This window comes from Thermogymnomonas acidicola (assembly GCF_014646795.1).
GTDB lineage: Archaea > Thermoplasmatota > Thermoplasmata > Thermoplasmatales > Thermoplasmataceae > Thermogymnomonas > Thermogymnomonas acidicola.
Map to the genome: position 1 here is coordinate 524,803 of NZ_BMNY01000001.1, position 115,343 is coordinate 640,145.

The 115,343-nt window shown below is 55.6% G+C and carries 103 protein-coding genes and 2 tRNA genes (2 of these 105 only partly in view); 62 read left to right on the forward strand and 43 right to left on the reverse strand.

Annotated elements, in window-relative coordinates:
* A protein-coding gene (ftsZ, locus tag IEW66_RS02605) for a cell division protein FtsZ (RefSeq protein WP_188680065.1) crosses the window boundary here: on the reverse strand, positions 1-1,100 show its 5' portion. The gene continues 34 nt to the left of window position 1, outside the view; 1,100 of the gene's 1,134 nt are visible here — the first part of the coding sequence; the start codon lies at positions 1,098-1,100; the stop codon falls past the left edge of the window.
* A gap of 116 nt (positions 1,101-1,216) precedes the next feature.
* On the opposite strand from ftsZ, the gene IEW66_RS02610 reads away from it, so the two are divergent.
* Both IEW66_RS02610 and IEW66_RS02615 read left to right on the forward strand, forming a co-directional pair.
* A complete protein-coding gene (locus IEW66_RS02610) occupies positions 1,217-2,272 on the forward strand; it encodes a prenyltransferase (protein ID WP_188680067.1) in 1,056 nt (351 codons plus the stop codon).
* An 85-nt stretch (positions 2,273-2,357) separates the two neighbouring features.
* Positions 2,358-2,780 carry a Fur family transcriptional regulator gene (locus IEW66_RS02615; protein WP_188680069.1) on the forward strand — a complete coding sequence of 141 codons (423 nt, stop codon included), beginning with the start codon at positions 2,358-2,360 and terminating at the stop codon, positions 2,778-2,780.
* On the opposite strand, the gene folP is transcribed toward IEW66_RS02615, so the two are convergent.
* A complete protein-coding gene (gene folP, locus IEW66_RS02620) occupies positions 2,761-3,828 on the reverse strand; it encodes a dihydropteroate synthase (protein WP_188680071.1) in 1,068 nt (355 codons plus the stop codon). The genes IEW66_RS02615 and folP overlap by 20 nt on opposite strands.
* A 232-nt stretch (positions 3,829-4,060) precedes the next feature.
* On the opposite strand from folP, the gene IEW66_RS02625 reads away from it, so the two are divergent.
* The 3 genes from IEW66_RS02625 to tgtA all read left to right on the forward strand — a co-directional run bounded on the left by IEW66_RS02625 (position 4,061) and on the right by tgtA (position 8,223).
* Positions 4,061-4,483 carry a DUF6015 family protein gene (locus IEW66_RS02625; RefSeq protein ID WP_188680073.1) on the forward strand — a complete coding sequence of 141 codons (423 nt, stop codon included), beginning with the start codon at positions 4,061-4,063 and terminating at the stop codon, positions 4,481-4,483.
* A 9-nt stretch (positions 4,484-4,492) separates the two neighbouring features.
* Positions 4,493-6,262, forward strand: coding sequence for a ribosome biogenesis/translation initiation ATPase RLI (locus tag IEW66_RS02630; protein WP_188680076.1), 1,770 nt, complete (start codon positions 4,493-4,495; stop codon positions 6,260-6,262).
* 89 nt (positions 6,263-6,351) lie between these two features.
* Positions 6,352-8,223 (forward strand): tRNA guanosine(15) transglycosylase TgtA, encoded by a 1,872-nt coding sequence (gene tgtA, locus IEW66_RS02635; RefSeq protein ID WP_229657454.1) that lies wholly within the window; start codon positions 6,352-6,354, stop codon positions 8,221-8,223.
* Here tgtA and IEW66_RS02640 read toward each other — a convergent pair.
* The 3 genes from IEW66_RS02640 to IEW66_RS02650 are packed head-to-tail and all read right to left on the reverse strand — an operon-like array spanning position 8,210 to position 12,607.
* Positions 8,210-9,082, reverse strand: a complete 873-nt coding sequence (locus tag IEW66_RS02640) for a DMT family transporter (RefSeq protein ID WP_188680077.1) — start codon at positions 9,080-9,082, stop codon at positions 8,210-8,212. The two genes, tgtA and IEW66_RS02640, sit on opposite strands and share 14 nt — an antisense overlap.
* Positions 9,079-10,224, reverse strand: a complete 1,146-nt coding sequence (locus IEW66_RS02645; RefSeq protein WP_229657455.1) for a geranylgeranyl reductase family protein — start codon at positions 10,222-10,224, stop codon at positions 9,079-9,081. Before IEW66_RS02645 ends, IEW66_RS02640 begins: the two co-directional genes overlap by 4 nt.
* Position 10,225: 1 nt before the next feature.
* Positions 10,226-12,607 carry a DNA-directed DNA polymerase gene (locus IEW66_RS02650; protein WP_188680079.1) on the reverse strand — a complete coding sequence of 794 codons (2,382 nt, stop codon included), beginning with the start codon at positions 12,605-12,607 and terminating at the stop codon, positions 10,226-10,228.
* 266 nt (positions 12,608-12,873) lie between these two features.
* Between IEW66_RS02650 and IEW66_RS02655 the strand changes: the two genes are divergently transcribed.
* From IEW66_RS02655 to IEW66_RS02670, 4 genes are read left to right on the forward strand one after another with little or no spacing between them, the layout of a single operon-like run.
* Positions 12,874-14,040: an aminotransferase class I/II-fold pyridoxal phosphate-dependent enzyme gene (locus IEW66_RS02655; protein ID WP_188681181.1), complete on the forward strand. Its 1,167-nt coding sequence runs from the start codon at positions 12,874-12,876 to the stop codon at positions 14,038-14,040.
* 5 nt (positions 14,041-14,045) lie between these two features.
* Positions 14,046-15,146, forward strand: coding sequence for a CBS domain-containing protein (locus tag IEW66_RS02660; protein WP_188680082.1), 1,101 nt, complete (start codon positions 14,046-14,048; stop codon positions 15,144-15,146).
* A 3-nt stretch (positions 15,147-15,149) separates the two neighbouring features.
* Positions 15,150-16,526 carry a TldD/PmbA family protein gene (locus IEW66_RS02665; protein WP_188680084.1) on the forward strand — a complete coding sequence of 459 codons (1,377 nt, stop codon included), beginning with the start codon at positions 15,150-15,152 and terminating at the stop codon, positions 16,524-16,526.
* A 9-nt stretch (positions 16,527-16,535) separates the two neighbouring features.
* Positions 16,536-17,834, forward strand: coding sequence for a metallopeptidase TldD-related protein (locus tag IEW66_RS02670; RefSeq protein WP_188680086.1), 1,299 nt, complete (start codon positions 16,536-16,538; stop codon positions 17,832-17,834).
* A 1-nt stretch (position 17,835) separates the two neighbouring features.
* Here IEW66_RS02670 and IEW66_RS02675 read toward each other — a convergent pair whose 3' ends face one another.
* Both IEW66_RS02675 and IEW66_RS02680 read right to left on the reverse strand, forming a co-directional pair.
* Complete coding sequence (locus IEW66_RS02675; protein WP_188680088.1) at positions 17,836-20,205, reverse strand: M1 family metallopeptidase; 2,370 nt, start codon at positions 20,203-20,205, stop codon at positions 17,836-17,838.
* 49 nt (positions 20,206-20,254) lie between these two features.
* Entirely contained in the window at positions 20,255-22,639 is a 2,385-nt protein-coding gene (locus IEW66_RS02680) for a M1 family metallopeptidase (RefSeq protein ID WP_188680090.1), read from the reverse strand.
* Between the two features lie 89 nt (positions 22,640-22,728).
* Here IEW66_RS02680 and IEW66_RS02685 point away from each other — a divergent pair, with 89 nt between their 5' ends.
* From IEW66_RS02685 to IEW66_RS02700, 4 genes are all read left to right on the forward strand, one after another.
* A complete protein-coding gene (locus IEW66_RS02685; protein ID WP_188680092.1) occupies positions 22,729-23,805 on the forward strand; it encodes an L-threonylcarbamoyladenylate synthase in 1,077 nt (358 codons plus the stop codon).
* Between the two features lie 172 nt (positions 23,806-23,977).
* Positions 23,978-24,451: a 5-(carboxyamino)imidazole ribonucleotide mutase gene (gene purE, locus IEW66_RS02690; protein WP_188680093.1), complete on the forward strand. Its 474-nt coding sequence runs from the start codon at positions 23,978-23,980 to the stop codon at positions 24,449-24,451.
* Between the two features lies 1 nt (position 24,452).
* Positions 24,453-25,544, forward strand: coding sequence for a 5-(carboxyamino)imidazole ribonucleotide synthase (locus IEW66_RS02695; RefSeq protein WP_188680096.1), 1,092 nt, complete (start codon positions 24,453-24,455; stop codon positions 25,542-25,544).
* Between the two features lie 14 nt (positions 25,545-25,558).
* Complete coding sequence (locus IEW66_RS02700; RefSeq protein ID WP_188680098.1) at positions 25,559-26,497, forward strand: dipeptidase; 939 nt, start codon at positions 25,559-25,561, stop codon at positions 26,495-26,497.
* Here IEW66_RS02700 and IEW66_RS02705 read toward each other — a convergent pair.
* Genes IEW66_RS02705 through IEW66_RS02715 form a run of 3 tightly spaced genes read right to left on the reverse strand, consistent with a single transcriptional unit; the run spans position 26,492 to position 28,993 of the window.
* Positions 26,492-27,016: an ACT domain-containing protein gene (locus tag IEW66_RS02705; protein WP_188680100.1), complete on the reverse strand. Its 525-nt coding sequence runs from the start codon at positions 27,014-27,016 to the stop codon at positions 26,492-26,494. The two genes, IEW66_RS02700 and IEW66_RS02705, sit on opposite strands and share 6 nt — an antisense overlap.
* Complete coding sequence (radA, locus tag IEW66_RS02710; protein ID WP_188680102.1) at positions 27,016-27,981, reverse strand: DNA repair and recombination protein RadA; 966 nt, start codon at positions 27,979-27,981, stop codon at positions 27,016-27,018. The genes IEW66_RS02705 and radA overlap by 1 nt, the downstream gene beginning before the upstream one ends.
* Entirely contained in the window at positions 27,974-28,993 is a 1,020-nt protein-coding gene (locus IEW66_RS02715; protein ID WP_188680104.1) for a type II glyceraldehyde-3-phosphate dehydrogenase, read from the reverse strand. Before IEW66_RS02715 ends, radA begins: the two co-directional genes overlap by 8 nt.
* A 133-nt stretch (positions 28,994-29,126) precedes the next feature.
* On the opposite strand from IEW66_RS02715, the gene IEW66_RS02720 reads away from it, so the two are divergent.
* Genes IEW66_RS02720 through IEW66_RS02740 form a run of 5 tightly spaced genes read left to right on the forward strand, consistent with a single transcriptional unit; the run spans position 29,127 to position 35,274 of the window.
* Positions 29,127-32,603 carry a hypothetical protein gene (locus IEW66_RS02720; protein WP_188680106.1) on the forward strand — a complete coding sequence of 1,159 codons (3,477 nt, stop codon included), beginning with the start codon at positions 29,127-29,129 and terminating at the stop codon, positions 32,601-32,603.
* A 35-nt stretch (positions 32,604-32,638) separates the two neighbouring features.
* Entirely contained in the window at positions 32,639-33,202 is a 564-nt protein-coding gene (locus tag IEW66_RS02725) for a hypothetical protein (protein ID WP_075057335.1), read from the forward strand.
* 24 nt (positions 33,203-33,226) lie between these two features.
* Positions 33,227-33,796 (forward strand): UbiX family flavin prenyltransferase, encoded by a 570-nt coding sequence (locus tag IEW66_RS02730; protein ID WP_188680108.1) that lies wholly within the window; start codon positions 33,227-33,229, stop codon positions 33,794-33,796.
* Positions 33,774-34,247, forward strand: coding sequence for a Mut7-C RNAse domain-containing protein (locus IEW66_RS02735; RefSeq protein WP_188680110.1), 474 nt, complete (start codon positions 33,774-33,776; stop codon positions 34,245-34,247). Before IEW66_RS02730 ends, IEW66_RS02735 begins: the two co-directional genes overlap by 23 nt.
* Positions 34,228-35,274, forward strand: a complete 1,047-nt coding sequence (locus tag IEW66_RS02740; protein WP_188680112.1) for an mRNA surveillance protein pelota — start codon at positions 34,228-34,230, stop codon at positions 35,272-35,274. The genes IEW66_RS02735 and IEW66_RS02740 overlap by 20 nt, the downstream gene beginning before the upstream one ends.
* Here the strand turns inward: IEW66_RS02740 and IEW66_RS02745 are convergent.
* The 3 genes from IEW66_RS02745 to IEW66_RS02755 all read right to left on the reverse strand — a co-directional run bounded on the left by IEW66_RS02745 (position 35,271) and on the right by IEW66_RS02755 (position 38,168).
* Positions 35,271-36,044 (reverse strand): ABC transporter permease, encoded by a 774-nt coding sequence (locus tag IEW66_RS02745; RefSeq protein WP_188680114.1) that lies wholly within the window; start codon positions 36,042-36,044, stop codon positions 35,271-35,273. The genes IEW66_RS02740 and IEW66_RS02745 overlap by 4 nt on opposite strands.
* Entirely contained in the window at positions 36,041-36,982 is a 942-nt protein-coding gene (locus IEW66_RS02750; protein ID WP_188680116.1) for an ABC transporter ATP-binding protein, read from the reverse strand. The genes IEW66_RS02745 and IEW66_RS02750 overlap by 4 nt, the downstream gene beginning before the upstream one ends.
* 67 nt (positions 36,983-37,049) lie before the next feature.
* Positions 37,050-38,168, reverse strand: coding sequence for a saccharopine dehydrogenase family protein (locus tag IEW66_RS02755; RefSeq protein ID WP_188680119.1), 1,119 nt, complete (start codon positions 38,166-38,168; stop codon positions 37,050-37,052).
* A gap of 242 nt (positions 38,169-38,410) precedes the next feature.
* On the opposite strand from IEW66_RS02755, the gene IEW66_RS02760 reads away from it, so the two are divergent.
* Genes IEW66_RS02760 through IEW66_RS02770 form a run of 3 tightly spaced genes read left to right on the forward strand, consistent with a single transcriptional unit; the run spans position 38,411 to position 41,095 of the window.
* The gene (locus IEW66_RS02760) at positions 38,411-39,313 is read left to right on the forward strand and encodes a carbohydrate ABC transporter permease (protein ID WP_229657456.1); all 903 of its coding nucleotides are present in this window, start codon (positions 38,411-38,413) and stop codon (positions 39,311-39,313) included.
* Positions 39,300-40,112, forward strand: a complete 813-nt coding sequence (locus IEW66_RS02765; RefSeq protein WP_188680121.1) for a carbohydrate ABC transporter permease — start codon at positions 39,300-39,302, stop codon at positions 40,110-40,112. The genes IEW66_RS02760 and IEW66_RS02765 overlap by 14 nt, the downstream gene beginning before the upstream one ends.
* Complete coding sequence (locus IEW66_RS02770) at positions 40,109-41,095, forward strand: ABC transporter ATP-binding protein (protein ID WP_188680123.1); 987 nt, start codon at positions 40,109-40,111, stop codon at positions 41,093-41,095. The genes IEW66_RS02765 and IEW66_RS02770 overlap by 4 nt, the downstream gene beginning before the upstream one ends.
* Before the next feature lie 38 nt (positions 41,096-41,133).
* On the opposite strand, the gene IEW66_RS02775 is transcribed toward IEW66_RS02770, so the two are convergent.
* From IEW66_RS02775 to IEW66_RS02795, 5 genes are all read right to left on the reverse strand, one after another.
* Complete coding sequence (locus IEW66_RS02775) at positions 41,134-42,489, reverse strand: extracellular solute-binding protein (protein WP_188680125.1); 1,356 nt, start codon at positions 42,487-42,489, stop codon at positions 41,134-41,136.
* A gap of 1,406 nt (positions 42,490-43,895) precedes the next feature.
* Positions 43,896-44,405, reverse strand: a complete 510-nt coding sequence (locus IEW66_RS02780) for a TIM-barrel domain-containing protein (RefSeq protein WP_373286576.1) — start codon at positions 44,403-44,405, stop codon at positions 43,896-43,898.
* Between the two features lie 37 nt (positions 44,406-44,442).
* Positions 44,443-45,606: a TIM-barrel domain-containing protein gene (locus IEW66_RS02785; protein WP_194446408.1), complete on the reverse strand. Its 1,164-nt coding sequence runs from the start codon at positions 45,604-45,606 to the stop codon at positions 44,443-44,445.
* A 308-nt stretch (positions 45,607-45,914) separates the two neighbouring features.
* The gene (locus tag IEW66_RS02790; RefSeq protein WP_188680129.1) at positions 45,915-46,058 is read right to left on the reverse strand and encodes a hypothetical protein; all 144 of its coding nucleotides are present in this window, start codon (positions 46,056-46,058) and stop codon (positions 45,915-45,917) included.
* 304 nt (positions 46,059-46,362) lie between these two features.
* Positions 46,363-46,437 (reverse strand) — tRNA-Glu (locus tag IEW66_RS02795).
* A 112-nt stretch (positions 46,438-46,549) separates the two neighbouring features.
* Between IEW66_RS02795 and IEW66_RS02800 the strand changes: the two genes are divergently transcribed.
* Positions 46,550-47,650 carry an NAD-binding protein gene (locus IEW66_RS02800; RefSeq protein ID WP_188680131.1) on the forward strand — a complete coding sequence of 367 codons (1,101 nt, stop codon included), beginning with the start codon at positions 46,550-46,552 and terminating at the stop codon, positions 47,648-47,650.
* Positions 47,651-47,653: 3 nt separating this feature from the next.
* On the opposite strand, the gene IEW66_RS02805 is transcribed toward IEW66_RS02800, so the two are convergent.
* From IEW66_RS02805 to IEW66_RS02815, 3 genes are all read right to left on the reverse strand, one after another.
* Positions 47,654-48,409: an SDR family NAD(P)-dependent oxidoreductase gene (locus IEW66_RS02805; protein ID WP_188680133.1), complete on the reverse strand. Its 756-nt coding sequence runs from the start codon at positions 48,407-48,409 to the stop codon at positions 47,654-47,656.
* Positions 48,406-49,902, reverse strand: a complete 1,497-nt coding sequence (locus IEW66_RS02810; protein ID WP_188680135.1) for an APC family permease — start codon at positions 49,900-49,902, stop codon at positions 48,406-48,408. Before IEW66_RS02810 ends, IEW66_RS02805 begins: the two co-directional genes overlap by 4 nt.
* A gap of 181 nt (positions 49,903-50,083) precedes the next feature.
* Positions 50,084-51,172: a glucose 1-dehydrogenase gene (locus IEW66_RS02815; protein WP_188680137.1), complete on the reverse strand. Its 1,089-nt coding sequence runs from the start codon at positions 51,170-51,172 to the stop codon at positions 50,084-50,086.
* 475 nt (positions 51,173-51,647) lie between these two features.
* Here IEW66_RS02815 and IEW66_RS02820 point away from each other — a divergent pair, with 475 nt between their 5' ends.
* Positions 51,648-52,346: a glycosyltransferase family 2 protein gene (locus IEW66_RS02820; protein ID WP_229657457.1), complete on the forward strand. Its 699-nt coding sequence runs from the start codon at positions 51,648-51,650 to the stop codon at positions 52,344-52,346.
* Position 52,347: 1 nt separating this feature from the next.
* Here IEW66_RS02820 and IEW66_RS02825 read toward each other — a convergent pair whose 3' ends face one another.
* From IEW66_RS02825 to IEW66_RS02835, 3 genes are read right to left on the reverse strand one after another with little or no spacing between them, the layout of a single operon-like run.
* Positions 52,348-52,575 carry a hypothetical protein gene (locus IEW66_RS02825; RefSeq protein ID WP_188680139.1) on the reverse strand — a complete coding sequence of 76 codons (228 nt, stop codon included), beginning with the start codon at positions 52,573-52,575 and terminating at the stop codon, positions 52,348-52,350.
* A 47-nt stretch (positions 52,576-52,622) separates the two neighbouring features.
* A complete protein-coding gene (locus IEW66_RS02830) occupies positions 52,623-52,937 on the reverse strand; it encodes an ArsR/SmtB family transcription factor (RefSeq protein ID WP_229657458.1) in 315 nt (104 codons plus the stop codon).
* Positions 52,938-52,982: 45 nt separating this feature from the next.
* Positions 52,983-53,978 carry a nuclear transport factor 2-like protein gene (locus IEW66_RS02835; RefSeq protein WP_188680141.1) on the reverse strand — a complete coding sequence of 332 codons (996 nt, stop codon included), beginning with the start codon at positions 53,976-53,978 and terminating at the stop codon, positions 52,983-52,985.
* Positions 53,979-54,164: 186 nt separating this feature from the next.
* Between IEW66_RS02835 and IEW66_RS02840 the strand changes: the two genes are divergently transcribed.
* The 4 genes from IEW66_RS02840 to sepF are packed head-to-tail and all read left to right on the forward strand — an operon-like array spanning position 54,165 to position 57,848.
* The gene (locus IEW66_RS02840) at positions 54,165-55,091 is read left to right on the forward strand and encodes an NAD(P)-dependent oxidoreductase (protein ID WP_188680143.1); all 927 of its coding nucleotides are present in this window, start codon (positions 54,165-54,167) and stop codon (positions 55,089-55,091) included.
* Positions 55,088-56,215, forward strand: a complete 1,128-nt coding sequence (locus IEW66_RS02845) for a pyridoxal-phosphate-dependent aminotransferase family protein (RefSeq protein WP_188680145.1) — start codon at positions 55,088-55,090, stop codon at positions 56,213-56,215. Before IEW66_RS02840 ends, IEW66_RS02845 begins: the two co-directional genes overlap by 4 nt.
* Before the next feature lie 7 nt (positions 56,216-56,222).
* A complete protein-coding gene (locus IEW66_RS02850; RefSeq protein ID WP_188680147.1) occupies positions 56,223-57,440 on the forward strand; it encodes an MFS transporter in 1,218 nt (405 codons plus the stop codon).
* 45 nt (positions 57,441-57,485) lie between these two features.
* Positions 57,486-57,848: a cell division protein SepF gene (gene sepF / locus IEW66_RS02855; RefSeq protein ID WP_188680149.1), complete on the forward strand. Its 363-nt coding sequence runs from the start codon at positions 57,486-57,488 to the stop codon at positions 57,846-57,848.
* Here sepF and IEW66_RS02860 read toward each other — a convergent pair.
* Entirely contained in the window at positions 57,832-59,151 is a 1,320-nt protein-coding gene (locus IEW66_RS02860; protein ID WP_188680151.1) for an MFS transporter, read from the reverse strand. The genes sepF and IEW66_RS02860 overlap by 17 nt on opposite strands.
* A gap of 103 nt (positions 59,152-59,254) precedes the next feature.
* Here IEW66_RS02860 and IEW66_RS02865 point away from each other — a divergent pair, with 103 nt between their 5' ends.
* Together IEW66_RS02865 and IEW66_RS02870 are read left to right on the forward strand one after the other, a co-directional pair.
* Complete coding sequence (locus IEW66_RS02865; RefSeq protein WP_229657459.1) at positions 59,255-60,676, forward strand: APC family permease; 1,422 nt, start codon at positions 59,255-59,257, stop codon at positions 60,674-60,676.
* A gap of 39 nt (positions 60,677-60,715) precedes the next feature.
* Positions 60,716-60,943 (forward strand): hypothetical protein, encoded by a 228-nt coding sequence (locus IEW66_RS02870; protein WP_229657460.1) that lies wholly within the window; start codon positions 60,716-60,718, stop codon positions 60,941-60,943.
* A gap of 2 nt (positions 60,944-60,945) precedes the next feature.
* Here IEW66_RS02870 and IEW66_RS02875 read toward each other — a convergent pair whose 3' ends face one another.
* Positions 60,946-61,293, reverse strand: a complete 348-nt coding sequence (locus tag IEW66_RS02875) for a hypothetical protein (RefSeq protein WP_188680153.1) — start codon at positions 61,291-61,293, stop codon at positions 60,946-60,948.
* 31 nt (positions 61,294-61,324) lie between these two features.
* Positions 61,325-61,828, reverse strand: a complete 504-nt coding sequence (locus IEW66_RS02880) for an Lrp/AsnC family transcriptional regulator (protein ID WP_075057302.1) — start codon at positions 61,826-61,828, stop codon at positions 61,325-61,327.
* 338 nt (positions 61,829-62,166) lie between these two features.
* Between IEW66_RS02880 and IEW66_RS02885 the strand changes: the two genes are divergently transcribed.
* The 5 genes from IEW66_RS02885 (at position 62,167) to IEW66_RS02905 (ending at position 69,282) form a co-directional block, all read left to right on the forward strand.
* On the forward strand, positions 62,167-63,531 hold the full coding sequence (locus IEW66_RS02885; protein ID WP_188680154.1) for an aminotransferase family protein: 1,365 nt from the start codon (positions 62,167-62,169) through the stop codon (positions 63,529-63,531).
* Positions 63,532-63,878: 347 nt separating this feature from the next.
* Positions 63,879-65,756 (forward strand): ABC transporter substrate-binding protein, encoded by a 1,878-nt coding sequence (locus IEW66_RS02890; protein ID WP_188680156.1) that lies wholly within the window; start codon positions 63,879-63,881, stop codon positions 65,754-65,756.
* 38 nt (positions 65,757-65,794) lie between these two features.
* Entirely contained in the window at positions 65,795-66,790 is a 996-nt protein-coding gene (locus IEW66_RS02895) for an ABC transporter permease (protein ID WP_229657461.1), read from the forward strand.
* Positions 66,787-67,734, forward strand: coding sequence for an ABC transporter permease (locus IEW66_RS02900; RefSeq protein WP_229657462.1), 948 nt, complete (start codon positions 66,787-66,789; stop codon positions 67,732-67,734). The genes IEW66_RS02895 and IEW66_RS02900 overlap by 4 nt, the downstream gene beginning before the upstream one ends.
* 51 nt (positions 67,735-67,785) lie before the next feature.
* Positions 67,786-69,282, forward strand: a complete 1,497-nt coding sequence (locus IEW66_RS02905) for an aldehyde dehydrogenase family protein (RefSeq protein ID WP_229657463.1) — start codon at positions 67,786-67,788, stop codon at positions 69,280-69,282.
* A 5-nt stretch (positions 69,283-69,287) separates the two neighbouring features.
* On the opposite strand, the gene IEW66_RS02910 is transcribed toward IEW66_RS02905, so the two are convergent.
* Entirely contained in the window at positions 69,288-70,655 is a 1,368-nt protein-coding gene (locus tag IEW66_RS02910; protein ID WP_188680160.1) for an aspartate aminotransferase family protein, read from the reverse strand.
* Between the two features lie 187 nt (positions 70,656-70,842).
* Between IEW66_RS02910 and IEW66_RS02915 the strand changes: the two genes are divergently transcribed.
* From IEW66_RS02915 to IEW66_RS02925, 3 genes are read left to right on the forward strand one after another with little or no spacing between them, the layout of a single operon-like run.
* Entirely contained in the window at positions 70,843-71,994 is a 1,152-nt protein-coding gene (locus IEW66_RS02915; RefSeq protein ID WP_188680162.1) for a saccharopine dehydrogenase family protein, read from the forward strand.
* An 18-nt stretch (positions 71,995-72,012) separates the two neighbouring features.
* Positions 72,013-73,023, forward strand: coding sequence for an ABC transporter ATP-binding protein (locus tag IEW66_RS02920; RefSeq protein ID WP_188680164.1), 1,011 nt, complete (start codon positions 72,013-72,015; stop codon positions 73,021-73,023).
* On the forward strand, positions 73,013-73,972 hold the full coding sequence (locus tag IEW66_RS02925; RefSeq protein WP_188680166.1) for an ABC transporter ATP-binding protein: 960 nt from the start codon (positions 73,013-73,015) through the stop codon (positions 73,970-73,972). Before IEW66_RS02920 ends, IEW66_RS02925 begins: the two co-directional genes overlap by 11 nt.
* Here the strand turns inward: IEW66_RS02925 and IEW66_RS02930 are convergent.
* Positions 73,966-75,849 (reverse strand): glycoside hydrolase family 15 protein, encoded by a 1,884-nt coding sequence (locus IEW66_RS02930; protein WP_229657464.1) that lies wholly within the window; start codon positions 75,847-75,849, stop codon positions 73,966-73,968. The genes IEW66_RS02925 and IEW66_RS02930 overlap by 7 nt on opposite strands.
* Positions 75,850-76,010: 161 nt before the next feature.
* Between IEW66_RS02930 and aroB the strand changes: the two genes are divergently transcribed.
* Genes aroB through argS form a run of 5 tightly spaced genes read left to right on the forward strand, consistent with a single transcriptional unit; the run spans position 76,011 to position 81,655 of the window.
* On the forward strand, positions 76,011-77,120 hold the full coding sequence (aroB, locus tag IEW66_RS02935; protein WP_188680167.1) for a 3-dehydroquinate synthase: 1,110 nt from the start codon (positions 76,011-76,013) through the stop codon (positions 77,118-77,120).
* Position 77,121: 1 nt separating this feature from the next.
* Positions 77,122-77,904, forward strand: a complete 783-nt coding sequence (locus tag IEW66_RS02940) for a shikimate dehydrogenase family protein (RefSeq protein ID WP_188680168.1) — start codon at positions 77,122-77,124, stop codon at positions 77,902-77,904.
* Entirely contained in the window at positions 77,891-78,718 is an 828-nt protein-coding gene (locus IEW66_RS02945; RefSeq protein ID WP_194446409.1) for a shikimate kinase, read from the forward strand. Before IEW66_RS02940 ends, IEW66_RS02945 begins: the two co-directional genes overlap by 14 nt.
* Positions 78,715-79,974 (forward strand): 3-phosphoshikimate 1-carboxyvinyltransferase, encoded by a 1,260-nt coding sequence (locus IEW66_RS02950; RefSeq protein ID WP_188680170.1) that lies wholly within the window; start codon positions 78,715-78,717, stop codon positions 79,972-79,974. Before IEW66_RS02945 ends, IEW66_RS02950 begins: the two co-directional genes overlap by 4 nt.
* Positions 79,975-79,993: 19 nt before the next feature.
* Positions 79,994-81,655: an arginine--tRNA ligase gene (argS, locus tag IEW66_RS02955; RefSeq protein WP_188680171.1), complete on the forward strand. Its 1,662-nt coding sequence runs from the start codon at positions 79,994-79,996 to the stop codon at positions 81,653-81,655.
* A 220-nt stretch (positions 81,656-81,875) separates the two neighbouring features.
* Here the strand turns inward: argS and IEW66_RS02960 are convergent, their stop codons facing one another.
* The 3 genes from IEW66_RS02960 to IEW66_RS02970 form a co-directional block, all read right to left on the reverse strand.
* A complete protein-coding gene (locus IEW66_RS02960; protein WP_188680172.1) occupies positions 81,876-84,749 on the reverse strand; it encodes a CARDB domain-containing protein in 2,874 nt (957 codons plus the stop codon).
* Positions 84,750-84,847: 98 nt separating this feature from the next.
* Positions 84,848-85,852, reverse strand: coding sequence for an amidohydrolase family protein (locus IEW66_RS02965; protein WP_188680173.1), 1,005 nt, complete (start codon positions 85,850-85,852; stop codon positions 84,848-84,850).
* Complete coding sequence (locus tag IEW66_RS02970; protein WP_188680176.1) at positions 85,849-87,291, reverse strand: RtcB family protein; 1,443 nt, start codon at positions 87,289-87,291, stop codon at positions 85,849-85,851. The genes IEW66_RS02965 and IEW66_RS02970 overlap by 4 nt, the downstream gene beginning before the upstream one ends.
* Positions 87,292-87,470: 179 nt before the next feature.
* Here IEW66_RS02970 and IEW66_RS02975 point away from each other — a divergent pair, with 179 nt between their 5' ends.
* From IEW66_RS02975 to IEW66_RS03000, 6 genes are all read left to right on the forward strand, one after another.
* A complete protein-coding gene (locus tag IEW66_RS02975; protein WP_188680178.1) occupies positions 87,471-87,695 on the forward strand; it encodes a hypothetical protein in 225 nt (74 codons plus the stop codon).
* Positions 87,696-87,808: 113 nt separating this feature from the next.
* Positions 87,809-88,180, forward strand: a complete 372-nt coding sequence (locus IEW66_RS02980) for a transcriptional regulator (protein WP_188680180.1) — start codon at positions 87,809-87,811, stop codon at positions 88,178-88,180.
* Positions 88,181-88,222: 42 nt separating this feature from the next.
* On the forward strand, positions 88,223-89,077 hold the full coding sequence (locus tag IEW66_RS02985; RefSeq protein ID WP_188680182.1) for an XdhC family protein: 855 nt from the start codon (positions 88,223-88,225) through the stop codon (positions 89,075-89,077).
* A gap of 53 nt (positions 89,078-89,130) precedes the next feature.
* Positions 89,131-89,994, forward strand: coding sequence for an FAD binding domain-containing protein (locus IEW66_RS02990; protein WP_188680184.1), 864 nt, complete (start codon positions 89,131-89,133; stop codon positions 89,992-89,994).
* 4 nt (positions 89,995-89,998) lie between these two features.
* A complete protein-coding gene (locus IEW66_RS02995; RefSeq protein WP_075057280.1) occupies positions 89,999-90,511 on the forward strand; it encodes a (2Fe-2S)-binding protein in 513 nt (170 codons plus the stop codon).
* Between the two features lie 7 nt (positions 90,512-90,518).
* Positions 90,519-92,528, forward strand: coding sequence for a xanthine dehydrogenase family protein molybdopterin-binding subunit (locus tag IEW66_RS03000; protein ID WP_188680186.1), 2,010 nt, complete (start codon positions 90,519-90,521; stop codon positions 92,526-92,528).
* A gap of 160 nt (positions 92,529-92,688) precedes the next feature.
* Here the strand turns inward: IEW66_RS03000 and IEW66_RS03010 are convergent, their stop codons facing one another.
* Positions 92,689-94,143 carry a gamma-glutamyltransferase family protein gene (locus tag IEW66_RS03010; RefSeq protein WP_188680190.1) on the reverse strand — a complete coding sequence of 485 codons (1,455 nt, stop codon included), beginning with the start codon at positions 94,141-94,143 and terminating at the stop codon, positions 92,689-92,691.
* A gap of 76 nt (positions 94,144-94,219) precedes the next feature.
* On the opposite strand from IEW66_RS03010, the gene IEW66_RS03015 reads away from it, so the two are divergent.
* A complete protein-coding gene (locus IEW66_RS03015; protein ID WP_188680192.1) occupies positions 94,220-94,738 on the forward strand; it encodes a PDDEXK family nuclease in 519 nt (172 codons plus the stop codon).
* 37 nt (positions 94,739-94,775) lie between these two features.
* On the opposite strand, the gene IEW66_RS03020 is transcribed toward IEW66_RS03015, so the two are convergent.
* Complete coding sequence (locus tag IEW66_RS03020; protein ID WP_188680194.1) at positions 94,776-95,639, reverse strand: aspartate kinase; 864 nt, start codon at positions 95,637-95,639, stop codon at positions 94,776-94,778.
* A complete protein-coding gene (gene asd / locus IEW66_RS03025; protein WP_188680197.1) occupies positions 95,639-96,682 on the reverse strand; it encodes an aspartate-semialdehyde dehydrogenase in 1,044 nt (347 codons plus the stop codon). The genes IEW66_RS03020 and asd overlap by 1 nt, the downstream gene beginning before the upstream one ends.
* A gap of 292 nt (positions 96,683-96,974) precedes the next feature.
* Here asd and IEW66_RS03030 point away from each other — a divergent pair, with 292 nt between their 5' ends.
* On the forward strand, positions 96,975-97,304 hold the full coding sequence (locus IEW66_RS03030; RefSeq protein WP_188680199.1) for a hypothetical protein: 330 nt from the start codon (positions 96,975-96,977) through the stop codon (positions 97,302-97,304).
* 42 nt (positions 97,305-97,346) lie between these two features.
* Positions 97,347-97,949 (forward strand): ribonuclease HII, encoded by a 603-nt coding sequence (rnhB, locus tag IEW66_RS03035; RefSeq protein ID WP_306789766.1) that lies wholly within the window; start codon positions 97,347-97,349, stop codon positions 97,947-97,949.
* Here rnhB and IEW66_RS03040 read toward each other — a convergent pair.
* Positions 97,937-99,019, reverse strand: coding sequence for a tetratricopeptide repeat protein (locus IEW66_RS03040; protein ID WP_188680201.1), 1,083 nt, complete (start codon positions 99,017-99,019; stop codon positions 97,937-97,939). The two genes, rnhB and IEW66_RS03040, sit on opposite strands and share 13 nt — an antisense overlap.
* Positions 99,020-99,127: 108 nt before the next feature.
* Between IEW66_RS03040 and IEW66_RS03045 the strand changes: the two genes are divergently transcribed.
* Positions 99,128-99,571: a PadR family transcriptional regulator gene (locus IEW66_RS03045; RefSeq protein ID WP_188680203.1), complete on the forward strand. Its 444-nt coding sequence runs from the start codon at positions 99,128-99,130 to the stop codon at positions 99,569-99,571.
* A 17-nt stretch (positions 99,572-99,588) separates the two neighbouring features.
* On the opposite strand, the gene IEW66_RS03050 is transcribed toward IEW66_RS03045, so the two are convergent.
* Both IEW66_RS03050 and IEW66_RS03055 read right to left on the reverse strand, forming a co-directional pair.
* Positions 99,589-100,020: a MarR family winged helix-turn-helix transcriptional regulator gene (locus IEW66_RS03050; protein ID WP_188680204.1), complete on the reverse strand. Its 432-nt coding sequence runs from the start codon at positions 100,018-100,020 to the stop codon at positions 99,589-99,591.
* Entirely contained in the window at positions 100,017-101,783 is a 1,767-nt protein-coding gene (locus IEW66_RS03055; RefSeq protein WP_188680206.1) for an MFS transporter, read from the reverse strand. Before IEW66_RS03055 ends, IEW66_RS03050 begins: the two co-directional genes overlap by 4 nt.
* A gap of 97 nt (positions 101,784-101,880) precedes the next feature.
* Here IEW66_RS03055 and IEW66_RS03060 point away from each other — a divergent pair, with 97 nt between their 5' ends.
* The 7 genes from IEW66_RS03060 to IEW66_RS03090 all read left to right on the forward strand — a co-directional run bounded on the left by IEW66_RS03060 (position 101,881) and on the right by IEW66_RS03090 (position 108,512).
* On the forward strand, positions 101,881-102,414 hold the full coding sequence (locus IEW66_RS03060) for a hypothetical protein (RefSeq protein WP_188680208.1): 534 nt from the start codon (positions 101,881-101,883) through the stop codon (positions 102,412-102,414).
* Between the two features lie 55 nt (positions 102,415-102,469).
* Entirely contained in the window at positions 102,470-103,120 is a 651-nt protein-coding gene (locus tag IEW66_RS03065) for a triose-phosphate isomerase (protein ID WP_188680210.1), read from the forward strand.
* Between the two features lie 15 nt (positions 103,121-103,135).
* A complete protein-coding gene (locus tag IEW66_RS03070) occupies positions 103,136-103,801 on the forward strand; it encodes a hypothetical protein (RefSeq protein ID WP_188680212.1) in 666 nt (221 codons plus the stop codon).
* A 37-nt stretch (positions 103,802-103,838) separates the two neighbouring features.
* Positions 103,839-103,913 (forward strand) — tRNA-Gly (locus IEW66_RS03075).
* Positions 103,914-104,208: 295 nt separating this feature from the next.
* A complete protein-coding gene (locus tag IEW66_RS03080) occupies positions 104,209-104,919 on the forward strand; it encodes a hypothetical protein (RefSeq protein ID WP_229657466.1) in 711 nt (236 codons plus the stop codon).
* Positions 104,920-104,966: 47 nt separating this feature from the next.
* Positions 104,967-106,466: a histidine ammonia-lyase gene (gene hutH / locus IEW66_RS03085; protein ID WP_188680216.1), complete on the forward strand. Its 1,500-nt coding sequence runs from the start codon at positions 104,967-104,969 to the stop codon at positions 106,464-106,466.
* Positions 106,467-106,499: 33 nt separating this feature from the next.
* Positions 106,500-108,512: a threonine--tRNA ligase gene (locus IEW66_RS03090; protein WP_188680218.1), complete on the forward strand. Its 2,013-nt coding sequence runs from the start codon at positions 106,500-106,502 to the stop codon at positions 108,510-108,512.
* 230 nt (positions 108,513-108,742) lie between these two features.
* On the opposite strand, the gene IEW66_RS03095 is transcribed toward IEW66_RS03090, so the two are convergent.
* Both IEW66_RS03095 and IEW66_RS03100 read right to left on the reverse strand, forming a co-directional pair.
* Complete coding sequence (locus IEW66_RS03095; RefSeq protein WP_188680219.1) at positions 108,743-109,015, reverse strand: ferredoxin family protein; 273 nt, start codon at positions 109,013-109,015, stop codon at positions 108,743-108,745.
* Between the two features lie 2 nt (positions 109,016-109,017).
* The gene (locus IEW66_RS03100) at positions 109,018-110,319 is read right to left on the reverse strand and encodes an FAD-dependent oxidoreductase (protein WP_306789755.1); all 1,302 of its coding nucleotides are present in this window, start codon (positions 110,317-110,319) and stop codon (positions 109,018-109,020) included.
* Between the two features lie 62 nt (positions 110,320-110,381).
* Between IEW66_RS03100 and IEW66_RS03105 the strand changes: the two genes are divergently transcribed.
* Positions 110,382-111,062, forward strand: coding sequence for an endonuclease III domain-containing protein (locus IEW66_RS03105; RefSeq protein ID WP_188680221.1), 681 nt, complete (start codon positions 110,382-110,384; stop codon positions 111,060-111,062).
* Here IEW66_RS03105 and eif2g read toward each other — a convergent pair.
* On the reverse strand, positions 111,035-112,273 hold the full coding sequence (gene eif2g / locus IEW66_RS03110; RefSeq protein WP_188680222.1) for a translation initiation factor IF-2 subunit gamma: 1,239 nt from the start codon (positions 112,271-112,273) through the stop codon (positions 111,035-111,037). The two genes, IEW66_RS03105 and eif2g, sit on opposite strands and share 28 nt — an antisense overlap.
* A 4-nt stretch (positions 112,274-112,277) precedes the next feature.
* Positions 112,278-112,664: a 30S ribosomal protein S6e gene (locus IEW66_RS03115; RefSeq protein ID WP_188680223.1), complete on the reverse strand. Its 387-nt coding sequence runs from the start codon at positions 112,662-112,664 to the stop codon at positions 112,278-112,280.
* Positions 112,665-113,065: 401 nt separating this feature from the next.
* On the opposite strand from IEW66_RS03115, the gene mobA reads away from it, so the two are divergent.
* Positions 113,066-113,587: a molybdenum cofactor guanylyltransferase gene (mobA, locus tag IEW66_RS03120; protein ID WP_188680224.1), complete on the forward strand. Its 522-nt coding sequence runs from the start codon at positions 113,066-113,068 to the stop codon at positions 113,585-113,587.
* 58 nt (positions 113,588-113,645) lie between these two features.
* Positions 113,646-114,611, forward strand: a complete 966-nt coding sequence (gene moaA, locus IEW66_RS03125; RefSeq protein ID WP_188680225.1) for a GTP 3',8-cyclase MoaA — start codon at positions 113,646-113,648, stop codon at positions 114,609-114,611.
* Here the strand turns inward: moaA and IEW66_RS03130 are convergent.
* Positions 114,590-115,343: the 3' portion of an APC family permease gene (locus tag IEW66_RS03130; protein ID WP_188680227.1), read on the reverse strand. 536 nt of this gene lie beyond the right edge of the window; only the last 754 of its 1,290 coding nucleotides appear in the window; the start codon falls outside the window, past its right edge; its stop codon occupies positions 114,590-114,592. The two genes, moaA and IEW66_RS03130, sit on opposite strands and share 22 nt — an antisense overlap.

A 115,343-nucleotide genomic window follows, 5' to 3' on the forward strand; every position in this document is an offset into this window, starting at 1 on the left:
CCGCTGACGAGCATCTTCCTCAGGTTCTTGGCGTCCTCAAGCGTCTTTATCATGTACGGGGACTTGACGCCTGTTAGGAGCAGCAGGACCCTGAGCCTGCTGCCCATGGACGGGTCGACAGCAGTGCCAAGGATTATGTTCGCGTCCTTGTTTATCCTCCTCTGTATCTCTCTCGTGGCGGTCTCCGCCTCTGCGAGGGTTATCGAGCCCCCGACTATCCTTATTATGCACCCCCTGGCATCTGATATGTCTGTGTCTATTAGGGGTGAGGAAATGGCCATCTCCAGGGCCCTCAGAGCCCGGTTGTCGCCCCCGTCGACCTCCCCTATCCCGATGAGGGCAACTCCGCCGTCCTTCATTACAGTCTTCACATCCGCATAGTCTATGTTTATCTCCCCGGTCTGTGTGATCATCTCCGTCAGGCCCTTCATGGCCTCGCCGAGGAAGCGGTCGGAGAACGCAAAGGCCTCGTCCAGTGGCTTCTTGGGGACATGTTTCAGGAGGAGGTCGTTTGGAATCGCTATCAGGGTGTCGGAGTACTGCGAGAGCTTTTCCAGGCCCTGGAGCGCGTTTTCCATCCTAATCCTCCCCTCTGAGGTGAAAGGAAGCGTAACGGTGGAGATGACCAGCGCGTTGGCGTCCTTTGCAGCCTTCGCCACAACCGGTGCTGCACCCGTGCCCGTGCCACCGCCCAGTCCACAGGTTACGAACACTATGTCACACCTCTGCACTATCTTCTGTATGTTCGGCAAATCCTCTATAGCCGCCTCCTCACCTATGGATGGTATTGCACCTGTGCCAAGGCCCCTGGTCTTGTTCTTGCCTATCAGCATCTTCTTCGGTGCGTTTATCTCAAGCAGGTGGGACGCGTCTGTGTTAATTGCTATCAGGTCGGCACCCGTGACACCCTCCTCAGCCAGCCTGCTTATGGTGTTCGAACCTGCGCCGCCGCACCCTATGATCTTTATCCTGACCCGAAGCCTGTTCGCGATCTCCTCTATCTCCCTCTCCTCCGGGGACACGTAGTTTTCCGAAGCCTGCACCTCGCCAGGACTCCCATCCTCTGCGGATCTTACAAGTAGGCCAACGCTGTCAACCATATGTCAGACATAATACTGCTCAATATATATAATAATTTTGTTACATTCCCCATCAAATGCGAGCCCCTCAAAGAACCTTTTAGATACAGTTTTAACCGCCCCGGTGATTATGCCGCATGGCCGGGCAGGAAAACATCAGGAAGAACCGCCTCATCATGTGGTACTCCGCCTTCAGGGGATTCTACGACAGGAGGAGGCCGGAGGACTACGACTTCATCTCAAGGTTCCTATTTTCGGCGAGGAGCGTGATCCTGGTCATATCAGCGCAGGCAGCGATCATATCTGGCATCCTCTCCTACATCTACGGCGCGTTCAGTGTCCAGAGGTTTATCCTGGTCTTCTTCGGTTTCCTGATAGCGCATGCCCTGAGTAACCTGTCCAACGATTACTTCGGGTATGTCCGCGGGGACGACACCCCGGACTCACCGCGCCGCATGTACACGATACACCCTATAGCTGACAACATCCTCTCCAGGGAGGAGGCGAGGCTCTCCATAGTCCTCTTACTCCTGGCAGGGCTGGCAATAGCCGGTGCCCTGACATACATGTCGGGGATATACACACTGGCATTCCTCGCAGCTGGCCTGGCACTCCTCTTCCTGTACGATGCCGCACCGAAGCCCCTGAAGTATTACGGCCTCGGTGAGGTAGCGAGCTTCCTCGCCTGGGGCCCGGTGATGGTCTCCGGTGGCGTCTATGCAATAACTGGCCACTTCTTCTATCAGTCGGTGCTTGTGGGCACCCCGTACGGCCTCGGTGTCATGAGCATACTCTGGGGGAAGCATGTAGACCAGGAGGAATACGACAGGTCCAGGAAAATAAGGACTATGCCAGTTCTCCTTGGCGGGAGGAGGGCCCTGTACGCAGGGGCAGCCATAATAGTTGCCATGTACATCGTTCCTGTGGTCGAGATCCTCCTCGGTACCCTACCCATAACGTCAATAATCATATTCGCAAACCTCCCACTCCTGATCTATGCAGTGAGGGTCTTCAGGAGTCCCAGGCCGGAGAGGCCTCCTGAGGGTTTCGTCGGCTGGCCCCTCTGGTACCACAGGGCTGCCCTCAGGCACAACAGAAGGTACGGCTGGCTCTACATCCTGGCCCTCCTGGTACCGGCCTTGCTGGCAGCGGCCACGGGAAATCACGCGATGGCTGCTCACCTTTTCCTCTGAGGGTGTGCATACAGTGTAATAAGACATAAGAAATACTGACAATTTCCTAATAAATCTTATAAATAAAGATACGATGTCTTTTTAAATGGTCTCAGGAAAGTACGTGGATCTACTGAGGAGGTCAGGGTACAAGATAACACCCCAGAGGTTAACGGTCATAAAGTACATTGAGGACCACTCACCGGGACACTTCAAGGCCGAGGACATCTACCAGGGCACAAAGGAGGAGGAGCCCACCATCACGCTTGCCACAGTGTATAATATACTCAGGGCCCTTAGGGAAGCCGGCGCCGTCAGGTCATTTGAGGCCAACGGCTCCATGTGGTTCGAGACAAACACCGAACTGCACGGCAACATGGTATGCAGGGTGTGCGGGAGGATCTTTGACGTGCCCCTGGGCGAGGAGGTGCAGAACGCTCTCATTACCTCTGAGCACAGCATAGAGAGCGTCAGCATAATCATGAACGGCGTCTGCAGGGAGTGCAGGTCTAGGATGCCTCCTCCCTGAAATGCTTCATTGCTAGGTACATCCTTAGTGCGTCCCTGTTCTCCCTGACGTCGTGGACACGCAGTATGTCTACGCCCTTCTCCATGAGGAATATGGAAGATGCTATCGTCCCGGGAAGTCTGTCATTAACATCCCTGCCGGTTATTCTGCCTATGAAGGTCTTCCTGGACGCCCCAACGAGGAGCGGGAAGCCGAACCTGAAGCACTCCATGTTGGATATCAGTACCATGTTCTGCACAGAGTCCTTGGCGAAGCCCAGGCCAGGGTCAACCACTATGCTCTCTGGTTCCGCGCCAACCTCAATGATCTTCCTTGCCTGTGCCTGGAGGAAGGAGGCAACCTCATATACAACGTCCCTGTAATCGGTCATGCTCTGCATGGTCTTCGGGTCTCCGCGCATGTGCATGACTATGCACTTCAGGTCAGCGGACGTCGTCAGGGACAGCATGGCCTCATTCGTGAAGCCCGTTATGTCGTTCACGTAATCAATGTCGTAGCGCAGCATGTCCTCAAGCGTCTCAGGGTTCCTGGTATCTATTGACACAGGTATATCGGAGACCTCTGTCAGGTACTCGACCACAGGCCTTAGCCTCTTTATCTCCTCCTTCGGCGGCACAGGGTCAGAGCCTGGCCTCGTGCTCTCGCCGCCAACATCTATTATGTCTGGCTTCTGGTCCAGCATTTCCTCGATCTTCTTCACCGGTTCGCTACCTACCCTGGAACCCTCGTAGAACGAATCGGGTGTGGCGTTGATTATCCCCATTACCATGGGCACCTCAAGAGGCTTCGAGAGGTCTTTGAGCATGCGGTCAACCACGGCCCTGGTGGCCTCACCGTACTGCGAGAGCTCTATGAGCAGGGACCTGACATCCTGTGCAGGGCCCCTGGTCACATAGTGCCACACATCTCTCCCCTTCTCCTGGAACCTCTCCAGCAGTTCAACGCCGTCTATCCTCATCTCTCTGTCTGAATAAACTTCCACGGACGCATCCCTGCTCCCATCACCTCTGAACCTGCTCCTGGCCGGGAAAGCAGCCAGAACTGCCATGATTCTTAAAACATAACTTTCTGTATATAAATGTAGTGTGTATGCCCAGGTGTAGGGCCGTGGTGCTATCAACCTTTATATCTCATGGATCGCATGTGATCATATATGCACTCCTGCGTTCAGCCGGCTAAAATGTATTCAGATATGTATTTAACGGGTGTGTATGGGATAACATTATTAGGCTGGGTGAAATGAGTGGCAATTGTAAAATTTACACTCAGAGAGGTTATGTATGGTTCCCGGTGAGCTTGCAAGGCCCAACACGGAGCGCAATTACACGACAATAGATGAGCTGGCGATGGCAATCAGGAAGGGCTTAAGCCTGCAGAACAAAAGGATGGGCGAAGAGGAATCCATGGAGGCCGCGGAACACATAATCAACTTTTTCGGCTACAGCGACAGGGTCATAGACAACATGCTCGAGCCGGAGGACAGGGATGCCTTCTACACCATGGAGGACATAGGGGTGCTGCAGACGGAGAGGGAGGAGACCACCCTTTACGACGGAAGGGAGTGGAGGATCCACTACTGGCTCCTGAACATCCCGAGGATAATGGAGCTGGCCAGGATGAAGGTGAACGACGTCAAGGAGGTAAAGAGCGAGGAATCGCAGCTCTATGAAGAGATCCCGGATGAGTACTGGAAGGCCAGCTAGGTGGTGCTATTGCACATTGCAGTCCTCAGGAGGGATAGGTGCCACCCCAAGAAGTGCAACCACGAGTGCCAGTATTACTGCCCCCCAGTGAGGAGCGGGACGCCAACAATAGAGTTCCCGGATGCAGAGGGGCAGCCACTCATCACCGAAAAACTGTGCATAGGCTGTGGCATATGCGTGAGGCGTTGCCCATTCGGCGCAATAACCATAGTCGGTATACCTGACGAGCTGGAGAAGGAGAAGGTACACCAGTTTTCGGAGAACTCGTTCAGGCTCTACTCACTGCCGGTGGTCCAGCAGGGGAAGGTGACAGCCATACTGGGTCAGAACGGTATGGGGAAGTCAACAACGCTCAGCATACTGGCAGGTAACACGATCCCGAACTTCGGCAACTTCAGGGAACCACCCTCAAAGGACGATGTGGTAAAGAGGCTTTCCGGCACGGTTATGGGCCAGTACTTCAGGGACCTCTACTCTGGCAGGAAGAAGGTGGTGCTCAAGAGCCAGTATGTGGACCTGATCCCAAGGGTTGTCAAGGGCAGGATAAGGGACGCACTTTCAAATGCAGATCAATCGGGGCGCATGGATGAGGTCGTCTCCCTCATGTCCATGGAGGGTGTGCTAGACAAGGATATCGATAAGTGCTCTGGCGGCGAGCTCCAGAAGCTGGCAATATCCGTGGCCCTGCTGAAGGACGCGGATGTCTACCTAATGGACGAGATGTCCTCATACCTCGACATAACCGAGAGGCTGCGCGTGGCCAGGGTGGTGCAGGAGCTCGCGAGGGACAGGACAGTGCTTGTGGTCGAGCACGACCTTGCCATAATGGACTGGATGGCCGACGCAGTCCACATAGTGTATGGAAAGCCGGGCGCCTACGGCGTTATAACGGAGCAGAAGTCAACAAACAAGGCTGTCAACGAGTTCCTGTCCGGATACCTTAGGGAGGAAAACGTCAGGATCAGGGAGAGCTCCATAGACTTCCAGGAGCGCACGCTCAGGAGGGATGTCAATGCGCCTGTGCTGGTGAGCTGGGAGAACGTATCGAAAACGCTTGGAGACTTCACACTCAGGGCCAGGAGCGGCTCCATAAGGCTCACGCAGGTGGTCGGCGTGCTGGGGAGGAACGGCCTCGGCAAGACGAGCTTCGTGAAGATACTGGCAGGCATAATGCAGCCTGACACGGGGGCGGTATCATCAACAGTCAGGGTCGCCTACAAGCCGCAGTACATAAGCGTGGACTATGCAGGCACAGTTGCAGACCTCATAGGGGAAGCCCTGAAGGAAAGGTCTGCGGACACCTTTGTGAACAACGAGATAATGCACCCCCTCCAGATAAACGAGCTCATGGACCTTGAGGTCGAGGATCTCTCCGGCGGCGAGCTACAGAGGCTCTCCATAGCGATCACCCTTGCCAGGGACGCGGACCTCTTTCTCCTAGACGAGCCGTCAGCCCACCTTGACAGTGCCATGAGGATGGAGGCCGCCAAGGTCATAAGGAGGGTCATGGAGAACAACAGGAAGAGCGCTCTCGTGGTGGACCATGATGTGTACTTCATAGACCTGATCTCCGACTCACTCATGGTCTTCAGGGGGGAGGGCGGAAGGCACGGCGAGGCTTTCGGCCCGATGGACATGCGTTCGGGAATGAACATGTTCCTCTCAGACGCTGGTGTTACTTTCAGGCGTGACCAGCAGACGAAGAGGCCAAGGATAAACAAGCCAGGCAGCAGCCTGGACAGGTCGCAGAGGGAAAGCGGGGAGTACTACTTCAGCTGACCGGGGGAGCTGATGCCTGGAGCACAAAGGGCATTTAGTTAAGGGACAGTTCCATAAGGCATCGCAACACAACAAGGGTGGGTACAGGGATGTCTCGCAGTGATGAGGGCATGGAGGTCCTTTTCAGGGACGGGCTGGCCAGGATAGGCAGGTTCTCAACACCACACGGTGAACTGGAGACGCCAACGGTCATGCCGGTGATCAACCCAAACATCATAGTCGTGAGCCCCTCGGAGATGAAGAGGATAGGGGTCAGGGCCATAATAACGAACAGTTACATAATAAGGAGGAACGCCGAACTGAGAGAGAAGGCGCTATCTTCAGGCCTGCACTCGATGCTGTCCTTTGACGGGCCTATAATGACCGACAGCGGCACCTTCCAGAGCTACGTCTACGGTGGTGTGGAGTACGACAACGCCGGCATGGTGGAGTTCCAGAAGTCCATAGGGAGTGATATCGTAACGATACTGGACGTCTTCACGAAGCCGGAAGACCCCTACGAGCAGGTCAGGAGGGCCATAGAGGTCACGAGGGCAAGGGTCGACGAGGTGGACCCGGGCGACTCGCTCCTGGCCGGCCCCATACAGGGCTCCATATACGATGACCTCAGGGCCTATTCCGCAAAACTCATGTCCGGCAGCAAGGCCACTTACCTGCCCATAGGGGGTGTCGTGCCCCTGCTGGAGAGTTACCGCTATGCGGACCTGGTCAGGATCATAGTGAACTCAAAGGTGAATGCTCCCTTCAGCAGGCCAATACACCTCTTCGGCGGGGGACACCCGATGTTCATACCCATGGCAGTTCTGCTTGGCGTGGACATCTTCGATTCCGCCTCCTATGTGAAGTACGCAAGGGACGGCCGCCTCCTCTTTCCCGATGGCACCCGGGATGCGTCAGAGGTGCTTGAGTTCCCGTACTGGAGCCCACTCAGGGACATGCAGCAGAGGGACATAGCTGCCATGGACAAGAGGGAGAGGCTCTACTGGTTCAGCCTGCACAACCTCCACGCGCTCTTCAGCGAGATCCGTGAGGTGCGCATCAGGATTGAGGAGCAGACGCTATGGGAATACGTGCAGTCGAAGGCCATGGCGCACCCCACGCTACTCGAGGCCTTCAGGACCCTGCGCTCCTATTCAAGGCTCCTCGAGAGATACACGGAGGTATCGAAGAAGAACTCCTTCATGTACCTGGACACCAGGTCCCTTGAACACCCGTCTGCGGTTAGGCTGTCAAGGTTCCTGGAAAGTTTCGTTGGCGGAGACCCCGTTTTCGTCCCCAGGGCCGAATATGAGGGAAACAGGGGCGCAGTCATATCAAGGTACGAGAGGAGCCAGAGGCCGTTCCTGGTGCAGTGGATGCACGGTTGGGTGCCAATGGAGCTTGAGGACACCTACCCCGTGCAGCAGTACGTTGGGCCGGAGGCAAGGCTAATCCCTGATGTGGGCAGTCCCTTGGAAGAAGAAGGCCAAAGGCTGAGGGACTTTGACCTGGAGAAGGTAAGGGCAATCGCGGACTACCAGTTCGGGAAGGGCGCTGGCAGGGTACTTTTCCCGGACGGGACGGAGATAGTGAAGTCCAGGGCAACAGGGCGCATCCGCACCATATCCTATGGCGGGGTGCAGGTGGCAACGATGAGGCCCAAGGACGGCCTGTTCACTCTGACGATGGAGGGGGCAAGGAGGCTCCACCAGGGCATCGGTGGGAAAAGGCTACGTGTCTTTGTGAACAGGGAGAGCGAGGCTTTCAACAGGGCTGGCTACAATGTTTTCTTCAAGTTCATAGTGGACTTTGACCCGGAGATCGTGGCCGGCAACGAGACCCTCGTTGTCAGTGAGGGGGACGATCTCCTTGCTGTGGGCAAGGCCTCGGTCTCTGGCCTGGAGATGGCCTCTTACAGGAAGGGAGTGGCGGTGAAGGTGCACCACAGCGCCGGGAGCCACGCGGATGTCAGTGCACCCTAGACCTGATGTACTTGTCCAGGGTTGTCAGGAGCATGGCGGCGACCATGAGGGCCATGCCGGAGAGCGTCAGGTATCCCGGCGCATCGCCGTAGAAGAGGTAGGATGTGAGTGCGGCGAACACCGGCTCGCCTGTGTATATGACACCTGCCGCGGTTGGCTCTATGTATCTCAGCGCGACGGTGTTTATGTAGTAGGCCAGTACGCTGGCAAAGACAGCGGTGAAGGCTATCGCAAACCATGCGTAACTCCCCGGCACTGTGAACCTCTCCCCTGTGATGGGCACGAAGACCGAGGAGAGTGCTGCAACTGTGGCCATTTGGTAGAAGGTGAAGGTCACGGAATCGACCTTATACGTGTACTTGGAAACGTAGATGGTTTGAAGGGCGTAGGCAACGGCGCAGGCCACTGTGAGCATGTTTCCCAGGAAGGTACTGCGCGAGGAGAGGCTCGTCACAGACATGACGATGAGGCCTGTGAGCGCCAGCACAGATGCAACTATATCCATCCTGGCCACAGGCGCCCTCAGGATGAGGAGAGAGAAGATGGGTATCAGGATCACGTACAGGCCTGTGATTATGCCGGAGAGTGCGGGTGAGGTGTAGTCCAGGCCCAGGGTCTGGAAGAAGTACCCTGCGAAGAGGAAGGCACCAGATATGAGGCCGTAGACTGAGCTGGTGAGGGAAAACGAACCCCTCCTCCGCAGGGCGAACGGCAGGAGGAGGGCTGCTGATATGGCAAACCTCAGGGCCAGGAATGGGGATGGCTCAACCGAGGCCAGCGCGACCTTGATCATCGGGAACGTAACGCCCCATATGAAGGTCACAAGCACAAGGAGCGCCACGTAATAGATCCTGTTCATTTACCGCGGAGGAAGTTGAACACCATAGAAGGGTTTTTCATGAGCACCCTGAGCACGACCCTGGACGGGTAGTCTATATCGCCCACCGAGTTTATGAGGTTCACCACCTCTGGCTTCGAGACCTCCCTGTAGATCGCGTCCAGGGCGCGGTCTGAGAGCATCGTGAAGAACCTCTGCACCAGGTAGTCAAAGGAGAGCTCCATGCCCAGCCTCCTCTTCCAGGCCCTCTGGTACCTCGATAGGGACCTGGCCGAGAGGTCGTCGCTCTCCAGGGCTTTCTCCAGGGTCTCCGCAGCAGCAGACGCAGAAACGAGGCCGGTGTATATGCCTCCGCCAGAGAGAGGCTTCACTATGCCTGCAGCATCTCCAACCAGGAGCGCAGAGTCCCTGTAGGTCCTCTTCAGGTACCTGATCGGTATCCCCCCGCCGTTTATTCCGAGCACCCTTGCACCCGGGAACATGGAGATGAGCCTGTTGAAATAGGCCGTGGCATTCCTGTGGTACACGCCGAGCCCTATCCTTGAGAGGTGGCCCGCAGGCGTGGCCCACGCGAAGAAGCCTGAACTGAACCCGCTGCCCAGGAACACATCGACGCTGTCCTGATCCTCCATCCTGTAAGAGGCATCCACCTGGTACGTGCTTATGACCCTGCCCGGTACCTCACCGAAGAGCTCTTTCCTGACCACGCTGTTGACACCGTCTGCCCCGACCACCACACGGCAGTCCAGGGTCCTGAGGTCTCCACCTTCACGCACCGTCACCCTTGCCCCCCTGTGCGTTGCAGTGACGCCTGTCACCCTTGCCCCAACCCTCAGGTCCACGCCTGCACCCACAGCCATGCCCGCAGCGTCCTTGTCAAACTCATCCCTGTCCATGACTACGGTCTTCTCGGACTTGGCCACATGGATGCTCTCCCCGTTGGGGAAGTGGATATGGGCCCCGCTGACTGCGTTGACCTTGGACCCGCTCTTCACCATCCTGAAGACCCTCTCCGATACCAGGCCAGTGCACTCCACGGGCTTTCCCACGTCCTCGTGCTCCTCCAGGAGGACAACGCTGAACCCCTTTTTCGAGAGGAGATAGGAGGCGTATGAGCCAGAGGGGCCAGCGCCCACTACAACTGCGTCTATCAGGGCAACCACCTCAGAAGAAGCTGTCCAGGGTGACGTTCTTCTTCTGTCCCTTCTCCTCAGCCCTTTGCTCCACGAAGGTATCCAGGCTCCTCTGTCCACTGGACTTCGATATCACGGATATCTCGCTCTGCAGGCTCTCAAGCACCCTGTTCAGGGTTTCCTCTATCCTCCTGGCGTAGTACTCCCAGTCAGGAGTTCCCCTGAACTCTGTCCCGTCTATGTACGGCTCCACCTCCTGGGGCGACTTCCTGCTGTTAGTAACGATCCATGAGACCTTCATGCCAGGCACGAAGGTCTCCCCCATCTCTATGAGCTTCTTGGCCACGCGTACGTTCGCAAGCGATTCCTGCTCATAACTGTCGAAAGACTTGACACTCCTTGATATGACGAGTTTCTCCAGCGGTATTGATGGGTCCCCTCTGAGCACCCTGCGCACTATGTCCTTCGAATAGTTTATTGCACCTTCGATGTCCCTCTGCAGTATGAGGTCGAAGACCCTGGCCAGGGCCTCGCTCTGCAGGTCGAAGGAATCCGTTCTCCTGGTCTCGTAGCCCCTGACAAGGATCGTGCCCTTTGCGTCCTCCGGGTACACTATCTTGCCCGCGTACCTCTTCTTTGCCCCATGGGAGAACAGAGGGTCCATGACCTTCTCGAACTCTATGGTCACCCCCTCCTCCCTGGAGAGTTCCGCGCTGAGCCTGCTGCCAAGCTCCACCGCTTCCTTGACGCTCTTCGCACCAGATTCGATGAACACACTGTCAGTGTCCCCGTATATGACTCTAAAGCCCCTCTTCTCAAGCCTGTCTATCAGGCGCGTTATGGTGTCCCTTGCGAAGCTGGTGACCGCGCTGCCCAGGTCAACGTTCGTGAACCTGTAGAACGGCGACGCCATCACCCCATAGAACGTGTTCATCAGTACCTTTATCGCGTTCTGTATGCCGTCCCAGTATTCCCTCTCCTCGCCCGTGCTGGACTTCATCAGCCTCTTGACCGCGTCCCTCTTCTCCATGAGGTCGCGGAGTATGGACGGAATGAGGCCCTCCCTGACGCTCTTGTCCAGGAACCTGGCGCCTGAGGGGGCTACGATCGTGCCCTCAGGGCTCAGGGTGGTGAAGCATATGTTGTACTTCATTATCATTGAAGGGTACATGCTCTTGAAGTCCAGGACAACGACGTTGGAATAGAGCCCTGGGACTATGGTGTGAACGTAACCCCCGGGTATCTTCTCTTCCTTTTCCTCGTTGGCAGTGAGGGGGACGCCTATGTTCAGCCTGTCTGCCCTCCTTATGAGGATCGAGTCCACGTAGTTGCTTGTACCCCCGTTCGTCACGTCGTCAAGCGGCAGCCTCGTCACCGTGGACATGAACATGTTCCTGTCAAGCACCCTGAGGCGCTCGAACACCTCCACAGTGAGGTAGGTGTCCTTTATGCAGTACCTGATGACATCGTCCCTCCTGTTGCTCCACTCCTCCTCTATCTTGAGCCTGTTTATGTTGTCCTTGCCCTCGCCCAGGAGCTCCTTTGCCACGTAGTTTAGGGTCTCGCTCTTTGGGTGCATTATCTTCTTCACGGACCACCAGACATCCGATATGACCCTGCCATGCAGCCTCCAGAACCTCCCCTGGACACGGCTGGGGACTCCCCCGTCCCTACCTATGGAGAACCTCACGCCCAGCTTCTTCATCCTGCTCTGGAGCACAGGCATGTCGTACCCGTCTATGTTGTAACCTATTATCACATCAGGGTCCAGTTCCCTTACCTTCTTCACGAACTCCTCCAGGAGCCTCTTCTCATCGTCGTCGGTTATGGCGCCCTGCTCGATTTTGTCCCCGAACTTCAGCGTGTAGCCCACGGTGAATATCCTGCCCCACTCATCGTTCTTCTCCTTCTGTATGGCGTTCTCTATGTCTATGGAGAGGACCTTCAGCTTGGGGTTGAACTCATCTGTGTTCTCTATCTTCGATATCCTGAGCACCAGGTCTGTGGAGTACCTGGGATCCCTCTCCTCCTCCCCCTCTATGTAAACGCATGAGCCCAGGTCCATGTCATAGATGAACCTGTGGTGGAAAGGTATGTCAGCAGCAAGGACTGGGCAGAACTTCTTGTACCTCTCCCTGTACTCAGGGACTTTCCACGGCGAGTTTATGAAAAAGCGCACCACGCGCCTGTTCCTGCCCATGTACCAGAGTGTCTTCTCCTCCATCCTGAAGTATTCCGGGTCGTTCTTCATCTCCTCTACAATAGAATCCTCGGGCTCCACCAGGTCAAAGTAAGGCTTGAAGCCATAGTAGAGCGCTGTGACGGACATGCCATCGTCGGTCCTGCCGTAGAGCTCGATGGTCACGTCCTCCCTCCTGTAGGAGGCCACGAGGATCCTCATTCTGAGCTGCATTGTGATTAAAATGCTCCACTACAATATAACGTTATTTAATTACTCCCCACATTTTTGGGCCGCCCGCTCCCCTATGCATCTCGCCCCCCTGTTATGTCATGTGCACCCCCTTCATGCAATGCAGGGGATTTGCCAGGCTGACTGTATCCGGCGGGCAGATCACGCCTGAACAAGGTTAAATATTTCCTGAGGGATTTCTAAGCATGCACGCCGGTACGCACGGGGATGATGTTGCTGTGCCGGCTGTGCGTTCTAAAGGTGTGTCTATGTCATCCATACTCGATCTTGTGGACAGGCACGATAAGTTCAGGGCATCAGCCTTAAACCTCCAGGCCTCTGAGAACGTGGTCAGCCCAAACGTGAGGAAGGCCATGTCATCCGACCTGATCTCAAGGTACTCGCTGGAGCAGGACGGAGATGATGCTTACGGCGGCACGAGGTTCGCAAGGGAGATACTGCACCAGGTGGAGGGGGAGGTATCCTCGCTGTTCGGCTTCAGGTTCGCAGAGGTGAGGCCCATAGGCGGCCACATAGCGGCCGAGATAGCCCTCCTGGCCACTGTGAGGAGGAGGGAGAACATCATGGCCATATACGAGGAGGACGGCGGCTACACGGGTTACGTACGTGGCTTCCTACCAGATATCCTGGGCTTCCAGAGCTACAGGATCCCCTATTCCAGGGAAAGGCAGGAGATCGACTACACTGCCCTGGAGAAGAGCGTGTCTAACATAAGCCCCAGGGCCATAGTGCTGGGCCAGTCATTCTTCGTGAGGCCCTATGACCTGAAGCGTGTGAGGGAGATAGCGGACAGGTCTGGCAGCCTCGTGATATATGACGGCTCCCACGTCATGGGCCTGATAGCCGGAGGTGAGTTCCAGCCAGACGTCTCAAGGTACTGCGACATACTCCTGGGCTCAACTCACAAGACCTTCTTCGGGCCCCAGGGCGGGGTCATACTGACCAACGACGAGGACGTATTCGAGAACGTAAGGGCGAACGTGACCTGGCGCACCATGGACAACTACCACCCGAACAGGGTGGCGGCCCTGGGCGTGGCCGTGGAGGAGATGAAGAGGCATGGCAAGGAGTACGCAAGAAAGGTGGTGGCCAACGCCAGGAAGATGGCCTCTGAGCTCTCCGAGAGGGGCTTCACGGTGAAGTATGCCCCCTGGTTCACCAGCTCCCACCAGGTCATACTTGACCGTGACCCCGCATATGTCAAGGGCGGCAGCTGCGTGAGGGTCAGCAGGGTGCTGGAAGAGAACATGATCATAATAGACAGGGAGGCACGTGTGGGCCTCTCAGAGGTGACGAGGATGGGACTCTCCGACATGGGGGAGATAGCGGAGCTCATGCAGAGGGCTGTGGAGGGCCAGGACGTGAGGAAGGAAGTTTCCGAGGTCGTCGCAAAGGAGAAGATGCAGTTCTGGTGATGCGCATGAAAGTGAGAGAGATAATGACACCGGACCCAGAGGTGGAGAGGATCGATTCAAGGATCTCCGAGGCAATACACAGGATGAGGGAGAGCGATATAGAGCAGCTCCCTGTCCTGGACGGGAAGAACTACGTTGGCATGATCACGTACAGGGACATACTGCGCAGGAGGAGCGTCCACATGGACGCGAAGGTGGAGGGCTACATAGTCAAGACCCCGGTGCTCAGCCCGGAGGATGACGTGCTGCACGCAGTGGACGTCCTCCGTGACAGTGGCCTCCCTGCCCTCCCGGTGGTGGATAAGCATGAACTAGTGGGCATAGTATCGAGGACGGACATAATGAAGCACATCGGAGAGGTCATGCCGGCCGACAGGGTCAGGGTCCTCGACCTCATGGCCACGGACCCGGTGACTGTCACAGAGAAGGATGACGTGTCCATAGCGGCAGAGAGGATAAGGCAGCTGGAGGAATCGGAGATACCGGTCGTATCGTCCAAGGACGGAAGGCTTGTGGGCATACTCAGGATGGACGAGATCGCGGCCAACACGGTCCTCAGGGATAAGCAGAGGATGGGGAAGGGCGACTATGCGGGTGTCAAGGAGAAGGTCGAGATCTCATGCGGCTCCCTCATGGACAACCCCGTATCGGTATCGCAGAACGACACTGTGGCCAAGGCCTGCGCCCTCATGGTGGGGAACAGGCTGCACATCCTGCCGGTGGTCGATGGCTCTGGCCTGGTGGTTGGAATAATCGGGGTCTCTGACGTGATAGATGCGATAGACACGAAGAAGGAAAAGGAGGGACTCACCCTTGAGGTGAGCGGCCTGTCATCGGGAGACCAGGACCTATACGATGCCACCTATTTCCTCGTTGGAAAGGCTGCTCAGAGGCTCCTCAAGATGGCCCACAGGAACAGCGGCGTCCTGAAGATACACGTGCAGAGGTACGAGAGCGGCGGTAGAGTGAAGTACTCACTGCGCACAAGGCTCGTCAGCGGCCCCATAAACATAACTGTGAACGACTATGGCTGGGACTACGCCAGGTGCCTCTCACACATACTGGAGGTCTACGAAGGCAGGCTAGAGAAGCTGAGGGAGAGGTAGCCCATGGCTGGAGAGTTCGCAGACTTCCTCCTCTCGCTCCTCTCCTCAAGATCGGAGTACGCGGAGGTGCGCTTCATGAGGGAGGAGGGCAAGAGCGTCTCGTTCAACAGGGGGGAGTACGAGGGCATGGACCGCTCTGTATCGAGCGGCTATGCAATACGCGCGCTGAACAGGAGCATATCCATGGGGTTCATAGACAGGGAGGACAGGGGCCTTGCCAGGGATGTTGTGGAGAAGGTGATCCGCACCTCCATGAAGCCCGGGAAGAACAGGATATGGGTCGGAAAGGCCGTTAAGGACAGGTGGTCAGCAGGCACGGACACAGAAATGGACACAGCTGACATGCTATCCTTCGTTAGGGACATGGACAGGCACGCCATGAATGAAGGTGCCCAGGTGAGCACTCACGCGATGTCTGTGGGGAGAAGGTTCGAGCACTTTGTGAACACTGCCGGAACGGACATAGAGGGTGAGGTTGTCCGCACACAGTACTTTTATGTGATAGGTGTGGTTGAAGAGGGAGAGTTTGAGCAGTCCTTCGAGCAGTTCGGTACAACACAGGGCAGGCGGTACTTCGATGGGCTCTCCCTTATGGAAAGGATATCGGAGGACATAAGGGGCCTCAGGGAGAGCACGGTGGCCCCCAGGGTGGAGAGGGGCTACTTCGACGTTGTTGTGGGCCCAGAGATATCCGGCATAGTTGCACACGAGTCCTGTGGCCACCCCACGGAATACGACAGGATCGTGGGCAGGGAGGGGGCCCAGGCCGGCGAGTCCTTCCTGACAGGCAAGCCCATTCCATACAGGATAGGGAGCGATTCCGTGACTGTTGTGGACGACCCGACAATGGAGGGCAGCTTCGGCTATTACAAGTATGATGATGAGGGTGTGCCGGCCAGGAAGCGCTATCTGTACAGGCACGGCATGACGAACGAGTTCATCCTGAACAGGGAGAGCGCCTCGCTGCTCGGCCTGGAGAGCAACGGCGGTGGCAGGTCATCCGCCTGGAACATGGAGCCCCTGGCAAGGATGAGCACAACATACATAGAGCCCGGGGATCACAGCTTTGAGGAGCTCTTCGAGGGCATATCCAGGGGCATATACATCAAATCCTTCACGGAGTGGAACATAGACGACATAAGGTTGCACGAGAAGTACGTGGGCAAGGACGCCTACCTCATAGAGAGGGGGGACATAGTCGGGAGGGTGAGGAGGCCCGTGATAGAGACGGACACGATCAGCTTCTACTCAGCAGTGGATGCTGTCGGCAAGGACCTGGAGTTCAGTGCGGGCACCTGCGGAAAGGGTGACCCGGAGCAGGGAGTCGAGGTATGGATGGGCGGCCCCCACATGAGGCTGAGGCATATATACATAAAGTAGGTGATCGGGTTGGATGCAGAGTCCATAGTGAAGGCACTGCGCCTCCTGGGCGTCGAGGAGTACATAGTGCAGGTGTCCGAGGCCAGCGTGGAACAGGTCAGGTTTTCGCAGAACTCAAAGGACCTCAACAGCATATGGAGTGAGCACGTTGTCTCCATCCTGGCCTCGGTGGGCTCAAGGGTGGTGTCCACATCGGTTCAGCAGCACCTGGTGACGGAAAGCTACCTGGAGGATCTCGTCAGGTCACTCAAAGCCTCACCGGAAAACCCCAACTACATGGGGATAGCCCCTAACAGCGGAGACAGGTCGTTCGTGCACGAAGCTCACCTGGACGTGGACATAAACGACATAGCCGACGCACTGGTCTCCGGCGCCCTGGAAGGAGGGGCGCAGCGGGCCGCGGGAACAGTCTACAGGCGGGACGTCCTGGAGGAGACATACACCCCTGGCTTCCACGGCAAGGTGAGGGCAGTATCGCTGGACATGGTCGTCAGGGCATTCAGAGACGGGGACACCGGGCAGGAGCAGACGCATGTTGGCCCGGAGGGCACTGTGGACAGCAGGCAGGCCGGTGCGCTGGGCCGCAGGGCTGGCGAGACCGCCTCCCTCAGCGTGCCGAGAAAGAAGGGTGAGGAGGGCAGGTACACTGTTCTTCTCTCACCGCACGTGCTCGGAAACCTCATGACATACTCCGAAGGCTTCCTCTCCTCATATTCCGTGGACACCGGCCTTAGCTGCTTCATAGGCATGGAGGGGAAGGAGGTGGCATCAGAGGCGTTCAGCCTCTGGGATGTGCCGCAGGACAGGAAGGGAGAAGGGTACACACCATTTGACGACGAGGGCACCGAGACCAGGAACAGGGCCCTCATCGAGCGCGGCACCCTGAAGACCTTCATGCACTCCTACTCAACCGGCAGGAAGCACGGGAGGGAGAGCACGGGCAACGCGGGTGTGCTCTACCCCCATGCCTGGCAGCTTCAGGTGGGTCCAGGGGGTAGGGACCACGAGAAGATCCTGGATGAAATTGAGAACGGTATAGTGATAGGCAACACATGGTATACCAGGTTCCAGGACTACCGCAGCGGCACGTTCTCCACAGTGCCCAGGGACGGGGTATTCCTGGTGAGGCGTGGTGAGATAAAAGAGAGGTGGGAGGGCATGAGGATAAGCGATTCCGTGCCTTCGATACTGAGAAACGTCATTGAGGCATCGTCGGACATGCGGTACACGAGGTGGTGGGAGGAGATCTCGGCCTCCCTCATGCCATATGTGCTGGTGGATGGCCTGAACATATCCAGGGGCTTCTGAATCAGCCCCTGACCCTCTGCCTCAGCCTCCTGTGCACCTCCAGGACCTCCAGGCCCTTCCTTATCCCAACGGTGGTGTCCCTGCCCTCTATGGCAGCCAGGCTCCCACCTATGTCTTGGTCGAGGCCCACATAAGGTATTACCGCCTCCAGGGTCCTGCTGGCCCTGGCCCCGCCGTAGTTCTTCCTCAGGTAGTCCACGACCCAGGATACGTGGGTGGCCATTTGCTCCCTGAAAGCGGGGTTCTCCCCCGCGGGCCCGAAGAACCTCCAGGAGTCCTGCCTCTTTATCTTTCCCTCCCTGATAAGGCCCAAGACCGCCTGGAACCTGTCCTGCCCAGATAGCCACGCCATGGCGTTTATTGTCTTCACAGCCGCTTCCTCTGTCCTGGCCCCGGCAAGAATCTTTGAGAGTGTATCGAAATCGTTCGTGGTCCTGGCGTACGCTATAAGTATGGCCTGGTGTACCTCGCTCTCTATGCTCTGCATGTCCCCCACCATGTCCGCGATCTCCCTGGCCACATCCAGGCCTATTGTCGATGCGCCCGTGAGCACGGATGCCCTGGCCAGAAGTGCATCCCTGCTCTCCCCCTTCCGGGGCCTCAGGCCCAGGTGCGATATGGCTTGGTCAAAGTATCTCCGTGCCAGCGGCAGGACGCTGTCACCGCATACGAGCCACAGCCTGACAAGCTGGCTGGATATCTCGTCGGAGAGCATGAAAGACGTGTCCTGTGAAAGTGCATCCACAACCCTGGAGTACCTGTTAAGGTCGTAGAGGCCGGACAGGAGGAATGCGAAGGCGTCGTTAGCGATGCCCCACCTATCTATCCTGCTGGCCGATCCTGCGTGTTTAAGGACATGATCGAGGAGTTCGTCGGCATAGAGCGATCTGTAGAAGCCAGTGTTCATGTGGTTAAGCTTCCTGAACCCCATGAAGCCGATCTGGGTCTCCCTGCCCTCCAGCAGGACGCTCTCCACCCTGTCTTCCCGGACAACGGTGATGGGCACAGGGTACCTCCTGTCCGTCACGTCGTTCAGGAGCAGGAACTGCTTCTGCGAAACATGCAGGCTGTCTCCGTTCCTGCTCACGGTCAGCACAGGGTACCCCTTCTCCCTTATCCACGCCTCCATTATCCTGGTCACAGGCTTGCCGGAGGCCTTCTCAAGGGAGTTCCAGAGATCGGATCCCCTGGCATTCCCGTACATGTGCTCCTTCAGGTAGTTCCTAATCCCGTCCCTGAACTTCTCCTCCCCGATGAAGCTCTCTATCATCCTCAGAATGCTAGCACCCTTTCCATACGAGATCTCATCGAATATCTGTGCGATCTCGCTAGGGTCCTTCACGTCTGCCTGTATGGGGTGGGAGGACCTGAGCGCGTCGCCCATGAGTGCAGACTGTGTGCGCAGCCTCACCATGTCCTCCGTAGCGGCCATCTCTGGGAACTCCCTCTCTATTACCTTGTAAGACATGAACGTGGCGAAGCTCTCGTTAAGCCAGAGGTCGTTCCACCACTCCATTGTCACGAGGTTCCCGAACCACTGGTGCGCTATCTCGTGTGCTATGACCTCCGCTATGAGCTTCATGTTCTGGAAGCTCGTCCTCTCATCTATGTCTAGGTATATTTCCCTGAACGTTATGGCACCCCAGTTCTCCATGGCCCCTGCGGCGAACTCTGGCACGGAAATCAGGTCCATCTTCGGTAGAGCGTACTTTATGTCGAAGTACTCCTCGTAGAAGTCCAGGCACTTCTCCGCCACGGTGAGCGGGAAGTCCGACCGGGTGAGCTTACCTTTAGGTGCCACGAGGCCTATGGAGACTCCATTGTGCACCGTGGACCTGGTGTCGAACTTTCCAACCCCTATGTATATGAGGTAGGTGGACATCCTCGGTGTCTCCCTGAACCTGACCTCCTTCCTTTCACCCTCATAACGGACACTGTCCACAGGCATGTTCGATACAACGTCAAGTTCCCTTCCCACTGTCACAGTGACCCTGAACCTTGCCTTCTTGGATGGCTCATCAACACAAGGGAACATGCGCCTGGCATCTGTAGACTCGAACTGCGTCGTGTACATTGGGCCGCTTGGCGTCTTCGCGGAGTAGAAGCCCTGCAGCGTTTCACTGGCCCTGCCCGAGAACGCCACGGATACGGAGCACTCACCGGAGTATGTGCCCTCTATCAGGATCATCTCCCTCTCAGTGTCCTCCCTGAAGGAAACGGCCTTTCCGTTCACGGAAATGCTTCCAATCGATAGGCCTGAAGAGTGCAGGTATATGGGCTCCCCGTGGCAGACCATCTTCACGGTCTCAATCCCATCGTAGGAGCCATCATCCCTTATGTCGAACCTGAGGTCGTAACTGGATACCTCCATGCGTGGAGATGCCATCGGGCATTAAAAGAATCTGGAATGGAATGCCGGATCAGCCACCCTGGACCTCCTTCCTGAGAGATGAATATATGGCAAGGAGCTCCAGCCCCTTGCTTATGCCCATGCTGTTTTCCTGGCCCCTGATTGCCTCCACCTTCTTCCTGGTCTCACCCTCGTCCTCCAGGCCGATGAGGGGTATCATGGCCTCAAGAACGGTGCCCTCGTAGCCCGTCCCGCTGAAGTACTCCACCATCTTGCTGTGCAGGAACTCCAGGTTCCTGAGGGAGAATTGCCTTCCAGAGGGGTTCATGGAACAGGAGATGTAGAACACGTAGAAGTCCTGTTTCTTGACGCTACCCTCCTCCACCAGTCTGTTGAACTTCCCCAGCTCATCGCCCTGTAGCCAGCCCATGGCCCTAATGACGTTCACCCTGTCCTCATCGGACTGCGCCTGCTCAAGGGCAAGGGTGAGTGGCGAGAAGGAGTTCTTCGACCTGGCAAAGGCCATAGCCACTGCACCCCTCACATCCGGGTCGATATCGCCGTACCTTGGAAAGAGCTCAGACAGGCTGGAGGCGTAGTCATCGTCTACCATCACGAGCTTCTGCTGCAGTGAGCTCCTCAGCACGGTATCGTTCTCGTTCTCCCCCTCCTTCTTCTCTCCGAGTCTCTGGAGCTGTGCCCTCATGAACTCCCTTGCCCTGTCCCTGAGTCCCTGGTGGAATGGCAGGATGAGGGTAAGTGAAAGGAGCTCCGATGATATCTCATCCACAACTATGAAGTCCCTCTCGTTCATGTAGGAAGAGACCACCTCAAGGTATCCGTCCACTGGCAGCCTCCTTGACAGCAGTGCGGCGAAGGCATCGTTGATCAGGCCAAGCCTCTCGAGGTTGCTCATGGAACCAAGCCTGCCCAGCACCTCCCTTGAAGCGTCCCCTGTGTAGAAGACCCTGTAGAAGCCGCTCCTCCCCTGGTTGATGTGCCTGAAGCCATCACCACCTACCATTATCTCGGGCGCCTCCATCAGTATGCTCTCCACTCCGCCCTGCCTTGCAATGGTGAGTGGCACGGGGTACAGGGTGCCTTCGTGGTCACCACTGAGAAGGAACCTCTCCTGCCTCAGCCTGTAGCCTCCTCCAGCCTTCTCCACCGTGATTATCGGGTACCCCTTCTCCCTTATCCACGCCTCCATTATCCTGGTCACAGGCTTGCCGGAGGCCTTCTCAAGGGAGTTCCAGAGATCGGATCCCCTGGCATTCCCGTACATGTGCTCCTTCAGGTAGTTCCTAATCCCGTCCCTGAACTTCTCCTCCCCGATGAAGCTCTCTATCATCCTCAGAATGCTAGCACCCTTTCCATACGAGATCTCATCGAATATCTGTGCGATCTCGCTAGGGTCCTTCACGTCTGCCTGTATGGGGTGGGAGGACTGCAGGGAATCCCCCCTGAGGGCCTGCTGTGTCTCGCTCAGCACGAACGTGCCCCAGACGTCCCATGACGGGAAGAGCCTGTCTATGAACTTGTAAGCCATGAACGTGGCGAAGCTCTCGTTGAGCCAGAGGTCGTTCCACCACTCCATGGTCACGAGGTTCCCGAACCACTGGTGCGCTATCTCGTGTGCTATGACCTCGGCCACCCTCCTCCTCATTGCAGTGCTTGTTGACTGGCCCACTAGTAGGGCAACCTCCCTGAACGTTATGGCACCCCAGTTCTCCATGGCCCCTGCGGCGAACTCTGGCACTGCTATCAGGTGCATCTTCGGCAGCGGGTACTCGATCCCGAAGTACTCTTCATACTTCTCGAGCACCTTCTGCGCCACCTCAAGGGGGAAGTCCGTGGATAATAGGTGCCCCTTCGGAGCGGCGAGGATTATGTCCTTCCCCTTCCACTTGACTGAACGTGAATCGAATTTGCCCACACCTATGTAGAGGAGGTAGGTGGACATCCTCGGCGTCTCATCGAACGTGACCTTCTTCTTGCCCTTCAGGTCCTGCACCGTTCTGACAGGCATGTTGGAGATGGCCTCCAGGTCGCTGTCTATGATCAGCGATAGCCTGAACTGCGCCTTGCAGGCTGGGTTGTCGACGCAGGGGAAGAGGTGCCTGGCCCCGGTGGACTCGAACTGCGTTGTGAACATCTCCCCGTAGGAAGTCCTCGAAACGTACATGCCCTGTAGGCCGTTGGATATCCTGGACGTGAAGGACACAGTGAGCTCGAATGTATCCCTCGTGGGAGCATCTATGACGACCTGGTCTCCCTCCACCCTCCAGCCCGCGCTCTTGCCGTCAATGCTCACGCCCGTCACTTCTATGTCTACAGCGTCCAGCCTGACCTGGCTCTCTGCCTTCAGTACTATTATCGTCTCCGTTCCGCTTATCCTGTGCTCCTTCGAGTCGATATCGAGCGTGATGTCGTAGGAGTCCAGTGAAATGGGCATGCTGCTCCCATTTTCTCTTGTGATAATAACCTTTTGAAACCACAGAAGGCCGGGCAACCTTAATTCCGTCATTGCAATACAGCCCTGTAATGACTGTTGTAGTCCGTACAGACCAGTGGCACCCCGATATGGAGGCGGTGAGGAAGGGGGCATCCGTGATTAAGGCAGGCGGCACCGTGATATTCCCAACCGAGACCGTGTACGGGCTCGGTGCCAACGCGCTGTCAGCCGAGGCCTGCCTGAAGGTGTTCAGGGCAAAGAACAGGCCTGCAGATAACCCTCTCATCGTCCACGTGTGCGATATGGAGGGCTTCTTGAGGGTGGCAGAGAACCCGCCAGAAGGTCTGGTAAGCGCTCTGAAAGCACTCTGGCCCGGCCCGCTAACTGTCCTTGTCAGGAAAAGGGACGTGGTGCCCGATGTAACCACAGGGGGGTCGCCCTACGTGGCGGTGAGGATGCCTGATAACCCGCTGGCCCTGGCACTCATAAGGGAGAGCGGTGTGCCCATTGCTGCCCCCAGCGCGAACCTTGCCACGAGGCCAAGCATAGTGGACTCCTCCCAGGCAATCCGAGAGATGTACGGAAGGGTCGACCTCATCTACGACTGTGGCCCGGTAAGGATAGGGGTGGAATCGACGATACTCGACATGAGGGGAGGGACACCGAGGCTCCTTAGGCCAGGTGGGTACCCGGTGGAGTTCCTCGAGCGCCACTTCGGGGAGATAGAGGTTACGGATGAGGCCAGGGGACTCAGGCTGAGCCCGGTTGCCCTCACCCCGGGAATGAAGTACAGGCACTACTCTCCCTCTGTACAGATGTTCATGGCAGACGTGGATACCATAAGGGAGCTGTGCGCCACGGGTAGGAAGGACATAACTGTGATAGCAGAGCACTCCGTGTGCGGGGTGTGCAGGGCGGACTGCATAGACCTCGGCCTGACCATGGAGGATGTTGCCAGGAACCTCTTCTCGGCCTTCCTCGCACTGGAGACCAGGGGGAGCAGGGCAGGTTTCATACAGAAGTTCGGTGAGGGCGGCCTTGGCCTCGCGATAATGAACAGGATCCGCAAGGCCTCTTCTGGCGAGGTCCACTCCCTTGGTGAGGCCCTCGCACTTGTTGGCGACGGCCCCAGTGGTATCGGTGGCGGCGCGCTGAAGGGGCATTGATAGCATGATGAGGATGCAATGTGCCCGGATTGCACCGGAACCCATGTCGTGTTGCATTGGGCTGTGGCCCATGATACGCCCGCAGGCATCCGCCCCTCTGGGCACCTGATCTCGGCAATGCCGGGTGGGGTGGTGGAGTGGATGTTTATAAGTGCTGCAGGGATTGGGAAGCATGCCTAAGGTTGCAGTCATAATGGGCAGTAAAAGTGACTATGAGCACCTGGTCGATGGCATAAAGCTGCTGAGGGACTTTGGCATCGAGACCACTGTCAGGGTCGTGTCCGCACACAGGACCCCCTCCCTCATGTATGAGTTCGCACGGAGTGCGAGGGAAGAGGGATACGAGGTTATAATAGCAGCTGCGGGCGGCGCTGCCCACCTCCCGGGCATGACCGCGTCCATGACGACGCTCCCAGTCATAGGCGTGCCTGTTCCCAGCAGGCACCTCAAGGGCATAGACTCCCTGCTGTCCATAGTCCAGATGCCTTCAGGGGTACCGGTAGCCACCGTTGCAATAGGGAACTCAGTCAACGCTGCACTCCTGGCACTCAGGATACTGTCCATCAGGTACAGGGAGGTGGAGGAGAAGCTGGCCCAGTACATGAAGGAACAGGAACAGAAGGTGCTTGCACAGAGGGTGGAGTGAGATGCCCGAGAAATTCGACCTCGGGATCCTGGGCTCTGGCCAGCTGGGCCTAATGATGCTGCTGGAAGGTACTCCCCTGGGCCTCAGGTTCTCCGTTTGTGACACCGCCCAAGGGCCCGCTGTAAGGTTCGCCCACGGCTATTTCAGGGCAGACGGTTACAGGGAATTCGTCGATTCTTCACAGTACGTGACCTACGAGTTCGAGCACGTTGACGGCAGGGCCCTGGAGTACGCGGAGGAGCAGAACAAGCTGAGGCCATCACTGCTCCCTGTGAAGCTGAAGAGGGACCGCTCGCTCGAGAAGGAGTTCTACGTCAGGCACGGCATACCCACCGCACGCTATGTGGTGGCGGACGGGAAAAACGAGATCATGAGGGCAGTGAAGGACATGGGTGACTGTGTGGTCAAGATGTGCGAGGGCGGCTACGATGGAAAGGGTCAGTACTACTTCTTTGACGGCCGGAGGGACGAGGTGCCGGAAGGGGCCGGGAAGGCAATAGTGGAGGAGTTCGTGAGGTATGAAAACGAGGCGTCCATAATCTGCTACAGGACTCCCGACGGCAGGATGGGTGCATTTGAGCCCTCGTTCAACCTGAACAGGAACGGCATACTCGTCTACAACTACGGGCCTTACAGGGGGAGCGAGATGAGGGACATAGCCTTCAGGCTCATGGCATCTCTCTCGTATGTTGGAGTTATGGGCATAGAGTTCTACAATGTGGGTGGCAGGTTCATAGTGAACGAGTTTGCCCCCAGGGTTCACAACACCGGCCACCACACGCTCTTCGGCTTCTCTGTATCGCAGTTCGAGCAGCACGTGCGTGCAGTGGCTGGGCTGCCCGTACATGAACCCATGCAGTTCGTCCCTTCGGGCATAGTCAACATACTTGGCCGCCCGCTGGACGCTGCTGCCAGGGAGAGGATACTCGCGCTTGGGGACACCCACCCCTTCTGGTACGGGAAGGACGAGGTCAGGAGGAAGAGGAAGATGGGCCATGTCAACATAACTGGCAGCACAGTGGAAGAGGTGAAGGAAAAGATAGATAAGGTCATGGACATATTATATAATGGTCACCTGGACGACTACATCTGAGGGAGTGTCCGCAGTTGAACCTCATAGACCTTCACCAGGACCTGGCCTTCTCATCCCAGAGGCAGGATGTGATCCACGGGAGTGGGCAGAGCAGCGTTGACATGCTGTCCAGCCTTGGCAATGCCATGGTCTTCTCCGTGGTTTTCCCCCACATCTATACCGAGAACGAGAGGGCAGAGGAGCTGAGCAGGAACTACGGCTTCCGCACCCAGTCATCTGCACCTCTTGTGCAGGTGGCGATGGAACAGTTCAAGTTCTACTACTACCTCGAGAGGACCGGGAGGGTCAGGATAGTGCGCAACGTTGAGGACACATCGTCCTGCGGCCTGCTCTTCCTCATCTCCATGGAGGGCACGGATGTCCTCACCGACCCCTATGACCTCGACCTCTACTACAACCTTGGCCTCAGGAACCTTGGCATAACGTGGAACTATGACACCAAGTTCGGTTCGTCCTGCATGTCGAAGGTTGACTACGGCCTCACAGGCTACGGCACGGAGCTCGTGGAGAGGTGCAACTCGCTTGGCATAATAGTTGACCTTGCGCACGCATCGAAGAGGACCGTGCTGGACACCTGCTCTGTGACAGGCAGGCCAGTTATATGCTCGCATGCAAACGCTGCGTCGGTCCACAGGCACGTCAGGAACCTGGACGACGAGGAGATAGAGGCCATCGTGGACACAGGTGGCGTTATAGGTATCACAGCAATCACGTCCACACTCGGCCCCTCAGCCTCCATGGACGACATGGTGAAGCACGCTGAGTACATAGGGAACAACTTCGGCTGGGAGCACGTTGCCATAGGTTCAGACTTCCTGGGCATAGAGAAAACACCGTCAGGCTTCGAGGACGTCACGAAGTACGGGAAACTGAGGGAAAGGCTCGGGACGCATGCAGACCAGGTCATGTGGTCCAACGCACTCAGGGTCATAACTGAGAACCTAAGGTCATAGTATGGTCACAGCCTCCACGCCCTGGACTTTCCTGATCTTCGGTATAACCTCAGGCGGGACCGGCCCGTCGGTCACGATAAGGGCCGTCGGGTTCTCCACAAGCTCTGGGTCATCAACTATGACCTGCCTTATGGATATGCCGAAGTCCGCTATTACCCTTGAGACGCCGGCTATTATGCCCGGATGAGACGCAGACGTGGGTATTATCCTTATTACGCCCAGGCCAAGCTTCGAACTTGCCATGGAGAGGTTGGTGGTGGGCCTGAGGGCGCCGAAGAAGCTGCGCAGTTCAGGGTCCTCTATGATCCTCCTCAGGGCCTTGGCCACCACCCTCCTGTCAACTCCAAGCGCCTGCGCTATGGCAGCTGTCCTCACCTCTATGTTGTCGCACGTGACCCTTGGGGATCCATCAGGGCCAGGGACCACGCTCAGGCCGAGGGAGATGATCTTCCTCACGACTGCCAGCTGTGAGGGGTAATCCCGGAACCTCTCCCTTATGGTGTCCCAGAAATTCCGCATCAGACCCCGTCGGTGATGCCGTCCTCTGTTACCTGTATCACCGTTTCGCCCTCGGGCAGGTGCGGGGAGTCTATGAGCCGCGCTATCCTCTTGCCACCCTTTGCCTTCCTCAGGTAGATCCTGAACGTGGCAGTGTGGCCCACTATGTTCCCACCTATGGGCGCCATGGGGTCTCCGAAGAACACGTCTGGCCTCGCGGATACCTGGTTCGTCACAGCGATCACGGCGTTGTTGATCGTACCGAACTTCAGGAGGTCGTGCATGTGCCTGTTCAGGAGCTGCTGTCTCTCTGCGAGGGAACCCCTGCCCATGTATTCGGACCTGAAGTGGGAGGTTAATGAGTCGACTATGAGCAGCCTTATGGGGAACTCCTTGGCCATCTCCAGCGCCTTCTCCGCAAGGAGGATCTGGTGGTGGCTGTTGTAGGCCCTGGCGACGTGTATGCGCCTGAGGACGTTGTCTGAATCGAGGTCCTTGGCCCTGGCCATCTGCACGATCCTCTCAGGCCTGAAGGTGTTCTCCGTGTCTATTATGAGGACATCGGCATCAAAGCCACCCTTCTCCTTCGGCATGGTGGCGTTGACGGCAAGCTGGTGCATTATCTGCGTCTTCCCCGATCCGAACTCCCCGAAGAACTCCGTTATCGCCTGCGTCTCCAGGCCACCTCCGAGCAAGCCGTCAAGGTTCTTGCTCCCGGTGGTGAGCTTCTGTATCTCCCTCCTCCTCTCGAGGATCTGCTCCCCGGTCTCGAAGTTGCCCACATCCGCATACTTCCTCGCTGCCGATATTATCTTGATGGCCGCGCCCTCACCTATCCCGCAGACCTCCGACAGGTCCTTGGGCGAGGCAACCGCCAGTGTCATGAGGTCGTCATAGCCGTTCTCCCTGAGCTTCTCCGCCGTGGCCTCACCAACACCCGGGAGGTCCTCTATCGTGTATTTCTTCTCTCCTTCCTTCTCACCCATAGATCTTCATACCCCCAATATTGAGCGAGCTGTCAGTTGCATCGATCGATGCGTCCCTCTCCATGCTCCCCATCAGGGCCCTGATGGCGTCCACGTTCTCAGGGACGACATCGCTCTCCTGGTGAACAGCCTGGATGTAGCTCACCCTCCTACCGGATACCCTCACTGCGTCCCTCCATATAACCAATTCGTACATGTCAGAGCGGTCCCTGCCCAGTTCCCTGGCAAGGTCCATGACCTGTGCCGTGGAGGAGACCCCGTCCTTGCCGTCCACCAGCATTATCCTCCTGCGCGAGCTGAAGGCCGATATCACGTCAGACTGCTGCACCTCTTTTTTGAGAGTGACGTTCAGGACGTGTATGTGCATCAGTGTTGTCGGTGCCTTGATCGCCACAGTGTCTATGTCCACTGGCAGCACCGTCCTGAGGTCAGGTGCGTGGTGCGACGGGATCTTCAGGCTCGGCTCCAGCGCGTTTATGGGCCCCTTCTTGTGGTCGTTCGGGTCCGTTGCCCTCCTGATTATGGTGCCGTCCACGTGCTCCACACCGAACTCGGAGTGCAGTGCATGCAGTGACCTTGCAAGGCCTGTGGTGTTGCATGATACGACCCTGGCTGAGGACTTGCCAACTGCGGAATCAAAGCATGAGTAGGCGTTGAAGCTGACGTCTGCAACCCCAGCCTCTTCCCCACCCTGGAACACGGCCTTCACACCAGCAGTTCTGTACATGGGCGTGTTCTTCTTCCCCTGGCCCTCAGGGGTTGCATCCACAACCACATCGCTCATACGAATGAGGTCACTGAGCACGCCTTTCACCTTTATGCCAGCGTCATCGAACGCCTTCAGGTAGCTCTCGTCGGGGACGAATATGCTGAACCTTGAGGAGGCGACCCGGGCCACATAGTCTGGCCTTGTCTTCACTATGCCAACAACCTTCATGTCCCTCTGCAGCTGAACCGCATTTGCCACTCTCCTGCCTATCGTGCCGTAACCGTTTATGCCTACCCTGATCATCCACCACTACCATTTTTAATGCAGTTATAAACGTATCAGTCCCGGGAGATAATATATGTTTAGTGGAGATCACGGGAAATAGATGAGAAACATTAATAAGGTATTACTGTTATCATTAGTAATTATAATATTAATGGTGCAGGCGGGTGGCACTAACATTGTCAACACACAACGGCTTAACGCTGAACGGCCTCTATCAGCACAGGTTGGTGGCAGTATATCGTTCCAGGGCCTGGCCCATGGTGCTTTTCCGGCAAACCAAAGCTGGATAGGCTTCTCTGAGGTCGGCTTCGAACCCTTCGACTTTGCCGGGGGCCTGCATACCACACTTGGGAACGCATTCGCTGTCATGACATATGGCTACGGAGGCGACAGGGCCGGCGTCCTGATTAAGACGGATGTACCCTCGATCAGGATCACAATGGCCTGGAACGACAGTGCAAGCTACTCAATGACCTCTGAGAACCTTTCAATATGGCTCTCAGGCAGGTATGCCGGGTCCCTGGTGTTCGGCGTCAGAAACGGGACGATGTGGTTCGTATCCCCCAGAGGTTCCTGGGAGGCCGTAGGCACGAGGCCACCGCAAGACTCGCTCTTCTCTTTCTCGCTTCTGCCATACGGCACAGAGGACTACCTCTCAGTGGGACCTCTCAACGCAACCGTTTCCGGTATATTCCTGGACACCGCCGGAAACGTGACGGTGGAGGTTGGAGGCCCCTTCTCTTCAACCTCCATATACTCCATAACAGGTGGAAACCAGAACCTCAGCGCCGCAGAGGTCAATGGATACCTGTACAGCAAAGAGGAAAAGGTGAATGGCCCCGGCCTCCAGTTTGACCCCTATCTCTCCACCACAGTTAACATCACAGGCCCCTCCGTGGCGTTCGTTAACCCGGCCACAGGTGCCGGGCAGGCCCTGTACGAGAGGGGTATGTCCATCGAGTCATACTACTTCGGCTCCAGGTACCTCTACCTGCTTTTCTCCAACGGTACAAGGGCGTCAGTAGTCACCGTGAACTTGTCCACCCTTGCAGTCACCTACCATAACCTCACGTTGCCCGGGAACACCACGCACGCGTACGTGGCAGGCGGTTACATAATAGGGACAGGGCCAGCAGGAGTAACGGTATCCGCATACTCGGGGCCTCCAATGTCTTTCCACCTTAACAGCACCACCCTATTATCCTTCGGTGAGAGGAACGGCAACCTCAGTATCGCACTTGGCAGCGGGGAGAGCATAGAATCCCTGGAAGTTCTGGGGGAAAACATCGATATACTGGACGAGGTTCGCCTGGGCTACACAGGCACTGGATTCAATGACTCGATCCTGTTTGACGGGTACCTCTACTCGGTTGTAAGGGTGTCTGAGAACGCCTACTTCGTTGCACTCCCAGGCGGCCTGCAGCTTGTAGCGCAGCCCGTGGCCAGTGAGGTGCTCTCGCAGGACATTGGTGCCTCATGGGACTCACTGTTTTCGCCTCCAGTGAAGGGCCGCTTCACCGTCGAGCCGGGTGCAGGTGTCCTGGCAGTATGGAACGGCAACAGCACAGAGTTCTTCAGCAAATATCCGCCCAGGGAAGTGCAGGCGTCTCTCGTGGCCCAGCCCCGGTACGTATCGAACTCAACGCTGGTGGTCAGGCCATCTGTAGTATGCCCTGTGCCCTACCACATGGTGCTCTCCGCCTTCGGCGAAAACTTCACACCTATAAACGGCACCTTCGAGGTCAGCACGTCCTCTGTACCCGAGGGGAGATACACCGCCACCATAACCCTGATCCCGGTGAGCGGAGAGAGGGTTGTGAGGCGGTTCAACGTCACGGTGGACCACTACAGCCCGGTGATATCGCCTGAGCCATCCAGTGGAAGCTACATACTCTCCGGCTCAAGGGTCACGGTGAGCGCACGTGACAGGAACGAGATCGTGTGGATGAGGGTTCAGGTACTGAACCGCTCGGTCTATGCATCCGGGAACAGCACTTCCTTTACAGTCCCCACTGTGGCTGGCACACTGCATGTAAACGTAACAGCCATGGACGCTTTAGGCGTGGAATTCAACTCCTCCATCCTCTACCATGTCCTTGTCCGTGGCGGAGGAGCAGGCACCATGGAACCCATCAACGGGAGCGTACTGAACACCTCGGCCGTAGAGCTATGGTGGCCTGCGGTAACTGGTGTCAGCATGTATATGCTGGCCCTTTCATCCGGCAACGTGTCCATAAGGGAGAGCCTCACATTCAACAGGACAGTTGAGCACTTGGGCAACGGAGAATGGAACGCCACGGTGTACGGTATGATCAACGGCACTGCAGTGGCCCTCTGGCACACCTCCTTCACTGTTATCACCTACGCGCCCTCCATCAGACTGGTGGTGGAAAGGCACGCTGTGTCGTTCAGCGGGAACGGAAGCGTGAAGGACGTTGAGGTCTTTGTGGCAACGAACACCACATCTGTTATTTCCCTATACATAAACGGGGAACTGGTCGCTTCCGGCCAGGGCGAAGGCCTCACATTCAACGTCACACCCGAGTTCGCGCCAGGGGAGGAGGGGAACATATCGGTCATGGCCACCGCGACCGGGCCAAGCGGGGTGGTGGCCGTTGCGCATTCTTACATATACTACAACAACAGCGGGCCTCCGGCCATTGTCAGCGGCACAGTATACACGTCTTCCCACACCATCCGTATAGGCACTGACGGCCTTGAGGTCACGGTTCTTCCTGAAGCTGGTCTCAGTGCGGCGCTGAACGGCAGCACCATGGATATATACCTGGAGACCGTCGGCACTTACAACATCACGCTGAACGTGACCACAAGGTGCGGCGTGTGGTCACTGGAGGGGTTCACAGCAGTATACTCAGACCGGGCCCCAGCAATTTCAGCCAGCGTGACCGTCCACGGCAACAGCATAAATGTGAACTACACCGTCACCTCCCAGGTACCGCTGCGTTACGTAAACATCACCGTTGGCAACAGGATCCTCCGTGCACGGGCCCCAAGCGGCAACCTGGAGTTTGAGGCACCCTCCAATGGGGTTTACAGAGTCAGAATAGTGGCATTCGCGGACAACGGGCTCAACAGCAGCTACAATTCGAGCGTTACAGTCCTCTTCTACCCCGAACTGGGCTCCATTTCCCTGTCCTCCACAGACACCTGGCTCGGCATATGGGTGCACATTGTGGGCCGGGGGAACCTGTCCCTCCTGAACATAACCTGGTTCGTTGGCGGCTCCAAGGCGGGGGATGGCACAGGCATTGTGGAAGGTCTTCTGCCTGGCCTCTATACAGTCTCGGCCAGGGTTTCGTACAGGGGCAGGGCCGTGGAACTGAGCGGGACTTACTTTGACCCTGGATTCCTCCCCTACGCTGCTCCCGTGGCCGCAGCCCTCTACCTGTCGCTTGCAACAGCCCTAAGGAAACCTCCGGACCGGGCCCTCGAAGAGGAGATAATTGCCATGCTGCCTGCATCGTACGCCTCCGTCAGGAGGAGGGCCAGGGAGCTCGGGTACAGGCCCGGTGCAGCCAGGAGGTGCGTTTCCTCGCTCCTGAGCGACCGTAAGATATCTCTCGGGAGGGACCCGGACGGCAGGGTTTTCCTCAGGCCACCTGGGTAAGTATATTAAGGGGGTTCTCGATCTGCTTCCACCCTATGAACAGGAAAGGGACTGTAAGGCTGGCCTCCCTGGCCGTCGTGGTTCTGCTCGCACTCATGCCCTTCATAAGCTCTGCATCGGCACCACCAATACCTGCACCGCCATCCACCCTGCCCACGATAACCTACCACGTGGTCGGCACAAATGAGAGCTACAACATAACAGATACCGACTGGACCACATTCTTCACCGACATCATAGACAACAGCACCTACGTCAAGTACAACTGGTCAGCCAATGCATCCCAGGACCTGATCATTTTCGACCTCTCCTACACGGGCCTCAACCCGTACGGTGCGGAGTTCGTGGAGGCACTTTCCCAGATTGGCTCTCCCACCATCAAGAACATGACGCTTGCCTTCGAGAGGATAGAAAACGACCCATCGCAGGTGAAGGGATACACGAACATCCAGGCCCTGAACGCAGGTGCCTACCCGGGCTTCTCTTGGTCAAAGCCCAAGGTGGCCGGGCCCGTGGCCACTTACAGGGACGTGGCAATAATAGTGGCGATCATCGCAGTGGTGTTCGTCCTGTACTTCGTGTTTAACAGGAAGAAGTAAATATCCAGGCAATACTACACATATATGCGGATAGTGGTGGGCGTAACCGGCGGCTCCGGTAGCGTGATAGCGCTCAGGTTCCTCCAGTCCCTGAAGGGGCACGAGGTGCACCTGATCGTATCTGAACACGCCAGGCTGGTGGCTAGGGCCGAACTTGATCTCGATGCACGTGAATTTGAAAGGTATGCGGAATACGTGTATGATGACCGCGACGTTGCGGCAAGGGTGAGCTCCGGCAGCTTCATATTCGATGCCCTGGTCATAGTGCCATGCTCGATCTCAACGCTGTCCAAGATCGCTGCAGGCATCTCTGACACCCTCATAACCAGGGCAGCGGCGGTTGCACTTAAGGAGAGGAGGAAGCTGGTGCTTGTTCCCAGGGAGACACCGCTGAGCACACTGACGCTGAGGAACATGCTCTCGCTCTCCGAGATGGGCGCGGTGATACTGCCGGCCATGCCCGGCTACTACACCAGGCCAAAGAGCGTTGAGGACATGGTCGATTTTGTGGTGTCCAGGATACTGGACCAGATCGGGGTGGTGAACAGCCTGATCCAGAGATGGGGTGGCTATGGCCCGGGGCTTCATGGCTGACGGCATGCTCGGGAGGCTCTGCAGGTGGATGCGCCTCCTGGGCTATGACGTAACATACGCTGGCAGCGAGAAGGAGGACGCGGAGATACTGAGGGAGTGCGAGAGCCGTGGCCTCTTCCTGCTCACCAGGGACAGGGAGCTGAGCAGGAGGTACAGGGAATCCATGTACCTTGAGAGCGATGACTGGCGCAGGCAGCTGGCCCAGGTGATGGCAGCGTTCCCGCCGGAGAGGTCGGCCATGTTCACCAGGTGCCCCCTCTGCAACTCCTCCCTTGTGGCTGTGGGCAACGGCGAGGTCTCCTCACTGGTACCTGACGGTGTCCTGGAAAGGCACGACAGGTTCTACAGGTGCACGGGCTGCGGAAAGGTTTACTGGGAGGGCTCACATTTCAGGAACATAAAGGGCGAGATAGATAGGCTGCGTGGTACCGATGAAGATCATAGACAGTGACAGCTCAGGTGGCCTGATGCACATCCTGATCCAGGGCCAGGACGACCTCTGGTACATCAAGAACCTGGTGAAGCCGGGCGACCTGGTCCGGGCCACAACCCTGCGGAGGATGGAGAAGCAGGAAGATGCGGTGCGCTCAAAGGAGAGGTCAAGGGTGCCGGTGACAGTCACGATATCCGTTCAGGACGTCGGGTTCGTGGAGTTCACTGACAGGGTACGCATACTCGGTACGGTAACAGAGGGCCCAGAGGGTGTCACTGGAGAGCACCAGTCCCTGCAGCTGGGCCCAGGTGACGACTTCTACCTCATGAAGAGGTCAATCACTCCATCGGAGAGGAAGCTCCTCGAAGAGGCGCTCAACGGTACACACCAGGGCCAGGCCATTTTCGTGGTAATGGACGACGAGGAAGCCACCATCTGCAGGCTGCGCTCCTATTCTGTGGAGGAGGTGGCGCGGATACCATCGCAGAGGGCGGGCAAGGACTATGAGCACCAGGAGAGGGACGGCGAGTTCTTCTCTCAGGTAAGGAACGCGCTCAGGCCCCTGGCCCAGCAGGCCACAGCAGTCATCGTCCTGGGGCCCGGCTTCACTCCAGATGCCTTCGGAGAATACCTCAGGGCCGACCAGGGCTTCAGGGGCATCCCGGTCCGCGTTGTCCACTCCGACAGGAGGGACGCGGGTGCAGTCTACCGGTTCCTGGAGACGCCGGAATCGGAGGCCGTGATGAGGGAGAGCAGGGCAGCCGTGGAATCCAGGGTGATGGCGGAGTTCATGAGAAGGCTCTCAAGGAACGGTGCAGTGGCCTACGGCCTCGAAGAAGTGAAGAGGGCAATTGACATGGGGGCTGTGGACACCCTGATGGTGCTGGAGAACAAGTTCAGGGAATCTGAAGAGGTCAGGGAACTGGCTGACAGGTGCGTGGAGAGAGGGAGCAGGATGATCATATTCAGCCGGTTCACGGAACCTGGAGCGCAGCTCGCGGGCTTCGGTGGAATCGCTGCCCTCCTGAGGTACAGCATCGCCTAGACGCCAGTCCTGACGTTCCTGTACATCAAGGTAGATGCGGTGAACAGCACAACAGTTATGGCTGCCAGGGCAGAGAGGTCTATGAGTGTGGAGAGGGAAGCAGCACCGAAGAGGGATGACCTGATCACGTCCACGACGTACGTCAGCGGGTTGCCCAGCGATAAGTACCTGATGACCACCTCGCTGTCTGGTGGTATCGGGTAGAAGGCAGAGCTCGCGAAGTCCAGGATGAAGAAGAGCGCTATCGTTATGGTGTTGTAGGCCTGCATCGTCTTGGCAACAGCCGATATTATGAGGAAGAGGGATGAGAAGAGTATCGTGCCCACGGCTATGCCGACCACTGTCAGTGCGACGGTGTAGGCACTGAACAAGAAACCCCCGGAGACCACGACAGATATGCCGAGCATTATGAAGCTGCCGAGAACGGCGAACACGATCGCAACGAATATGATCCCCAGGAGGTAGTCAGTCCTCTTGAAGGGGCCGACCATGAGCTGCTCGAACATGCCCCACCTCCTGTCACTCCACAGCATGCCACCGCCTATGTTTCCAGCGGTGAGCGTCTGCATCGCCACTATGCCGGGGCCAAGGAAGTGGGTGTAGGAGACGTGCTGGGATGCAACTGCCACCCCAGGGACTATGTTCTGCAGCATCGTGCCCATGACAAGGAGGTAGAGGGCAGGGAGGCCAAGCATGAAGATCATCGTGCCCATGTCCATGTTAACGATTATGTTCCTGTAGGTCAGCCTAAGGGAAGCCGGCACCCTCACGAGACACCCACCACCTGAATGAAGACATCGTCAAGGGTCGCCTCCCTCATCGTTATGTTCTCAGGATAGACCCCATTGGCCTTGAGCACCCTTATGACCTCGTCAAGCTCTCTCGATATGTTCCTGCCGATGACCTTAACAACGCTGCCGTCGACGGAGACGTCTTGGGCGAGGCCCCTGGAGACGATTGCCTCCCTCAGAGCGGCAGGATCCCGTACAGGGCTCCCGGCGTCAACTTCCAGAGTCCTCAGGCCACTGTACCTCACCTTGAGCTCACTCGCCTTCCCCTGCGCCACTATCTTTCCGCCGGCCATGATAGAGATCCTGTCGCAGAGGTAGTCTGCCTCGTCCAGGAAGTGCGTCGTGAAGACCACAGTGAGCCCCTCACCTGCCCTCCTTTTGATGTAGTCCAGGACCTTCCTCCTCATTATAGGGTCCATGCCCACGGTGGGCTCATCCAGGAAGAGGATATCCATGTCGTGCAGGAGTTCCCTGGCCACCTGGAGCCTCTTCTTCTGGCCTCCTGATAGCTCGAAGGCCCTGGACTTCCTCAGGGGGTTCAGGTCGAAGAGTTCCATGAGTTCCTCCGTCCTGGCCTTCGCAACCTCCCTGGGCACCTCCCACAGGGTGGCATAGATCTTCATGCAGTTCTCAACCGTTGTGAAGTCTATCGATTCGGACTGCTGCACAACCCCTATCCTCTTCCTCACCTCCAGGGGCTCCCTCTGCGGGTCAAGGCCCAGCACCTCAATGGTCCCGCTGGTGGGCTTTATGAGCGTGGTGAGCATCCTGATTGTTGTGGTCTTCCCAGCTCCGTTTTTCCCCAGCAGCCCGAATATTTCACCCCTCTTCACATCGAAGGATATTCCGTCAACGGCGTACCTGATTCCATCGTAGGTCTTCCTGAGGGATCTCACCGAGATAGCTAGGTCGCTCATGATGTACCCGTACTATGCCTCCTCACTATTTAACGATCTGCCAGTTGGGCGAAGAGGGGACTTATGTTCATGATTCACTGAAACTGAGCTCTATGCCCCTCCTCCTGAGGGCACCGGCGACCTTCCCGAAGACCCCGGCCTTCATGGCCAGCTCTTCAGGGCAGACCACGCCGTGGAGGTCTAGGTCTTCGCCGAGCAACAGCTCCGCCACGGCACATGCCGGTGCAGCCGTCGTAACAGACATGGAGGTGAGGCCATCATCCTTCCTGTGAACGTGGATCATCTCCATGCCCCTATGCACCCTTCTTCCCCCTGAGGTACCTGTGGCAGTGACCCTGAGTATTATCATGTCCCTGACACCTTGGGCCCTCAGTTTGCTGTCGAATAGGGCCGCTGTGAGGTCCCTCGGCCTCACCCTGTATCCAGCGACATCCACAGCGTCGCTGCTGAAGAAGCCCAGGTCACGCAGGAGCATGACCTTGTCGGAGTGCCCCATGTAGCGTATGGTCTTCTCGAACATCGTATTCTTGACCCTAACATTCCTCAGGAGCGTCCTGAGGCCGTCTGTGAGGAAGGCCTCGAGTGCGAAGGGAAAGCCGCTGAGATGGAACTCTTCTGTGCCGGAGAGGGCAGGGTCAACCCTGACCTGTCCACCGCTCACCCAGGTGACGCTGTTCACATACTCGTCTATGACACTCTGCGACGCGAAGGTTATCACGTAGTCCAGGGGTGGCACAGGTCTCTCTGGTATGCCACCAACATATATCTTCAGGTCTTCGGTCTCATCCATTACAGAATGAAAGTACCCGGCCGCCATGTTGCTGAGCCCCGGGGCCAGGCCGCAGTCCGGGATGTAGAGGGACTTCCTGTTCCCTGTGGCCTGTTGGCTGAAAGGGTCATCGTTGCCGAACGTTACGTCAACCACCCTGGCACCGTACCTGAGGGTTAAACCGATAAGGGCTGGCCTCTGCTCAGCAGGGAGCGCGGCCATCACCAGGTCGCTTTCAGCTATGTGCCTGAATGTATCTGGAGAGAGCGGGTCTACCCTTTTCACCCTCAGGTTCCCCTTCCCGGTTTCCTTGGCATAGGGATCGAACACTGCGATTTCCTCTGAGGGCATGCTATTCTCTAGGTCCTTCACTATGGCCCTGCCAATCTTCCCGTACCCGAGAACTGCGATGGCCATGACCGGTCATGGCCCTGTATGGACTTAACGCTTTCACTCCCATCCGGTGTTTCGAGTTAGTGCCCCGTAAGGTTACGATGAATGGGAGCGTTTGGCTACACCAGGCCTCCGCCAGCTCGGCCCTGCCATTGGCCAGACAAGTGGGAAGTGTCTACGCAAGACCTGAGTCGGTGGACCATGATCTATTTAAGACCCAATATTTCAGTGCGCATGTGAAATATATTGACTTATTAATGTATATTTTGTATCCTTCCGAGACCCCCACAGAAGTAGCCAGGTTTCCCAGAGAGAGGGACAGGTTTGTGTGGAAGGATCAGTACACGTACTACCTCCTTATACTCCCTGCAGTGGCTTATATAGTTATCCTTTCATTCTACCCGGCGGCCCTGGCAGTCTACAAGAGTTTCTTCTCCCCCCACGGTGTCCTTGGCCTTTCCAATTACCAGAGTGTAGTTTCACAGGGACTGGGTACTTCCATAGTGGACACCGTAATAGTCAGCCTGGGCGCCCTTGCGATACAGTTCTTCCACGCACTTGGCATCGCCGTGGTACTGACAAAGAAATTCGCTGGAAAGGCTGCATTCTCAACCATAATGATACTCCCGTTCGGAGTCGCCACTGTCGTGTCTGCCTTCATATTTTCAACGATATTCAGTGCAGTCGGGGGGTTTGCCAACTCATTCCTAAGGCTGCTGGGCCTTCATGCTGTAAACTGGTATTATTCCAGGTTTTCAGAGATGGGCGTAGTTATGTTCTCCGATTCATGGAAAAACACGCCGCTCGTTGCACTCATAATGCTCTCAGGCCTAAGCTCACTTTCACCAACCATACAGGAGGCAGCACTTATAGACGGGGCTGGGCCTGCAAGGAGGTTCTGGCATGTAATTCTACCAAACGTAAAATCAACGCTTGCAATAGCAATGATGATAAGGGGGGTCAGCGAGTTCAACATATTTGCTCTCCCACTTGTCCTCATAGGTTACCATCCAATTCTTCTGACGACTCTCGTGTACCAGAACTATAACCTATATTCTCCGACCATCTACTACGCCTACGCGGCTGCCGTCATACTCTTGATATTTATCCTGGCCTTCGCGTCAGTAATACTTGTTATGGGAGGTGTGAGGCAGTATGAAGCCCAGTGAGGTCGGCTTCATAGTTGCCATAATAATCTTGTCCATATTTTTCCTGTATCCATTCTACGTCCTGTTCCTGATAGCATTTGAACCCGTCAGGTACACCTTTGGCTCCCTCTATCCCAGCCAGATACCTCTCGGCTTTACACTCTCCAACGTAAGAAGCGCCCTCACATCACTCAGCCTGATCGGCCCCTTGGAGAGGAGCTTCTATGTTGCAATGATCGTTGCAGTCCTGGCCCTGCTATTCGGCATATCTGCCGGCTATGGCCTGAGCAGGATCAGCCCCAAGATTGCGAACACAATAGTCGTCCTCCTGTTCTTTTCCAACATGATGCCCGGGATTGTGGTAGCAATACCCATTGCTTCCGAGTTCCTGAAATTCGGGCTGTATGACAACTTCATGGGTATAGCGCTAGCACAGGAGCTGGTTGTCCTCCCACTCTCTGTATTCATAATGCTCGGCGCATTCAGGTCTGTACCGAGGGAGCTTTTCCTACAGGCAAGGGTGGACGGCGCAGGTATATTCGCTTCGCTCGCCAGGGTTATACTCCCCCTGGTAATACCTGGACTCATCGTGACGTTCCTCCTCTCCTGGATGACCTCCTGGGACGAGTTCACGTACGCAGTGATAATATCTCCGGGTGCTCCGACATACCCTGTTAAGCTCTACGATTATGTTTCTAGGGCACTGCCCTTCCAAGCCTCAGCCTTTGCCCTCATAGTAACCATCCCTGTACTGGTGATCGCAGCGTTCCTGCAGAGGTACCTTAAGGGCCAGTACCTTACAGGGGGGTTGGTAGGATGAGCACGAAACTCGAACTCAGGAATGTTACTCAGAGATACGGATCCAAGGTGGTTCTGAACAGGCTCAGTCTAGAGATTGAAGATGGGGAGTTCTTTGTCATACTTGGCCCCTCTGGCACAGGCAAGTCAACACTGTTACGGACCATCGTGGGAATAGAGAGACCTGTAAGTGGTCACATAATACTGGATGGCAAGGACATAACACAGCTGCCACCAAACAAAAGGAACATTGCCATGGTCTTCCAGAACTATGCTCTCTATCCCAACATGACGGTGTACGAGAACATATCCTTTCCACTCCGCATGGCTCACATGAACAAGCAACAGATTAGGGAGAAGGTAACTTCAATTGCAAAGAAGCTCAATATCGAAGAGGTTTTGGATAGGAACGTGACTCAGCTCAGTGGCGGGCAGAAACAGAGAGTCGCCCTCTCAAGGGCCCTGGTGAGGAACCCAGCCATGTTTCTACTGGATGAGCCGCTGAGCAACCTGGACGCAAGGGTCAGGTTCACTGCTAGGGAGGAGCTGAAGAAGATCCAGAGGGACTTCAACCAGACATTTGTCTACGTTACACATGATCAGAGCGAGGCCCAGAACCTGGCCGACAGGGTGGCGGTGCTGAGGAACGGGAGGATAGAGCAAATAGGCAAGTACAATGAACTTTATGAGAACCCTAAGACAAAGTGGATAGGAGACTTCATAGGGGACTACCCGATGAACTTCTTGGATGGCAGTGTCCTGGGCCTGGATGGGGTAGAGATAGGTTTCCGGCCCTATTGGGTGGAGTGCGACTCAGGGGAAATAGAGGGCAGAGTAATTTCATTTGAGATAGTCCACGAGTCTTACTTTGTATACTGTGATGTCAAAGGGAAGACCGTAGTGGTGCGTTCTACGAGTCCCGTGGAGTCAGGAGATTACATAAGGTTCTCAATCAAAAAGTTCAGGAAGTACAGGGATGGCAACTTGGTCGAGGACGGGCTCTAGCAGAATAAAATATGTTGAAATAAAATCTTATAGAAAGTTCAAACCAGCAGCGGCTGGAACTCTCCCTTTTCATATTCCTGTGCGACTGTGGAGTTGTAGTTGCTCAGCAGGTACTCATACAGGCTGTGGTTCATACTGCTGAGTTCATTGTATATGTTCGTGTAGTTCGTTCCGTGACCGTCCTCAATGAGATAAGTCCATGCCTGGTCCATTAGGGTCTGCCACTCCGTTATCCAAGGAACCGGTGTCCTGAGGAACACTCCTTCGTTGATTGCCTGCTCTGATACCTGATCTACGTTGTCACTCTGGTTCACAAGCTTCATGCCCAGTGCGGTAAGGTTGACTGAACCAGGCCACTGGCAGTCCATTATTGTGTACTTGTTGCTGGCCAAACCCTTGTATGTGGCCCAGTAAGATGTCTTGTACTCGGGGCTGAAGTACTTGCTCAGGTTTGCCAGGTACCATATTGCGTTGACATCCCCGGTGTCGTTGAAGTTGAGCGGGTTACCTCCAAACTGCACCATCCACTGGTACAGCTCAGTGGCAGTGCTAGCACCACCGTGCCCCTGGAAGTTGACCATGCCGACACCGTACTTCTGGTAAAGGATCTTTGCGTCCGTCATCAGCTGTGTGAGATTGCTCGGTAGGCTATCTATGCCCGCGTTCTTGAGAGCAGTGTAGTTGACCCACACTAGAGGTATGTTGACCCTCTCTGTTATGAAGTATATGCCTCCAAACACTTTCTCCTCATACTGGGTCACCTCCTGGATGGACTTTATGATGTCGCTCGGAACGAGTTTTGGCTCTGCAGACGTTAGGTTGGCTAGGTAACCCCCGTAGAAGAGGACACCCACATCCAGGTTGTCTATGCTCATAACAACTGGCTCGCTTATATTCCCGTTAGTGGCAGCGCTCTCCAGGGCCTCTATGCCGCTGACAATATCTGATGCCTGTTCATTGATGTAATGTACGTGTATGTTCGGGAACTCACTCTCGAATGTCGCTATTATGGTATTCTGCACAAAGCTGGCATCTGTCGGGGTTATATCGTCGTAGTAGTATATTGTGACTGTGGCATTGCTGGGACTGTATATCGTCGGTACCACATTGTTCGAAGCGCTGGCCTGTCCGTACGCGTTGGTATCAACTGGTATGAAACCAGTGTAGTTGAGGTATAGCTGCTGCACATAAGGCGACATCATATAGGCTATGAACTGTTCTAGGGCTGACATGTCTGGGGAACCCTTTGCTATGGCAAGGACATCACCTCCAACCAGGTGATCACTGTTCACAGGCCCTGCAGGGCCGGGGTAGACAGCCAGATACTGCGCCTGCGCCTGAGCTGCCGGTCTGTGGGTTTCAACGTAAGCAACCACTGCAACGATCACTATCACGACTACGACCACAGCAATTATAGTGCCTAATCGCCGCTTCTTTGGTTCCTCTGGTATGGGCTCTTCCTTATTATGCTATATAAATCATTGTATTTATAAGTTAATTTATTTAGTCAATACAATAATAATATATGAATTTACTGTAAATTATGGTTAGCCTCCAGTAAAATTCTCCTTCTGTGTCGATTCTGGTCGCACCTGAACGTCTTTGGAATAGGGTACCTTTAACTATGCCTTGAACGACAAGCATCATACCAACTGCTATAGGACGAAGAAATTGCGGTTCACACACATCACGATTGAAGATGGGGTGAATAGCCAGAGATACCATACCGGCGGTAGGGTTTCAACTTCAAAACGCACCCACTCTGTAATAATCCTTTTCTGCACGGAGAATGCCGTCGCATAAGTGTTTCCCCGTGTTTCCGAGTACCTATGGCATTAATTGGCTGTCTTGCCAATCCATTGGAGCCCGCTTCTAATTTAAGGCTACCTGCGAGTGAGCGCCTACGGATCATATTTCTGAAATACACACTAATGGCACTGCTGGCCCATCCGCAACGTCAAGCGCACTGAGGGACCCAGCTGGGATCGGAAACCCAGTCCGCTTTGTCTGATCAGGCCCCATATGTAAGTAAGGTTATATCTCTCCATTCCTGGGAATACAGTTATGTTCAGGACTATTGTTGATACTTTGGTGAATGCGCCGCTCTACAACTCCTCTGGTGTGGAACATGGCAGACAAGACTTCCTCCCTAAAGAGGTAATGAAAGACAAAAATGAATGGCACTCAAGGAATATGCCCTATGGCCCTAGTGTCACGATTCTTGTGTAAGCCTAGGGATACCCCATCTGGGAGATGCCCCCAACCGTATCCATGCATTTATAGAGTCCAACCAGCGAAATGAAATACCATCTCCATTAGAGTTCGGCTACCCTAGGTAGATGGCCTTCATGGCGCTCTCTTCGTATTGAGGTGTACCGATTGACCTGATCACCCCTGATCCCACTGTTCATCATCTCGGTCATATTCGCAAAATGTATCGATCTATTTCATGAACCTCCTGTGATCTCCTTACACGGATCCTGTGACACTATCACCACGGGGTTGTATGCAACTATCTCCAATACAATTGCGGAGTTACAATTTCGGTTCTCCTGACATACCAAACAATCTATGCTATAATCACGAACTGGCTCACAGACTTAGGCGTGTCTGGAGTGATGTTGGGGTAGGACAGATTATCAAGGCATTTTATTCCAATTCTGAATTTCTGGGAGGATATGGCGATCGGTATATTCTTCACATACAGTCACAACTAAAGGCCAATGCAGGGTGCTTCTTTCCTTTACTTCTGATATGGAATCGGGCCCTAAGGTAGGTCTCGGTCTTTGACCTCTAACTCTTATACCCTTATAAAGATAGGTATGTTGTCATCAGACCAGTACCACCTTCTCCCTGCCATCTCTCTACCAGATGCATATTCCTTCCAGGTGCCATGGGGCAGGTAAAAGTCACGCCCGGGTCGTCCATCCATCTGGCGAGCGACAACAACGTTGTGACCGGCCATATACTCATCATCTATGTAGAGTGCTTCCCTGTCCTCTGGAAAGTCGTAGACGAGGGGTCTGATTATTGGATGCCCTGATGTGTGAGCCTCGTTGGCCAGTTCTCTCAGGTATGGAAGAAATTGGTAACGCAGAGTTATCGCTCTGCGTATCATCTCTGTGTATATTGGTGGCATCCTAAAAGGCTCATTGTCCTTCCCGTTCTTGATCCTGTGGTTCCTATACAAGGGGAACAAAACTGCCATTTCGTAGTACCTGCAGACAAGGTCGTAGCTGGGATCTCCCCAGAACCCTCCCAGGTCGCAGCCGCAGTAAGGCATACCGGAAAGGCTCAGGTTAAGCACCATTGAGAGTTGAAGCCGGAGATCCTCATACGAAGCCTTGTTATCTCCTGTCCATATGGCCGCATGTTTTTTGTATTCCTGGATATCCTGCCCTGGTCAGAATGAATGGCTTATCCATGACACCCTTAAGGGCTTCATAGGTAGTCATGGCCTCGTAGTAGGCGTAAAGGTTGTGCACCTGTGAGTTCCTAACCTTTATTCCGTTATCAAGCGTGTGGACTGCGGCTGGGTCTATGTTGTTGCCGAATCCACCCGCATCCCTTGTTCTGTGCATGGAAGGTTCGCTCATGTCCAGCCAAATGCCACCCATTCCTGGTCTGTAGAACGACTTTATGAGGTCTCCCCATATCTGCCTCGCAGAAGATCTCAGGAAATCAGGGAAAATGCAGGTACCCGGCCAGACCCTGTCAAAGTATAAGTTTCCCTCTGAGTCCTCTATCGCATTTCCAATGAATTTTTTGAAGACATCATACCCCTGATCCGCTCGTACACCTGGATCAATGATTGGTACTATGTAGATACCTCTCTTTGAACAGAAGTCGAGGAGAGCCTCTGGGTCCGGAAACCTCTCCCGATCCCAGGTGAATATTCTATAGCCGTTCATGTAATCAATATCTAGGTAGAGAGCACTAACAGGGAACTCTTTCGTGTAATCCTCTATAATTTCAGTGACAGAACTTTGAGGAAAGTAGGTGAATCTTGAAACCTGGTGGCCCAGGGCCCAATCAGGGAGTTCAAAGGGCCTCCCCGTAATCTCCGTTAGCCTTTCACTTATCTCAGAGGGAGTTCCAGAAAAAAGGAAGAGTTCAAACGGGGATTTAGCAAATGAAACAATAACCTTATCATATTCCTCCACACCCAGATCAAAATTCACCTTACCTGGCATGTTAAGGAGCAAACCATAACACCCAGATTCACCTATGCATAGGAGGAAAGGGAATGATGAGTATATACTCTGTCTAACGTCGTTATAGTCCCAGGATGACGAGTTGTACAGGGAAAAGCGCCCCCTGTTTCTTATCAAACCTGAGGGTTGCTCACCTAGCCCAAAGAAAATGTCACCATCCATAATATCTATCTTAATGAAGAACGAGTCCTCTCTCGTGAATATCTGTACCTTTCTTTCCAAGAATGATAACGGTTCGCTTGGATTGCTCAGGCCCATTTGCTGATCCAGTGGGCCGAACCTGAGAACCAATATCATTAGTGTCTAATGAAAGATAGAGAATCTTATCGTTCTGATAGACATTAAGCTGCACAACTATCGGATACACATCTTTTTTTAATAAGTTGTTTGGAGGGCAATTTAAGACGGTGACGTAAGCGTATTATAATTTAACAGATTTTAAACTCATCGTTTCGGTATACATCTGCATCAGGATGCCCAATGTTTAGCGCGCCATGATTTTTGAGACAAGGTAACGAATTCCGCGCAAGTGGAACATGGCGGGTTCGTGAAATGAAACCGCGATCAAAAGTGGGGTGATATTTCTTCAACGGAATAGAAAAAGGCTACCTTGTGACTATGCCGTAAATGAGCAGCATTAGACCAACTGCCATGGGAATGAAGAAGTTGGGCCTCACACCCCTGATGAGAAAGAGAAGCGCGTCAACCAAAAGAAGCAAAGCACCGGCGGCCAGGAACCTTATCTTCAAACAGAAAGCCTCCTGAATGACCTCCATTCCGCAGGGTGCAACACGGCATAAATGTTCGCCTGTGCTACCATACTCCCATGGCAGTACGGTACTGCCCTGAATCTGGCGTGCGTGCAAGCGATCTCTTTAGTTGCACTCAGTCCTCGTGCTCCCTTTCACGAAGCTCGAAACGCACCTTCAATCTGGTCATAACGTTGTCAGGAGCCGAGGCGAGGCACACTCCTGCTCCATCGAGTCACCGGGCATGCCTTGACCGAGCCATCATCTTGGCAGTGACACCTCTTACCTCCTGTCAATACAATTATGCTCCGACCGGGATTTGAACCCGGGTCGTCGGCTCGAAAGGCCGATATGCTTGACCGGACTACACCATCGGAGCGAAACACTTCGTAAAAGTTACTTTTTATATTTAGTTTTGCCAGGTGTTTTCTGCAGTTGCAGTTGGCATCTGCCCAATCATGGTTATATCCACCTGCACCATGTCTGGTGGATTGAGGCTACCCAGGCTGAGGGTGAGGAACCTCCTGATTCTGGAAGGTGTCATATCGATTTCAGTGAGTTCTTACCTTGCGACCTCCACCTATGTATTTCACGCACACCTCCTGGGCCAGACCATCCCGGTCGCCCAGAGGAGCTTCTCGTTCGCTTCCCTCTTCGCAGGGCTCTTCATGGTGATTCTGGGGACACTCTCCACGTCCAGGACCAGGGCTGTCTGGTACACATCATTCCTCCTCCTCTCGCTGGAGGTAGTGATATTCCTAATCAGCCTGGGCAGGAAGTCCCATGTCTCGTTACTTGGCATCATCCTGGCAGCCTTTACGATGTTCCTCCTGATCAGGAGGAGGAAGGACTACGTGGAGCCATCGCAGCTCCTCACCGACCCGAGGCTAGCCGTTTCCCTGATCATAGTGGCCTTCACGGCTGCTTACGGCGTAGGCGGCTCTCTGCTGCTGGGCCAAGACTTCAGGCCACCGATCACATCAATAGGCACAGCAATATACTACGCAGGCGAGACAGTGACCACGCTGGGCTTCGGTGACATACTGCCGGTGACACTTTCCGCCAGGCTATTCACCGTATCGCTCTCGGTGATGGGTGTTGCCGTCTTCTTCGGCGCACTCACCCTCCTGATCACTCCCGTAATAGAGAAGAGGATCGGTGGTGTTACCATGACGATGGAAAGGCTCGGAGTTCGCTCCCTCAGGGACTACACGCTCATATGCGGCTATTCACCACTCGTGCAGGCATTCATATCAGCGCAGAGGTCAAGGGGAAAGAACGTTGTTGTGATAGACGATGAGGTCGGTCAGGAGGCCCTGGCCTCCCTGGGCGTCCTGACGGTGAAGGGGGAACCGGACGACGAAAAGGCCCTGTCCGTCTTCCAGCTCGGGAACTCAGAGTGCATTGTTGTCGGGACGTCAGACGACAGCAGGAACATGCTCATATGCGCTGCACTTTCACAGGTTGTGGACGGGGAGACGAGAAAGAAGGTTAGTGTCATAGTGAACTCCCCGAGGAACAGGAACAAGTTCGCTCCGTTCGGTTTCCGCATCATCGACCTCTCGGAACTCGTCAGCCGGAGCCTGGGGTGAGGATCACTCCCCGCATATCTGCCCGCCGTCCACCACAATCTCCGTTCCCGTTATGAAGGAGGCCTCGTCAGATGCCAGAAATAGGACAGCGTTGGCCACATCCTGCGGCTGGCCGTACCTGCCCAGGGGGATTTTCCTTATGTATTTCTCTATCTCTTCCTCAGGAGTCCCGGCCTCCCTCTGTATCTCTGTCATTATGAAGCCGGGGCAGACGGAGTTCACCCTTATGCCGGACCCTGCAAGTTCAAGGGCCAGGGTCTTTGTCAGTGTAATGATGCCACCCTTCGCTGCGTTGTAGTGTGCCAGCCCCACCTCACCCCTGAGGCCGTTCGTGGAGGATATGTTCACTATCGACCCCCCACCCCTCATCATGGGCAGCAGGGCCTTCGTGACCAGGAAGGTCCCGCTCAGATCGGTCTCCAGGACCCTCCTCCAGCTCTCGTAGGTAATGTCCTCGAACCTCTCGTACCTGGAGATGCCGGCGTTGTTCACCAGTACGTGCAGGGTGCCACTGAAGTGTTCTTTCACTGCACGCGAGAAACTCTCCACGCTCCCAGGGTCTGACACGTCGCAGTGGAAGAACCTGCACCCGCCTCTGAGGGCCATCTCCACCTCTGAGCCCCTCTCCCTGTTAATGTCGCAGAAGGCCACCTGTGCCCCCTCTCTCAGGAAGGTCTCCACTATTGCCCTGCCTATTCCCCTGGCCCCACCGGTGACGACGCATTTCTTTCCCTCAAGCCTTAACCGCGGCCCGCTCACCTCTCGCCCCCCTCCCTGCCAGCCTCTGCCACCATGTAGCTGACAACGCTCTCTCCGAGCTCGCCCTTCCTGGCCTTGTAGAGCGTGTAGGCGATCACACCGACCACTATGAGCAGGGCCATGACAACGAACCCGAAGTACGGTTCCACCAGGTTCCCTATTATGCCCTCATAGAACGTGTAGACGAAGAGGGCTGTGCCGCCTATGGGCACCACGAGGCCTGAGAGCACCTTCCTCGCTGTGGAGAACTTTATCTCCCTGTGCCTGGAAAGGAAGGCATAGAGGCCGAACTCGGGCACGAAGTGGTGGAAGTACCACAGGATGGTCGATGTTGTCCCTGCAACGAAGAAGCCAAGGCTGACCGTGTCCGCGTTGTACCCGTATACCTTGACAAGGACTGCAGCCACAACGAGCACTGTGAAGAGGGCGAACGCGAAGTTCACCATGGCTGCCCTCCTCGGTACCTGCGTCTTCTCGTCAAGTTTCCTCAGCCACTGGCTCTTGATGAAGTTGTCCCTGGACATTGCCCAGAGCAGCCTCGCCTGGGAGCCGCCTCCAGCCCCGTAGGCTATCATCGATACCACAAGAATGAACATGTTCAGGCCCACCAGGACACCGGCAGGGATGTAGTGTATCCAGGTGACAAGCTGCGGTATGGAGGCCTGGCCCACGTTCGCCAGGTCGCTCTTGGGCACAGAGACCACCTCCGAATAAGCACTGAGTGCTATGACAACCGCGGAGATCGTGAGGCCAACGTAGACCGCCTTCCAGAGGGTGCGCCTCGCCTGGACACCCTCCTCACCGTAGAAGAGGGCTGCGCCATAGCCTGCGAAGAGGTAGAAGCCAAGCACCGCTGTGGCAAGGGCTATGCCGGTGAAGCCGGATGGGCTGTTGGCAGGGTTTATGTAATATGCGGAGTTGTAGGGGCTCCTGGCAATAACATATATGGTAAAGGCTGTGACCAGCACTGTGGTGGCCACCATAACGATTACGAGTATCCTGCTCAGCAGCCTTGCTGGCTGGATCGTCATGACCAGGGTGATGACAAGTGTGAGGACGCATATGAGCAGCCAGAACCATATGGGGAGCATGATGCCGTAGATTATGTAAACAGTGTCTATTGCAAGCCACCCTATGAAGAAGGCGTTGGCCATCTGCCAGAAGTTGTAGAAGAAGTAGTTGGAGAGAGATGTGAACTTGCCAGCCTTCCTGCCGAAACCGAGCTCTGCCAGGCCGTAGTAACCGCCTGCGAACGGGGCGATCCTCGTGTACTCCAGTATGGGGAGGGAGACGAGGACGAAGAGCAGGTAGCCCAGGATCACGGGCCACATGGCGGCGGGCCCCGCATCCCCAATGAACGATGCAATCTCTATTGGGCCGATTATGGCCAGCACACCTGCAAGGGTGAGCATGACCATGCCCGCGAAGCTCACGGAGTTCCTCCTCAGGCCTGTGGTGTTCGAAACGTTGTTCTGCACGGGACTCCGATACATATACTACATATTCAATACTTTCGTATAAAATAGTAAATTAGAGGTAAAACTTGAAACACTGACACTCTTTGTCACTGTAATAGTAAATCCAAGCCTTTCAAAAGTTATTACGGAGTGCGCCATGGAGTCTGGTATAAAAACATGGATTATTTTTATGGATATGTAAGGAAAGAATTTAGGCTCAGGACCACCTTATCTTAACCTTGATCTCACCCGGCGTCTTTGAGGTCAGGGCCTCCCTGACACTGTCCCTCTCTGTATGGTCCAGTACCCTTGTTATCAGGAGGGATGTGGCAACGGGGAACATGACCTTCCAGGCGGCGAGCCTGTTCATTGCACTCTGGAAGTGGGGCTTCTGGCCGTTGATCAGGCCGACCACGGCTATGGACCTGTACACGAGGTTCTGCAGGTCGGTGTGGGAGAAGGATGCGTACCCGGACCTGGGGAAGCCGAAGAGGCCAAGCACGCCGTTGTTCTTTATGATCCCGAGGAGCTGCGGGAGCATCGATGCATCCGCGCCCGAGGCCTCGAAGACCAGGTCGAACTCCCCGTGCTTATCCCTGAGGGCCGAGTAACCTGAACTGGAATTGTAATATGTTATGTCCGCATCGTCGAATATCTTTTGCTCCTCCCTGCTTGGCTCCCTGACGTTTGAGATGAAGACGCCGAGCCCGTAGGAGCGGAGAAGGAGCGATGTAAGTATGCCTATGGGGCCTGTGCCGACAACGAGGGCCTTCCTGCACCCAAGGCTGCCGTCCGGGCACTTCCAGGGCAGCCTGTTCTGCACCTGCATTACCTCCTCCATAGACTTCTCAAGGTCGGATAGTGGCTGGGCCATCACCGCTATGTCCTCTATCCCCCTCGGCACCCTCACAAGGTACCTCTCCTCGTCCCAGTATGTTTCCCTCATGAACCCGTGCATCCCTTTTATTCCGGCCTCCACGAAGCCGCCAGTCTCGCAGAAATCTGGCCTGCCGTTCAGGCATGCGAGGCAGTGCCCGCAGCCCCTCCTGTTCACGGGCATCACAAGGTCTCCCTTCCTTATGCTCTCCCCGTCCTCCTGGACAACCCCTATGGCCTCGTGGCCAAGCACCATGAAACTGCTCCCCCTGGGCAGGCTCGCTGAAGCCATCTGCCCGTTGACGATCTCCCTGTCAGTGCCGCATATCCCTGTCTCCCTTATTCTGACAGGTATGCCTGTACCGTCCTCCTCCTGAAAGTCCACGTACTCGATGCCCTTCTTCGGCGGCGAAACAACTATGGCCTGCATGGCGTGGTATTGGTTATCACAGATTTATTCCTTTTCCGATCGTGTGGAATTGAACGGCAGACCCCTGCTGTGGCTATCCCGCTACTTCCCACATGGGTTTGGTCTCCTTACATTGTGTCCATCCATTGGGCAGGCACCGGGCACTGCAGGCCTTAAGCGGGTTTCAGGTGGTGGGGAAACCGTGGCCTGGGGGGAAACCGGACCCGGGGGGTAGAGCTGTCGATTCCAGCCTGTCCACGGGCGTTCAGGTCGGTGAGAGACGCTGCCAGGGCCTCTGGGCAACGCTCACGGCACTCCAGGGGCCAGTGCCTATGGGAACATTTTTATGCACACCTATTATGTTATTCTATGCCAGTACGCTGCATTGCCACACACACTATCAGAGGGAGCAGCCACACAGGGAAGGGCAGGGAAGCGGAGGACCTCATGAAGGGCCATGCGCACCAATTAGTGCCTGCCTGGAAGGGGCAACCAGGTGAGCAGTGAGTCCTCGCGCAACGGGGGTTACCTGGCCTTGAAGATCAGCGCAGTCATACCCACGATCAACGAGGAGAAGACCATCGGTGATGTCATATCAGGCCTGCGGCGGTCTGGCGTTGAGGAGATAATAGTTGTGGATACGAACTCCACGGACAGGACAAGGGACATAGCCAGGTCGCTGGGAGCCAAGGTTATAGAGGAGCCCAGGAGGGGCTACGGGCGTGCGTACAAGACAGGCCTTATGCACGTAACCGGGGACATAGTGGTGTGCCTTGACGGGGACGGCACATACCCAGCGGATCTTGTTGGGCCACTCGTGCAGCTCCTCATAATCAACGGTGTGGACTTCATTTCATGCGACAGGATGACCCTCAGGACACCAAAGAACTACACAACGCTTCACTTTGTGGGGAACACCGTCCTGAACAAGACCATGTCGCTGCTCTTCAAGTGCTCTCTCAGGGACTCGCAGAGCGGCATGTGGGTCTTCAGGAGGGAGATATACATGAAGATGAAGCATTTGAGCGACGGGATGTCGTTCTCGCAGGACATAAAGATAGAGGCGATAAGGAACGGCACCCTCATAGAGGTGCCGATAAGGTACGGCGTGAGGGTCACCAAGCCAAAGCTGAAGACCTGGAGGGACGGATTCCATAACCTGATTCACCTATTCATAAAAAGGGTGAATAACTGAATCACTGGCTTATGGCCCTGTACATGACTGCGTATGCCGCCAACCCCACCACGTTTATGGCGAGCAGCAGGAGCGCCAGGTACCTCCCGAAGGTCATGGAGAGGTGCACGTAGACCACTAGGGACACGATTGATTCGATCAGGAAGAGCGCTGAGAATAGAACCATGCCTAGCATGGCCCTGGCCTGCAGCCTGCTGTAAGACCTCGCAAGGCTGACCGTGATGATCAAGAGGAGCAGCAGCTCGACCGCAATTATCCCTATGTTTATACTCCAGATTATTCCCGTCTCTTCCCCCTCCTTATCATCTCCTCCAGCTCTCCGAAGCCCTTCTCCATCTGGCCGGAGAGGAAGTAAACCTTTCCGTAACCGTTGCCCTGGGTGACAACCAGGCGGTTTTCCTCAAGCACCTTCAGGTGGTGCTCCACTGTCCTGTAGTTAAGGTCAAGTGCCCTGCATATCCTGTTAATATTCGAAGGCTCCTCCCTTATGAACCTGGCTATCCTCAGCCTTGTTTCACCTCCCCTCGTGGCCACGAACAGCCACCAGAGAAGCCTCTTGAAGTCTGTATCGAAATGGTCATCACCGGGCAATTCTAAAATGCATATGGAAAAAATAATTTAAGGTTCGCAGTGACCTCAGACCTTGCTTAGGGGTCCCTTGCCAGTTATCTGGAAGGTCTCCATGTATATCATGAAGGGCATCTGGCCGCTGCTCTGCTGGAAACCAGTGTTCAGGTAGGTTATGCTGTACGAGACGTTTATGTAGTCAAACTGGCTTGTGTTCGTTGCGTTCTGCACCACGAACTGCACAGTTGCCTGCACGTGTGCCATGTCTCCGCTTACCTGCACAACTGGCGGCTGCTCCGTGTAGAACCAGACTGCGCTCCAGAGCGCGAAGAACTTGTTCCAGGTCTCATTTATGGCGGCATAGCCATGGTACACGCCGTTGAGCGGTCCTCCGACCCAGTTGAGAGTGGCGTTGCTGAGGTACTCCTGCATCACAGACGTGTTGTTTTCAATCGCAATGTTGTTCCAGTGCTCGAACGCCTCTGCTGTCACCTGGTTTACCAGTGAGGACTCCTCCTGGAGTGATATGTAGCCTGTGCCCACTATGTGCCACACCTCACCAGTTATGAGCCAGTTCTGCCCGGACTTTGTGTAGTTCAGCGTGTAGCTTATGTTCAGGTACTGCACCTGCTGTGGCTCTGAGAACGGTGTGAGAACGAACTGGTTCATGCTGAGCACCTGTGCCATGTTGCCCGAGACACTCACGCTCGGTGGCGTTATGGTGTAGAACCAGACCGCGCTCCAGATGGCGAAGAACTTGTCCCATGTGTTGGTGATGTTCTGCACCCCTGTGTAGGTCCCGCTCAGTGGGCCACCGATCCAGTGCAGGGTAGCATTGCTTGCATACTGGGGGGCCAGAAGGGAAGCGTTCTCTATGGCTATGTAGTCCCAGTGTGCGTACGCGTCATCCAGCACCACCGATGCCTGCACGTTGCTGTAGCTGGTCTTCAGGTTGCTGTATGAGCTGGCTGTCTTCGAGTACTCCATGTAGGAGTAGCCGAAGAGCCCGGCCAGGGCAACTGCCACAACAGCCACCACGACCAGGGATACGAGTATCTTGTTCATACTCCAGCCAGCCCCTCCCATCGATATCTTCTTTTCTCAGATTCATATGCAAATCTCCCGCAGATATCCCCTGAATCCCTCAGGGGCGCTGGATCTCTGGCTGTACCCTTATCCGGACACACAAAAATATCCAATTTATTTCATGAAATTTTATATTATAGAAAGGCTACCATGTCTGGTCACGGTATGTCATGGAGGGTTCTTGTCTCGGATGAGGTCGATCAGGTACTCCTCTCAACCCTGGAGGACAGCGGAATGCATGTGGACTACAGGCCAGATATTGAAAGGCAGGACCTGGTATCGTCCGTCGGCGGCTACAACGTCCTAGTTGTCAGGAGCAGGACAAGGGTGGACAGGGAGGTCATAGACGCAGGGCGCGCGCTGAAGGTCATAGCCAGGGCAGGTATAGGCCTGGACACCATAGACACGGAATATGCCAGGTCAAAGGGCATCAAGGTCGTCTTTGCCCCAGGCTCATCCACAAGGTCGGTAACCGAGCTCACATTCGCAGCCTTCCTATCCATCTCCAGGTCATTCTGCACCCTCTCCACAATGGCGAGGGAGGGGAAGTTCCTCAAGAAAACCGGCCGGGAGGTCTCGGGGAAGACGCTAGGCATAATAGGCTTTGGCAGGATAGGCCAGGACATAGCGTCCGTGGCATCTGCCTTCGGCATGGAAGTCCTTGCATACGATGTTGTGAGGAACGAGGAGGCGGCGGAGAGGCTGGGTGTATCGCTGGTCGCACTGGAAGACCTCCTCAGGGGATCGGACTACATATCGATCAACGTGACGGTGAGCCCTGGCCAGCCCCCCCTCATCGGGAAGAAGGAGTTCTCCGCCATGGGCAGGAGGCCGGTGATATCGAACACCAGCAGGGCCGCCGCCGTGGACGGAAATGCCCTACTGGAGGCACTGAAGAGTGGAGTGGTCAGTGTTTATTACACGGATGTGATGTGGAATGAGCCTCCAAGGGAAAAGTTCGAGATGGATCTCCTGAGGATGGAGAACTTCGTCGTCACGCCACACATAGGCGCCCAGACAGAGGAGGCCAAGAGGAGGGTCGCGATGGAGACTGCCAGCAACATAGTGAAGGCCTGGAGGGGAGAGATATGATGCTCATACCCGGGCCCGTAGAGGTGCCAGCAAGCGTGCAGGCGAGGGCCACCATGGTGCTAAATCACAGGTCTGGGGAGTTCAGGGAAATAGTGCGCTCCATAGAGGAGAGGCTCAACAGGTTCACCGGGGCAGAGAGGAGCGTCGTCACCACTGGCTCCGGCACACTCGCCGTCGAATCCATGGTCTTCTCGATACTCAGGAAGGGCGACAGGGTTGTGGCCGCCCAGAACGGCGAGTTCAGCAGGCGCCTAGTCCTCTCACTGAGGAGGAGGGGCGTGGACCTGAAGGTCGTGGACTCCGGTGAGGCTGGGGCAATCGGTGTGGAAAGCATCCTCGCGGCTGCAGAGGAGTGGGGCGCCACTTACGTCGCCCTTGTGCACAATGAGACTGGAAATGGCACGGCCATCAGGGACATAAACTCCGTTGCATCCCACCTGAGTGCCAGGGGGATAAGGGTGCTTGTGGACTCCGTGTCAGGCTTCGGCGGTATGCCGGTATCGGTAGGGGCAGGGATATACGCGATGGCAACCTGCAGCCAGAAGGGCATAGCCTCTGTTCCAGGCCTCGGAATAGTGTGCCTCTCCGGTGAGGCGGCCTCTGAGATAAGGGCAGCAGAGGACATCCCCGCGTACATGGACCTGAGCGAGAGTCTGAGGTTCCTTGAGAGGAACGAGACACCATTCACACCGGCCACAGGTGCATTTGCTGCGCTTGAGAGGGCACTGGAGCTCCTGGAGTACGAGGGCCTTGGCAGGAGGATAGAGAGGCACCACGCATGCGCGGAGCTCCTCAGGTCCGGCATAAGGGATCTCGGCCTATCCCTCTACGGGAACGAGGAGAACTACTCCGATACTGTGGTGGCGATAAGGGACCCAGAGGCCTCAAAGTCAACGGCCCTGCTCGCCGCGAAGGGCATAACGGTCTCCAGGGGGATGGGGCAGCTGTCTGAGAGCATGGTCAGGGTGGGCAACATGGGTATCGTTGACGGTCACAGGATACTCGCTTTCCTGAGGGCGTACGCGGAGGTGAAGGGCAGGCACCTGGACCTGGACGAGGAACAGTTACCGGACAGCTGCTTGCTTCCAGATGGCCTGGTCAGTGAGGCCGGACAGACGGGCTGATGCGGGTATGGAGGTAGGCAGGAGGGCGCTGCTGTTCACATCGCTTGCTCACTTCCTGAACGACGGCACCACACTCCTTTTCCCCGTGCTCCTCACCTACTATGTTGAGATCCCGGGGACGTCTGTAACAGTCCTGGGGCTCATGGCGGTGATCTACAACGTCATATCTGGCCTGTTCAGCGCACCGGTTGGAGTGGTGGCTGACAGGATCGACCGTGACAATGTCCTGATCTCCACTGGACTGCTGCTCAATGCACTGGCCATATTCATATTCGCCCTCCCGTTCCTGTTCGAGAGGTTCGCCCTGTACCTGATAGTTGCAGGCGTCGCCTCGCTGGGCTTCGGGCAGTCATTCTACCACCCCGTGGGCGCAAGCGTACTATCAGGCGTGTACAGGAAGGGTGGCGGCGCGCCAAGGGCCATGGGCATCAACGGTTCATTTGGCAGCCTGGGGCGTGCCATAACGCCCCTGCTCATAGTGTCCCTCATTGCCCTCCTGAGGCCCTCACACTCCCTCTTCATACTCGCAGGCTACACTGCGGTCGGAGGGGTCGCTGTGCTCCTGGGCCTCAGGCGTGTGAGGAGGTCTGCTCCCTCGGCTAACAGGGGGGAGAGGAAGAGGGTGCCGCTGGGCAGGTACAGGTCATTTATCCTACTCCTCACCTCGCTGGTTTTCATTAGGTCCATGTTCCTCCTTGGATCAACAACGTTCGTGCCAGACTACCTGGATCTTATCTACGGGAGCAAGGCCCTTATGGGGGACCTCCTAACCACCTCAATGGTCATAGCGGTTATGGGCCAGCCGTTCTTTGGCCATGTGGTGACTAGGATAGGGGGCAAGGCCACTGTCATGATCACGTTCATCCTGTCAACACTGTTCTTCACCCTCTTCATGTACTATTCAAAGTCCGTCATCCTCGCCGGTGTGTTCTACTCGCTGTTCGCCTTCACAGCATACACCCAGTTCCCGGTGCTCCTCGGGTACGTGGGGCGTGTGGTCCCCAGGGAGGTCAACACCACCTCCAACTCAATGGTCTGGGGCGTAGGGCAGACGGTTGGCGGCGCAGCTGGAATTGCCTTCATCTCCCTCATGGATAAGGTCATCCCCCTCTGGACTGCCATCTGGTTCTCAATACTCTTCGCTGTAGTCACTTCATTCATTATGCCCCTGCTGCCATCCGACAGGGGGGAGCCCGTGGCCGACGGCGGTGCCTTGAAGGCATGATGTGAAAAGATATTATTGGGCGTAAACATGAGAGAATGATAGGGGATGCCACTGTTCAGGAGGAGGGGCCAGGAAGAGAGTCAGAGGGAGCCAAGGAGGTTCATAGACCTCAACGACGTGAAGGTGGAGGACGAGGAGGAGAGGCCGGTCTCATACGTTAGGGTCGCGGAGGTCAGGAGGACGGACGACCTCGGGCGCGTAAGGGACCTCGTGCACAGTGGGAACATTGTGATAGTGGACTGTACCCTTGTCTCCTCCGACGAGGTGGTGCTGAAGAGGATAATGGACGAGATGAGGATAATAAGCAGGGACGCCAACGGGGACGTGGCGGGCCTGTCAAAGTCACTCTTCGTTCTGACCCCGCAGGGGATAAAGATAGACAGGAACAAGATCAGGAGCCAGGTTTGACACCAGTCCCGCCTGGCTGCCCCCTTATGGCGGAGTCTATGTTCATCCTGAGTATCACTGCGGTGCCAACGACCACTATGGCCGCAGCAGCTATGAAGTCGTAGGAGTAACCGACGTACTGTGCCATGTATCCAGATATGAAGGAGCCCGCGATCTGGCCTATCCCCAGGAAGGAGTTGTAGAGGCCCACTGCCCAGCCCCTTGTCTCCTGGTCGGCCATCCTGGTTACCGCTGTCACCTGCCCCATGCCTATGAAGCTCCAGAGGCCACCTATTATGCTGTAGAATGCGACCATCACGTACATCCAGAGGTGAGTGGGGGCTGCAAGCATGGCGATCACGGAGCTTGCAGAGAATATTAGGATCCTACTCCCGAGGGCCAGGGAGAGTGCCCTGGATATGCCTGATTTCCTGACCATCCTCCCCGCCGGAACGTATGTGAGTGCGGTCATGGCACTGTTTCCCATGTACATCAGGAATACGATCAGCTGTGATGCTCCGTACCTGTCCACAAGGTACACCGGGTAAGGCACAAGGAACACCTGGAAGCCCACCATCAGGAGGCAGGCGCACGCTATGGTGGCCCACAGTTTTCCGGGCAGGTGCCTTGCGTTGCCTTCCCTGTAGGCAATGAAGTGCACTATGTGGCTCGGTGAGAAACGGTTCCTCTCGAGCACGCGTATGGAGAAGATGGAGGAGAGCCTCCTCCTCTCGAGTTTCTTCTCCGACTCCCTGAGGAGGAGGGCTGCCGAAATGGCTGAGACCAGGTAAATGGCTGATGAGTACACGTAAACCATTGTGAGTGCTCCGGGACTGCTGTTGATGAACGTTAACATGGTGCCCAGGCCCAGGCCTATGACCGTGCCCACGGCAGAGAGCATGTTGAACATGGCCATGACGTTGGGCCACAGCCTCTCCTCAGTGTTCTCCGCTATCAGGACCGTGGCCACGGGCACACTGGCGTTCGCAAGCACCTGGTAGAGCACGAGCACACCTATGTAGTCGTACACGTTCCTGACGAGGAGTATCAGGATAAGTGAGAGGAACGATCCTGCGAAACCAACTATGATGAAGGGCTTCCTGGCCTTTGTCCTGTCGGATAGGTTTCCCCACAGTATCAGGGAGGGGACAGATGCAGCCGAAGAGAGGGCGCTTGCCAGGCCCACATAGAAGACCGTGGAATGCAACAGGAGGACCGTATAGAGCGGGACCAGGGGCGATATTATGCCGGAGGCAACGTTGGAAAGGAGGTAGCTCGCAAACCACTTTCTCTCATAGGCGCCCCTGCCGGCCTCAGTGTTCATCCATGGGTCTCTGCCCGTAACTTCAGCCTGTATAATTTTATTTCTACCCTGGGTGCGTCTCCGGGAGCAAAGCCTATATTTACATGTTACAGATCAGGCTGGCGTGACACAGTCTATCAGTAACGATTCACTTCCCAGGGGAGTGATAGGCCAGTTCAGGCTGGTGTGGCAGGCCATGGGAGCCCTATCCATAGCTGCTGACGCTGCTTACCTCCTCACCGGGGTGGCCCTGTTCGCCCTGGGTGCCACTCCCCTGTCCATACTCCTCGGTGTCATATTCTACCTCTTCATAATGAACACCGGCTACCAGTTCTCAAAGTTCGTATCTTCCGCAGGCTCCTATTACAAGTTCGCGGCTCTGTCCCTGGGCGGTACGGTTGGCACATTCCAGGCCTGGAACATGATATTCTACACAACCCTGGGCTACGGGTCCTTCGGATTCCTCGGCCTGGCATCGTTCATAACTCTCATAGACCCCAAATACTCTCTTCCTGAGTTCTGGATACCGGTTGCTGTTGCTGCGGCGCTGGTATCGTTCCTTCTCACTTACTTCGGGATAAGGGCATCCACGGACTACCAGATACTGGGGGGCCTGATAGAGGTGGGCGTCATAATAGCAGGCTCCATCGCTATAATAGTGTCAGCGGGCCACAGCAACACGCTTGAGGTCTTCACCACCTCACTCCTCCCCGGCGGAGTGTCTCAGCTCTTCTACTCGATGATCTACTCCGTTGTCCTCTTTTTCGGAACCACGCTTTCAGTGACGTCCCTGGCAGAGGAAACAAGGGAACCGGAGAAGTCCGTGACCCGCGCACTGATAACCACAACGGTGATTGCAGGGTTCACTCTGGTCCTTGTCTCCTACGCTTTCACCGTTGGCTGGGGGCCACGCGATATGTCATCGTTTGCAACCTCTCCGGACCCTGGCCTCATCCTATTCAGGGAACACGGCGTGTTGCTCTACGCCCTCCTCATCGCAGTTACGGTGAACAGCTTCATGGGATACAACATAGCGGTGAGCAACTCCAACTCCAGGGTCTACTACACCTTCGCCAGGGACGGCATACTCTTCCTCCCCAGGTCGCTGGCCAGGGTGCACAGCAGGTACGGCTCACCCCATGTATCGGCCACGTTTGTCCTTGTCGCCTCCCTTGTGGTCGCACTGGCCTTCGGCCTCGCCTTCGGGCCGGCAGAGGGTGGCCTCCTCATGCTGTACGCGAACGGTTACTGTGCATACCTTGAGCACATTGTAGCCTCCATCGGCCTCCCAGTCATGGCCAGGAAGCGCGGGCAGTTCCGTGTGGTGCAGCACCTATTGTTCCCGGCGGTAGCGGTTGGTGTCCTGGGAGCGGTCATATTCTTCTCATTCTACCCGTCACCTCCCGCTTATCCCTTTGACCTCGCTGCATACATAGGCGTTGCATGGATACCGTTCTCCGCCATCATGGCAACTGTGGAGTACAGGCTGCACCCAGAAAGGGTTCTGGCAGCCGGTAGGGCGCCATCAGAAGCAGGTGGGGAGTGATCGAAATAGTTTTATAGAAGTTTTTACTTATATATATCGGTGGTAACAATGCGCTGGGCCTTCGGGATTCCGGGCATTGTACTGCTGGTGGTGGGTGTAGTACTCGCCATACTGGGTGGAGTCAGGGTCCTCCATCCGATGCTCTGGTACATGGTGCCCGGCATCGTCGTGGCAGTGGTCGGCGCTGCCCTGACGGCACTGGGCTGGATTGGCTGGGGAAAGAAGTCTCAGAACGTTGCTGGCAACCAGAAGGCCGGCACAACATGAGCTCACTTCTTTCCCTGGCTCTCCTTTTTTGCCTGCAAGGGCTTCACGTCGAACTTCACCCCTATCCTCTTGTTTATCATGTCCAGGTTCTTGATGACCTGCAGGCTGAACCTTTCAAGTTCCTCCGTACTTATCCCTAGCGCGTATGTTTCATGGTGCGGGGCGCTGGCCGTAGGGCCCTCATCACTCTCTCCCTTTCCAGTTCCTCCCGATACCTCGAATCCCGCATCCACAGCCCTGGGGGTGTTATCGACCTCAACCTTCCTGCCCCTCATGGAGGCCAGGCTGTAAGCCCAAAGGCAAATTGAAACTACGGAGAGGGCAATGGCAACTATGCTGATGTACTCCATGAGCTGAAGATTCGGAGTGGATTAAAATTTATCACTCGTTGCCAACGGAGGCATACTTGAGCGATTCACCCACATCTTCCTTTATTATCTTGAGAGCTATGGTCGTGTCACTCCTCTCCACGCCCTCGGTCTTGCTGAGCTCGTTCACGATCTGTTCCAGCTCGCTCTTCGTCTTAGTCCTTATGAGCACAACGAAGTCATTTATGCCGAGGACGAAGTAGACCGCCCAGACACCCTTTATCTTCGATATCCTCTTGCCAACCTCCTCCGCGTACTCTGGCCCGTACTTGGCCTTTATCAGGGAAATCGCTGTTATCTGGTTATCCACATAGTCCTTGTTGATTATCGGGATTATGCCCTGGAGGAAGTTGGCATCGCGCATCTTCTTGAGCCTGTTGTGCACCGTTGACTTTGAGATGCCAACCCTGTCCGCCAGAGACTGCAGGTTGGTGTCCTTGATATCAAACATTGCCTCAAGGATCTTCTTATCGGTCTCGTCAATAATAGTGTTGTAGTCTGTCGCCTTTGTTTCCATTGCACCATGGTAATGCTTTATTTGGTATTAAATCCATCGTCTTATTAAGCAAGGTGTAAAATAACCCTAACCGGAAGCTATGATATTTATTTTTTTATCTGTGTTCTAATACCGATCCCGGGTCGGAAATCCAGGGTAAACATCCAGGCGAATGGAAATGCCAGAGGACTCAGGCCGGATATCCGATCTGCCCCCTCAGGCCCTGAAACGGGTTTTCAGAGTTAATCACATGGTTTCCGTTGGTTCTCTGGAAAAATTTCACCTACACTCAGCTGAAGGGAAAAAACATAATAGATATACTGTGAAAAGTTAAAATAGTTACAGAGAATAGCCTCAGTATGGGCGCCATACAGGGTAGCACATACGACCGGGAAAGGGTATCCAGGGTTACCAAAGAGCATACATACGGCACATGGAGGAAGCAGGGCCCATGGAATCCACTGGTTGTTGAGAGGGCGGAAGGCGTCTACTTCTACGATAAGGATGGAAAGGCTTACCTTGACTTCTCCTCGCAGCTCATGTGTTCCAACCTCGGCCACAGCAACAGTAACGTGATTGAGGCAATGCACCGGCAGGCCGAGAAACTGGCATACATACAGCCCTCATACACAATCGATGCCAGGGCGGAGCTGGCAGAGGAGCTTTCTTCAGTCCTGCCAGGGAACCTGGACAGGTTCTTTTTCGGCACGAGCGGGACCGAGGCAAACGAGGCGGCTGTCAAGATTATAAGGATGTACAACTCTTCCAGTGGAAAGGTGAAGATAATATCCATGTACAACTCTTACCACGGCTCCACCGCAGCCAGCATATCGCTGACAGGTGACTTCAGGCGCATACAGGCTGAACCGGACTTTGGAATAAACGGCGTTGTCCACGCACCGCCCCCCTACTGTTACAGGTGCCCGTTCGGCCTGAAATACCCTGACTGCGGCCTGGCCTGTGCTGATTATATTGAGTACATGATAAAGAACGAGGGGAACGTCGGGGGCCTGATCATGGAACCCGTGACCGGGACCAACGGCGTGGTGATACCCCCACCCGGGTACATGGAGAGGGTGAGGGAGATAACCGAGGAGAACGATGTTATAATGGTAACGGACGAGGTCATGTCGGGGTGGGGCAGGACAGGGGAATGGTTTGCGGTGGACCACTGGAACATAAAGCCAGATATACTCACCACCGCAAAGGGCATAACATCGGCATACTTCCCGCTCTCCCTCACGGCCACTGACAGGAGGATATCGGAGTACTTTGAGGACCACTACTTCGCACACGGCCACACTTATGAGGCGCACCCGGTTGGGATGGCTGCTGCGACAGCTGCAATAAGGGAGTACAAGCGCCTCAACCTTATAGAGAGGGCCAGGGAAATGGGTAAGTACCTGTCAGGCAGGCTGGAAGAGCTCAGGGAGAGGCACCCATCGGTGGGCGATGTGAGGTCCATAGGGCTTTTCGCTGCGGTTGAGATAGTGAGGAACAGGGAGACCAGAGAACCGTTCAACACTTACAGGGACAAGGTGGAGGGAAGGCCACTGATGACAGACAGGATAGCGTCAGAAATGATGAAGAAGGGCGTCTATGTGAACACCTGGGTCAGCCACTTCGTCATCGCGCCGCCACTCATAATCACAAAGGAAGAGATAGATGCAGGTGTCTCTGCAATGGACGATGCCCTGAGGCTCGCCGACTCGGAGGTGAAATGAGCGCACAGGCCTCTCAACCTCCAGGTCCTGTTTTTAGATCATGGGGTTGAGGCAGGCCTTAACCTTCAGCCCTTGGCCTATAACTATTCACGATCTTCATGCCGTTGCCCGTGATTGCTCTTCTCCCACATCTTGTACGCTTGAACTCACACAGTGTTTCAGTACGTCTACCTCCGCCCTGGCAAAATCTAAATAGTGGAGAGAATAACCTCTCATCTTCATGGAAGTGACCTTATGTCCTGTTGGATGTAAATATTTTCAGCATTACAGGCCTATTTATGTAAAAAATCCTTGGAGGACTTTAGATATGAAAACATATAAATATTTGGATTGGAATATTCTGAAATATGAAGGTATCAACAATCGCGATCATAGTCGTTGTCGTAGTGATCGTGGCAGGGGTGGCTGCTTTTGAGATCCACAGGCCCCACTCGCAGGTAACAACGCCATCGGTGATCGTTGAGGGCTCGGCAAAGGCACCGGGCCACCTTGACCCGGCCGTGACGTTCAGTACCGCTGGATGGGAGATAGCGAACCAGATATACCAGGGGCTTGTGGCCCCCAACGGCACCAGCGAGGACACTTACGTTGGTGTGCTTGCAGTGAACTGGAGTGTATCCCCCAATGGCATGCACTACACATTCTACCTCAGGCACAACGTGACATTCAGCAACGGATACCCGTACAATGCCTACGTGCAGTGGTACTCCATGTACAGGACGATAATAATGAACCAGGCACCATCCTTCATCCTGTCGCAGAACTTCAACTACTCTAACGGCGTTAATTTCACAGTCACGCCGCAGGAACTGAACACTTTCAACTTCACTGACCCCAATGCGAGTGAGCTGCAGGTGATGGAGTACCCGTACCAGTCCTTCCAGGTGATAAACAAGTATGAGATCAGGCTGAACCTCGGTTACGGTTACAACGGGGATGTGCCATTCAACTCTCTCCTCGCCACTCTGACAACTCCCATGGCCGCAGCTGTTGACCCTGCATATGTGGATGCGCACGGTGGCGTCCAGTACGGAACGATAAACTCATACATGACGACCCATGCGCTGGGGACAGGGCCATACGTGCTGGAAAAGTACGTCCCGGGACAGACAGCTGTCTTGGAGGCAAACCCGCACTACTGGGCATACAATATAAGCAGCAGCCAGTGGAACTACGCCATCCACCCGCCCTACGTGAAGGAGATCGTGATAGACTACCAGCCAGTGTCCACCTCAATATCTGCAGCCAAGGCGGGCCAGCTGCAGGTAATAGACGATCCCTCAACGCAGTATTACAGCACGCTCAAGTCACTCCCAGGCTTCAACGTCACTGTGCTGCCAGTGCAGTTCGGTAGCTCCGAGGGGGCATACTGGGTCTACATGGACCCGTACGGCTACAAGCCGTTCTACAACCTCGATGTCAGGGCAGCGGTCGTTTATGGAATAAACTACACAGGGATAATAAGCACGGTGTTCCACGGCCTGGCCACCCAGTGGATAGGCCCGATACCTGCCGGGTTCCCGTATTACAGCAACGTCACCTCAGGCCTGCAGAACTACACATACAACCCCACACTGGCCGCAGAATACCTGGCGAAGGCAGGATACGAGGCCAAATTCCCCAACGGCACAGTGGTTAACAAAAACAACCCGCTGCCACCAGTCAACTTCACATTCAACTCGGGCTCAACATCGCAGTCAGAAGAGGCGCAGATAATAATATCTGACCTCAACGCAATTGGGTTTGACATAACATCTGACGGTGTCACGCACAGTGCCTGGGAGAGCATAATTTACTCCACGGACAACAGCACCAGCGGGTTGACATACCCGATGGGCATAGGCTACTACACTGAAGACTACACAGCCAGCTCTGACTACGCGACCGCCATAATGGACGAGAGCTATGTGGAGGCACCCTGGTTCAATGAGACCATGTTCAACCTTACGGTGAACGGCACCTCGACGTACAACACCCAGTACATAGTGCAGAACTACACGGAGCTCGTCCACGCAGTCTACCACCAGTACTGGTTTGCATGGCTCAACATACCCTACATGCTTGCAGTCCATGTGGACACGCTCACAGGCTTCATAGAGAACCCAGCCGGGTCAGCTGCAGGTTACTTCATGTTCTGGAGCGACGTGCACTACACCTCACAGACATCCTATCTCCCCCCTGACGTGCAGATGATGGCTGCTACCAGGGAGGGTGAGGGGATCTGATCTCTAGGCGTGAGCTCGCAGTCTACATCTCAAAGAGGGTGGCCGAGGGCATACTCCTGCTCATCGGGACGATAATAATCGTATTCCTGATCTCACACCTACTGAGCCCGGATCCTGCCAGGCTCTGGGCTGGCCCTAAGGCCAGGGCCTCCACGGTGCAGTACGTGATACAGGAATACCACCTCAACGCCCCGATCTATGTCCAGCTCGGAATCTTCCTTAAGTCTTACCTAACGGGCAACTTCGGCATCGACCCGGAGACGGGCAAGTCCGTCCTCTCCGAGATAGAGTTCTATTTTCCCAACACACTGGAGCTGGTCATAGCATCCTTCGTGATCCTTATCATCCTGGGCGTGGGCCTAGGATACATCTCTGCCATGAACTTCGGCAACAAGAAGGATTCTGCAATAAGGGTTTTCTACCTGGCCTCATGGGCCACACCAACGTTCCTTGGCGCTGCACTCGCAATAATGGTACTTTCATCCGACCTGGGCCTGTTCCCGATAAGTGGCATGTACTCACCAACGCTGACCCCTCCTCCGAGGATAACTGGCATATTCGTCCTGGACTCGCTTATAACCGGCCACTTCCAGGACTTTGTGAACGGGATGTACCACCTGATACTCCCGGCCCTCACCCTGGCGTTCCTGAACTTCGGGCTGGTAACCAGGATCACGAGGTCGGGCATACTCAACGTGAAGTGGCTGCCATATGTCAAGACAGCGTACGCCAAGGGCATCGATGAGAAGCTCGTGCAGAGGAGGCACATCCTCAGGACCGGGTTGATAGAATCGAACACTGTCATAGCTGTGATGTTCGGGTGGCTCGTGTCCGGCACGGTTGTTGTCGAGGAGCTCTTTTCATGGCCAGGCATCGGCAGGTTCGCCTACAACGCAGTGGTTTCAGACGACTACCCTGCCCTGGTTGCGGTTGTTGTTGTGTTCACCGCTGTTGTTATCATAGTGAACCTCATAGCAGACATACTCTACGCCGTCCTAGACCCAAGGATAACGCTCTCGGGTGATGCCAGGTGAAGCAGGCAGGGCTAATTGGGGGTGCAAGGAAGGTCCTCGGGGACATCTACCAGAACAGGCTGTCCATGGCTGGGCTTGTCCTGTCAGCCTTTTTCGTATTGCTGGCAGTGCTTTACTCCATACTGGGCACCAGGATGGTGCCCTACAACCCGTACCGCCTCGACCTTTCCGCTGCGAACCTCCCCCCGAGCATGCAACACATCTTCGGCACGGATGCCCTGGGCCGAGACATATTCTCGAGGATAATCGCGGCCATGCCCATAGACATGGCCATGCCGGCAGGTATAGTCCTCTTCTCCCTCCTCATCGGCATACTCCTGGGCAGCATCGCCGGCTACTTCAGGGGCGCGGCGGAAGAGGTGATAATGAGGCTCACCGACCTGTTCCTCGCATTCCCCAGCATAATCATGGCCCTTGCAATAGCCGCCACGCTCGGGCCGAGCATCCCGCACGCCATGCTTTCGGTCATGATAGTGTGGTGGCCGCCCTATGTGAGGCTGGCAAGGGGGAGTGTCCTGGAGGTCACAGCGCAGGACTTCGTGACAGCCTCGAAGGCCATGGACCTATCGTTCCCCTACATCCTGCGCCATGACATACTGCCGAACATACTGCCCACAATGATCGTGTATGCCACCATGGACTTCGGCACCGCGCTCCTCACGATCTCCACTCTGGGCTTCCTCGGCGTTGGCATACCGGTGGGCACTCCGGAACTGGGCCTCATGGCCTCGTCCCTGACAACAACTCTTTACACATACCCGTGGGAGGGCCTTATACCTGCAGCCTTCATATTCCTCATCGTGCTGGGCTTCGGCTTGCTCGGAGAGGGCCTCAGGGACGCCCTGGACGTGAACCTCAGGCCGCACATCATCAGGCGCGTGCCCAGGAAGGCCGACGAGGATAGGCCGCTGGTACTTATAAAGGACACCGGCCAGTCAAATTAAAAAAATTTATTAGGTGAACATTACATATAGACATATTATAGGTAGATGACCATGACGGTGGAAAAATTTAGTGAGAACATGATGTACATAGGTGGCGAGTGGTCGCAGTCATCCGACGGGAGCACCTACAGCCTTGTGAATCCGGCTACAAGGGAGGATATCGGGAGGGTCCAGAGGGGCACGGTGGAAGATGTCAGGAGGGCCATAGATGCGGCCAGGGACGCGTTCGACCACGGCCCATGGCCGAGGATGACGCCGGCCGAGAGGGCTGAGATCGTCTACAGGCTGGCTCAGATGATCGAGAGGGAGAAGCAGGAGTTCATGAGGCTGGAGGTGCTCAACACGGGAAAACCCGTGAAGCAGGCCGCAGACTACGATATCGGGGCCACCATAGACAACATAAAGTTCTTCGCTGGCGCATCGAGGGTTGAGAACGGCATAGCGGCCCATGAATACCTGCAGGAGGGCACCAGCATCCTGAGGCGTGAGCCCGTGGGCGTGGTCGGTGTCATAGTCCCATGGAACTACCCGCTCATGATGGTGGCCTGGAGAGCAATACCACCACTCCTGATGGGCAACACCGTGGTGCTCAAGCCCGCATCAAACACGCCGCTCACTGCTATCAAGCTCGCATCCCTCATACATTCACTGGGCATACCCAAGGGGGCCTTCAACCTGGTCACGGGACCAGGGTCAGTGATCGGGGAGGAGATCTCGAGGAACAGCAAGGTAGACATGATAGCATTCACAGGTTCCACGGAGGTGGGCTCCAGGATAGCATCCCTGGCCTCGTCCACGGTCAAGAAGCTGTCCCTGGAGCTGGGCGGCAAGGCACCTTTCATAGTGTTCGAGGACGCGGACATCGAGGCCGCAACCGAGGGTGCCGTTGTGGGCTCACTCATGAACACTGGCCAGGACTGCGGTGCGGCCACCAGGCTGTACGTGCACGAGAGTGTCTATGACAGGTTCCTTGCAAGGCTGCTGGAGAAGCTGAGGAAGGTCAGGGTCGGCGATCCAATGGACCCGAAGACGGACATGGGGCCGGTGGTGTCGGAGGACCAGTTCAGGCGTGTGAACGGTTATATAGAGGTAGCGAGGAGGGAGGGCAACGTGGTGCTCGATGGCTCCGGCAATGGCGAGAGGGGCTTCTTCCTGAGGCCCACAGTTGTGGAGGTGGATAACGATGGTGCACGCGTGGTGCAGGAGGAGATATTCGGGCCAGTCCTGTCGGTGCTCCGCTTCTCCACATACCAGGAGGCCATAGAGAGGGCCAACAACGTGGTGTACGGCCTGGCATCCTCCGTCTGGACAAGGGATGTGGCAAGGGCCATGAGGGCCTCCAGGGACCTGAGGTTCGGCACCGTCTGGGTCAATGACCACGCCCCGATACCGTCGGAGATGCCCTGGTCACCCCTCAAGCGCTCGGGCTTCGGTGCCTCCACATCGATCTTCTCACTGGAGGAGTTCACGAACCCCAAGCACGTCTACGTCGACATATCTGGAAAAATAAGGAAGTCCTGGTACTACCAGATATACGGGGAGCCATGAGGAGGTCACTCCTCCTTCTCCCTGTATTCCTTCAGGCTCTCCCTGAGTGCCATGATGAAGGCATCTATGTCTTCTTCCGTGTGCTGCGTGGAAAGGGGTATCCTCTCGAACATGTCCGGGTGCAGGTATATGCCCCTCCTGAGCATGTAGCGCTGCAGCTTCTTGTACTTCTCCCAGTCGCTGTCAATGCTCTCCCTGTAGTTCCTGACACTCTTCCTCTTGGTGAATATGAAAGACAGGAGGCCTGTCTCCCATGTGACCAGTATGTCCTCGTCAAGCTCGTCCGCAACCTCCTCAATGCCCTTGGCCATCTTCCTTGTGATCCTCTTCAGGTACCTGTAGGGCTCGAAGTCGTTGTAGGCCAGCAGCCTCAGGTTCTCGAGTGCGCCCGCCAGTGCAATCGGAGACGCGAAGTAAGTGCCGCCGTACGCAACGCCGTTTCCTATCAGTTCCATGTACTCTTTCTTTCCGGATATTGCTGATATTGTGAGCCCGTTGCCCAAGGCCTTGGCCCATGTGGAGAGGTCTGGCTGAACCCCGTAGAGCTTCTGTGCACCACCCTCGCTCACCCTGAAGCCAGTTATGACCTCGTCCATTATCATGAGTATGTTGTACTCATCAGCGAGTTCCCGCACGGCCCTAAGGTAGTCGTCGTCCGGCAGTATCACGCTGGAGTTGGCCATTATGGGCTCCATTATTATGGCCGCTATCTCGTTGCCCCTTATCTTCAGTATCCTCTCCAGGCTCTCCACGTCGTTCCAGTTCGCAACAACCACGGTGTCGAGGACCTCGCTCGGTATGCCAGCTGTGTATGCCAGTGGCCTCGGGAACCACCTCAGGCCGCTCACAACCGGAGGCGACTCCACGGAAATCGCCGCATAGTCGTGAAGGCCATGGTAGTGCCCCTCGAACTTCAGTATAACGTCTTTGCCGGTTGCAGCCCTGGCGATCCTGATCGCATTGAACGTGGCGTCGGAACCGCTCAGTGCAAATATCACCCTGTCCTGGTTCGGCACAAACTTCATGAACATTCTTGCAAGCTTGTATTCCAGCTCGTTTGGCGCACCGAACAGGTACCCGTTCCTCATCTGTTTCTTCACTGCGTTGTTTATCTTGGGGTGCGAGTGCCCGTTGATCAGCGGCCCGAAGGCCATGAGGAAGTCTATGTACTCGTTTCCGTCAACATCCCATATTCTGGACCCCTTGCCCCTCTGTATGAACAGCGGGTACGGGTCCCACGAGGACGTCCTCATCAGGGAACTTGCCCCGCTGGGTATAAGCTTCTTCTGCCTCTCAAAAAGCCTCTCAGACCTGGAGGAGTTCCACTCCCTCCGAGTGTGACTTTCCGATCGGTTCAGGTTTTCTGCCTCCATAAAATATCATCGATATGTGTATTGCCTTCTGGGTATATGTAGTTTTTTGATCCATCGGCATTTTGCTGTAATTTTTCTATATCACTGGGTCTGCTACTTTTTTATTTTTCCAGCAAACGAGTTTGCTGGATACAATTTTCAAAGGTCGATCGACAACTATTTATTTGTCAATACACTGTAAACAAGTATGAAGTTTGCCGTGGTGGGAGGCTCTGGGATCACTGGGAGCGCGGCCATAAGGGATCTCCTGGCCAGCAAGGATACAGAGCACATCCAGGTCATTGACCTCCAGGAGAAGAGGTTTGAGGACCCCAGGGTATCATTCAGGCGGGTGGACATCAGGAACCACGAGGAGCTCTCCAGGACCCTGAAGGGCTCGGACGTGGTGATAAACGCGGCGCAGTATTACTTCAACCTGGACGTCATGAAGGCCTGCCTGCAGGCGAAGGTGCCATACATAGACTTCGGCGGCCTGTTCCACATGACAAGGAAACAGATGGAGCTCGACGACACCTTCGCCAGGGAGGGTGTGCTGGCCATAATAGGGATGGGGGCACAGCCGGGCATATCCTCCGTGGCGGCATCTTATGCGGTGAACAGGATGGATACCGCAGAGAGCGTGGTAATAAGGGACGGGTGGGCGGACAGGACGCCAAACGCCCCGTACTTGTTCACATGGTCACCGCTGACAATGATTGACGAGATGACCATGAACGCCGTCCACTTCGAGGACGGCAAGTTCGTGGAGAGCCCTCCCCTCTCAAGGTCTGAGGTCTATGACTTCGGCCCTGAAATAGGGCAGTTTGCAGTTTACAGGACACTGCACTCTGAGATAGCGACCATGCCTGAGAGTTTCAGGCAGAAGGGCATAAGGTACGTGGAGTGGCTGGAGGGCAGCAGGGATATACTGCTCCTGAAGCAGGTTGTGGACATGGGCTTCGGCTCCACGGAGAAGGTCAAGGTCAATGGTGCCGAGATAGTGCCTAGGGAATTCTTCATAAACTTCCTGAGGCAGCAGGGCAAGCTCACGCCGCCAGAGGGCATCCAGGTCATGGACTATGAGAGGACTGTTGTGGAGGTAAGGGGCAAGGAAGCTGGAAGGGAGAAGAGGGTCGTGATCACTGTTGACTTTAAGTATGACGAGAGGCTGAGGATGTCGGCATCGCAGAAACAGGTGGGCGTGCCGGGATCAATAGTTGCACAGATGGTGGCCTCGGGCACAATAAAGGGGAAGGGCGTGAAGCCTCCGGAGCAGATAGTCCCTCCGAAGCTCTTCTTCCCTGAACTGGCCAAGAGGGACATAAAGGTCAGGTCCGTGGAGGCCAGCGACCTGAACTAGGGGGTGATAGCAGGCCTTATGTATGTTGAAGGCTACAGGATGGGTGAGTTGAACGACAGCATAGTGGCCGTGGAAAACCTCAACGTGAGTTTCTTATCCGACGGCCAGAGGTTGCCTGTTCTCAGGGACATAAACATGGAAGTGAGGAAGGGCGAGAGGGTCGGCATTGTTGGCGAGAGCGGTTCTGGCAAGTCGACCCTTGCGAACGCCATCATGGGCCTCCTGGATTCTCCACCCGCCGTGCACGAATCCGGGGCGATAAGGTTCAAGAACGAAAAGGTCGGGCCGACCCTCAAGGAGGGTGGCAACAGGTTCAGGGGCAGGGGCGTGTCTATGGTGTTCCAGGAGCCACTGGTGTCCCTCAACCCCGTGTACACGGTAGGCTTTCAGCTCATGGAATCCCTTTCGGTAAAGGATCCGGGAGTGACGCAGAAGGGGAGGAGGAAGGAGGCCCTGAAGAGGATAGTGCGCACACTGGCAGATATGAACATAGAGAACCCAGAGGGCATACTGGAAAAGTACCCCCACCAGCTCTCCGGGGGCATGAGGCAGAGGGTAGCGATAGCCTCGGCGCTCCTGCAGGAACCTGAACTGCTCATAATGGATGAGCCAACGACCGGCCTGGATGCCCTGGTCCAGCTGAAGATAATATCCCTCATTGAGAAGATCAGGCGGGAGACTGGGGTTAGCCTTCTAATAATTACGCACGACATATCTGTGGCAGCCCAGCTGTGTGACAGGATATACGTTATGTACGCAGGGAGGGTTCTGGAATCTGGGCCCGCGGAGGAGATAATCGAGAGGCCCATGCACCCGTACACGAAGACGCTGATGTCCTCTATACCGCATGGCTTTTACGATTCACCTGACCTCCCGGTATCGCAGGGGGAACCTCCGGACCTCAGGCACCTGCCCCCTGGCTGCCCGTTCCAGCCGCGCTGCCCGCTCTCCTTCGAGAAGTGCGTCAGCATGCCTCCAGATGTAACTGTCAATGACAGGATGGTGAAGTGCTGGTTGTATGCCAGGTGAATACATACTCGATGTTAGGGACCTGGTTGTCAGGTTCAGGGTTAAGGGTAGGGGCTTCACCGAGGCCCTCAAGGGCGTCTCGTTGGGCGTGAGGCGCGGAGATTCCTACGGCATAGTGGGGGAAACAGGCTCAGGCAAGTCCACACTTGCTAAGACCATATTGGGCATAAACAGGCCGACCTCAGGAAGCATTTACCTTGAAGGGAGGGAGATCGATTACTCTTCGAGCAAGGACGTCAGCCTAGCAAGGAGGAACATAGGCATAGTGTTCCAGGACCCTGTGGGTTCACTTAACCCCCGGGAGCCGGTGTACAGGATAATAAGGGCAGGGCTCATAAATTCAGATGTGCCGAAGGACCGCTACGAGGAGAGGATAGTTGAGATATCCAGGCAGGTGGGGATCCCTCAGGGCAAACTGTGGTCCTATCCAGGACAGCTGAGCGGAGGTGAGAAGCAGAGGGTCTCCATAGCCCGTGCACTCGTTGCACCGAAGAAGATCCTGATCCTGGACGAACCCACAAGCTCGCTAGATGTGAGTATCCAGGCGGAGATACTCAACCTACTCAGGGACCTCAGGAGGTCAATGTCCATCACATTCATCTACATATCACATGACATAAACGTCATACGCTTCATGTGCAACAGGGTGTCCGTGCTGTACTACGGGAAGGTGGTGGAGTGCGGGGAGACGAAGACCGTGCTCTCGTCACCGGCCCACCCGTACACCAGGGTGCTCACCGGGAGCGTGCTGGGCATACAGAGGTCTGAGATACAGGCATCAGACAGCGTTGCAGGCGGGCATGTGAGCACGGAGGGAGGCTGCATTTTCAGGAAGGTGTGCCCATCGGCATTTGAGAAGTGCAGTGTGGAGCCAGCACCCACGGCCCTGGATGGTGACCACAGCGTGTGGTGCCACATATACGAGAAGAGCGAGGAGGTCTATCAGTAGTACCTGGAAAAGTCTATTATCTTCCTGGTGTCGATGGAATTCCCGCTCTTCCCGTTCTTCCTCTTGAGCACCTCGTTGAGCTTTGTGGCAACCCTGATCACGCCGAGGTGGGTTATGGCCTGCGGGAAGTTGCCTATGAGCTCTCCCGTGTTCAGGTCCACCTCCTCGGAGAAGAGCCCCAGGACATTGGCCTTGTCAAGCAGCGATTCGAACACTTCCTTTGCCTCCTCCACCCTGTTCAGTATGATTAGGTCCTCCACATACCAGAAGGAGAGGAGGAGGAACGGGTTGTCTGGGCATGCGAAGCCATCGTCTTCGGTGTACCTCTTGAAGAGGAAGTTCCTGACCATCAGTTCCTTCTCTATCCTCTCAACAGTGCCCGTTATCCTCGGGTCATCCGGAGGCAGGAAGCCCACCATGGGTATCCTGAGGAGAGCCGCGTCCACGCTCTTCGACCCGTAGTACTGCGTGAAGCTGTTCAGCTCAGGGTCATAACCGTTCCTGAGTATGTCCTCCTTGATCTCGTCTGCCGTGGCCTTCCACTTCCTGTAGGGCCCGGAGAACCCCTCCTCCCTGCCCATCTCTATTGCCCTCGTGAACGCAACCCAGCACATCAGCTTGGAATAGACATAGTGTTTGGGCTCTGTCCTGAACTCCCATATGCTCGAATCCGGGTTCCTCCATATCTTCGAGATCTTGTCAAGGGTCTCCCCAACGAAGTCCCACAGGTAGGAGTTTATGAGGCCCCCTATCTTGTGCAGGTGGTACACTGCATTTATTATGGACCCGTACTCGTCCAGCTGGAGCTGCTCAGAGGCCTTGTTACCTATCCTGACTGGCCTCGAGAACCTGTACCCCTCGAGGTCGAGTTCCTCCTCGTTCAGGTTCGAATCCTCGTTTATGCTGTATATTGTCCTTATCCTGCCCTCCCTCTCTATTATGTGCATCAGGTCATAGAGGAACTTGGTGGCCTCCCTCTTGTAGCCTATCATTGCCAGGGCCTCTATGACGTATGCGGTGTCCCTTATCCAAGTGTACCTGTAATCCCAGTTCCTCTCTCCACCCACACACTCCGGGAGGCTCGTCGTGGGTGCGGCAACCATCAGGCCGGTTGGCTCGTAGAACAGGCCCTTCAGGGTAAGTGCGGATCTGATGACATCCCCGTGGTAGAGGCCGTTATAGGTGCTCTGGTTGCACCACTTCTGCCAGTAGTTCACAGTTTCCTCGAGCCTCTCGTAGGACTTGTAGTCAGATATCTTTCCTATGTGGTCCACACCGTGGAGTGCCACGAACCAGTTCGCACTCCTCCTGGGCAGGTGCAGTGTGCCGCTGAGCCTGTCATTGAACCTCTCCAGCTTGAAGGGTAGGGCGAGGCCAACGCTCTCCCTGGTGTCCTTGAACACGTAGCCGTGCTTCCTCTCCTCTATCCTTGCACTCTTCCTGCCGTAGTCGAAGGCCACCTTGAATGATACCTCAACATCCACCTCCTCCGAGAGCGTCTCCACAAGCCTGTGTATCTCTGGAAAACTGATGGTGGAGTACTCCGATGTGGGCATGAAGTCCGTTATCCTCAGTATGACCTTGTTGTTCCTCACGAACTCCGTGATCAGTACGTTAGTGAAGTCCTTGTATGACTGGTGGACATAGAGGTTGGAGGTGTCCAGGGGCGTGATGCGGAAATAGCCCCCCTTCTTCCTGTCCAGTATCGAGAAGAATACGGGGGGTGAGTTGAAGTTGGGCAGGCACGCCCAGTCGATTGTGCCGTTCATGCTCACCAGGGCAGCAGAACGGTTGTTGGCAATCATCCCGTGGTTGCCGATCTTTGTGAATCCATCAACGTCTATTTCGTCGTAGGGAGTTAAACCCCTGAAACCCAATGGGATCTACCGGCCTTGACTAGGGAATCTCATTATATCAACGTTTCCTCCACCGGAACTGCGAAATCCAGCACTGTATACAGAATTTCGGTAGGCAGATCTCAGGGTGGGTTTCACCTGCGCAACTAAATTTAAGTTAAGGTGTCACATAATATCACGCAATGGCTTCCATTGAGGGCCAGAAGGTCATAATTGAGAACGAGGGTGGCAAGACGGAGGCGATCATAGGCAGGGGAGTCATAGAGCACACGGTCGAGATCGCCTCATCCTACACCTCGCTCGTCCTGATGGTGAGCTCCAGGGTGGCCTCGCTCTACAGCAGCATAATGCCCAGGCTCGAGACACTCGACAAGAACACGGTGGTGCTCAACGTACAGGACGGGGAGTCGCTGAAATCGATCAAGAACTATCAGAAGATAATGAGGGTGCTTGTGGAGAGGGAGGTGGACAGGCACTCCCTCCTCATATACATAGGCGGCGGGACTGTGGGGGACCTGGCAGGTTTTGTTGCCGCGACATACAAGAGGGGCATAGACCTCCTCGCCGTTCCAACGACCCTTCTGGCACAGGTGGACAGCTCTGTGGGCGGAAAGAACGGCATAAACTTCGCAGGCGTGAAGAATGTCATCGGGACATTCTACCAGCCCAGGGTAATACTGGACGAGATCTCGTTCCTGCTATCTGCCCCCGACGAGGTGCTGAGGAACGGCCTACCGGAGGTCATAAAGTACGCATTCATAGGTGAGCAGAGAATCGGGGCACTCCTCTCGGAAGCAGGCGGCCTCTCGAAGCTGAGGTCAGAGCAGGCCCTCATGGACATAGTCTCCTGGTCCGTGAAGTACAAGGCCTCGGTCACAGCTGGTGATTACCGTGACCGGTCTGGCCTCAGGGCGGCCCTGAACTTCGGGCACACCGTGGGTCATGCCCTGGAGGCCGCATCGGGGAACAGCATAGGCCACGGTGAGGCCGTGGCCCTGGGCATGCTCGTGGAATCATTTGCGGGCCAGAGGTACGGAATCACTCCGCGGGGCACGCATGACAAGATAGCCGATCTCATCTCCATGTACGGGATAAGGCTGCCTGACCTCTCGGAGTACAGGGTAGATGGCCTTGTCAGGTACATGATGAACGACAAGAAGACAACCTCTGGAACGATCAGGTTCTACGTGCCTGCCCAATCGAACACGGTATCTGAGATGCCTCTCTCCCAGGATCAGGCCAGGAGGGTGCTCAGGGAATACATTCAAAACCAGGGAGGCATCTCCCATTAGCATGCTATCAGGTATCATAGGTCACCCGGTCTCGCACACCTGGAGCCCCTATATATACAGCAGTTTGGAGCGCATCTACGGCGTAGAGATCGATTACCTTCCTGTGGACATAAGGCCAGAGTTCGTCCCGACCTTCTTCAGGAGGGCATCCAGGAATTTTTCATGGTTCAACGTCACGGTGCCGCACAAGGTCTCAAGCATGCGCTTCCTTCACGAGATCGACAGCTCCGCACGAATGTCAGGTGCCGTTAACCTGGTCACCGTGAACGACGGGAGGCTGATCGGCTACAACACGGACCTGCAGGGCTTCACGGACATGTGCAGGAAGCATGCTCTCGACCTCAGGGGAAAGAGGGTGGCTGTGGCCGGTACAGGGGGTGCTGCCAGGGCGGTTACCGCTGCACTGGTGGGGTCTGACGTGACACTGATCTCGAGGTCTCCGGGAGACAGTGAATGGGGTGCCAGGGCGGTTGATTACGGGACAGCAAGGTCGATGGAGTTCGATGTCCTGATAAACTGCACACCCGTGGGGATGTGGCCCAACAGCGCTTCGGACCCGTTCGAGGGCTTTCGCCTCCACGCTGGCATTGTGGGCATTGACCTGGTCTACAACCCTGTCGACACGCAGTTTCTCAGGAGAGTCAGGAATGCAGGCGGTACGGCGGTCTCGGGCCTCTGGATGCTCATATATCAGGCACTGGAGGCATTCCGGATAGTAACGGGGATCAGGGCTGCCGAAGGGCTGGCAGACACCCTCTTCAGGAGGCTGAGTGCCCTTGGTTGAGTCTGTGCGCGTGCACGCTGATGCTGCGGTGACAGTGTCGTGCGCGTTTTCCGGTGCCCTGGGCTCTGCGGCAAAGATCGACCTGCCTTTCACCATGGATGTGAGCAGGGGGGACCCGGGGGAACTGAGGGGCCTCTCCAGGGAGTGCAGCAGGGCATTCTCCGTGGGCGGTGAATTTCACTTCGAGGTGGTGGACAGGATACCGGAGGCACAGGGCCTCAAGAGCAGCAGCGCGCTGGTGCTCTCCGCCATGATAGGGGTTTCTAGGCTGCTGGGAGCTGAGCTGGAAGGAGAGGAACTCCTGAGGCTCTGTGCGGAAGCGTCTGTGAGGCTCGGGCTCTCTGTGACAGGTGCGCTTGACGACCTCTCCGCAATATACTACGGCGGGGTATCTGTGACGGACAACGCCTCCAACAGGATCATCTTCACCGACAGGATGCCAGACCTGCCAGTGCTTGTTGTAGAGTCCAGCGACCGGAGGATCTCGTACAGCGCCAGGGTCGATGAGTACAGGAAGATGAGGAGGGCCTGGAGGGCGGTGGAGAACCTGCTGATGAGGAGGGAGTTCCTGGAGGCTATGGTCATTGACGGGTACCTGTGCAGTCTCATCGAGGGATCGGACGGGGATGCCATATCTACCATGCTCCTCAACTCTGCCACGCATGCCTGCCAGAGCGGTAAGGGGCCCGCAGTGGTCGGCGTCTTCAGGAACGAAGGGGACATGGAGAGGTGTGCATCCATCCTCGAATCCAAGGGCCGCAGGGTGAAGCGGTCAAGGTTCAAGAACAGCGGCATCTGGGTTGAGCACATATGATCCTCTCGTTCTCTTCGCCCAGGCTCTCCGGATCACTGGTGGCCCCATCTTCGAAGAGCTACTCCCAGAGGGCCATTCTGCTTTCAAGCGCTATCGGTGGTGAAACCCTTGTCACACCGGTTTCCGGGTGTGACGATGAGATTGTATCTGAGGGTGTTGCAAGGGCTGCGGGGTCTTCCATACGCGAGGAGGGCAGTGGGGTCCGCATAACCCCAGACTTCAGGTGCCCTGGCAGTGTCTATGTGGGCGAATCTGGGACCACATACAGGCTGGCCATGGGCCTTCTGGCAGCAATGGGCTGCACCGTTGACTTTAACGGGGAGCCATCACTCTCCAGGAGGCCCATCGGATGGCTCTTGGAAGCGCTCTCCAGGTGCGGTGTATCTTTCAGCCCCAAGGGAGACGGCTTCCTCCGTATGGATGCTTCCCGTGTTCTGCCATCGCCCGTGGATGCAGCGGCCATGGAGAGCTCACAGTTCGTGAGCTCGATGATGCTCTTCTACGCACTTTCAGGCCAGAGGGGAACCGTGATCCGCTTCCTTGAGAGGCCACCGTCCATGGAGTATGTGGAGGTCACCGCAGAGGTGCTCAGGTCCTTCGGCATGAGGGTGGGCGTGACAGGGAAGGGTGTGGAGATGCACGGTGACGTCAGGTCTCCGGGCACATTCCATGTTGAGGGTGACTACTCCTCCGTATCCTTTATCGTGTCAGCCACTTCACTCCTCGACGGCTCGGAGGTCAGGGTCTCTGGCCTGAACAGGCAGAGCGTTCAGCCAGACAGTGCCCTGGTCAGGTGGCTTGAAAGGAACGGACTTGCGGTCTGGGACAGAGACGTCCTTGTGGTGAGCGGTGGCAGCACGGGCGGGATAGAGGTCGACGCTGACAGGACACCGGACCTGGCGCCCGTTGCTGCGGCCATCGGAATATCAACTGTGGAGGGGGCAAGGATCCTGAACTACGGGAGGCTCAGGTACAAGGAGAGTGACAGGGTAGCCTCTATACTGGATATGGCTAGGAGGTTCGGTGCCAGGGTGGATGTTAGCGATGGCTGTATCAGCATCCGAAGGGGAGAGAAGCCGGGTAGGGTGGCATGCGATTCCAGGGACCACAGGATCATAATGGCTTACACGGTCGCTGCCATGGCCCTTTCATGCGATCTCGAGATAAGGGAACCGGGCCACGTGGCGAAGAGCTACCCATCTTTCTTCGGAGACTTGCGTGCACTCCTGGGGAACGGCCTGAGAACAATTTTATAGCAATCCACTATGGGCAGGCATGCTCCTCTTCGACGACTTCCTTGACAGGGTTGTCAAGATCGTGACCGACCGATTCCCGTCCTTCGACCCCAGGGACGTCTCGTTCGATAACACCGGTAGGGCAGACCTTGCCATAAGGACTTTCAGGCTCAGCTCGAAGCTGGGTATTGACCCGCGGAGCGTATTCGCCTCACTGGAGCCCGCACTCAAATCACAGAAGTTCGTCGAGAAAGTCGTGCTTGAGGGTGCTTACATAAACATAACGCTTGACCCGTGGTCCATGCTTTCGACAATAACGGAGAGCATAGAGAGGTCGGGCAGGTTCCCGGACGTTTTTCAGGAATCGGAGAAGGTATCGGTGGAACACACAAGCACCAACCCAACCGGCCCCCTTCACATAGGCAGGGCCAGGAACTCCATAATAGGTGACACCCTCCAGAGGGTGCTCAAGAGGTACGGATACAGGGTAACAACACAGTACTTTGTGAACGATTCTGGCAAGCAGGTGATGGCCCTATACCTCGGCTACACGAAATACGGAAGTGGGGAGAAGACACTGCAGGAGATACTCAGGTGCTATCAGGCCATATACCGTGACATGGAGAAGGACCCACAGGTGGAGAGGGAGGTTGAAGCCCTCATAAGGAGGTACGAGGAGGGTGACAGGGAACTCATAGAGGGCATAAAATCCACAGCGAAGGTGGCTCTGGACGATATAAGCAGCTCCATGAGGGCAATAGGCATAGAGATCGATGATTACACCTGGGAGAGCGACTTCATAACCGGCGGGGACGTGAAGAGGATCATAGAGAACAACAGGGAGAAGCTGCAGAGCGACGATGACGGGGCGCTGTTCGTCCAGGTCCCTGGGGGGAAGAGGATGTACCTCACGAGGAAGGACGGGACATCACTGTACCCACTCAGGGATGTGGCATACCACATGTACAAGGCAGGCCTGTTCGACTGGTTCGTGGTGGTCGTGGGGGAGGACCACAGGGACCACGCCAAGGGACTGGAGTACATACTGCGCGAGATAATAGGCCTGAAGCAGAGGATATCGTTTGTTTTCAACGCCTACGTATCGCTAGAGACAGGGAAGATGTCAACAAGGCGTGGCAACATTGTTACACTGCAGCAGCTCACGGAGAGGATGGTCGAGGAGGCTTACAGTATCGTGAAGGAAAAGAGGCCTGACCTGGGGGAAGAGAAACTAAGGGAGATCGCAAGGGCCGTGGGGGTCTCATCGCTAAGGTTCAACATGGTGCGTATCGGTGCAACCAAGCCCATGGTCTTCAGGTGGAGCGAGGCTCTCAATTTCGAAGGGGATTCGGCGCCATTCATCATGTATGCAGGGGCACGGGCATCAAGCCTCCTGCGCAAGGCCAGCAGGGACTTGGTGGACTTCCCACGCACGTTCAACGAGGATGAGAGGCGCCTTATCCGGGAGATGTACAGGTTCCCGTACGTGCTCTCCGAGGCCAAAGAAACGCTGAGGGGGGACCTGATAGCCTCTTACTCCCTTGACCTTGTGAAGGTATTCAACGAGTTCTATAACAGCTGCCAGATACTTAACGCTTCAGACGCTGAATACTCAAAGAGGATAACTCTTGTGAGGGCATTCAGGTCGATCCTCATGGACCTCTACGACCTCCTCGGCGTAATCCCGGTGGAGGAGATGTGATGTTCGAACCCTCACCGGTTCTCTTTCAAGCTGGGTTTTGAATCCACCACATCCCCGGGGTTTCTGAACTTATCCTTTCCGCGGGAGGAGGTTCCAGCACCAAACTGAGAGAAAAATTATGAAGGGCCTCGACTGAGGGCATCATTCCCGTATAGGGTGTCTCCGTTGAACGCAATAAATGGATCGCACGGGGTGCCAAAATGCCACCCCGTCCAAGGTCTCACTTCTTCTTCTGCTCAGGCTTCTTCTGCTCCTGCTGCTTGTTCGCAGGCCTCTGCGGCTCCCTGGGCCTCGAGGATATCCTGTAGTAGACGTAGCCAACGACTATAACGACCACGATAACGCCTGCTATTATGGCAGGTGTCCTGTAAGCGGGCGGGGCTATGCTCACGGTCTTGGTGTAGGCACCAACGTTCGCGAAGAACGCGGGCTCGGAGCTAGTCGAACCCTTGAACTCCAGAGGTAGGTTGCCGGATGCGGATGGGGTCCATGTAAAGCTGATGTTGGCGGAATGGCCGGGCAGAAGGTCGTGGTATTCCTCAGTGGCCACCGGGACGCCGTTGACGTAGAGCGTTATTGTGTAGTTATAGGCCTCAAGCGTCCCGTTGTTGGACACGTTTACGTATATGGTTGCGCGCTCTCCCTGCACCAGCGGCTTGGGAACTGTGAACCCGTTAATCACTATCCTCGCTGTGTCTATGACCATGGTGAGGGTCTTGTTGTCATATCCGGAAACTCCTGATGGGTTTGTGACCTTGAGGGACACTATCATGTTGTCCACGGTCAGGAACCTGACCTTGATCCAGGAGCTTGTGTTCGAGCCGGCAACTATCTGGTAGCTGTCATTTCCGGGTTTGGCCACAGTGCCGTTGCTGTACTCGAATGTCCAGTTGAATGTCAGCTGGCTGAACGGGTAATAGGGATCTGTGGTTGAGTTCGCTGAGAGAGTTGTGTTCTGGCCAGCCACAGGTTCAGTCTCCACAACTCCGGTTGCATTGTAGAGGGTGATGGCTGCACTTGGAGGTGTTGTGTCATTGACGTGGAATGTCAGTTTCATATGGGCCATAACGCCTGCAATGTTCGTGACATTTATGTAGCCGTACTGGAGGCCCACCTTTATGTAGGGGCTGCTGAAGGAGTATGTAATGTTCTCGCTTGTGCTGGTGAATGATGGCAGGCTCCAGCTGTAAACTAGGGGCACCATGTAACTCGTACCCGGCACTGCCTCACTGGAGTTGTACGCACTCATGCTTATCAGGGTGTTCTGAGGCACATAGTAAACGCCGCTGGTAGGTGTAACTGTCTTGCCATCGACCACCACGCTGACCCTTACTGTTGGTGTGCCGTTGTAAGCGTAGACGGTGAAGTTAGTCTCGTTGTAGACACCAGAGGCACTCTCCACCTTCACGGTGATCATATTTTTGCCTCTAAGTGTAAGGGATGCATTGTACATGCCATAGTCCTGCGGCACAACGGTGCCGTTGACCATCCATGTTATGTTCTTTGATGAGGAGATATCGTAAGATGCCGTTGTCGGGTTGTAGAATGCTTTGCTGAGGTTGTAGTGGACGCTTATGCCGCTCGGGACTATGAAGACTGTGTTATTGTAAGTTGAGTTCAGGATGTAGTCTGTGCTCACCTGGTTTGGCCAGTACAGGCTTATCTTCGGGTCAATGAATATTGGCTTCTTTGCAGGGCCAAGTGTGAGTGAAACCCAGTGGCTCGTGCTCTGTGGGGCCACCTCTATTGGGCTCACGAATGTGTAGGTCGACACGTTAGACTTGACCAATGCTACGCCCTGCAGCGAATAGGCAACGGAGTACATATATGTCAGGGATCCCGGCGTGAACCGGGTACCGCGTGTGAAGAGTGAGATGCTGACATTCTGTGATGGCGAGATCATGGTGTTCGAGTAGGAGTAGTTGACAGTGGCGCTGAAGGAAGATGTGCCTATGGAAATTGATACCACTCTCTCCGATGTGAGGTTGTAGTTGTTGCTGTTGACGAACATTGTGTAGTTTGTGTACCTGCCAAGTTCACTGAGCAGGTACTGCTCAATTTGGGGTGCGCTTGAGCTTGTTATGCCGTCCAGCCTGAATTGCCAGTACAGCGAGCCCACGCTGGAGTTCGCTAGGAACGGCAGGGTGGTGTAGTTGCCCAGGCTGTAGTGTATGCTGATGTTGAGGCCCTGGAGGGTCGAGTTCAGTGAGAAGTTATAATATATGTAGGACTGGGCAGGTGAAAGCGGTACAGTGTACACAGTACCTGGCACGATCTGGGATATGGTTGACGTGTTGTACCCTGGCGAGTAAATAAAGAGCCTGTAAGCAGAGTAGTCATTCAGTGATATCTCGAAAGACGATGTTGTAAATTTTTCAATCGAATATGTGGAGCTGGTGCTGTTGTATGCCACAACATATACTGGCTTAACCGGCGCACCGCTCACGCTCTCAACTATTCCGCTTATCGTGCTGGATGGCTGCACTGTTATCCTGGCAACGCCACTCGTAAGCTCAGTGGCGACCAGATAGGTATTGCCAGCCTGCTTGACCGACACAAGGAAGGGTGTGGATGGCATGTAGTATGTCAGGCTGGCCACACCCGTGGAGTTTGCAGTCACTGTGCTAGTGTAGTATTCAAGGCCGTTCTCTGTCTCGAGCGCAATTGTTGCGTTGCTGCCTGCCACCAGCCCACTGACATACAGCGTGCCGGGGACGAGGCTCTCTATAGGCACGCTCAGCGTTATTGACTGGCTCGGCTTGTCAACTGTGACAAGTTCACTCAGGCCAAGTGATACCGCAGGCTGCCCGTTCACGTACACCAGGCCCGAGGGAACAGTCACGGTGTAATTTCCATAGTCGAGCTCCGTCTTGTTAACTGGGCCCTGGAGTGAGGCAACGGTCTGGCCAGCCAGGGTAGTGAAGTTAACAGATGCGTTAGATGAGAGCGGTGCGACCTCCTTCCCGCTGGACGTATAATAGGCTGTGTAGCTGACCGCCCCCATCTGAGGCGTTATGGCGTGGCCAATACCGGCACCAAGCAGTATGCTTCCGATCATCAACAGTGAGATGATTGTTGCGTATGCTCTATTCAAGGACATCTCCTCTATCCTTTTCAGGCGAAAGAAACCTTCCAATATAAATATTGTCTTGAAAGCATTAAATATCCCCTGCCCCGGACCATTGGTCATAATTATGGAATGCTGAAAGTTTCAAACGATCTCATCCTACCCCTGGTGACTATATCGTAGGCACTTTCATCGCCCATGAATACTATGAATGCCCTTGGCTCCGAACCGAGAAGAGTGTATGCGTTCCAGGTTGCCATTGAAATTATCTTCTCTGGCCCTATCCTGTGCAGGCCCCTCTGGTACCTGTAGAGGAAGTCCATCTCAGAGAACATGTCTGGCTCACTTACCATTGCGTTGTCGGTGCCCAGCATGAGAGTCACGCCAGAGTCCAGAAATGCGGAGTAGTCCGGCCTCTTTCCATAGAATATGTTTGACCTGGGAGTGATGGCCACTGGTATCCCTGCATCCGCAAGCCTCTTCATCTCGTCTTTCGTGCACTGGATCCCGTGCACTATGAAATCCGGCTCCAGTGAAAGGAGTAGTTCAAGGTCCTCCCTCCTGTCCTCGTTGAAGTGTATCGCGAACAACTTCCCCATCCTCCTGCATGCGTCCCTCGAAGCATCTAGGAGCGCAGGGTCCACGTCCGAGATCGCACTGAGTGCGAGGCCATCGCACATTGAGATAACATGCTCGAGGCTCTCATCCCCAGAGGATGGCCTGCCCAGTATGATAGCCTGCATATTTCTGCGCAGAGCCTTCCTTATCAGTGAGATCCCCCTGACCCCAGACTCCCTGAAATCTGCGAATCCGAATGTTCCAGTTCTGAGCATGTGGGAAAATGCTGTTGCCATGGATCTTAAGAGAGTGGCTTCCTCGGCACTCTCAAGCATCCTCTGCTTGAACCCTCCCGGCCCAACCACCTCCGGCAGGGTGCCCACAGGTTCTTCCATCACAAAGGAGTCGCCGAGATGGGTATGTGCATTGAAAAACGCTGGTATAACGGTCCTCTCCACCTTCATCTCCGGCTCTTCACTGAAAGACAGGGAGTTCCCCTTCCTGTACAGGGTACCGAGGAGGAACTCCCCCCTCCAGAAGACCTTACCTGATATGGAATCTGCATGTATCAACCCTTCACCACCCCCACGGGTATGTGCCTTGAGACTATCCTGCTGATCCCAGCACCTGCGACAGATGCCACAACCTCATCCACATCCTTGTAGCTGTATGGCGCCTCCTCGGACACGACCTTCTTCGACGCAGCCCTAAGGTATATGCCCTTTTGCTCTAACTCTGAGATGACACGTGATGCGGGGTATGTGGATGTGGCCTTTGACCTGCTCAGCATCCTGCCGGCACCGTGGCATGAGCTGCCGAAGCTCTCAGACAGGCTTCCAGGGAGGCCCACAAGCACGTACGATGCCCTGCCCATATCCCCCGGTATGAGCACTGGATGGCCGGTCTCCCTGTACTTCCTGTTGTTCTCCTTCCTCCCGGCTGGAAAGGCCCTGGTGGCCCCTTTCCGGTGCACGAGCACCTTAACTTTTTTCCCATCCACATCATGCTCTTCCACCTTGGCTATGTTGTGAGCCAGGCTGTAGACCAGATCGAGGCCGAGGTCTTCCGCCGGGAGGTGCATGACCCTCCTGAATGCTTCTCTCACGCTGTTCACTATCAGCTGCCTGTTGACGAAGCCGAAGTTGGCTGCAGCCCTCATGGCCCCCATATATTCTTGCGCTATCCTGCTCTTCAGGAATGCAGAGGTAAGCTGCCTGTCTGGGACATCCCTCACGCTGTCGCTGCTCTCGTTCAGCCTCTTGATGTAATCAGTTGCAACCTGGTGGCCCAATCCCCTGGAACCTGTGTGGATCATCACAGTCACCTTGCCCTCCTCTATCCCGAATGCCCTGGCTGTGCCAGGGTCCATGACCCTCTCGACCACCTGGATCTCAAGGAAGTGGTTCCCGGCACCGAGCGTACCTATCTGCGGTATTCCCCTGTTCCTGGCCTCTGAGGACACATGCGCGGGGTCTGCACCCTCCATTCTGCCGTACTCTTCAGTCTTCTCCCTATCGTCTTCGGTGGCGTATCCCCTGTTCACGGCCCAGTCAATGCCCTCTGCAAGGATGTTGTTCAGGTCCTGGTGGCCTATGCTGTACCTGCCCTTGGAGCCGACTCCCGAGGGCACCAGGCGGAATATCTCGTCCACAACCTCCTTGAGCTTCGGCCTGAGGTCATTCAGGGTGAGAGAGGAACGTATCAGGGTAACGCCGCAGTTGATATCATAACCCACTCCCCCGGGCGATACTATGCCCTCGTCGTAATCGAAGGCTGCAACACCGCCTATCGGGAACCCGTACCCCCAGTGGATGTCGGGCATCCCTATGGAGGGTCCAACGATCCCCGGCAGAGTTGCAACGTTCATCACCTGGAGTAGGGAGTTATCGTTCTTTATTGAGGACATCAGACTATCGTTCGCATAGACAATGCCGTCAGTCCTCATCCTTGGCCACTGCGAGGAGGGCAACCTGAACTTGAACCCCCCGACCTTCTCTACCCTGATCTCCATACTTCCACATGGCTTCGGCGATGATAACGCTAACTGACCTCCAGCGCTGACGTAGGCGTGAACACTCCTCGGCACCCATTGCTACAGGGCACGACGGCGTGGACTGCCCCCCCTCACGGAATGGGGTCTTCCCCCTCAACTCCATTAAGTTAAAGTCACTGTGTTGCCATTGTGTGCCGATGGAGTTCAGGGTAGAGGATTTTCCGGAGGAACAGGGGTTCCAACTGAGGTTGCAGATCGCCCTGCTCATAAACGCGAAGAACATAATGGCGGTCTCGGAGAGGCCTGAGAGGTTCCAGAAATATATAGAGGAGAGGAGGAGGAAGATAAGGGAGATAGTGCAATCTGATGGAAATTTTGTAGTATACTATGGAGGCAGAGAAATATACCGCTCCTGTGATTAGTCTAAGACACTACCTGCTTGGGACAATAGCGGGATAATGCCTGAAAACACGGCTCCTGGAGAACATGGAACAGTGAAACGAGGAATTTTATTCAGGTTTGACATGTGGTAATCATGGTCATTGACGACAACTCGCAGGAGGATGTTGACCTGGAGAACTCAATATTCAAGGAGATCCAGAATGACATAGAGACTGTCAAGAGGCACATAACCATAATAACGACTCTTTTAAGGGAACAGCCAGCGGGCATAATCAGGATTTCACAGGTCACAAAGATGCCGGAGCATAAGATCAGGTATTCCCTAAGGATCCTTGAGAGGGAGGGGCTCATTGAGCCATCGAGAGAGGGGGCAATACTGACCCCAAAGTTCGTGGATAACAAGCAGAAGATCGCCGAACAGGCGAAGAAGCTGGCCAAGGAGATGGAGGAGATCTACGAAAACCTCAGGGTCTCTCTAGGCGAAGCCAGCTCCCAGAAGAAGTGAGGCAAGTAAACGGATAAATACCGTGAAGGCAATACATAAAACATGGATTCGGCTGAATTCGCGGGCATTCTCAGTGACATGGTCAAGAGGGGCGACAGGTTCGTGGTCGCCACGGTGGTGGCCACATCAGGCTCCTCCATAGCGAAGCCCGGGTTCAAGGAGATAATATCTGAGAGCGGTGAAATAGTGTGGGGCACGCTTGGTGGTGCATGCCCCGAATCCGTAATAATAGATGAGTCTCTCTCTGTCCTGAGGAAGGGGGAGCCTAAAACAATCAGGATACACCTGGAGAAGACTGAGGCCGCTGTCCAGGCCCTGCTGAGGAAGGAGGAGAACGAGATCTACGTGGAGACATTCTGTGGGGGACAGATAGAGGTGTTTCTTGAACCATACCTGCCTAGGGAGAGGATGATAATAGTGGCCCAGGGGGGCAGGGATGACATAGAGGACAGCCTTGTGGCCCTCGGCAAGAAGATCGGTATGGAGGTCGTGGTATTCGACCACGCCCCGCAGCTCAGGGAACAGCCAGACAGGCTCATCTCCGGCCTATCGGGCGAGCTTGAGCAGTTCCAGACATCCGACAGGGACTATATAGTCGTCCTAACCAAGGGCGAGAGGGACATACAGACGCTCAAGGACCTCAGCGGCAAGAAGTTCAGGTACATCGGCCTCCTGGCAAGCAGGAAGAGGGTGCAGTACGACTTCGAGAGGCTCCGCTCCCTTGGAGTGGGAGAAGATTTCCTGAAGAGGATCCACGCCCCCATAGGGGAGAACATAGGCGCGGTAACGCCAGAAGAGATTGCGGTGAGCATCATAGCGCAGATCATAAGGGTCAGGAGGGCACCTGTGAAAGAGGAGAGAATGGAAGAAAGTCCAAAAACAAGTGGGGCCTGCTGACGTTTTAGCCCTAATACACATTTAAGTATCTGGAAAGCATGTGAAAGATTGCCATGAGAACGCAGTACTTCGAGTACCTGGCACCGAGTAGCATCGAAGAAGCCGTAAAGATGCTGAAGGAATATGAGGAGGCAAAGATACTCGCTGGAGGCCAGAGCCTCATACCGCTCCTGAAGACCAGGATAACGGTGTTCCCGTACCTGGTATCACTATCGTCCATTCCGGGCCTGAGCTACATATCGCTGGATAAGGACAAGCTGAGGCTGGGCCCAATGACTGTGGTCAGCGACATAGAGTACTCCGGCGACCTCATGAAGAGGCTACCTGTGCTTACTGAGGCGGCCTCACAGATAGCTGATCCGCTCGTTCGCAACATGGGGACAGTGGGTGGAAACGTCTCACACGCAGATCCCAGCAACGATATGCCACCGGTGATGCTGGCACTGCGTGCAAGGTTCACGGTCCAGGGGCCATCGGGCACAAGAGAGATAAGGGCCTCCGACTTCTTTGTGGACACGTTCCAGACAGCGATGAACCACGACGAGATCCTGAGGGAAATATCGGTGGATCTCCCCAGAGGGCGCTCCGCAGGCACCTACGTGAAGTTCAAGAAGCGTGCTGGTGACTTCTCCCTGGGAACGGTTGCCCTCAACGTCGTTTTCGAATCGGGGAACACGGTGAAGGAGGCGGGCATCGCTGTGGCATCTCTGGGGCCAAAGCCCCTCGAGATCACCGACGCGGAGGAGTACCTGCGCGGGAAAGAGCTCAACAGCAACGCCGCCGAGCACGTGGCCAGGATCGTATCGGAGAGGGTGGAGCCAGTGGCGGATTACTACGGAGATGTGGACTTCAAGAGGAGGATTGCAAGGGCAATAACCCTTGAGGCCTTCAGGAGGATAAACGTTAAGGTGGGGTGATGGTATGGCAAAGGTGAATGTCAGGATAAAGGTGAATGGCGAGGTGAAGGAGGCCGAAATAGAGCCTAGGACACTTCTCGTGCACTTCCTGCGTGAGGTCGTGGGCCTCACTGGCACAAGGACGGGTTGCGACACATCAAACTGCGGGGCCTGCACGGTCCTCCTGGACGGCAAAGCGGTGAAGTCTTGCACAGTGCTAGCCTTACAGGCGAATGGCCATGAGGTGACCACAGTGGAGGGCCTGGGCAAGCCAGAGCGCCTGCACCCCATACAGAGGGCCTTCATAGAGAAGCACGCGTTCCAGTGCGGGTACTGCACCTCGGGCATGATAATGACTGCCTTCTGGATACTGAGGAAGAACAAGGACCCGGATGAAAAGGAGATCAGGCGCCTGCTCCAGGGCAACCTCTGCAGGTGCACGGGTTATGACAACATAGTTGACGCGATAAAGTACGCTGGCAAGCTGATGAGGGAAGAGGAACAGACCGAGGAGGAAGAGGTAACAGTCAGGAGCTGATGTTGCAATGCTGAAGAGCGACATAAATTTCGTGACCGGTAACACAAGGTACATCGATGACATATTCCTGCCAGGCATGCTCTACATGTCGGTGGTAAGGAGCCAGTACGCCAGGGCCAGGCTCCTATCGGTGAAGGGCGGCATAACCGCAAAGGACATAGGCTTCCTGAGGATGGCATCGGTGGGCGAGGGCGCTTCCGAGGACGCGAACAGCCTGATGCACCCCGTTCTGGCCTGGGACTACGTGAACTATGTGGGGCAGCCCATTGCGGCAGTGTTCTCCGACGATCCATACAGGTCCCTTGACCTCCTGGAATCTGTTGACGTTGAGTACGAGCCCATGAAGCCGGTTGTGGAACCGGAGGAAGCACTGAAAAGGGAGCCCATACACCCTTCGATGAAGAGCAACATACTTGCAGAGCACGAGCTGGGTGAGAAGTTCGACATAAAGGACGCGCCAATAGTGCTTGAGGACAAGTTCTACAACAGGAGGATCGTCCCGAACCCAATAGAGACAAGGGGCGTGGTGGCCAGCTACGATGGGGACAGGCTCACCGTCTGGACACCCACGCAGTCAGTGGTGGCCATCAGGGAGGGGCTCTGCGGCGTCCTCAACCTGCCAAGGGAGAAGGTCCGTGTCATACAGACGGACACAGGTGGCGCCTTCGGGGTCAAGAGTGCCCTGTACCCGGAGTATGTACTAGCTTCCCTGATCGCCATGAAGGAGAAGAGGCCCGTGAAGTGGGTCGAGACCAGGAGGGAGCACCTCTCCGGGAGCAGGCCAGGAAGAGGTGTGATAGGAAGGATGAAGATATTTGCCAACAGGCAGGGGAGGGTCCTCGGCCTGGACGGGGAGGTCATCGTGGACGCGGGTGCATATGGCGGAGGAGCCGGCGAGTTCTCATCCAGGTTCATAGCCTACCAGATCACAGGGCCATACGACATAAAGAAAGTGCACATGCATGCACTGGCAGTCCTAACAAACAAGATCATACAGGGCCCGTACCGGGGTGCAGGTAGGCCGGAGGCGGCCTTCTTTATGGAGAGGATGATGGACCTCCTCGCGGACGAGATCAAGATGGATCCTGCAGACGTAAGGCTCGCGAATATGTCTGAGGAGCCACTCACGAGCCCCCTCGGCCTAAAGATAGAGGCGGCAAAGCCATTCTTCACCAGGGCGCTCAGGGAGATGGGCTATAAGAAGGGAGAGAAGGCTGGCCTTGCGTTCTTCGTCCTGGTGCCGGCGGCCATGCCGGGGGAGAGTGCCAAGATTTCGGTTAGGGACTCAAAGGTGCACGTGTGGCTCGGCGGGAACCAGCACGGGCAGAGGCACGACGACATAATAGTGAACATACTCAGGGAGGAACTGGGCCTGAGCAGCGAGGAGATCGTGGTGCACAAGGGCGACACAGATGAACTGGGAGAGGGTGTCGGCACATGGGGCAGCAGGTCCGCCATGATGGGCGGGACCGCGCTCATACTCACGGCCAGGAAGATCAGGGAAATGGTGGTGAAGGAGCACGGTAAGTACAACCCAGACCTACTGCTGTCCGGCAACTACGAGGCCATGGAGTTCTACCACCACGACACACCGCTGAACTCTTTCGGTGCGAACCTGATCCGGGCACGCGTGGACAACCTGGGGCATGTGGAGATAGAGGACTGCATATCCTACTACGATGTGGGGAAGGCGCTCAGCAGGGAGAACGTGATCGGGCAGGTACAGGGCGGGTGCGCACAGGGCATCGGCCAGACGCTGTACGAAGAGGTCGCTTTCGATGAGGAGGGGCAGCTCATAACCGCATCCATATCCGATGCAGGCGTGCCATATGCGTCGCTGCTGCCGAGGTTCAAGGTGCTCCTGGCGGAGAACCCATCGGAACTCCCATCGCACGCCAAGGGAGTGGGTGAATCGCCGACCATAGGTGTGCCGCCTGCGCTGGCCAGGGCAATAGAGCTCGATATAGGCAAGAGGATAAGGGAAACGCCCATAAGGCAGGAAATACTGCTGAGATGATCCATAAGGTGTGCCCAGTCTGCCACTCCGATAGGGTGAGTGGCGACTTCTTTTTTATAATGGGGACGTACAGGTGCCAGGATTGCGGCTACGAGGGGCCGTTCATAATAGAAATGGACGATGAAAGTTACAGGTCTCTGCTGGAGGATGACAGGAGGGGTCAGAAGACCTGAGTGAAAGCATCCCCTCTGAGGTCAAATCCAGCCCTTGTCTCGTGCGATACCGTTATTCCCTGGGCGTGGCCCATGAGGCTGTTGAGCGGCTCCACACCCTTTGCTCCTTCTATCCTGAGGCCAGGCTCCACGTAGATGTCCGATGTACCGTAAATGGTCGCTGGGTATGCGAACCTGGGCCTGTCTATGCTCTCCTGTATGTCCAGGCCAAGGTCTATGAGCCTTATCAGGATCTGCACGTTGACCTGCGGCTGGACATCGCCACCCATGCTCCCCAGGAATATCTTCCTGTCCCCGCGGGCCAGCGTAGCCATGAGTGTGTGGAAGCTCAGTTTCCTGGGTGCCACGCAGTTATGGTGCCTCTCATCAAGCGTGAAGTAAGAGCCGCGGTTGCTCATGTTTATGCCTGTGCCGTGTATCGTGTGGCCTGAGCCGAAGCCCATGTAGTTGCTCTGGATAGCGGATATCCCGAAATCTCCGTCAAAGACAGAGAATGCAGTTGTGTCAGAAGCCCCGAATGTCATCTTCCCTGCCCTCTGTGCAACTGACTCCACAGGGCCACTGAGCAGCCACTCTGGAAACCTAACGTACCTCGGGTCGCCTATGTACCTGGCCCTGTAGAAGTAGGCGGTCTCCATTGTTTCTATGGCACTCCTGAAGGTCGAGTCATCGTTCTCCCTGCCTTCGAGGAGCCTCAGCCACACTAATTCTGTCAGACCCTGGCTGTTCGGTGGGTTCGTAAACACATCGTACCCCCTGTACCTGACGTGCGGCGCCTCATACACACCAGGCCTATACTCCTCCAGGTCTCCCCTCCTGAGGAGGCCTCCTTTCCTCACCATGTCCTCCTCTATCTTCTTCGCTATCTCGCCTGTGTAGAAGGCATCGAGATCTTCCGAGAGCACCTCCAGCGTCTTTGACAGGTCTCTCTGCACCAGGAGATCCCCTGTCTCCCTTGCGGTGTACGTTGCTTGCCAGTCAGGGTCCTCCGTCATTCCTGACATGAGCCTTATGGCAGCGGCTATCTTCTCGCTCACCCTGAACCCGTTCCTCGCTATCTCTATGGCGTCCCCCATCAGCTCCCTGGGCTTCATGCTGGCCCTTTCGGCCAGGAACTTCCAGGCCGCCGGTATGCCGGGCACCATGAAGGATGCATGCGGGCCTCTCTTCGGGATCTCACTGTAGCCCTTGGACCTGAAGAACTCCGGAGTGGCCGCCTCCGCGGAGAAGCCACTGGAATTGAGTGCGACCGGCTTGGTCTCATCTGTAACCAGGAACATATCGCCGCCCAGCCCGTTCAGGTTAGGCTGCACCACAACAAGGCAAGCGCTGGCTGCGAGGGCAGCATCGTATGCGTTGCCTCCCCTTTCCAGAACCTTCATGGCAGCCCTGGTGCTTAGCGGGTGGCTGGTCGCGGCAGCGTAATCTCTCCTGCCTGCCATATCATAACATATCAGTGATGGATAATATGGTTTCTGTGGGCCATTCATTAATTAGGACTCTTGACATGCACAAGGGTTGAACGGCTCTGTTTACGAAAGGGAGCTTGCATCGATACTTTCAGGGGATCCGGGCAGTGTAGAGAGATACTCCAGGCGGGTGGCCCAGGATACGCAGCAGGCAGTCACGGGGCTGATCCAGAGGCCGTTCTATGTGGTGAGGGCTGCCGGGTCGCTGGGCGCCGACCTTGTGGCCGTGAGGGACGATTACACCCTGATAATAGAGGTGAAGAGTTCGGCTAGCAGGAGGCTCTCATTCTCTGAGGCGTCCTACAAGAGGCAGGAACAGGCAGAGAGGCTGGTTGAGCGCTGTTCTAGGGCAGGCCTATTCCTGACATACGCATTCAGGCTGAAAAACGCAAGGGAGGACCCGTGGAGGCTGTTCAGCCTTGGCTCTGTGAGGCCTGGCAGGATGGCACTACTGAAGGCCCTCATACCCGAGGTGGAGCAGACCAGGAGTGGCAATTACCACCTAGTCTGGGAGCACGGTGTCCCACTATCGGTTGTTATAGACTACGTAAACCACGGTACAGTTTAACTGCCCATATCCATTATGTGTAAGGGCCGCCTGGGGCCTAGTCCCTGATGACCGTTCCTGGAAACGAAGTGCGCTCGAAGGACCTCACCAGCACCTCCATGCCAGAGCCCATGGCTATCTCAAGGGAGAGGGGGTGTAGCACCTTTGCCCCTGCGGAGCACAGTTCATGCACTTCCCTGAACGTCATAGAGGCAACGGGGCGGCCGTCCAGCAGTATGCCCTCCACGTCCTTGTAGAAGACAACCTTCCTTGCCCCTATCAGCCTTGCCACCGCTGCGGCTGAATAGTCGCTCCCGTTCCTGCCCAGCAGAACGGGCATTCCAGAGGCATCGCAGGCTATGAAGCCGGTCACCACAGGTATCCTGCCACTGGATACGATCTCCGTGACGGCATCCCGGAGGCCCCGGGAGAGGGTAAAGTCAACCCTGCTGTTCATGGGGTCGCCGCTGGCCACGAGCAGGCCGCTGTCTGTGTCCACAACCTCTGAGGCTATGCCATAAGATTCCAAGTACATGGATACAAGGCGTGCAGATAGCCTCTCGCCGAGTCCGTAAAAGTACGCCCTTGTGTGCTCCCCGTAGTCCCATGTGGAGACCATGCGCTGCAGCCTCTCGATGAGGAGCCGGGATGACCTCATGAACTGCTTCCTTGCACCGGGAATGCACCTCTCCGCGATCTCCACATGCTGTGAGAGCACTTCCAGGGCAGAGCACGGAATGCCGTTGTTCACGTGCCTCTCCCAGATTGCTACCAGGTTATCGGTAACGCCCTTGAGGGCTGAAACCACCAGTACCGGTTTCCAACCGCCAGAGGCCTCCTCCTCGACCCTCTCTCGCAGTTTTGGCAGAGAGTCAGGCCCGGAGAGGCATGAACCCCCGAACTTGAGGACCTCAAGTGCCATCAGAAACCACCCGAGAAATAGGTCTCGGCAAGTAGCACAGCCGCGCCTGCAGCCCCCCTTATGGTGTTGTGGACAAGGAGCGAGTACCTGAGCCTCCTGCCTCCGTAAGAGAGGCGGCCAACAGTGACAGCCATTCCACGGGCCCTGTCCGGTGACCCTGCGTCAACATCCAGGACTGGCTGCGGCCTGTCAGGCTCGTTTCTCACTATGATTGGCCTTTCAGGTGCAGTCGGCAGGCGCTTCTCCTGTGGCAAGCCCCTGAAGCCTTCCATTGACGATACGATCTCCGGGAGATCCTGTTCCTCCCTGAAAGTGACCTCCACCACTTCGAAGTGCCCCTCCCTTACGGGCACCCTGGTGCAGAATGGGCTCACCTCAACATCCCATGGCTCTATGGCCCCGGACTTCAGGCGACCGAGCATCTTCCTGGGCTCTGCCCTCAGCTTTTCCTCCTCATTCTTTATGTACGGCACGATGTTTGAGAGGGCATCAAGGGATGGCACACCAGGGTAGCCGGCGCCTGAGAGGGCCTGCATTGTCACCACGCTCACCCTCTCTATCCCGAAGCGGACGAGAGGGGCAAGCGTCAGCACAAGGCCTATGGTGCTGCAGTTTCCGTTGGCTATTATCGAGCCCCTGTTACTGGCAAGCCGCAGGTGCTCCGGGTTGACCTCAGGCACCACGAGAGGTACATCGGGATCCATGCGGTGTGGCGAAGCATTGGTGAAGACTGTAACTCCGCCATTCCTGAGCCTGCTCTCGACCTGGCCCGCAACCTCTGTAGGCAGTGCGCTGAAGACAGCATCGTAGTGCTCTCTTATCACCACATCGGTGTCAAGGCGCTTTATCTCCTTCTCAAGCAGGTCCCCTGACACCGGCCTGTCAGCCAGCTTCAGCCTGTCCCGGAGCCTCTCATTCTCGGAGCGCTCTGACCCGTACAGGTCAGGCTCCTCAAACATGGGGTGGCCTGAGAGGAGCTGGCAGAACCTCTGGCCCACCAGGCCAGTGGCACCCAGCACCGCACACCTCAGCCTGTCACTCATTACCTCCACGCCCTGGGTTGCCTGATCCCCTTAACTCCACATGGGCCGCTGTGCATGTTGAAAAGGTCCTCTCGCTTCCGCAAATAATGGTGATTTCACACATAGCCACGGGTTGGATTTACTGGTTAAAATCGTGACTGATACCCTTATTACCTGCGATAATCATATATCGAAAAGTTCACGTCAAGGAATACATGCTGTACACATTGGTGGGTATCCATAGGAAAAGGATAAAAATAAAAATGATATATGAGAGGGAAAACCAAATAGAGGAGGACTCCCGGGATCCTGTATGAGAACAGCAGCGGGGCTTGCGGTATTCTTCATCGTGCTGGCCCTTTCACTGGCAGCGCTCATCATAGCCATAATCAGCCCACAGCAGGCCATAGCTGTGCTGACAATTGCCATGCTGAGCCTCATTTTTGTCATCCACCCCGCCCTGAGGAACTTCAGGGCCTCTCCCATTGAGCACTCTGCACTCCCCGTAAGGGTGAAGAGGGGTGGGGGAGAACAGGCTGACGATATAGACATATTCTCAGGTTATGCCTCCAGGGTACCCTGGTTCCTGTACATCGTATGTGCCATCATCATAGCCGCGGCAATAGTCATCATAGTGAGGTAGGGGTGTACGGAAGAGGATCTTATAGAGGAATTACAGTGCGGCATAGATGAGGCGGGCCGTGGCCCTGTCATAGGGCCTCTCGTGGTTGCCATGGTATGCGGGAGGGCAGGGGAAATAAGGTCCACAGGGGCCAGGGACTCGAAGAAATTGAGCCCAGACCTCAGGAACAGGGTATCTGAGAGGATCATGAAAGGTTTCAATTGGTGGGTGAAGGTCATAGACGCAGAGGCCCTGAACAGGCTCATGGAAAAGGCAACGATAAACGAGATAGAAATGGAGGTCGTCACAGAGCTCGCCTCCGCTGCACCCTACACCGTTTACATGGACTCATTCGATACCGTTGAATCTAGGCCCGGGGAGCTGATTTCAAGGGCAACAGGTAAGAGGGTTATATCGCTACACAAAGCAGATGAAAGAATCCCTGCGGTTTCAGCCGCATCCATAGTGGCGAAGGTCACAAGGGACCGCATCATTAGGGAAATCGCGGAGAAGTACGGGGATTTCGGGTCAGGCTACCCATCAGATCCGAGGACAATCAGGTTCCTGAAGGAATCGATGAGGGAGGGCAGGGACATATCGAAGATCGTGCGAATGAAGTGGAAGACCCTTGAGAGGGTCTCCGGTAAGGACCTCTACGACTTCTGATGCAGGGACTTCCACTGGCACCTCTCACTGTAGAGTGATGCGGATACCGAATACACAGGGTCATCCACGAGTTCGGAGAATATCTTGCCTGCCTCTTCGTATTTCCTCATTTCGTAAAGCAGGAGGCCGACCCTGTACTTCACATCGCTCTCGGCCCCAAGCCTGACCGCTTCCATGCACTCCTCGGTCGCCTCACCAGTTCTGCCAATGGCCTTCAGTATCTCTGCCCTTACTGCGTGGACCTCTGGATCCTCGGCGTAGTCTTCCATTGCGGATTCCACATGTTTAAGAGCGTCCTGCAGGAGCCCCCTCTCCCTCTCGATCCTGGCCAGTGCCAGCAACGCGTCCGGGGCCTCCCTTGAGAGCATGGAAGCCTGGAGCGCATCTTCCATGGCCATGTCAGGGTCATCCAGTGCCATGTAGAGGTCAGAGCGGTCCAGCAGCAGGGTGTAGTCCTCGGGATCTATTTCTATGCACCTGTCAATTATCTCAAGCGCCTCCCTCAGTTTTCCCTGCTCCTCTTTGATTTCGAAGATAGCCCTCAGGGCCTCAACATCGTTTGGGTTATCCTCTGCGATCTTCCTGTAGACCTCCTCTGCCTCGTCATCCATTCCCGCCTCCCTGAGGACAGAGCCAAGGTTGCGGTTACTCTCCTCCGAAGGCTCCAGCGACACTGCCTTCCTGGCCTCCTTGACCGCATCCTCCTCCCTTCCTAGGGCCAGGAGTATCTGGCTCTTAATTATGCTCCTCTCAGCACTCTCCCCTCTCCTTATTGCCGAATTTATGGCCTGTAGGGCCTTTTCAGGCTTTCCATTGTAGAAGAGGGCCAGGGCGTACAGGACGCTGTAATCCGGGTTGTCCTTCTCCAGGGACTGCGCAATGCCTGCAAACTTCTCCGCCTGCTGGTAGTTTCCTATCTGTATCATGCAGTCTGCTGCAAAGGCGTTGTAATACGGGTCCGAGGGATCCTTCTCAAGGAGTGCCTTGATCTCCCTTAGCGCCTCCTCAAACTTGCCCACCGAGTAAAGGGATACAGCGTACTTCACCCTCGATTCGTCTCTCTCCTGCAAAACAAACACTTCCTTGGGCCTTATGCTCTGCATGGATAAATATTTGCGACCTGGAGCCCGGTCACTGGAAAAGTTAATATCGAATTTAGATATCGTGATCCGATAAGCATGTACGGAATGAGGAGGGGAATGAGGCACCACGGGATGTTCGGGGGCCTGCGCACCATGATCCTGAGCATGGTATCGAGCGGGCCGAAGAACGGGGCTGAAATAATAAACTCCATAGATACAGCCACAATGGGCTGGTGGAGGCCGAGCCCTGGGTCTATTTACCCGATGCTCTCCTCTATGGTGGAGGACGGGCTGCTGCAGAAGAACAGTGACGGGAGGTATTCCCTGACAGAGAAGGGGCAGGCGGAGCTCGCCGCAAGGAGGTCCATAATGGGCTCCTTCGGGCCCTTCAAGAAGCTGAACTCGCCAGAGGAGGTCATCTCTGAGATAAGGAGCGACCTTGAGTTTCTCATGGACCTGGGGGACAGCCTGAAGGACAGGAAGAAGGATATTGAGGACCTCACGGAGATGATGAAGAAGATCCTCTCCAGGTTAGAATGAAGGGCCGCAACATCGGCTCAGAAGGATCTCTCAACTTTTTCCAGTATTTTCCTGAACTCATCTATTTCTTCTTCGGTGAGCCCGTCGAGGGCCTCACGCAGGAAACGGATGTATATCTTCTCACACTCAGCGAGCTTCGATTGGCCCTCCTCTGTGAGGGTGACGTTCACGAACCTCCTGTCGTTCCTGTTCCTGACCTTCGTGATCAGCCCTTTCTCCTCAAGCGTGTCTATGGTGTCTGTTATCCATGCCGGGCTCATGTTGGAGAGCTCCGCTATCCTGTTCAGTGAGCACTCCTTTTCCTCCCTTAGGATGTAGAGTATCCGGACCTCCACGGGCTTTATGGAGGCCCTTGCGAAGGCCTCCTCCATCTTCCTCTTACCCTCTGTGAACACACGTATGAAGGTGTGCCAGAGGTCAATGAGCTGCTCGTCCTCGCCCCTGATCATCTCTTTCCCACCTGCTGTGTCTTCTCCTTCTCGGCCAGCACACTGCTCACAGCACCCGGCTTACCCTGGGACACCGGCTTCCCCTCTGCGCCAGGCCTCTCCTCCTCTCCGTAGACATAGCGCCTTCCGCGGAGGGCAGAGAGCACTGCCGCAACTGCCAGTATCCCTGCTCCGGCGTAGAACGAGGTGTGCAGGGCCTTCATGAATGCGGGTGCCAGGGTGAGTGGGAACCATGTCTTGCCTGTGAGTATCGCATAGGTTGCCGGGCTTATGTACGATGAGAAGCTGGAAGGCAGTAGCGAGAGGATGGTGCCAACGGGGTTGTAACCCAGGAACGCAGAGAAGAGGGCAGAGGTTGGGGGTATCTTGTCGAACACAGGTATCAGGATTGCCGCACCAGCGGACTGCAGGCCAGCGTTGAAGTATGTGGGCAGGAGCGCGCTCAGTGTCACGAGGACTATGGTGAAGAAGATGCCCATGCTTGAGGTCTGGCCAGTGTTCTGCATCGTCGTCCTCATGCCAGAGCCTGTGCCCCTGTAGTGCGGCGGGAGCGAGTTCATCACTGCGGTTATGTTCGGCGCTGCGAACATGCCCATTCCGGCGCCCATCATGAAGAGGGTGAGCGCGAACGGGATGTAATTGAAGTTGTACGGGAATATTGTGAGTATCAGGAAAGCAGCTGCCGCGACAGACATGCCGAGTGTTGTGAGGAGCCTTGCGCCCATCCTGTCTGAGAGGGCACCGCTGACGGGGCCAAGGGCAACGAAGCCCACCATCATAGGTAGGGTGTAAATGCCTGCCCAGAAGGGCACAGAGGAGTAGGAGTAGCCGTGGAGCGGGAGCCATATGCCCTGCATCAGTATGATTATCATGAACATGGCACCGCCCATACCCATGGACTGCAGCAGGCCTGCAAAGGCACCGAAGGAGAATGGCCTGAAGCGGAAGAGCTTCATGTTGAACATTGGCTGCTCAACGCGTGTCTCCACGAACGGGAAGGCAACCAGGAGTGCAGCGCCAACGGCAATTGTCGCTATGACCATCGGGTCGCCCCAGCCCATGCTCGATCCCTTGTACGGCATGAGGCCGTAGGTTATGCCTATAAGGATGAGCGTGAGGCCCCCGGCGAAGACAGCGTTGCCTGCATAGTCGATCTTCTGGTTCCTGTCCCTCACGGAGGTGTCCTTCAGCTTGAGGTATGACCATACGGTGCCCAGGATGCCCACGGGCACGCTCACCAGGAAAACATACCTCCAGTTGATGGTCGAGAGGATGCCGCCGAGTATCAGTCCCACAAGGGAACCGGCAAGGCCAGCGATCTGGTTTATTCCCATGGCCTTCCCGCGCTCTGTGGCTGGGAAAGCGTCGGTGATTATAGCAGCTGAGTTGGCGAACAGAAACGAGCCGCCAATGGCCTGTATCATCCTGAAGACTATCAGCTCGAGGGCACCCTTATCGCCCTTCGAGGGCGTCAGGAAGAGCAGTATCGAGCCTATCGTGAATATAAGGAAACCGAAGTTGAATAGCCTCACCCTTCCGTATATGTCGGAGAGCCTCCCAACGGTGACAAGGAGAACCGCGGTGACCACCATGTATCCCATGAGTATCCAGAGGAGGTACTGGAACGAAGATGGCAGGAACGGATTAAGATTTATACCTCTGAATATTGCAGGTAAGGAGATCAGCATTATGGTTCCATTGATGGAGGCCATCAGCACCCCTATCGTGGTGTTTGACAGCGCCACCCACTTGTACTGAACCATAGGGGGCTAATCGTTTACCGATATAAAAAGTTAATTACAAAATCGTTTACTAATTAATTGTAAGAAAATTCTTTATAACATAAGGAAATTGCCCCCTATGATTTCACCGAAGGTATCTGTGGTCATAGCTGTGGTGGCAATCCTGATCTTCGGTGGCCTCACATACACCGTTGCCAAGGAAGCGTCATCTTCCACGAGCATATCGATATCCTCATCCGGGGTCCTTTCAATAACCCCTGAACTCACGCCTGATTCGGTGTACAAGGTAAACAGCACCACTGAGCTTCCGGTTTACTACGTGCTACCAGGAATGCAGTACATATGGCTCAACTTCACCATGAACAGCACGGCACCAACGGTCTATGTTTATGATATATCCCCACTGAACAACACCAGCACCAGCTGGGTAAACCTCACATACTTCAATAAGACCGAGTACCCGTACAACTACATAACGATCAGCAACGCCAACGGCACAGGCATAAAGGTATCACACAGGCTCTACATAAATGAGAGCGCATACGGGATGATGAAGCCTGACACGCCATATGTTGTGCGGATAATACTGATAAGCTCCCAGGACAAGGCCACCGGTCTGGGCCTCATACTAATAAAGCCAGGCCAGGCCTGAAATAATCAGTCTACTGAAATAACCAATTTATTTTACCTTTAGATAATCGAGGGCAATGGCAGACACACTCTACATTGTAAACCTCAAGCATTACAGGAACGCTGTGGGCCGCAGTTTCCGAAGTTTCATGGAATCCATGGGCAGGTTCAGGCATGTGGAAAACGTTGTCTTCGCGATACCCCATGTGAACTTCCCAGACGCACATGCCATGGACGGTTTCAGGTTCTTCGCGCAGGACATAGACCCCAGCGGATTTGGCGCATACACAGGCAGCGTCTCCATGGACGTCGCAATGGAATACGGCATAAGCGGCACGCTGCTGAACCATTCGGAGAGGAGGGTGTCAGACGAGAGGATCGCGTCCGTTGTCCAGAGGGCCGCATCACTATCTTTCGACGTGGTCCTTTGCGCCAGGGATGCGGAAGAGGTTCGCAGGTTCAGTTCCCTGAACTGCAGGTATATTGCCTACGAGCCCCCTGAACTCATCGGCGGGAACATTTCAGTGTCCACCGCGAGGCCTGAGGTAATAAGGCAGGCAGTGGAGATAGCCAGGGCCTCAGGGAAGAGCCTCCTGGTTGGGGCCGGCATAAAGAGCAGGGGAGATGTCGAGAAATCGATTGACCTGGGCGCTTCCGGAATACTCGTTGCTTCGGGCGTCGTTCTAGCAAATTCTCCACCGGATGCGTTAAGTTCATTAATCGTCTGACAATCAGTCCCCACCATGGCAAGGCCGAAGGACAGTACGCCCATCTTTGAGGAACCGAAGTTTGACGAGCTGCAGTTCCTCAGGGATGAGAGGGAACGCGCCAAATCCATCATAGTCGTGTTCATACTGGGCGTACCCCTTGGTTTCCTTTCAGGCTTCCTGATGCTGCAGGGCTACTGGTACCTGTCAATCATCATAATGTTCCTGATCCTACTCTTCCTGAAGCAGCTCATCACCTCACTCGGAATAAGGTTCCCGAAGCGTGCTTCACACAGGTTCTTCATGGGCGCCGAGCTCGTGTTGACATGGCTAGTGTTCTGGATAATCTTCCTGAACCCGCCCCTGCACCTGGTATCGGGCCCTCAGGTGAGCACCCTGCAGGAGATGGAGAGTGGCAAGTTCGTGAACCTCACTGCAACGTCATCCAACCACTATTCCGTGGACACACAGAGCGTAGACTTAAGGATGTACGTGTACTATGTAAAGCCCATAAGCTCCGTCTCGGTCTCATACTATATAGAGGGGAACCCTTCTCAGGTGAATACTGTTAGCAGCACATATACGCAGCCCTGGGTGTACTTTAACCTCTCTGGAACTGTGGGCCAGGTAGACGTGGTGACGGTGCGCGCAGTGGGCAGCAACGGCATTGTAGGGAGCGATACGTTCTACCTCTCCTTCTGAAAAGTAAAAATACACTCTCAACATTTCCCAGTTACCTGCAGGTGTAGTGTAGACTGGTCTAGCACGAGAGCCTTCCAAGCTTTCGACCCGGGTTCAAATCCCGGCACCTGCATAGTGGGTTCTCTTGATGATGTTCTCTCCTCCTGTTCCTTCTCGCAAACGGCTCACGGTGAGGGGTGCTTTTACCATATCCTCCTGCGCCTGCACCCAGTATGGATGAACTCAGGGCACCGATCTGCATTGGAGGGGCATTGCAACCAGGCGATTCCCTTTGGGTATTGGCGACAGTGACCGGACGGCAACAAGTTTTATAACCTAACTGTGCCTACGTCAGATGCACTTAAGGATGTGCCTGAGGTGGACTCAGCCTCTGCCAGAATAAAGTGCGATGAGGGGGACATCTGGAGTTGACGACCTACACCGTGAAGGGTAATCAGGTTCTCAGGGGCCCGGACCCTGTTGGTTCCTACGAGAGGGAGAACGATGGCATCAGGACCAGATCGGTAAAGGTGACAGCTGGCAGCACCACCATAGAGATGCAGAGGCGCAGCAGCGGGAGGTTCGAGATACTCAGGTCAGGCGTGCCTGTGGGGTACGAGGAGCGCGGTCTCCGAATCGTGTATGAGGGCCAAGTGTACGAGCCGGAGAGCAGAAGGGCACTCGTGCACTTTGTCAACGGCTCTGAAAACAGACTCGTTATTATGAGCATGGGTATGGAGGCTGTGGTGGTCGAAAGGTCTCAGGATTCCATAAGCGCAACATCAGATCTGAATCCAGATGTGGCACTGGTCTGCCTTGGCATGCTCGCCCCGTATTCCAGGCCTGCGGTTGCACAGGCTGTGACAACATATTCGCCCTACTCCAGGAGGAGGGCCTATTACAGGCTCAGCCCTGGTCTCAGGGCAGCTTCGATACTGGTATCCATTTTCGGGCTCATGCTGCTCGGAGGGTTGCTCAACCTCTACTTGCCCATACCTTACTATGTGAGTGTCATCGGGGGGTTCTTGCTGGCCTTCGTGGTTCCCGCCATCATAGGCGTGCTCGGAAGAAAAAGGGCCATGAGGAGGGCAGAGGAGGTCGCCATGGAAGGGGATGGAGGGGGCAACAAGGCCCGCTGATGGGAGTACCTGCCTAAATTTTTGTTTTCCCGAAGCTTATCCCCAGCATGGATGTGGAGATCGACGGCAGGACGCTGAACATATTCAAGGTAAGGGTGGTGGCTGAGAACAGGGCTAAGGTGCGCATACCGGGGCATACGAGGGATTCATTGGGTGCCAGCAGGCATAGGTTCATGAACCTCATCTCCTTGGGTCTCAGGGTCTACGGTGTGAATACAGGTTTCGGTAGCCTCCTGAACGACACGGTGAGCGCATCGGATGCATCGGAGCTGCAGGCTAACCTCCTGAGGAGCCACTCATCAGGTGTGGGCAATCCACTTAGCCCTGAGCATGTGAGGTCGATCATGCTTGTGAGGGCAAACTCCCTGGCCGTGGGTTATTCCGCGGTTGATCCAGCCCTGCTTGACCTCACATGCGAAATGATCAACAGGGGCCTGACGCCTTACGTGCCGTCTCTTGGGTCTGTGGGAGCCAGCGGTGACCTTGCGCCACTGGCCCACATTGGCCTCGCCATGATGGGCGAGGGCGAGTTCATTTTGGACGGAAAGAGGGTGAGATCATCAGAAGTCCTGAGATCCGTAGGCCTTGAGCCGTACCGGTTCGGCGCAAAGGAAGCTGTGGCTTTCATCAACGGCACATCCTGCATAACAGGTATACTTGCCTACGAGCTTTCAAGGGCCTACGAACTGATGCAGGCAGCGGTCGTATCCTCCATCATGTCGCTGGACGCCCTCGGGGCAACGAGGAAGGCGTTCACTCCATGGGCAGTTGCCTCCAGGCCCCACCCGGGCCAGGTGATGATAGGGGAGGCCATCTACAGTGCGACTGAGGACAGCGAGATAATGAACTCATCACAGAGGGTGCAGGACGCTTACACGCTGAGGTGCATACCCCAGGTATACGGTGCCACACTCGACGCCATGGACTATGTCAGGTCGGTGGTGGAGAGGGAGATGAACTCTGCAACTGACAACCCACTCTTCAACGGTTCGGAGGTGATATCCTCAGGGAACTTCCACGGCCAGCCTGTGGCCCTGGCCTGCGACTTCCTATCCATAGCGCTCACCTCCATGGGCTCAATGGTGGAGAGGAGGGTCTCCAGAATGGTGGACTCGAACCTGAGTGGCCTCCCTCCATTCCTCGTGGAGAAACACGGCCTCAACTCCGGCTACATGATACCGCAGTATGTTGCCGCCGCGCTGACTAACATGAACATGGTGCTGAGCCACCCATCGAGCACCGGGAGCATACCGACATCTGCAAACCAGGAAGATCATGTGAGCATGGGCATGAACGGTGCCATCAAGCTCTCGCAGATCGTGGACAACCTCGGCAACATCCTGGCCATAGAGCTGCTCCTGGCGGCACAGGCACTGGAGTTCTCCAGGGGTAAGCCGTCAAGCCTGACGGATAAGGCCTACAGGCTGATAAGGAATGAGATACCGCCCCTGGATTCGGACAGGCCACCATACCTGGACATAGAGAAGCTCCGTTCCCTGCTGCCCTCCATAGCGGAGATCTCGCCGGTAAAATTCGGGCAAACGTAGCCTGTTATATACCTGAAGGATTTCACTGCGCATATGACGAATTCCCTTGTCTTCACAGCCAGGCCAGGAAAGAACTACATGGAACAGATACCACGGGATGTGAAAGGCAGAGCAGTGGCAGTTATGGCTGAGGGAAAGATCTACGACCTCAGGCTATCACCGGAAAGGGAAGTTGAGGCACAGGTTGTCACCCAGGACAGTGAGGAGGGCATCAGGATCCTGAGGCATTCTGCTGCCCACCTGCTGGCCCAGGCGGTCACTGAACTGTACCCTGGAGCGCTTCCAAACGCAGGCCCTGTTACTGAAGATGGCTTTTACTATGACATATTCATGGATCCGATAAGCTCGCAGGACCTTGAGAGGATAGAGGAGAGGATGCGCGAGATAGCATCCAGGGACATTCCTATAGTGAGGGAGGTGCACAGCCGCCAGGAGCTTCTCAGCATCTTTTCCTGTAATAGGTTTAAGCTGGACAAGATCAGGGCCAATGTGCCGGAGGGCGGCCAGTCTACGGTTTACAGGCAGGGCGAGTTCGTGGACTTCTGCCAGGGACCGCATGTGCCCAGCACCGGCTACCTGAAGCATGTGAAGCTGCTCTCGGTTGCCAGCACCAACTACCTGGGTGACCCTTCGAGGGAGAGGCTCATAAGGATCTACGGCACCGCGTTCCCGGATGAGAAGTCCCTCAAGCAGTACCTGAAGAACAGGGAGGAGGCCCTCAGGAGGGACCACAGGAGGATAGGGGAGGAGATGGACCTTTTCGTATTCAATTCCGAGAGGGCCCCAGGCTTCCCACTCTACACCCCATACGGCGCGGCGATAAGGAACGAGCTCATCCAGTACATGAGGGATCTCAACAGGGAGAACGGCTGGCTGGAGGTCTCGACGCCGCACATATTCAGGGACACCATATGGAAGCAGTCCGGGCACTACGCCAAGTACAGGCCAAACATGTACGTGTTCCAGCTTGAGGACGGCGACGGCTACGGCGTTAAGCCAATGAACTGTCCCGGCCACATAACAATCTTCGAGAGGAGGATGTACAGTTTCAGGGAGATGCCTGTGAAGCTGTGTGAGGCGGGCACTGTTTACAGGTACGAGAAGTCAGGCGAGGTCGGTGGCCTCACCAGGCCCAGGATGTTCACCATAGATGACGGCCACGCGTTCCTGAGGAAGGACCAGATACAGGAAGAGGTAATTTCCATACTCAGGATGATAACCAGGACGTTCAGGGAAATACTCGGCATAACTGACATGAAGTTTGACCTGAGCGTCATAGACAGGGAGCACCCTGAGAACTACCTCCTCTCCTACAGGTGCCACTCCTGCTCTTCTGTCTCTGAAATACGCGCGGCCTCACTACAGGGTGAACTTGCCTGCCCGGTATGCGGTTCCAGGGAAATAGAGCCTGACTTCTCGGCATGGGATGAGGCCACGGAACAGCTCAGGAAGGCTCTGGAGTCCCTGAACATCCAGTACAAGGAGTATCCGGGAGAGGCTGCATTCTATGGCCCGAAGATCGATGTGCATGTGAAGGATGCCCTGGGGAGGTACTGGCAGTTCTCAACGGTGCAGCTCGACTTCTTCATGCCCATCAACTTCGACCTCACGTATGTGGGGAGCGGTGGCAGCAAGGAGCGCGTGGTGATGATACACAGGGCCATATACGGCAGCTACGAGCGCTTCATGGCGCTCCTGCTTGAGAACTTTGCAGGCAAGCTGCCCACATGGCTGTCCCCGATCCAGGTCTACATTACTCCGGTTAGCAACTCCTACGATGACTATGCCGCTGAGGTCTCCAGGGCACTCTCGAGAGAGGGCATCAGGGTTGAGCTGGACACCTCTCCAGAGACTGTTGCCAAGAAGATCAGGATGATCCGGCAGAAGCGCCCGGCATACATTGTAGTGGTCGGTGAGAGGGAGAGGTCATCCGGGAGCGTGACGGTCAGGAACAGGAAGGACCAGCAGAACAGCTACGGTCTTTCCGAATTCATCTCGAGGCTCAAGGAGGAAATAAGGGAGAGGAATCTGGAGCAGACCCTGTGACCCCTCATTTCAGTGTAAACTGCACTGGTTAGGTGCGCTTACATTCCGGTCCCGTCCACCTAATGCCAGGTGCCACATTAAGCTGACCGTAGAGCCGGCGTGACCATCAGGTGCCCCCAGGCCTTATGGGCAGATTCAGTCCAGATCCAACCTGTGTGTGAGAAAAGTCAGGCCTGAATAGCCAGTACTGGGGTAGAGGAAAATGTATGGTATCCGTTTAGCCCAGGGGTTCAGCCATACTTGTACTTCACTCCCCTTCCTCCCCTGGTGTTTGTCCATGTCACGCTCCCGTGGCTGCACGCCACCGAGCATGTGCCGCATTCCACGCAGTCCTCGTACTTGAAGTTGATCTTCCCGTCTATGAGAGTGTAACACCTGGCCGGGCAGGCAAAGGTGCAGAAGTGGTCCGGACATGTCTCGCATATGTCTGGCTTTATCGTAATGTGTGCGTAGCTCTTGTCTGTCTTGTAGTTCAGAAGCGCAAGCCTGTCTTCAATTTTCATGCTCACATCCTCCTCATCATGCGGTATCCCTCGATAATCGCGTCAGAGGTCTTCATCCCGCTCCTGCTCAGGGCATCCATGACGATCCTGGATATGTGCTTCTTCGGCTGGCTGTCCTCTGTGAAGAGCTGCTCGAACACTCCTTCCATGACCCTGGGAATGACCCTGTGCACAGTGTCGCTCCAGGTGACGCCCTGTATCCCCCTAAAGTCCAAGAGGTCACGTAGCACGAAGGAGTTCATCAGCCTCTCCCTGTAGGCTGCCAGTGCCTCCTCTGAGAAGTTGTTCTTCGACTTTGCCTCAATGGCGGTCTCGGCCGCGGCAATGCCGGACGCTATGGCATAGTTCATGCCCTGGAGGACTAGGCCGTTGCTGAAGGAGAAGCCAGCTGCATCGCCAGCTATCATGTACCCGTTGCCGTAGAGCTTGGGCACACCCTGTATGCCTCCCTCCTGGACGAGGTGTGCACTGTACTCCTCAACCTTGCCACCCTCTATCATGGGCGCTATGTAGGGGTGCTCCGCGAACTCCTCAATTATGTCAAAGGAATATGTGGAGCCGTTCTTCCTCAGGTCCTTCATGGATACAACCACGCCGAGCGAAACCGTGTCCTTGTTGGTGTAGAGGAAGCCGCCGGCCTTCACACCCTCAGGCAGGAAGCCAAGCACATACTCTCCGGCAAATCCAGACTTGCCCCTGAGGTTGAACCTCTCGTTTATCTTCTCCTCTCCCAGCTTGATAATCTCCTTCACTCCTATGGCCACGTCCTCATCCCTGAGCGGGGGCCTCAGTCCAGAGTCTATCGCTACCCTGGGGTTGGCACCCTCAGCGAGTATGACGACATCGGAGGTTATAAGGTCACCGCCCTGTTCGACTCCCTTCACCACACCGTCCTGGACGGCAACCCTCTCCACAGTGACCCCAGAAATGACCATCGCGCCGGCTTCCCTGGCCTTCCTAGCCAGCCACTGGTCCAGCCTGGCCCTGAGCACTATGTGGCCGGTGGCTTTCTCGGCCAGTCTCCTTGACCTGAAGTCTATGTTTATAAGGGAATCCCTGGTCAGGAAACCCACGGCCTTGGATTCGACCACCCTTTCGTAGGGGGCCTGTTTCTCCCAGCCCGGTATTATTTTCTCAAGGTCGTTGCCCCAGAGCACTCCGCCGGAGACGTTCTTGGTGCCTGGAGGGTCTGCCCTCTCCACCAGGAGCACGTTCATGCCCGAAGAAGCCATCTTGATCGCGGCAGATGTCCCGGCTGGCCCTGCACCGACGACAATGGCGTCGAACTCGCTCATTGCTTCCATATGTTTACTAGACTTATAACATTTTCAGGATGCGTCTCGCATCTTTTAATTGCTAAAACTGTATGACGATATTCGTCATGCGGCTTGCGCCCGGTTCCTTTGCAGAGGTATACAGAAGGCTCCTGCATGCCTACGGTGACCTGCACTGGTGGCCAGCCGAAACGCCGGACCAGGTGGCCATAGGGGCCATACTGACGCAGAACACCTCCTGGAAGAACGTGGAGAGGGCCATGCAAAACCTCATTTCCGCTGGCCTGGACAGGCTGGACGCCATAGCAGTAACGGGAGCCGAGGAGCTCTCCGCTCTCATAAGGCCGAGTGGCTTCTACAGGCAGAAGAGTGCACGCCTCATTTCATTTTCGAAAGCCGTTTGCAGTGCAGGTGGCCTTATGGCCCTTTCGGGCGATGAGGAGAGGGCGGAGAGAGTGCTCTCCTCCATCAGTGGGGTTGGCAGGGAGACGCTCACCTCCATAATGCTCTACGCCCTGAACTTCAGGAGGTTCGTAGTGGATAAGTACACGCTCAGGGTCTTTTCAAGGCTCGGCCTGGGCGACTTCTCCAGGAACACCAGGGCCTTGGAGGACATGGTCTTGGGGGAAAGGGAGTGGACAGTGGATGAGCTCAAGAACTACCACGCGTGCATAGTGGAGCTTGCAAAGGAACACTGCAGGAAGGAGCCTGTATGCACAGGGTGCCCCCTCTCGGACGCTTGCAGCTACGCTATGGAGAGGATGTTCCCGTAGCCTATCAGGCGCCACCTGTTGGATATCCTCCTGCCTATGGCTACCCTCTCGCCAACGGTGGCGGCCACAGGGTACTTGAGCGATATCTCCGCTGTTGTGTCCCTGGCTGAAGTTACAGTGCCCACGGTGTTTGAGGTCCCGACGGTGAGCATGAGGTTCTCCTTGCTCTTTATGGGCTCGACCTTCAGTTCCTCCTGGAAGCCGACCACTCTCTTGAGGAGGTGCGTCTCTATGGTCATGTTGAAAACTATAGGTGGCACCTTTCCCACAGCACCTATGATCCTGCCAGTGAATGAATCGCCCTTGGTGAGGAACGGGTCAAGGTAGGTGCCGACGGCCGCGAGCCCTCCTGGCCTTATCCTGTCATAAGAGTTCCTGCCAGCCATCAGGCTGGCTATCTCCGTCACAACGTTTTCCCACGTCTGCCGGTTGCCCTTGCCTGTCAGTATTCCCGGTACTATCTCTATCTCCTGGCCAACTTGGAGTTCTCCCTCGACCAGCGAGCCGCCCAGCACGCCGCCCCTAAGCCTGTCAGGTGGTGTGCCAGGCTTGTTTATATCGAAGGAACGTGCAACAAACATCTTGGGTGGGCTCTCCTGATTGAACTTGGGCGTCGGTATCTTTGTTTCAATGGCCTTAAGAAGGATGTCTATGTTCGTGGTGTGGTAAGCGCTCACGGGTATTATTGGAGCCCCCTCTGCAATGCTCCCCTTCAGGAACTTCTGTATCTCCCTGTAGCTCTCGAGCGCCCTCTCCCTTGTGACCAGGTCTATCTTATTCTGCACCACTATTATGTTCTTGATGCCCATTATCTCAAGGGCCGTGAGGTGTTCCCTGGTCTGTGGCTGCGGGCACTTCTCGTTCGCGGCTATCACTAGCAGGGCACCGTTCATTATGGCGGAGCCGGATAGCATCGTAGCCATGAGTGTTTCATGGCCGGGCGCGTCCACAAAGGATACAACCCTTGAGAGCTCACAGCTTGCATCCTTGGGCTCCCTGGTGTAGTATTCGTTGCCCTGTGCGTCGTAGCACCTGTATATGGGGGTGTCAGCGTAACCCAGCTTGATGGATATGCCCCTCTTTATCTCCTCTGAGTGCACATCGGTCTTAATTCCCGTGAGGGCCTTGGTAAGGGTGCTCTTCCCGTGGTCAACATGGCCTACCATGCCTATGTTGACCGATGGCTGGGGTATAACCTCGTTCTTCAACATGCCTCTATTCCTTCTTCTCCTCTGTACCCTGACCTATGGGCGACGGGCCGTACTGTGTTATCTTCATGTTCAGCTGGGTTATGTCCGGGCCCACTATGGATCCCCTGAAGGTAACCCTCTTCCTGAGGCCCCTCTTGCCCCTCTTCCCACTGGAGTACTTCACCAGTATTCTCTTCTTGCCCTGTATGGGCAGGTCCTTCTTCATCGGGAAACCATCAACGGAACTGCCCCCAGTTATTGTTAACTTGTATCCGGGCAGATTGAGGAATATGCCATCCACCTCGTCTCCTATCTTCCTACCCGTTAGCGCATTGAGGCTCTCCTGTGGCACCTCTATCTTGTAGGTCTTACCTGTCTTCGTATCCGCAACAACAGCTACAGTATTCGCCATACCTGATCACTCTTGGGATGAAGCACCTTGCCAGTGACTCCCCACATAATGGCACATGTAGATAAAAAGTTTAACAAACCTGGTTTAAGAGGGGGCAGGCTCCCCCTCATGTGATTGCGTGCCTGGGAGGCCACAATGCGGGCGAGTTGTCACATCCACTGAAGATAGGGGATAGCCACATGGTACGTAATGGATATGGGCCCCACCCAAGCTCTGCCTTCAGTGCCTGTGCGCAGTAAACAGTTGCCGGACACTCCCACTTCCGGTAGGTGGTAGGGCCGGATAGGCCGGGAGGAGCAGCCGTCCGCCATGATGTTGAGGCGCCAGGTCCTCTGGGCCGGTCAGTTCATGGATGGTATCGACCGGCACGGTTGATAACCGTCCAGGCATACCAGCATGCATTGATAGCAGTGATACCTGTGAAGTGGTCCTCACGCCTGCCTGGCAAGCACATGCTGCCGCTCAGGGGACGGCCCATTGTGGAGATAGTGTACAGGAAGGTTTCAGACTTGATGGACTGTGTTGTGCTCTCGAAATACGAGGTCAGCGTCCCGTACGAGAAGGACAGGAGCGAAAACATCCTGGATCTGGTGTCCCGCCTGATGGAGGAATACAGCGATGGCTTCATGCTCATAGGGGGAGACATGCCCTTCTTCCTGAGAGAAGATATTGCAACTATCCTGAGGGCGGGCCAAGGCACAGGGGCGTCACCGACAACACCCGTGGGCCCGGAGCCGATGTTCACGCTCTACAGGCCATGTGCATTGAAAGTGAGGAGGCTCTCAGATTACATTGTCGGGTGCAGGTACAGGCAGGTCAGTGCCTCATCACTCTCACCGCTGGCACTCTTCAACGTGAACACACCAGAGGACTACCTCAGGGCAAGGGCCATATCTTCAGAAAGGCCAGACCTAATACTCTGAAGACGCAAATATTGGCGCCGGGAAAGGTTAATTACCAGTAAGCAATGATTCGAGCAGGATGATATTTGATCGCTACGGCCGCCCCGTGCTGAGCATGCGCATCCAGGTCAATACGGTGTGCAACTTCCACTGTTTCTTCTGCCACATGGAAGGGACAGGGGTGCACGCCGCGCAGCTGGATGCGGAGGGTATAGAGAGGATAGTGGAGGTTGCCAGCAGCTTCGGGGTCAACAAGGTGAAGTTCACCGGCGGTGAGCCTACCCTGAGAAGGGATATAGTGGACATTGTGAGGAGGACTAGGAAGCACATTAGCGGTAACATATCGATGACTACAAACGGCGTCATGCTCCCAAGGCTGGCCAGACAGCTCAGGGAGGCTGGCCTGGACAGGGTCAACATATCCATGCACTCTACCGAGGAGGAGGGCTTCAGGATCATCACCGGAACAAACTTCCTGGGCCGGGTTAAGGAAGGGATAAGGGCTGCGAAGGAGGCGGGCCTGGGCCCGATAAAGGTCAACTTCGTCGTGCTGAATGGAATAAATGTGCACCAGATCCCTGCCATGATGGAGTTCTGTGCGGAGGAGGGCGTCACTCTCCAACTCATAGAGTATGAGACGACCAGGGAGAGGATGCACTCGGAGGAGTTCCAGAAGTACCATGTGCCACTGGAGCCGATAGAGAGGGAGATAGCCTCAAGGGCCAGGGCAGTTGAACACAACTCGCTTCACAGGAGACCTGAATACTTGGTAGAGGTCAACGGAAAGGACCTGTGGGTGGAGTTTGTGAAGCCAATGCGCAACTCGGAGTTCTGCAACCACTGCACCCGCATAAGGGTCACATCCACCGGTGAGCTGAAGCCCTGCCTCATGAGGGACGATAACCACATTGACATAAAGGAGGCCCTTGAGAAGGGGGACACGGACGCGCTCAGAAGGCTATTCATAAGGGCCGCCCTCTCCAGGGAGCCTTACTGGAAGCCCTACGAGGACCCCAGGGTGGTTCAGGCACCGGAATCCTTCTGAGCCTGATCAGCCACACGGAGTGTGTGGAACTCGCACCTCCTCGCTGTCCCGGTGAACATCAGGGCAGTCAGGTTCACGAGGGCGAAGACTGCAATCGACACCGCAGTGGGCAGTCCAGGGCCCGCAAAGTTCTCAAATATTATGTAAAGGAGGACAGATGTAGATGCCAGGGCTACAGCTGCATCAAGCGCCCTCCTCCTGCTGAGCTTCACTAGAGCGGCGTTTGAAAATATATGGACCTCCGCAAAGCACACAGCAACCACGGTTGCCAGGACCTCAAAGGTGCCGTAAAACCCGAAGCGGGAGGTGAGTGCATATTCTGCCAGCACGGAGACTGCAAGGGGCACCACGGGGAAGGCGAGCCTCCACTCACCCTGCTTCAGGACCCCGTCCGTCCTCATGGAATCCACCGCCCTCCTCATGGCGTTGCCGTACGCGACGGTGAGCATGGTCGCGCTCGTGAAGGAGAAGATGATGAAGGGAAAGGCGAGGAGGTGCAGCGGGGTACCGTTGAGGTAGGAGAACAGGTAGAAAGGGTCCTGTGTGTATGCAGGGAGGCTCCGGCCCAGGAACCTGAAGTCTGCCAGGAAGGAGTAGGCCATCATGGCCCCTCCCAGGAGGACTGTGGACACAATGGAGTAGGGCACGTACTTGCCTGGCTTTTCAGAGTCCTCGGAGACGAATATGGATGAGCCGGATCCTGAGAAGGCGAGGAGTGCAAATATGGTGCCT

Excerpts from the sequence above, each read along its gene's own strand:
- IEW66_RS02610 (WP_188680067.1), top strand. The coding sequence starts at position 1,217 with ATGGCCGGGCAGGAAAACATCAGGAAGAACCGCCTCATCATGTGGTAC.
- IEW66_RS02770 (WP_188680123.1), top strand. The coding sequence starts at position 40,109 with ATGAGCACGAAACTCGAACTCAGGAATGTTACTCAGAGATACGGATCC.
- IEW66_RS03070 (WP_188680212.1), top strand. The coding sequence starts at position 103,136 with ATGGCAAGGCCGAAGGACAGTACGCCCATCTTTGAGGAACCGAAGTTT.
- IEW66_RS02970 (WP_188680176.1), bottom strand. The coding sequence starts at position 87,291 with ATGGAGATCAGGGTAGAGAAGGTCGGGGGGTTCAAGTTCAGGTTGCCC.
- IEW66_RS03095 (WP_188680219.1), bottom strand. The coding sequence starts at position 109,015 with ATGAAAATTGAAGACAGGCTTGCGCTTCTGAACTACAAGACAGACAAG.
- eif2g (WP_188680222.1), bottom strand. The coding sequence starts at position 112,273 with ATGTTGAAGAACGAGGTTATACCCCAGCCATCGGTCAACATAGGCATG.
- IEW66_RS03090 (WP_188680218.1), top strand. The coding sequence starts at position 106,500 with ATGACGAATTCCCTTGTCTTCACAGCCAGGCCAGGAAAGAACTACATG.
- IEW66_RS02875 (WP_188680153.1), bottom strand. The coding sequence starts at position 61,293 with ATGGAGTACATCAGCATAGTTGCCATTGCCCTCTCCGTAGTTTCAATT.
- IEW66_RS02975 (WP_188680178.1), top strand. The coding sequence starts at position 87,471 with ATGGAGTTCAGGGTAGAGGATTTTCCGGAGGAACAGGGGTTCCAACTG.
- IEW66_RS02625 (WP_188680073.1), top strand. The coding sequence starts at position 4,061 with ATGGTTCCCGGTGAGCTTGCAAGGCCCAACACGGAGCGCAATTACACG.
- IEW66_RS03055 (WP_188680206.1), bottom strand. The coding sequence starts at position 101,783 with ATGGTTCAGTACAAGTGGGTGGCGCTGTCAAACACCACGATAGGGGTG.
- IEW66_RS03030 (WP_188680199.1), top strand. The coding sequence starts at position 96,975 with ATGAGAACAGCAGCGGGGCTTGCGGTATTCTTCATCGTGCTGGCCCTT.
- IEW66_RS02695 (WP_188680096.1), top strand. The coding sequence starts at position 24,453 with ATGCCCGAGAAATTCGACCTCGGGATCCTGGGCTCTGGCCAGCTGGGC.
- IEW66_RS02905 (WP_229657463.1), top strand. The coding sequence starts at position 67,786 with ATGACGGTGGAAAAATTTAGTGAGAACATGATGTACATAGGTGGCGAG.
- IEW66_RS02640 (WP_188680077.1), bottom strand. The coding sequence starts at position 9,082 with ATGAACAGGATCTATTACGTGGCGCTCCTTGTGCTTGTGACCTTCATA.
- IEW66_RS02650 (WP_188680079.1), bottom strand. The coding sequence starts at position 12,607 with ATGCAGCTCAGAATGAGGATCCTCGTGGCCTCCTACAGGAGGGAGGAC.
- IEW66_RS02680 (WP_188680090.1), bottom strand. The coding sequence starts at position 22,639 with ATGCCCATTTCACTGGACTCCTACGACATCACGCTCGATATCGACTCG.
- IEW66_RS02980 (WP_188680180.1), top strand. The coding sequence starts at position 87,809 with ATGGTCATTGACGACAACTCGCAGGAGGATGTTGACCTGGAGAACTCA.
- IEW66_RS03020 (WP_188680194.1), bottom strand. The coding sequence starts at position 95,639 with ATGGCACTTGAGGTCCTCAAGTTCGGGGGTTCATGCCTCTCCGGGCCT.
- aroB (WP_188680167.1), top strand. The coding sequence starts at position 76,011 with ATGGCTTCCATTGAGGGCCAGAAGGTCATAATTGAGAACGAGGGTGGC.
- IEW66_RS02720 (WP_188680106.1), top strand. The coding sequence starts at position 29,127 with ATGGTGCAGGCGGGTGGCACTAACATTGTCAACACACAACGGCTTAAC.
- asd (WP_188680197.1), bottom strand. The coding sequence starts at position 96,682 with ATGAGTGACAGGCTGAGGTGTGCGGTGCTGGGTGCCACTGGCCTGGTG.
- IEW66_RS02995 (WP_075057280.1), top strand. The coding sequence starts at position 89,999 with ATGGCAAAGGTGAATGTCAGGATAAAGGTGAATGGCGAGGTGAAGGAG.
- IEW66_RS02780 (WP_373286576.1), bottom strand. The coding sequence starts at position 44,405 with ATGGTGCTTAACCTGAGCCTTTCCGGTATGCCTTACTGCGGCTGCGAC.
- IEW66_RS02660 (WP_188680082.1), top strand. The coding sequence starts at position 14,046 with ATGAAAGTGAGAGAGATAATGACACCGGACCCAGAGGTGGAGAGGATC.
- argS (WP_188680171.1), top strand. The coding sequence starts at position 79,994 with ATGCTCCTCTTCGACGACTTCCTTGACAGGGTTGTCAAGATCGTGACC.
- IEW66_RS02675 (WP_188680088.1), bottom strand. The coding sequence starts at position 20,205 with ATGGAGGTATCCAGTTACGACCTCAGGTTCGACATAAGGGATGATGGC.
- IEW66_RS02885 (WP_188680154.1), top strand. The coding sequence starts at position 62,167 with ATGGGCGCCATACAGGGTAGCACATACGACCGGGAAAGGGTATCCAGG.
- IEW66_RS02880 (WP_075057302.1), bottom strand. The coding sequence starts at position 61,828 with ATGGAAACAAAGGCGACAGACTACAACACTATTATTGACGAGACCGAT.
- IEW66_RS03115 (WP_188680223.1), bottom strand. The coding sequence starts at position 112,664 with ATGGCGAATACTGTAGCTGTTGTTGCGGATACGAAGACAGGTAAGACC.
- IEW66_RS03045 (WP_188680203.1), top strand. The coding sequence starts at position 99,128 with ATGTACGGAATGAGGAGGGGAATGAGGCACCACGGGATGTTCGGGGGC.
- IEW66_RS02730 (WP_188680108.1), top strand. The coding sequence starts at position 33,227 with ATGCGGATAGTGGTGGGCGTAACCGGCGGCTCCGGTAGCGTGATAGCG.
- IEW66_RS03010 (WP_188680190.1), bottom strand. The coding sequence starts at position 94,143 with ATGGCAGGCAGGAGAGATTACGCTGCCGCGACCAGCCACCCGCTAAGC.
- IEW66_RS02755 (WP_188680119.1), bottom strand. The coding sequence starts at position 38,168 with ATGGCCATCGCAGTTCTCGGGTACGGGAAGATTGGCAGGGCCATAGTG.
- IEW66_RS02850 (WP_188680147.1), top strand. The coding sequence starts at position 56,223 with ATGGAGGTAGGCAGGAGGGCGCTGCTGTTCACATCGCTTGCTCACTTC.
- IEW66_RS03000 (WP_188680186.1), top strand. The coding sequence starts at position 90,519 with ATGCTGAAGAGCGACATAAATTTCGTGACCGGTAACACAAGGTACATC.
- sepF (WP_188680149.1), top strand. The coding sequence starts at position 57,486 with ATGCCACTGTTCAGGAGGAGGGGCCAGGAAGAGAGTCAGAGGGAGCCA.
- IEW66_RS02985 (WP_188680182.1), top strand. The coding sequence starts at position 88,223 with ATGGATTCGGCTGAATTCGCGGGCATTCTCAGTGACATGGTCAAGAGG.
- IEW66_RS02890 (WP_188680156.1), top strand. The coding sequence starts at position 63,879 with ATGAAGGTATCAACAATCGCGATCATAGTCGTTGTCGTAGTGATCGTG.
- IEW66_RS02910 (WP_188680160.1), bottom strand. The coding sequence starts at position 70,655 with ATGGAGGCAGAAAACCTGAACCGATCGGAAAGTCACACTCGGAGGGAG.
- IEW66_RS02715 (WP_188680104.1), bottom strand. The coding sequence starts at position 28,993 with ATGATCAGGGTAGGCATAAACGGTTACGGCACGATAGGCAGGAGAGTG.
- IEW66_RS02835 (WP_188680141.1), bottom strand. The coding sequence starts at position 53,978 with ATGAACAAGATACTCGTATCCCTGGTCGTGGTGGCTGTTGTGGCAGTT.
- IEW66_RS02705 (WP_188680100.1), bottom strand. The coding sequence starts at position 27,016 with ATGCGGAATTTCTGGGACACCATAAGGGAGAGGTTCCGGGATTACCCC.
- IEW66_RS02840 (WP_188680143.1), top strand. The coding sequence starts at position 54,165 with ATGTCATGGAGGGTTCTTGTCTCGGATGAGGTCGATCAGGTACTCCTC.
- IEW66_RS02740 (WP_188680112.1), top strand. The coding sequence starts at position 34,228 with ATGAAGATCATAGACAGTGACAGCTCAGGTGGCCTGATGCACATCCTG.
- IEW66_RS02860 (WP_188680151.1), bottom strand. The coding sequence starts at position 59,151 with ATGAACACTGAGGCCGGCAGGGGCGCCTATGAGAGAAAGTGGTTTGCG.
- IEW66_RS02815 (WP_188680137.1), bottom strand. The coding sequence starts at position 51,172 with ATGCAGGCCATAGTTGTTTCGCCGCCGAAGAAGGGCATCGAGTACGTG.
- tgtA (WP_229657454.1), top strand. The coding sequence starts at position 6,352 with ATGTCTCGCAGTGATGAGGGCATGGAGGTCCTTTTCAGGGACGGGCTG.
- IEW66_RS02950 (WP_188680170.1), top strand. The coding sequence starts at position 78,715 with ATGATCCTCTCGTTCTCTTCGCCCAGGCTCTCCGGATCACTGGTGGCC.
- IEW66_RS03065 (WP_188680210.1), top strand. The coding sequence starts at position 102,470 with ATGGCAGACACACTCTACATTGTAAACCTCAAGCATTACAGGAACGCT.
- purE (WP_188680093.1), top strand. The coding sequence starts at position 23,978 with ATGCCTAAGGTTGCAGTCATAATGGGCAGTAAAAGTGACTATGAGCAC.
- IEW66_RS02615 (WP_188680069.1), top strand. The coding sequence starts at position 2,358 with ATGGTCTCAGGAAAGTACGTGGATCTACTGAGGAGGTCAGGGTACAAG.
- IEW66_RS02845 (WP_188680145.1), top strand. The coding sequence starts at position 55,088 with ATGATGCTCATACCCGGGCCCGTAGAGGTGCCAGCAAGCGTGCAGGCG.
- IEW66_RS02685 (WP_188680092.1), top strand. The coding sequence starts at position 22,729 with ATGACTGTTGTAGTCCGTACAGACCAGTGGCACCCCGATATGGAGGCG.
- radA (WP_188680102.1), bottom strand. The coding sequence starts at position 27,981 with ATGGGTGAGAAGGAAGGAGAGAAGAAATACACGATAGAGGACCTCCCG.
- IEW66_RS02655 (WP_188681181.1), top strand. The coding sequence starts at position 12,874 with ATGTCATCCATACTCGATCTTGTGGACAGGCACGATAAGTTCAGGGCA.
- IEW66_RS02765 (WP_188680121.1), top strand. The coding sequence starts at position 39,300 with ATGAAGCCCAGTGAGGTCGGCTTCATAGTTGCCATAATAATCTTGTCC.
- IEW66_RS02940 (WP_188680168.1), top strand. The coding sequence starts at position 77,122 with ATGCTATCAGGTATCATAGGTCACCCGGTCTCGCACACCTGGAGCCCC.
- IEW66_RS02725 (WP_075057335.1), top strand. The coding sequence starts at position 32,639 with ATGAACAGGAAAGGGACTGTAAGGCTGGCCTCCCTGGCCGTCGTGGTT.
- IEW66_RS02750 (WP_188680116.1), bottom strand. The coding sequence starts at position 36,982 with ATGAGCGACCTAGCTATCTCGGTGAGATCCCTCAGGAAGACCTACGAT.
- IEW66_RS03100 (WP_306789755.1), bottom strand. The coding sequence starts at position 110,319 with ATGGAAGCAATGAGCGAGTTCGACGCCATTGTCGTCGGTGCAGGGCCA.
- IEW66_RS03105 (WP_188680221.1), top strand. The coding sequence starts at position 110,382 with ATGACGATATTCGTCATGCGGCTTGCGCCCGGTTCCTTTGCAGAGGTA.
- folP (WP_188680071.1), bottom strand. The coding sequence starts at position 3,828 with ATGGCAGTTCTGGCTGCTTTCCCGGCCAGGAGCAGGTTCAGAGGTGAT.
- IEW66_RS02915 (WP_188680162.1), top strand. The coding sequence starts at position 70,843 with ATGAAGTTTGCCGTGGTGGGAGGCTCTGGGATCACTGGGAGCGCGGCC.
- IEW66_RS02785 (WP_194446408.1), bottom strand. The coding sequence starts at position 45,606 with ATGATATTGGTTCTCAGGTTCGGCCCACTGGATCAGCAAATGGGCCTG.
- moaA (WP_188680225.1), top strand. The coding sequence starts at position 113,646 with ATGATATTTGATCGCTACGGCCGCCCCGTGCTGAGCATGCGCATCCAG.
- hutH (WP_188680216.1), top strand. The coding sequence starts at position 104,967 with ATGGATGTGGAGATCGACGGCAGGACGCTGAACATATTCAAGGTAAGG.
- IEW66_RS02735 (WP_188680110.1), top strand. The coding sequence starts at position 33,774 with ATGGCCCGGGGCTTCATGGCTGACGGCATGCTCGGGAGGCTCTGCAGG.
- IEW66_RS03060 (WP_188680208.1), top strand. The coding sequence starts at position 101,881 with ATGATTTCACCGAAGGTATCTGTGGTCATAGCTGTGGTGGCAATCCTG.
- IEW66_RS02925 (WP_188680166.1), top strand. The coding sequence starts at position 73,013 with ATGCCAGGTGAATACATACTCGATGTTAGGGACCTGGTTGTCAGGTTC.
- IEW66_RS02665 (WP_188680084.1), top strand. The coding sequence starts at position 15,150 with ATGGCTGGAGAGTTCGCAGACTTCCTCCTCTCGCTCCTCTCCTCAAGA.
- IEW66_RS03050 (WP_188680204.1), bottom strand. The coding sequence starts at position 100,020 with ATGATCAGGGGCGAGGACGAGCAGCTCATTGACCTCTGGCACACCTTC.
- IEW66_RS02990 (WP_188680184.1), top strand. The coding sequence starts at position 89,131 with ATGAGAACGCAGTACTTCGAGTACCTGGCACCGAGTAGCATCGAAGAA.
- IEW66_RS02920 (WP_188680164.1), top strand. The coding sequence starts at position 72,013 with ATGTATGTTGAAGGCTACAGGATGGGTGAGTTGAACGACAGCATAGTG.
- IEW66_RS02810 (WP_188680135.1), bottom strand. The coding sequence starts at position 49,902 with ATGTATCGGAGTCCCGTGCAGAACAACGTTTCGAACACCACAGGCCTG.